Here is a 115,343-nt window from a genome sequence, read left to right as displayed (position 1 = left end):
GTGTATCCTCCGGCCTTTTGCTCCTTTGTAACAATGGGATTGCCTAGCTCCGGAAGAGAATAGTGTCCATAACGTAATTCTGTTGTAAGTGGAAAAGAAACCTTGTCCACACGAAGTATACCGTTAGGAAGCGGAATATCTGCCAGGCGGAATTTGATTTCCGGGTTTGTTTCAAGTTCTGCATCCCGGTAGTAAATTCCGTCTTCAAACTTTTTGAATGTATAGAGGCGTAGCACTTCCCATTCTTGTTTGTCATTCAGTACGACATAGTTCATGGACACTTTACCATCCGGACTGTCTGCCATCCAGGGGAATGCAGTGTTATAAGACAATTTGTTATAATTCTCGGTAGAACGGAATTTCTGCCAGTCTTTGGCAACCGTTTCATGGCACCATGCACGTATTTCCGAAGTGCCGCTATTGGGATAGTTGGTCACTAAAGTGTTGGAACCTTCCATAAACTTATTGTAAACTTTGCCAGATTGAAGTTCTTTTTCCCAAGCTCCGTTATTCTCAATAGCTGTCCAGAACTGATTATCAGCAGGCAATAATAATCCAAGGAACGCTTTCCCCATCCAGTAAACACTGCCACGGCAACTGTAAATCTGTACGGCAGGCTCAAAAGCCCCATAAAATCCCAGTGTTGGTACCCGATCTTCCATTAATGCAGGATTTTCTAGGAATTGGAGCAAGGTGGAAGAGGCAATGCGGCGCATCCAACCATAGTTGATAGACGGATCATTGAGCCACCCCATCAGCGGGAAAGGTACAGCGGCAGCTATACGGTACGTAATACTGCGTCCATACATATTCATTTTTCCATCTTCGGCAAACATATAAGGATAGTTGGGAACCAGGTCACGGAAGTTACTGACAAACTGCCGACCAGCTTCTGGATTGAACTTCTCACCGTAGTAATGCGCCCAAATCATACCATACATCTGAAAAGCCCACATACTATAATAATCATAGGCCGGACTGTCATTATACCATCCATATCCACGATATTGTGCCAGTGATTTTTGCAGCAATTCATCCATATAACCGTCTTTTACCTCATAACCCTGATCTTTGAAGAAAGACATGACGAATATATTGAAGAAACGCCAGTTAGAACCGATTGTAGGTCCGTTGCCGTAACTAAGCATTAATGCGGCAAGATCATCTTTCTCCTTTTGTGTCAATGGTTCCCAGATAATCTCAGGCATTACGGTAAGTGACAGGGCAAGTGCTCCGAATTCTACAAGCGTCTGGCTTGGCCCACCTTTGAGATGTTGAATATATCCGGACTTAGATGAATCACTCATATTCCGCAACTGTTGCCGGTAATAATCCCCGACTTTGATTCCATTCAGTACCAGATCCGGATTTTCTTTTAGTAGCGGGATTGCTACGAACATGGTGCGGCAAAGTCCCTCCAAATTCTCTGTCTTGTTGAACTTTCCATCCGTTGGATAGCTTTTTCCCGGTTGTTTGGGGAAACGCATCGGATCATCCAGTGTATGGATGTAGCTGAATGCTCCGTCCAGTAAATAGGTTGCAGCGTCAAGCCAATGTTGGCGAGTTATACCGGTGAGAGGGCTTAACTTGTAGTCCGGTTGTACTAAATGAAATACGGAATCATTTTTAGCCTGTGGCAAGGAGGCATTTACTTTAAATGAAACTAATAAAGTAAATAGTAATAATCCTCCGGTCATTTTTGAGAATACAGTTTTCATCATTGCGTGTGTATTACATGGTAAGAATATTCTTATTTATTTTCCTCAGCAAAGAAAAGGTATTCTTTGCAATATAAACGGCTACTTTAGTGCCAAAAAGGGTGAAATTTAGATCAATATTGTCTTTTCGAGCTTATCTGCTCCTTACCCGAACTGTATTTGGACCGTATTTGCTCCGTACGTTCTTCGGTCAGAAATACCTCTGTACGGAGAAACTACGGACTTGGTACGGAGCAAGTACATCCCGGATACGTTTCGATATAGAATTATTGGAATATAATATTACCAATGGATAAGATACTTTTAGATATATTTACGTATATTTGTCGGGTGTTATTAATTATATTCTAAACCGAGTTAACCATGAAGGTAATGTTTACAATGAAAGAAAAAATCCGGAGTTTTGTATTTTGCTTTGGAATATTTTTTCCTTTGGTATGTCAGGCTATCACAACATCTAAGCCAAATACTCTGGTGTTTAAGTCTTCATCCATATTGAACAGTTTGCCCAGTAAAGATGTGCAATCTGTCTATCAGGATCGCGACGGATATATCTGGATCTCTACCCGTAATGGACTTTTCCAATATGATGGTTATTCTCTTACTACTTATAAATCTAATCTTTTTCGCGCTGATTTGCTGACTAATAATAATGTTTTCTGTGTGGCAGAGGATGCAAAACACCGTCTTTGGATTGGTACTTATAGTGGTCTGAACGTTTTGGACAAGAAAATGGGATTGATACGAAAAATAGATCATCCGGAGATGAATGGTAATAGTATACCTCAAATTCTGATAACCAGTGATGAACGTATTTTGTTTGCTACAGATTGGGGAGTGTTTGAGTATCAGGAAGATAAAGATGATTTCTTATGCCATGGTGGCGAAAATACAGGGAATGTGATGCCCAGGACTGCCATCAAATCTCTGTTTGAAGATGATCGGGGAGATATTTGGATTGGAACATGGGATGCAGGGTTGTATCGTTATGAGAAGAAAACCGGCAAATATTTCAGATACCCGCGGTTAAATGAACAAAACTCTGCTCATTATGTATTTCAGGACAGTCAAAAGAATATTTGGGTAGGTACTTGGCGTGGCGGTTTGGTTTTGTTGAAAGATGCCTACCAGCCGGATAAGACCACTTGGATTACTTATCGGTATGATGAAAAGAACCTTGCCAGTATCTCAGATGATATTATCTATGCTTTATCCGAAGATCTTAATACTCATTCTTTATGGGTAGGAACCCGTAAAGGACTCAGTGTACTTCCGCTGACAGGGAATTACACAGGTGCTGAGACTTTCAGTAATTATTATCCCAGTGAATCGGATAGTTCCATAGCCAGTGATGAAGTGGCTTCCCTTCTGCGTGATCGCCAAGGACTGATGTGGGTAGGCATGATTGGTGGAGGTATAAACAAAGTGAGTACCCGGAAAGCTGATTTCTATTGGGATCAGTTGTTGGAAGTCAAACGAATGCTAAAAACTACTTCTGTTCGCAGTATTTTGCTGGATGATGAAGGATTGCTTTGGCTGGGAATAGGAACTTATGGATTAGGGGTGAAGAATCGTCAAACCGGGAAATTCACTTATTATACTCAAATGCCTGAATTTGATCGTTATCGTGGTGTTTCTACGGTAATGTCTATGATGCAGCATTCCGTTACGGGACATATTTGGATTGCTGCTTATGACGGAGGAGTTTATGAGGTAGATAAGAAGGCGCCTGTGACACAGAGGGTGAAGAACTATTATGCTCAGGATGCGCCGTGGTTGGCAGGTTCCTGTGTTTTTCATATCTATGAAGATTCAAAGCACAACCTTTGGTTTGCTACGCGTAATGGAGTTTCAATGCGTACAGTGAATGGAGAAGCGGTGCGGCTGGATACTTTGCAAGTTGGAAATAGCCAGATGAGAAACGTTCCGACTATGTATATGACCGAAGGAAATGACGGAGATATGTGGGTGGCTTCCAATACACACGGAGTTTTTCGGCTTCATTGTGATGAAAAAGGGAGTTATACCGTTTCATGTTATTCTGCTACGAATGGAAAGCTCAACAGTGTGTATGCCGATTGTCTTTACACAGATGCCAAAGGACGCATTTGGGTAGGAACAGGAGGCAGTGGACTGAATCTATATGATGAAGCAACCGATACTTTTCTTCCGGTACATGCGAAATGGAATCTTCCAGGAGATGCGGTTGTCAGTATCAGGAGTGATAAAGAGGGTGATTTATGGTTGGGTACGAATGCAGGATTGATAAAACTTGCCCTATCGGATAACTTGGAAAGTGCGACATTCCGTTTGTACACCACAGTGGATGGTTTGCAGGACAATATATTTATTCGTAGTGCTCAGGCAGTTGCAGCTGACGGTGAAATGCTCTTCGGCGGACATCGGGGATACAATAGCTTTTATCCTGAGAATCTGAAGGAACAGCCTTTTTCTTCTTCTGTGATAGTGACTGACATTAAGATTTTCAATCAGTCATGGGGAAATCTGCCTGCTAAGGAGCGAATGGAGATTTCACAACTTTCACCCGCTTTTGCAGATGAGATACAGCTGGACCATTGGCATAATAATTTCAGCATCGAATTTTCGGCATTGGAGTATGCCAACCCGGACAGAAACCAGTATGCTTATCAGTTGGCAGGTTTCGATTCTGACTGGCAATATACGGGTGGGTCCAAACGTTTTGCTTATTATAATAACCTGAAGCCCGGAACTTATACTTTCCAATTGAAAGCTTCTAATGCCAATGGTATTTGGGATGATGAGATGCTCCGGATGAAAGTTGTTATTTTGCCGCCTCCCTGGAAAACATGGTGGGCTTATACCTTATATATTATATGTGTTTGCGCTATTATCTATTATACTTTCCGAGTGATACGTAATCGAATCCGTTTGCGAAATGCTCTGCATCTGCGTGAGATGGAACAAGCTAAGGCAGAAGAGGTTAATCATGCTAAATTACAATTCTTTACTAATATTACTCACGAGCTACTGACTCCCTTAACTATTCTTTCTGCTTCGGTGGATGAACTGAGACGGACTGCACCCACGTATAAGGAGCAATATAGAGTGATGAATAACAATATCAATCGCCTGATACGTTTGCTGCAACAAATCCTTGAATTTCGTAAGTCGGAGACAGGAAATCTTAAGCTACGGGTTTCTGAAGGTGACCTCACGCAATTTGTACATCGCAGTCTTGATAGTTTCCGCCCGTTGATGAAGAAGAAAGATATTCAGTTTCAGATTTCATGTTCACCTGATCCTTTCAACGCTTATTTTGATCCGGACAAACTTGATAAGATACTCTATAATTTACTGTCTAATGCTTCTAAATATAATCGTGCCGGTGGTCTGGTCAGTGTGGAACTGTCTGAAAATGAAGATCGCACAGCACGGTTAGTGGTGAAAGACAATGGGCCCGGTATATCAGCAGAAGCCCAGAAGAACCTTTTCAAACGCTTTTATGAAGGAGATTACCGGAAGTTCAAGACTATTGGAACCGGTATCGGTTTGTCATTGGTTCGCGATTTGGTAGTGCTGCATCATGGCACTATTACGGTAGAAAGTGAAGAAGGGAAAGGTACGTTGTTTATTGTAAATTTCCCGGTTCTTCGTAATTCGTATGCGGAAGAAGAAATAGAAGAAAGTCTGCCGGCAGATGCGGAAGAAGCTAAGAAAGAACTGTTATCAGATGAGTTTGGCGAAAATGTCTCTGATGATGATAGTGAGGAACAAGCCGAACCGACTGCTATCCGGGCTTCGTACTCTTTACTGATTGTTGAGGACAATGAAGAGTTATTGCAGTTAATGACGAAATTGCTGGGTGCGGATTATATGGTTTACACAGCTAATAACGGTAAGGAAGCTATAGATGTGGTAGAGCAGGAAGAGATCGATCTGATTGTTTCTGACGTAATGATGTCTGAGATGGATGGCATTGAGTTCTGCCGGTATATTAAAAATAAGTTTGAAACATCCCATATTCCTGTAGTTTTGCTGACGGCTAAGAATAAGGAGGAAGACCGGGTTGAGGCTTATGAGTCCGGTGCTGATGGCTTTATCAGTAAACCTTTCAATCTGAGTGTTCTCCATGCACGCATCTCCAACTTGCTTCGGAGCCGTGAACGTATGGGAAAGGACTTCAAGAAACAGTTGGTATTTGAAGCCAAAGAGTTGAATTACACCAGTGTTGATGAGGATTTCCTGCAACGGGCTATTGATTGTGTGCATCGTCATTTGGATGATCCGGATTTTGATCAGGCGAAGCTGTTGGAGGAGATGTATATGGCTAAATCGACTTTCTTCAGGAAGTTGAAGTCATTGACGGGTCTTACTTATGTTTCCTTTATCCGGAATATTCGTATGAAAGCAGCTTGTCGTATAATGGAAGAGAAGAAGAATATTCGTATTTCAGAATTGGCGTATGCTGTGGGTTATAATGATCCGCGTTATTTCAGTAATAGTTTTAAGAAAGAGTTTGGTATGCAACCTTCCGAATATATGGAGCGCTTTACTTCGAATGGCACAGTGGAAGATGATGTTCCGGAAACATAGAGCATATATTTATTAACCATCTTGTCTTTTATACTGCAAGAACAACTTCCGGAAAATGGAATGTTGTTCTTGCGGTCTTATTGTGTTGCTTACTCATTTATTCGTTTTATACATTTCTTTTAAAACTCTCTCACATTTGAAAACTTATGTAGAATAATGTTTCATTTCATGTAGAAAATTGTGTCATGAGACAAATTAGCATCTGTTTGGGCTGTTGTAGAAGGCATATTGCTTTTTGCCCTCCTACTTTTGTGTCGCAATCAAGAATGAAAATGATAGGGATTTTTTTAGTTTTTGTTGTAAATAACAAACCAATGTTTAATCTTAAAATTAATGAGAAACATGAAAAACAAAAGAAGCAAATTGATTACAGTACTTTTTGTTGCTGCAATGTCTGTTAGTCTTTTTACAGGGTGTAGTAATGATGCTACAATTACTGGATTGGATGAAGGTGCATTGCCTGAATTGGCATCCGACACAAGGGCTGTTACAGATGAGTTGATCGAATCAGATTCAATCAGTAACTTTAGTTTATTAGCTGCAACTGAATATAGTGATGCAGAGTTGAAAAAACGCATAAGGAGTGGGTGGTGGAAACAGTATTATGAAGAAATTAGCACTGGATTTTATGAATTTAAGATTGCTTATCCTGTTCCGGTCTTTTTTGAATTCGTAAGTAAGAAAACAGGAGAGATAATTGATACTATTATCTTTTTCCCTGATCTTAAACTTTTATAGAAGCTATAAAATAATGAGATTTAATAATTAAATATATGTTTAATCTTAAAATTATTGCTAATGGAAAAGCAAGAAAATTTCTGTAAACGACAGGTTCAAAAATTATGTCGATTATTTCCAGTTGCAATTTTATTGTTTTTGTTTTTATCTGTCCCTCTTAAGGGATATAGTAACGAAGCTTTCTCTTCAGAAGGCATGCAGCAAAATACAGTAAAAGTGACTGGTACAGTTAAAGATACTAATGGTGAGCCAATTATTGGCGCTAATGTTATGGTGGTAGGTTCAGCCACTGGTGTTATTACTGATATTGATGGTAATTTTGTCCTAAATGCTCCAGCTGGGAGTAAGCTACAATTTAGTTTTATTGGTTATAAGGAACAAGTGGTTCCTGCGAAAAAAGGTATTAGTCTAAATATAGTATTAGAAGAGGATTCCCAAATGCTGGGTGAAGTAGAAGTTGTAGCTTACGGTGTACAAAAGAAAGTATCCGTTACGGGTGCTATTTCCTCTATGAAAGGTGATGACTTGTTGAAAACTCCTGCTGGTTCCATATCTAATATCCTTTCCGGTCAGGTAACAGGTGTATCTTCCGTACAATATTCTGGTGAACCGGGTGCTGATGCGGCGGATATTTATGTGCGTGGTATTGCTACATTTACTGGCTCTTCTTCTCCATTGATTCAAGTGGATGGAGTAGAACGTGAAATGTCGCAGATTGACCCTAATGAAATCGAAAGCATTACTGTTCTGAAAGATGCTTCTGCAACGGCAGTTTTCGGTGTACGTGGCGCCAATGGTGTAATTTTGATTACTACGAAACGTGGAGCAGAAGGAAAAGCTAAAATTTCCTTTTCTACTTCCGTTGGTGTGAATGTAAGAACAAAGGAATTGGAGTTTGCAAATTCTTATCAATATGCTGATTATGTCAATATGTGGCAAACGAATGATGGAGGTTCTCCTATATATTCAGATGAACAACTTGCTACGTTCCGTGACCATACGAATCCTATACTTTATCCTGATATTAATTGGATTGATTATTGTATGAACAAGGCTGCTATCCAATCGCAACACAATGTGAATATATCAGGTGGTACTGACAAAATGCGTTATTTTGTTTCAGCTGGTTTCTTTAATCAAAATGGTATGTTTAAGCAATTGGGTGCTACAAATGATTTTAATTTCAATTATGACCGTTACAACTATCGTGCGAATCTTGACTTCGATGTAACCAAGACAACGGTGTTGTCTGTCAATATTGGTGGTCGTATAGAGACGAAACGTACTCCGGAATCCGATGAAGATCAGAATCAGTTGTTCCGTAAACTTTATTGGGCAGTACCGTTTGCTGGTGCCGGTATTGTAGATGGAAAACGTGTGGTTACTAATCCGGATATTGTACCGAGGCCGGGAACAGATGGGTTGGCTTCTTATTATGGTAAAGGATTCAGAACAAGAACAACTAATGTGCTGAACGTTGATTTGGCTTTGAATCAGAAATTGGATTTTATAACAAAAGGACTTTCATTAAAATTGAAGGGTGCTTATAATTCATCTTATTCAAATACAAAGAAAGGTACTTCTTCTGCCGCATATTATGTGCCTCTTGTTGATGACAATGGGGCTATTACTTACCGAAAAGAAGGATCTGATACTCAAATGAGTTATAGTGACGGAGACTTTGGAAAAGCACGTGATTGGTATATGGAATTGGCTTTGAATTATAATCGTAAATTTGGCGATCACAATGTGTCGGCGCTTGCACTTTATAACCAATCGAAAAAATATTATCCCGGTGGTACTTATACTTATATTCCGTCTGGGTATGTTGGGTTGGTTGGACGTGTAACTTATGATTGGAAGACGCGCTATATGGCTGAATTCAATGTAGGTTATAATGGTTCTGAAAACTTTATAAAAGAAAACCGTTATGGATTTTTTCCTGCCGGTTCTGTAGGATGGGTTGTCAGTGAAGAGCCGTTCTTTGCTCCTTTGAAAAAGGCAGTCGGATATTTGAAATTGCGTGCTTCCGTAGGCCTTGTGGGTAATGATAAAAATGGTTCTGATCGTTTCATTTATTTACCCGGTAAATATAGTTATGGAGGTAGCGATGGGTATTTCTTCGGTCAGAATGTAAATAATAAAGTACCGGGTGCTTATGAAGCCAGTCAATCTAATCCGAATTCTAAATGGGAAACTTCTTTGAAGCAAAATTATGGCCTTGATTTTAGTGTATTGAATGACCGTTTAAGTTTCTCTGTGGACTATTTTATAGAAAATCGTAAGGATATTCTTTCAAAACCGGATTATTTGCCAAGTATTTTAGGTATGGTGCTTCCATTGGTTAATGTCGGTGAAGTGGAGAATAAAGGTTATGAGTTACAGGTGAAATGGAATGATCAACTGAATGATCAATTCCGCTATTGGACTACATTCAACATGTCATTTGCCAAAAACAAGATCGTATATAAGAATGAAGTGAAGCAGAATGAACCCTGGATGTATGAGACAGGTCGACGTATTGGCGCTCGTTCTATGTATAAGTTTTGGGGATTTTACGATGAGACAGCCGATGCGCGTTATCAAGAAGAATTTGGTCGACCCATTGCTGATCACGGCATAACACTGATACCGGGTGATGCAGTTTATGTTGACTTGAATAATGATGGAAAATTAGATGGTAATGATGCGACCCGTGATCTTGGTTATACTGATGTTCCGGAGTATACGGCTGGATTTAGTGCTGGATTTTCTTGGGGAAATTTTGATTTCTCTATGCAATGGACCGGTGCGTGGAACGTGGATCGCATGTTGAGTGAATTCAGGCAGCCATTAGGTGATACTCAGAATAAAGGACTGTTACTCTATCAGTATGAAAATACTTGGCGTTCTTCTGAAGATACTTTTACGGCAAAATTCCCCCGTATCACGAAGTCGCATTCTGATAATAATTTCAATAAAGGATCTGATTTATATCTGATGAATGCAAGCTATTTGCGTTTGAAGAATGTGGAAATTGGTTATAATTTTGATTTTCCTTTCATGAAGAAATTGAAACTGACGAATTGTCGGATGTATGTGAATGGATATAACCTCCTTACTTTCACCAACTTCAAATGGGGGGATCCGGAATCTCGTCAGAGCGATCGTCCTAATTATCCTTTGACTCGTGTGTTTAATATTGGTTTGAAAGTAGGATTTTAACCGTTTTCATTTGTAACTAAGAAATTAAGAATATGAAAAAACTGACTAAATGGTTTATTGCGACATTTGCGGGAGTGTCAATCTTGTTCTCGTCATGTGTCGATCAGATAAAGTTCGGTGACAGCTTTTTGGAGAAGGCTCCTGATACAGGTGATATGAATCAGGACACAATTTTCGGAAAAGCCGATTATGCTCGTGCATTCTTATGGAAGACATATAGTAAATTGTATTATGGCCTTGCTACAAACTGGAATGATGTGGACGGTAAGATGAATACTGGTATGTTTGAGACAATGTCCGATTGTTGGCACAGTCATAATTCATGGGATGGCGTGAATCGTAAGTATTATTCGGGTGGATATAAAGCTAGTGATGAAGATGATGGAAACGATACTCGTTTTAATTATAAAAAGGAGAACTGTTGGGAAGCAATTCGTGCAGCATGGATGTTTGTTGAGAATGTAGGGCGTGTGCCTGATATGGATGATGCTGAAAAAGCCCGTTTGGCTGCTGAGGCAAAAGTGATTGTGGCATCTCGCTATTTTGACTTATTTCGCCATTTTGGCGGTCTTCCGCTTGTAGAGAAAACTTATGGAGTGGAAGCTACTTATGAAATACCGCGTGCTACAGCTGAAGAGACTGTGAATTTTATGGTGAGACTGTTGGATGAAGCTTCCGGTGTGTTGCCATGGAGTTTAGGTGCTGATGATACAAACTGGCAGGGACGCTTTACTAAAGCCGCCGCTATGGGATTGAAGTGTAAAATCTTATTGTTTGCTGCCAGTCCGTTATTTAATGATAACACACCTTATTGTAATGATAATCCGCAGATTGCTATCGATAATAGGCAAGCATGGTATGGGGGGTATAGTGCAGATTGGTGGGATCGTTGTTGGACGGCTTGTGATGAGTTCTTTAAAGAATTGGATAAGAGTGGTTTCTACTCATTGATACAACCCGAATCCGCAACTCCTGCTGCATACCGTTCAGCGTTCAATAAAGCTTATTTTATTCGTGAGGCAAATACGGAATTACTCATTTCAACTCGTATTATCGGCAAATACAATTGGGATTGGTGGTATTATTGGGGCGAGTGGGTGACATTCGGTGGATATACCCCGACATTGGAATATATGCAAATGTTCCCTATGAATGATGGAAAACCTTTTACTGATGATTATTTGAAAGAGGGTGCGCAACCTTTCTTTGCTAATAATGATTACAATCAGCCGAATCGTGATCCTCGTCTTTATGAAACTATGTTGGTGAATGGTGCTCGTTATGGTGACCATGCAGCGGAAATGTGGGTTGGTGGTCGTGAGAATATTAGTGACTCACGTCTGGAAACAGGACCGGGAGCTACCGGCTTCCGTTGTTATAAGTTTTTTAAAGAAGGCAAGGGAAGTTTAGCCGGAAACTATTTGGAATGGCCTTATTTGCGTTTGGCAGAAATGTATTTGATCTATGCGGAGGCTTGTTTGCAGGCGAAAGGAGATTTCTCCGGTGCTATTGCCAATGTCAATAAAGTGCGCGCTCGTGTAGGATTGGGTGATTTGAACGCTTGCAATCCGGACAAGAATCTGATGACAAACAAAGAGGCTCTGCTTGAAGAAATTCTTCGTGAAAGAGCTTGCGAACTTGGTTTGGAGGATGTACGCTTCTTCGATATGATTCGTTATAAGCGTGACGATTTGTTTAAAAAAACGTTGCATGGTCTGCGTATCTACCGTAATGACGGTGGAGGTGATAAGCCTTGGAGTGGAACGGATGGAAATGCCAGCCAATTCCCTGATAAACCGTCAGATTTCAGATATGAAGTTTTTGCTTTGGGAAATATCGCACGTTCTTGGTGGAGTAATTTTAGTCCGAAATGGTATTTGGCTGCTTTCCCACCATCGGAAGTGAATAAAGAATATGGATTAACGCAGAATCCGGGTTGGAATTAATTGTTTCAGGAAAAATTCAATTAATAAGAAAAATAATATGAAAAAATATAAGATAATAGCTTTGGCAATGTTGGTTTGTGCAGGCATGAAAGGTTATGCACAAGATGGCAATGTGACAGGCAAGGTGGTTGACAAGACAGGTAATCCTGTGGAAGGGGCACTGGTGTTTGTTGAAAGCAATCCGCAGGTGCAGGTCGCTACCGATAAAAACGGACAATTTGAAATAGCTGCTGAGAAAGGTAAAAAAATTAAGGTGCTGACTTGGGATGATGCTACTAAAGTGGTTCCTGTTACAGGGGATAAAATAATGACTATTGTCATGGATTTCTCTACAGAACACGTAAACTATGGTTTTGGTCTAAAGCAAAACAGGGCGGAGTCTACAGGGGCAGTTTCTACCGTATATGCAGAGAAAATAGATAATCGTTCGGCTATGAATATCGGTAATACTCTTTATGGTAATGTAACCGGTTTGACTACAATGCAAAAAACAGCCAATATATGGGAGCAAATACCTTCTATGACAATTCGAGGATTACAAACATTGAATAGCAATAACGGGATTCTTTTGCTGGTGGATGGTTTGGAGCGTGACAATAACTGGAATGCGCTGAATTATATTACTCCGGAAGAGGTTGAATCAGTTTCAGTGTTGCGTGATGCGGCAGCAGTAGCTCTTTATGGCTATAGAGGTATTAATGGAGTAGTCAATATCGTTACTAAACGCGGAAAGTATCGTACGAGGGAAATCAGCTTTTCCTACGATCATTCATTTAATACACAGACGCGTATTCCAGAAATGGCTGATGCCTACAGTTATGCAAGTGCTGTAAATGAGGCTTTGGGTAATGATGGCAGGGCTCCCCGTTATTCACAAAATGAATTGAGCGCTTTTCAGAGTGGCAAATATCCCTACCTTTATCCTAATGTTAACTGGGCAGAAGAAGTGTTTCGGGATCATGGAGCATCGGATATTGCAACGCTGACTTTCCGTGGAGGTTCTGCTAAGATGCGTTACTTTACTATGATGAACTTGCAAAATGATAAGGGCTTTATTAAGAATGCTAATGCCAATGAAGGATATTCCACTCAAAATAAATATTCAAAGGCTAATTTCCGTTCTAATCTTGATATTGATTTAAGCCCGAAGACACGTATGCAGGCTAATATCATGGGAGTTTTGAATGAATTTAGTCGTCCGGCTTCTGCTGGAGAAAACTTGATAGGTAAGATTTTCACTGTTCCTTCGGCTGCTTTTCCTATACGGACAGAAAAAGGTTTGTGGGGTGGTAATTCTACTTGGGACGGTGGCATGAATCCGGTTTACCTGGCTCAAGGACGTGGATATACCAAAGGACATACTCGTGCTTTATATGCTGATATGGCTTTACAACAGGATTTGTCATCTATAACCAAGGGCTTGGGTGCATCTGTTCGTATAGGATACGATAACATTGCTTCATATTGGGAAGATTACAGGCAAAGTGCCAAATATGGTATGCAATCCGTAACTAAATGGGAGAATGGCGAACCGGTAGAATTCAATGATTTTGAGGGAGGAACTGTAGGAAGTGTGACCGGTGATAATGCTAAACTTGACTGGCAACACCGTTCGTTCAATTTTCAGATGAATGTGGACTGGGCGCGTCAGTTTGGAAAGCATGATCTTTACTCTATGTTACTCTATACTTATAAGTTCGATAACAAGAATGGAGTAAATACCACTTTGTATACACAGAATGTTGCCTGGTATACACATTATGGTTATAACAATAAATACTTTGCTGATTTCACCTTGACTACTTCCGCTTCGAATAGATTGGATCCTGATAGTCGTTGGGGAGTGGCGCCCACTGTTGGATTGGCATGGGTTATTTCAAATGAAGATTTCATGAAGAATCAAAATTTTATTGATTTCATGAAGTTACGTGGGTCATTTGGTATTATTCAGACTGATAATATACCGTCTGAGGGTTATTGGAATACTACTGTGGGTAGTGCCAGCGGTTATCCTATACAAGATAACTTTAATGGTGACGGTGGATGGTCAGAAGGACGTTTGCCTTCTTTAAACGGAACTACTGAAAAAGCCTATAAGTATAATCTTGGTTTGGATATGTCCATGCTGAAAGGTCTTACATTAACAATAGATGGTTTTTATGAAAGACGTTCGGATATTTGGGTAAGTGCTTCCGGACAGAATTCAGCGGTATTAGGTGTGGGGAGTTCATATCTAAATGCCGGTGTAGTTGATAGCCATGGCGTTGAGATTGGATTGGATTATACCAAGAAAATTGGTGATTTCCAGCTGAGTGCAGGGGGGACATTCTCATATAGTCGTAGTAAAATAAAAGAGATGCTTGAGGAACCTCGTGCTTATGATTATTTGTATCAGACCGGAAAGCCTGTAGGGCAAGTTTGGGGATTACAAGCTATCGGATATTTTGTTGATGATGCTGATATAGCTAATAGTATCCCACAACAATTTGGGCCGGTGAAGCCTGGTGATATTAAATATAAAGATATCAATGGTGATAATGTGATTAATGAGAATGACATGATTCCTATGGGATATAACTATAATTGTCCGGAAATCTATTATGGATTTAACGTTGGATTGGAATGGAAAGGATTAGGTTTCAATGCATATTTCCAGGGGGTAGGCAATTATACGGCACAACTTTCTTCTTCTTTATATATGCCGTTGGTTAATAATACTTCCATATCGAAGTATGTATACAATAATCATTGGACGCCCGAGAATCCTTCAGCCCGCTTTCCGCGTTTAAGCACTGAGGTTGTGGATAATAATACACAATATGCAAGTTCTGTATGGTTGGCTGACCGTTCGTTCCTGAAATTGCGCAATTGCGAAGTTTATTACAAACTCCCGGCTGCTTGGTTAAGCAAAATCAAAATGAAACAGGCCAAAGTATATGTGCGGGGTGTTGACTTGTTCAGCCTTGACAGTATTGACCTGACAGATCCTGAAGCAATGGGAAATGATAAGTGGCCGGCAACTCGTTCAGTACATATTGGCTTGTCGCTAGGACTTTAAGTTATGTTTTGGAATCTTGAACTTATTAACTGTTATGAATATGAAATTTAGAAATATATATATCGGTATTGTTTGTGCAGTTTCTCTGTCGGCATGTAGCGATAAGATGGATTACCATGAATATACCAATTATGACAATACGCATGTTTTTTCTGATTTTGGGCGTACGGCAGGATTTGTGAATAATATCTATTCCTATCTTGACTCCGATCTTCCGGGGATAAATTCATTGGCTTCTGCTTGTGATGAGGCCGAAATGGCGATAACTTGGTCTTCTGTGTTGGATTATACCAATGGCAACTGGACGGCAATGAATCCTAAATCTCAATGGGGAATCTATTCTGGCATCCGTGCTGTGAATTATTTTCTGAAGGAAGCTAAAGATTTGGACTTCTATGATTTGCGTTTTACACAAGATTATCAAGCACAAATGACTCGTTTCAACCGTTATCAGTATGAGGTTCGTTTGCTACGTGCTTATTACTATTTTAATTTGGTTCGTGCTTATGGTGATGTTCCGTTTACTACGGAGGTACTGACTGAAGCAGAGGCTAATTCTATCGGGCGTACACCAGCTTCTGAGATATTTGATTTTATAATAAGCGAATGTGACATTGTGGCATCTGAGCTTCCGGTTTCTTATAAAGACCTTGAGGGAGATGCGGCAAGTGGAGATAATCCTGAGACCGGACGTGTGAATCGTGGTACTGCCTTGGCCTTAAAAGCACGCGCTGCACTCTATCGGGCCAGTAAGCTTTTCAATGAAAGTGGAGATAAGGAGTTGTGGAGACAAGCTGCATTGTTCAGTCAGGACGTTATAGATTATTGTTCGGAGAATGGCATAAGTTTGGGAAAATATACCGATCTCTGGGGGACAAATAATTATCAGGCTGCTGAAGTGATTTTTGCTCGTCGTGTGGGTGATACAAGTTCGCCGGAATATGATAACTTTCCCATTGGTATGGAAAATGCTAATTCAGGAAACTGTCCTACACAAACTTTAGTTGATGCTTACGAGATGAAAAATGGCGGAGAACCTGATCCGGCAAATCCTTATGAAGGAAGAGATCCGCGTTTTAAGATGACTATTGCTTGTAATGGTGACAAATGGCCCGATTCTAATCCTAACCCACTGGAAACTTATATAGGTGGAAGAAATGGTGCACCAATTTCATATGCCACACCGACAGGATATTATTTGAAGAAATATTTGGATGGTAGCATTGATATTAGTGCAGGTTCCGGTACAGGTGGCAAACGCCATAGTTGGATTACTTTCCGTTTAGGAGAATTTTATCTGAATTATGCAGAAGCTCTTTTTCAATATTTGGGTTCGGCGGAAGCGGTTACCGATGAATTCTTCTTGACAGCGCGTGATGCGGTGAACAAAATACGTACCCGTTCGGATGTTAATATGCCTGTGTTACCGAAAGGTATTGATAGTGACGAGTTTTGGAAATGCTACAAGCGGGAACGTATGGTGGAATTGGCATTTGAAGGACATCGCTTTTGGGATATTCGTCGTTGGAAAGAAGGAGGAATTACTTCTATTGCCAGAATGGAAATAACGAAGTTGGGTGATGAGTTATTCTCATATAAGAAGACAACGAAGACATTGGTTTGGGATGACAGGATGTATTTCTTCCCAATACCGGATTCTGAAATCCGGAAGAATAAGAATCTGACGCAGAATCCGGGTTGGGAGATTAAATAGAATGTTAAATAATTTATAGACACAAAGAATATGAAACTTAATTTGAAATATATAATTACCGTTTCTGTACTTGTTGGTATGACCGGTTGCGATGACAAGATTGAGCCGTTTGAAATAACGGGCTCTACGGCAACGCCTGTTGCGATTAGTGCTTCTACTGTTCAGTCGGAAGCGCTGCCGGGAGAGATAAAATTGACATGGACTGCTCCTCAGGAAGACTTTGCCTATATGCAAATCAGATATAACGATCCGTTACAGAAAAAGGATATATGCAAACTGGTGTCGAAAAGTACGACTGAATTGTTAGTTGAAAATACACGTGCCCGCTTTGGCGATTATTCTTTCTTTTTTCAGACCTTTAATGCTGCAAATCAAGGAAGCATGGTGACGGAAGTGAAAGCTAAATCGGGAGCGGCGCCGGCTACGATGACAGAGAAGTCGCGTAAAGAAGTAAAATTGACTGTAGACCAGCTGTCGTGTAATTATCCTGATGCGAGCGAGGGACAATATGCTCATTTGGTTGACGGAAATATAGAAACTTTCTTTCATTCAAACTGGCATACTCCCCAAAGTCCGTTACCTCATTATATACAGATTGATTTTAAAGAGGAACATGAAAACTTTGCTTTTGGGTATTACACCCGTAATACGTCTAATACAGACGGTTATCCTACAGCAGCAGAGTTCCAGATTAGTAATGACGGTGAAAACTGGGAAACGTTGACTGTTTTAAGTGGATTGCCGGCAACTAAGGCTACGAGATATTCTTCTGATTATGTAATTGCAGGGAAGAAGTTTAAACATTTCCGCTTTAATGTCATCTCAAGTTCTTTGAATAAAAACTATTTTCATATAGCTGAGATTTACTTTTATGATGTAGAAGTAGAAGTATATGATCCAGAGACAATACCTTTAGATTAACTTAATTGATACACAAAATGATGAAAAGTAAAATAAAATGGTTGGCAGTTGTTTGTATGACTGCTCTCACAATCGGTTTTTGGGGTTGTGATGATGGATATGATCTTACTTATAAAGGTAGTCTTGATCTTAATCTGCTGGGATTGAAACAGGCAAGTGCTTTGTGGGATGGTAATGAGTGTAATTTGTTCACAGAATTGAAGAAAGCGAATAAAGAGGCTGATAATTTCTCATATAAGTTGAATCTTGCGTTCTATCAGGACAAGAAAGCTGATAAGGATGTTGCTGTGAATCTGATCGTGAATAAAGATTCCTTATCGAAAGTAATAGCCAGGGCTGGAGAAGGTGGAATTTATGAGAAATATAAAGATGCGGAACTTTTGCCTGGAGAATTTTATCTATTACCATCGGATAAAATGGAATTATTGGCTGGAACTAAGCAATCTGATGATCTTGAATTATTAGTTTATGCAGAGAAATTGATATCTTTGGCGCAAGAAGAAAAACGGGATATTACTTTTGTATTACCTCTGAAAATTGTGGATTCTTCTTCATATGCTATTAATGACAAAACTAACAGCTTGATGCTTTTCTTTCAGGTAAAGTATGTGGAACCGGAAACAGGCCCTGAGTATTTGCCTGATCCGAATCCGGCTCCTGAAAAGATATCTGATAAGCTGAAATTAGTTTGGAGTGAGGAATTCAACTATGAAGGTATTCCTAATCCGGATGTATGGCGTTTTGAAGAAGGTTTCCAACGTAATCAGGAACTACAGTGGTATTCAGATAAGAATGGCGTATGTGATGGAGAAGTTTTGGTTATCACAGGAAAACGTGAACGGGTAGATAATCCTAATTATCAGTCTGGTAGTACTGATTGGAAGACGAACCGTGAGTTTGCTGAATATACTTCAAGTAGTATTGTTACAAAGAATTATAGATTTAGACAAGGTACGATGCTTGTTAGGGCTAAGATACCTACTGAATCTGGTGCATGGCCTGCTATTTGGACCACTGGGGGGAGTAATGATAGTTGGTGCTGGGAGTGGCCTTTAGGTGGAGAAATAGATATTTTGGAATACTATTTTGTAAATGGAGTGCAAAGTCTTCATGCAAATGCTTGTTGGGGAAGTGATACTCGCTGGAGTGCAAAATGGGATTCTTATAATCGGCCTTTAAGTGACTTTACGAAGAAAGATCCTAACTGGGCTGAGAAGTATCATATTTGGCGCATGGATTGGGATGATAATTACATCAAACTTTATTTAGATGATGAATTGATGAATGAAATCGATTTAAGTCAAACGAATAACGGTACTGGCGGTTTAAGCGATTGGTGGAGAGGATCATGGAGAAACCCGTTCAAGGATGCCGGTAATGATGGCGAAGGTTTTGGTCAGCAAATTTTCTTGAATCTCGCTTTGGGTGGAAACGGCGGTACGCCGGCTATTTCCAAGTTCCCGTTGGAATACAAAGTTGATTATGTGCGGGTCTATCAGCATGAATAGGTGAATGAAATTATTATATCCCGTATTGTCGGAAGTATTGTTTACTTTGGGACAATGCGGGATATATTGTTTTAAGGTAAATAAATAGTGGGATGATAAAGTTTATGATAAATAGAATATTTCTGTCGTTATTAATAGCGATTAGCTGGCTTCCGGCATCGCAGGCTCAAAGTATCTCTAATAATTTGTGGAAAGATACAGGCGGGCACCATATCAACGCCCATGGTGGCGGTGTTTTATTTCATAATGGATTATATTACTGGTTTGGCGAACATCGCCCTGAGAACGGCTTCACTACCGAAGTGGGAGTGAACTGTTATGCATCTTCCGATTTGCAGAATTGGACTCACAAAGGCATAGCACTTGCCGTATCCGAAGAACCCGGAAACGATATTGAACGTGGTTGCATCATGGAGCGCCCCAAAGTGATATATAATCAGAAGACCGGGAAGTTTGTAATGTGGTTCCATCTGGAACTGAAAGGCCAAGGTTATGGCCCCGCCCGTGCGGCTGTGGCCGTCAGTGACAGACCGGAGGGACCTTACCGCTTTGTTCGTTCCGGACGGGTGAACCCCGGAATCTATCCGGAGAATATGTCTGAGGCAGATCGGAAGCTGACATGGAATATGAAGAAATATAAAAAGTGGTGGACTCCGGAGTGGTACAAAGCCGTTAATCAGGGACTATTTGTGAAACGCGATTTAGAAGGCGGACAAATGTCTCGTGATATGACTTTATTTGTGGATGACGATGGTAAAGCTTATCACATTTATTCTTCAGAAGAGAATCTGACTTTGCATATTGCAGAACTGACAGATGATTATTTGCAGCATTCAGGGCGTTATATTCGTATCTTTCCCGGTGGACATAACGAAGCACCGGCCCTATTCAAAAAAGATAATATGTATTGGATGATTACTTCCGGATGTACCGGTTGGGATCCTAATGAAGCCCGTATGTTTTCAGCGTCTTCCATTTGGGGGCCGTGGAAGCAACATCCTAATCCATGCCGCGGACAGAACAGTGAGAAAACCTTTGGTGGACAAAGTACGTTCGTATTAGAGTTGCCGGAGAACCGCTTTATATTTATGGCTGATGTTTGGAAACCGAAGAGTCTGATGTATTCCGGGCATATTTGGCTGCCTATACAGTTTGATGAACTGGGGGGGCCGTTTATTGAGTGGACGGACGAGGTAAATCTGTCCGCTCAATCGGAGTGGAAACAGGTATGGAGTGATGAATTTAATACAGACGGTCTTCCGGATACGACTGTTTGGAGCTATGATAATGGTTTTGCACGCAATGAAGAAGCCCAGTGGTATCAGAAAGGTAATGCTTACTGCAAAGATGGAAAGCTGATTATTGAAGCACGAAAAGAAAAAGGACGTAAAAATCCCTGGTATGAGGCCGGAAGTAACGATTGGCGGAAGAATCGGGAGTTCATTGAGTACACTTCCTCGTGCATCACTACGGCCGGTAAGAAAGAGTTCCTGTACGGCAGATTCGAGATTCGTGCCAAGATTCCCGTGAGCGGAGGGGTATGGCCGGCTATTTGGACTTTGGGCAGTGGTATGGAATGGCCTTCGTGTGGCGAGATTGACATAATGGAATACTATCGTATCAAAGGTGAACCGCATATTCTGGCAAATGCTGCCTGGGGAACTAATTGGCAGTGGAATGCAAAATGGAATAGTAAAGCGATTCCTTTTACTCATTTTACAGATAAAGATCCGGCATGGGCGGATAAGTTTCACATCTGGCGTATGGATTGGGATGAAACGGCCATTAAAATCTATCTGGATGATGAATTGCTGAATGAAATTCCTTTGAGCGAGACTGTTAACGGTACCATCGGAAAAGGAACGAACCCCTTCCGCATGCCACAATATCTTTTGCTGAACTTGGCTCTTGGTGGCATAAACGGTGGAGAGATTGATGATAAAGGAATCCCCATGCGTTATGAAATAGACTATGTACGGGTATATCAGAAGCAATAGAAAAGATGGAAAAGATCTGATTTTCCTGAGAACTATGCATTTTATAGCGGAAATGACCGATAAATACCCTCTTTTGCAACATTTGTAGTAGTTCGTTTTCTTATGAAATGGATATATTTGCAGTGATGAAAAACAACTTATAATTGAATATCATGAAAACGTGGAAATATTTGTGGCTACTATTGATTGTAGCCTTGCTGGTTCCCATCAATGTTTCGGCAAAAAAGAAAACGGAAAAAGTAAAGTCTGATCGTGAACTTTGGGCGGGAATTCTGTACCAGATGGCAGCACCTGTACTCAGCAATATGAGCGAAGGCAAGTTGCAGGAAAATATGCTGGTAGAGTTGAGCCCTACATGGGACGGTCGTGATAAACGGGTGACTTATATGGAATGCTTCGGACGGTTGATGGCCGGACTGGCTCCGTGGTTGTCACTGCCCGATGATGATACGGCGGAAGGAAAACAACGCAAACAATTGCGTGAATGGGCATTAAAGAGCTATGCTCAATCCGTAGATCCGGAAAGTAAAGATTATCTGTTGTGGCGGAAAGAGGGACAACCCCTGGTGGATGCCGCTTATATAGCTGAAAGCTTTTTGCGTGGATATGACGCTTTGTGGGTTCCATTGGATGATTTGACAAAACAACGTTATATTGCTGAATTCCAGCAACTGCGTCGGGTAGATCCCCCCTATACGAATTGGTTATTATTCTCTTCAACTGTTGAGTGCTTCCTGAAAAAGGCGGGTGCCCAGACGGATTATTACCGTATCACTTCAGCTTTGCGTAAAGTCGATGAATGGTATGTAGGAGATGGCTGGTACAGTGACGGAGAGGATTTCGCCTTCGATTATTACAATAGTTTTGTGCTCCACCCCATGTATGTGGAATGCCTTGAAGTGATGACAAATGGCGGAAAGCAGAATATCTGGAATGTAAAAGGTGGAAACTTCCCGAAAGCCTTGAAGCGTATGCAGCGTTTCGGCATGATATTGGAACGTTTTGTTTCTCCCGAAGGTACTTTCCCGGTCTTTGGCCGTTCGATTACTTACCGTACCGGTGTACTGCAACCGCTTGCCTTGCTGTCATTGCGTGGTTGGTTACCAAAGGAATTGCCTGCCGGACAGGTGCGTGCGGCGATGACCGCCGTCATTCAGCGTATGTTCGGTGATAATCACAACTTCAATGCGGAAGGCTATCTGACATTGGGTTTCAACGGTTCTCAACCTAATATATCGGATTGGTATACCAACAATGGCAGCTTGTATCTGGCCTCACTTGCCTTCCTGCCGTTAGGATTACCTGCCGATGCTCCCTTCTGGACGGATGCACCGCAACCGTGGACATCAAAGAAAGCATGGGGTGGAGAAGATTTTCCGAAAGATCACGCTTATCATGACTAAAACGGTAAGCTGCCTATTTTTCCTCTTAAATAAGGATATCATGAACAGATACATTCTCCTTTTCTTTCTAATTCTCTCAACGACTTTCACACTCCGGGCACAGCAGGCCCGGCTTGTGGAAGTGGGACAGGGATATAGCCAAACGTCAGTCAACACAACTGTATTTCGCAACAACTCCCTTGTGACGCAAGGGGATGAGCAATATATCTGTTATTATGATGCGGATGGTTATCTGGTGCTGGGTAAGCGGAAACTGAATTCCGACCGGTGGACGCTGAACCGGACACAATACAAAGGAAACGTAAAAGACGCCCATAATATTATAAGTATGATGCTGGACGGGGATGGTTATCTGCATCTCTCGTTCGATCATCACGGACATAAGTTGAACTATTGCCGCAGCACAGCTCCGTATACACTGGAACTCGGAGATAAGGAACCCATGACGGGTGTAGATGAAGGAAATGTCACTTACCCGGAGTTCTATCCGCTGAAAGGGGGCGATTTACTTTTCGTCTACCGTTCCGGTTCTTCCGGCCGGGGCAATCTGGTGATGAACCGCTATTCCGTGAAAGAAAGGAAATGGAGCCGGGTACAGGATGTTCTGATTGACGGTGAAGATAAGAGGAATGCTTACTGGCAGCTCTATGTGGATGAGCAAGGTACTATCCACCTATCCTGGGTGTGGCGTGAAACGTGGCATGTGGAGACGAACCATGATCTTTGTTATGCCCGTTCCTTTGACAATGGCGTGACATGGTATAAGGCGAATGGCAAGAAGTATGAGTTGCCTATCCGCTATAACAATGCGGAATATGCCTGCCGCATTCCGCAAAATTCTGAATTGATCAATCAGACCAGTATGAGTGCCGATGCGGGCGGCAATCCTTATATCGCGACTTACTGGCGTGATCCCGACAGTGAAATCCCCCAATACCGTATTGTATGGTATGACGGTGCCATGTGGCGTAACCGCCAGGTTTCGGATCGCCGGACGCCTTTTTCGTTGAAAGGGGGCGGTACCAAGATGATTCCCATTGCCCGTCCGCGTATCGTGGTAGATGGCGGTGAAATCTTCTATATCTTCCGCGACGAAGAACGGGGAAGCCGGGTGTCAATGGCGCATGCGTCAGCAGTCGGGACGGGTGAATGGACTTTTACTGATTTGACGGATTTTCCGGTAGATGCCTGGGAACCGTCGCATGATACGGAACTTTGGAAACAAAAACGCCGTCTTCATCTCTTTGTGCAACATACCAAGCAAGGGGATGGAGAGCGTATGGTGGATTTTGTTCCTCAGCCGGTGTATGTGCTGGAAGTGAGATAACAGTTCCCATTAGAGGAAACGCGAAGCATTCCTAATGATTTGAATATGAATAAGGTAAATAGATTAATTAAATGAATAAGCATATTAGTATGAAAAAGTATTTCGGAAACATTCTGGTTCTGGCTTTTTGTCTGAACGGAATGTTGGCTTGCGCGTCTCCCAAGGATGAGGCCAAAGAGATTGTGGATATTATTTATAAAGTGAATAACTACTGGCAAACTCAGAATCCTGAGCACGGACGCTCTTTCTGGGACAATGCAGCTTACCATAGTGGTAACATGGAAGCGTTCTTTCTGACTGGTGACTCCGATTTCATGAACTACTCCAAGGCTTGGGCTGAACATAATCAATGGAAAGGTGCTAAGTCGGATAATAAAGCCGAATGGAAATACAGCTATGGCGAGAGTGACGATTATGTGCTTTTTGGTGATTACCAAATTTGTTTTCAGACGTATGCCGATTTATACAATATAGAACCGGATACTCAAAAAATAGCTCGTGCCCGCGAAGTAATGGAATATCAGATGAGTACGGATAAGAATGATTATTGGTGGTGGGCTGACGGTCTTTACATGGTGATGCCTGTGATGACTAAACTATATAAGATTACCGACAATCCGCTTTACCTGGAGAAACTGCATGAGTACTGGGCATTTGCCGACAGTCTGATGTACGATCCGGAAGATGCGCTTTATTATCGTGACGGAAAATATATCTATCCTAAACATAAAAGTGTGAATGGTAAGAAAGATTTCTGGGCTCGTGGAGATGGATGGGTTTTAGCTGCTTTGGCTAAAGTCCTGAAAGATTTGCCTGAAACGGATAAATACCGTCAGGAATATATAGACCGTTACCGTGCGATGGCAAAAGCTGTGGCTACCTGTCAGCAACCGGAAGGATACTGGACACGGAGTCTGCTTGATCCGGAGCATGCTCCCGGACCGGAAACCAGTGGCACTGCTTTCTTTACCTATGGTCTGCTGTGGGGTATGAATAACGGCTTTTTGGATAAGGCTACTTATCAGCCTGTAATAGAAAAAGCCTGGAAGTATCTGACGACTGTTGCTTTGCAACCGGATGGACGCATCGGCTATGTGCAGCCTATCGGTGAGAAGGCCATTCCGGGACAAGTGGTAGATGCCAATTCAACAGCTAACTTTGGAGTAGGGGCTTTCTTACTGGCGGCTTGCGAAATGGTACGATTTCTGAATTGATTATTCTATTTTTTCCAGAAGATACAAAATGGAGTTTGTCGGCATTGGCAAGCTCCATTTTGGTTTAATAACCTGGGTAAAACTTTGTTTTTTAATGAAATGACACAAAATTATTCCCTTTTTGCATGATTCGTGGTAGTATATCTCTTATTTTATGTGTATTTTTGACACCCAATAACTAACGTGAATTTTATGAGGAATACTATGAAACAATTTGCAATTGCAATTAGCTTGATGTTGGCAATAACATTGCCTTCATTCTCTCAGCAACAACATCCTATCGTTGAAAAAGATTATGTGGCTTATTTGTTCACCTACTTTACAGGTAACCACATCAGTGAAGAAGCCGTATGTTATGCCGTAAGTATGGACGGATATACATATTGGGCGCTGAATGACGGCAAGCCCGTTCTTGATTCGAAAGTAATCAGTTCGACCGGTGGTGTGCGCGACCCGCATATCCTGAGAAGCCAGGACGGGCATACCTTTTATATGGTGGTGACAGATATGGTATCTGACAATGGTTGGGATTCGAACCGTGCAATGGTGCTGCTGAAGTCCAATGACCTTGTAAACTGGACGCATTCCATCATTAATATGCAGAAACGTTATAAAGGACAGGAAAAGCTGAAGCGTGTTTGGGCACCGCAGACGGTTTTCGACCCTGAAGCCGGAAAATATATGGTGTACTGGTCTATGCAGTATGCCGGTGGAGCCGATATCATCTACTATGCGTATGCCAATGACGACTTTACAGATCTGATTGGTGAACCGAAGCCACTCTTCATTCCGGAGAATAAGAAATCATGTATTGACGGGGATATTGTCTATAAAGACGGTGTTTTCCACCTGTTCTATAAGACAGAAGGACATGGAAACGGTATTAAAGTGGCAACCACCCGTTCACTGACTTCCGGTCAGTGGAAAGAAGAACCGGATTACAAGCAGCAAACAAAGGATGCTGTGGAAGGTGCCGGCACATTTAAACTGATAAATCAGGATAAGTATATACTAATGTATGATGTATACATGAAAGGTAAATATCAGTTTACGGAAACTACCGACCTGAAGAACTTCAAAGTGATAGACAGTGAGGTGAAGATGAACTTCCATCCCCGCCACGGAACGATTATTCCTATCACGCGCGATGAATTGATCCGTATCACGGATAAATGGGGCAAGCCTGCCGAATTGGGTGCAATACCGAACAACCCTGTATTGCCCGGATTTCATGCCGACCCTGAAATCTTATACTCAAACAAGACAAAGAAATATTATATCTATTCCACAACCGACGGACAACCCGGCTGGGGTGGATGGTACTTTACTGTTTTTTCTTCAACCGACCTGAAGAACTGGAACTATGAAGGCGTTATGCTGGATTTGAAATCCGAACAGGTACCTTGGGCGAATGGAAATGCCTGGGCACCGTGTATTGAAGAAAAACTCATCAAGGGAGAATACAAGTACTTCTTTTATTATAGCGGCAATCCCGCCAAAGGCGGAGGAAAGCAAATCGGCGTAGCAATGGCCGACTCACCTACCGGACCGTTTACCGATCTGGGACAACCCATCATTACAGATTCTCCTGTAGGACATGGACAGCAGATAGATGTGGATGTCTTCACCGATCCTGTATCCGGTAAACCCTATCTGTATTGGGGTAATGGCTACATGGCCGGCGCCGAACTGAATAAAGATATGATTTCCATCAAGAAGAAAACACTTACGGTAATGACTCCCGAAGGAGGAACCTTGCAGGATTATGCATTCCGCGAAGCTCCTTATGTATTTTACCGTAACGGACTTTATTATTTTATGTGGTCGGTAGATGACACCGGTTCACCCAACTATCATGTGGCTTACGGTACATCTAAATCGCCGCTTGGACCTATCGAGGTAGCTAAAGATCCGATTGTACTGATTCAGAATCCGGAGAAACAAATTTACGGTCCTGCACACAATGCAGTGTTACAAATTCCGGGTACGGATGAGTGGTATATCGTTTACCATCGTATTAATAAGAACTTCCTGAAAGATGGTCCGGGTACGCATCGGGAAGTATGCATTGACCGTATGGAATTCAATGCGGACGGAACGATTAAACGGGTAATAACAAACAATTGACAATTGACAAATGACAATTGCCATGCGGAAGGGTCGTTTGAGACAAATGTTGCGCAGCCTAATTGTCAATTGTCAACTGTCAATTGTCAATTGAAATAATAATTTGATCATGAAAAACAAACTGAAGGGATTAGCTTTTTTATGTATGGCGGTAGCCTTGCCGCTGACAGCACAGAATGTAACCGTCAGCGGACCTGACGGTAAATTACAACTAACAGTTTCGTGCCCGGAAGGGAAGGAAGCATCGTATTCTCTCACCTATAGCGGGAAACAGATGTTGGAATCATCTCCGTTGGGTCTGGAGACCAATGTGGGAGACTTCGCGAAAGCAATGAAACTGACTGGGCATAAAGAAAGGAAAATTGATACCGTTTACATGCAATCGCGTATCAAAGCTTCCAAGATACACTATCAGGCCAATGAATTGGTATGTGCTTTTGTCAATGCAAAAGGGCAGAAGATGGACGTAATATTCCGTGTGAGCAATAATGATGTTGCTTTCCGCTATACGTTGCCCCGCCAGGGCGAGCGGGGAAGCCTTGTTGTGAACAGCGAAGCGACCGGCTTCCGTTTTCCTGAACAGACTACTACCTTCATGTGTCCGCAAAGTGATGCTATGATAGGCTGGAAGCGGACAAAACCGAGTTATGAAGAAGAATATAAGGCGGATGCTCCGATGGATGTCCGTTCACAATACGGACATGGATATACTTTCCCCTGCCTGTTCCGCATAGGAGATAATGGCTGGGTACTTGTCAGTGAGACAGGAGTAGACAGCCGCTATTGCGGTTCGCGCCTGAGCGATGTAACAGAAGGAAATCTGTATACGGTAGCTTTCCCGATGGCTGAAGAGAATAATGGTAACGGAACAGTTGCCCCCGCTTTCGCTTTACCGGGTTCTACCCCTTGGCGTACGATTACGGTAGGTGAGACATTGAATCCTATTGTAGAAACCACTGTTATCTGGGATGTAGTGGAACCGTTGTATGAAACGGAGCATGATTATCAGATGGGACGTGGAACCTGGAGCTGGATACTCTGGCAGGACGGCAGTATCAACTATGATGATCAGGTGCGTTATGTTGATCTGGCTGCTGCAATGGGTTATGAATATGTGCTGATTGACAACTGGTGGGATACGAAAATCGGCCATAAGCGTATGGAATCCCTCATTGACTATGCACAAGGTAAGGGTGTGGATGTATTCCTGTGGTACAGTTCAAGCGGCTACTGGAATGATATTGAGCAAGGGCCTGTCAATATGATGGATGATCCGATTATCCGCAAGCGTGAAATGAAATGGCTTCAGGAACAGGGTGTGAAAGGTATCAAAGTCGATTTCTTCGGTGGAGACAAACAGGAAACCATGCGTTTGTACGAAGGTATTCTGAGTGATGCTGACGATCACGGTCTGATGGTAATCTTCCACGGCTGTACAGTGCCTCGCGGATGGGAGCGGATGTATCCCAACTATGTAGGCAGCGAAGCGGTACTGGCTTCCGAGAATCTGATTTTCAACCAACATTTCTGTGATGAAGAGGCTTTCAATGCCTGCCTGCATCCTTTTATCCGTAATGCGGTGGGCAGCATGGAATTTGGCGGTACTTTCCTGAACAAGCGTTTGAACCGGGGGAACAATGGTGGAACTACCCGTCGCACGACGGATGTATTCCAGTTGTCAACAGCTGTGTTGTTCCAGAATCCTATTCAGAATTATGCTTTGGCACCCAACAACCTGACGGATGCCCCGCAAGTTTGCCTGGATTTTATGAAACAGGTGCCTACTACGTGGGATGAAACACGTTTTATTGATGGTTATCCCGGAAAATATGCAGTTGTTGCACGTCGTCACGGCAAACAATGGTATGTAGCTGCCGTTAACGGTACAAAAGAAGTACTGAAGTTGAAACTCGAATTACCTATGCTTGCAGGAGAGACTCTCTCATTCTATAATGATGATAAAGAACTGCAACCCCAGTTGCAAACTCTGAAACTGAAAGCTGACGGCAAACTCCAACTGACCCTCCAACCGCAAGGTGGCGCCGTACTGGTTCAGGACTGGAAAACGAATGAAAAGGAAATGGGAGCCTATCTGTTTACCTATTTCAAAGATGATACACATAGTTTATATTTCGCAGTCAGCGATGACGGATATACATTTACGGATGTAAATAACGGTCAGCCCATTATCGCCGGTGATACGATTGCCGAACAGAAAGGTATCCGTGACCCGCATATCTATCGTGCACCGGATGGTACTTTCTACATTGCCATGACCGACCTGCACATCTTTGCCCAACAGAAAGGTCTGCGCAACACCGAGTGGGAGCGTGACGGAGCTAAATACGGCTGGGGTAACAACCGTGGTTTTGTCCTGATGAAATCAAAAGACCTTGTAAACTGGACACACCATGTGGTCCGTATTGACAAGACTTTCCCCGGATATGATGAGATCGGTTGTGCCTGGGCACCTGAACTGGTCTACGATGAACATGCAGGCAGAATAATGATCTACTTCACCATGCGCATGGGCAATGCACGGAATATGCTGTACTATGCTTATGTAAACGAAGATTTCGACGGTCTGGAAACAGAACCCCGCCTATTGTTCCAATATCCCGATGCTACCAAATCAGCTATTGATGCCGACATCACGAAAGTAGGTGATAAATATCACATGTTTTACGTTGCTCACGACGGAACACCGGGCATCAAACAAGCTGTATCGAAGTATATCAACCGTGGATATGCTTACCTGCCGGAATGGGTAGATCCGGAACCGAAAGCCTGCGAAGCTCCTAACATGTGGAAGCGCATCGGCGAAGACAAATGGGTGGTAATGTATGACATCTATGGTATCAATCCTCATAATTTCGGTTTCAGTGAAACCACTGACTTTGTGAACTTCAAAGATCTGGGACACTTCAATGAAGGTGTGATGAAGGCGACTAACTTCTCTTCACCGAAACATGGAGCAGTAATCCACATCACTAAGAAAGAGGCTGAGAAGCTGAGAAAGTACTGGAAAGCAAAATGATAATTTAATGAAGAATGAAGAATGAAGAATGAAAAATTAGGCTGCGCTATGCAAGTATGCCGCATGGTAATTCTTCATTCTTCATTCTTCATTAAATTAAATTATTCAAATTCTAAACCCAATATATCTTATATACCATGAACAGATTGATTAGATTTTTAAGTGTATGTTTACTCCTGTCTTTTGTCTTCCCTGTGCAGGCAAAGGTGGAGGGCGTGACGAATGAACCGAATCAGGTGTACCTCTTTTCCTATTCGAACCGTGACGGACGCAGTGGCCTGAAGTTTGCCTGGAGTCCCGACGGAGAGAAGTGGTTTAGCGTGGCCGATGGATTTGCCTATGTGAATTCCGACTTCGGTCCGTGGGGACGGGCAAAGACTATGTTCAAGCCCCATTTGATGCAAACCCGTGCTGATGGCAAATGGCATTGCATCTGGGAAGCTACGAATACCGGTAAGGCACTTGCCTATGTAACCTCTCCCGACTTGCAGAAGTGGGAAGCACAGAGTTATTTCTCTCCCGAAGAACGTAGCAAGTATGAACCCAAAGATGTGTACCCCACCACTCAGAAGAAGGTGTTGGTGAACGGTTCCGAAGAAGAAGGCTGGGTGCAGGAAGTTCCCTATACTACCGTGCAGCAGATCATCCGCTATGCCGAACATAAGAAATACCGCCAGTCACTGAATGCCGAGCGTACCGAGCAAGACCCTGTACGTTTTGCCAACCTCAAGCCTGTAGAGGCTACTATTCAGGTGAATGCAGGTCAGGCGAAAGAAATTAGCAAGCATCTGATTGGTATTTTCTTTGAGGATATCAACTATGGAGCTGACGGTGGCTTGTATGCCGAACTGGTTCAGAACCGTGACTTTGAATATACTCCGACCGACCGTGGTAACGATCAGAACTGGAATAGTACTCACTCCTGGAGTGTTCAGGGCAGTGATGCTACATTGAGCATTGCAACGGAAAATCCTATTCATCCTAATAACTCCCATTATGCTGTTTTCGATGTGAATGCAGCTGAACAAACAGCATTGGTGAATGCCGGTTTCGATGGCATAGCCCTGAGGAAAGGTGAGAAATATGATTTCTCACTCTTTGGTAAAGTGCTTGAGGGGAAAGGAGGCAAGGTACTTGTGAACTTGGTTGATAAAGATGGAACAATTATAGCACAAACTGCCGTAAATGTAACATCTAAAGATTGGAAACAACAGAAAGCAGTCTTGACAGCCACAAGTGATGCGACGGCTGCCTCTCTGTCCATTGTTCCCCAGGCTGTCAGCAAGTATGCGCTGGATATGATTTCCCTCTTTCCGCAAAAGACCTTCAAAGGTCGTAAGAACGGACTCCGCGCTGATCTGGCACAAACGCTTGCCGATTTGCATCCCCGTTTCGTACGTTTCCCCGGTGGTTGTGTGGCTCATGGCGATGGAATAGATAATATTTATGATTGGAAAGGCTCTATAGGTCCGTTGGAAGCCCGCAAGCCGCTTCGTAATCTTTGGGGATACCATCAGACACGCGGTCTGGGATACCACGAATACTTCTTGTTCTGTGAAGATATGGGTGCGGAACCCGTACCTGTGCTTGCAGCCGGTGTACCTTGTCAGAACTCTGGTACCTGCGCCCACCATTCCAAGGATGAACTGACTTGCATGGGACAGCAGGGTGGCGTTCCGATGGAAGAAATGGATCAGTACATCCAAGATGTTCTCGACCTGATAGAATATGCCAACGGAGATGCCCGCAAAACCGTGTGGGGTAAGAAGCGTGCGGAAGCCGGACATCCGAAACCGTTCAACTTGAAGTTCATCGGTATCGGTAATGAGGACATGATTACACCTGTCTTCGTGGAACGCTTTAAGATGATATTTGATGCAGTGAAAGCAAAACATCCTGAAGTTACCGTGATTGGTACTACCGGTCCGTTCTACGAAGGTACGGATTATGAAGTAGGTTGGGATCTTGCTACCGAACTGGGTGTACCGATGGTAGACGAGCACTATTACGTAGAACCGGGTTGGATGATTCACAATCAGGAATATTACGATCATTACGACCGTAGCAAAGCGAAAGTCTATTTAGGCGAATATGCCGCCCACCTGCCGGGACGCCCCAATAATGTAGAAACTGCGCTTGCCGAAGCTCTCTATCTAACTGCCGTAGAACGTAACGGTGACGTGGTAGAAATGACTTCCTATGCTCCGTTGTTGGCTAAAGAGGGTCATACACAATGGAATCCGGACTTGATCTATTTCAATAATACGGAAGTGAGACCCACAGTAGGCTACTATACTCAACAGATGTATGGTCAGAACGCCGGTACCGAATACCTGTCTTCTACGGTAAAACTGAATAATGGTTGGGATGCCGTGAAGAAACGTGTCGGAGTATCAGTTGTGAAAGACGCTAATACCGGAGATTATATCGTGAAGTTAGTGAATATGCTTCCGGTGGAAGTTTCTTCCCAGGTGAAGTTGGACGGAGTTACTTTGGTAAATCCTTCGGCTACAAAAACGATATTGACAGGTGATCCGAAAGACAGAGGAGCTAAACCCGCTTCTTCTGATTTCAAGGTAGAAGGAAATGACTTTTCTTACTCAATGCCGGCTTATTCGTTTACAGTGATACGTATTCATCAAGTCGTTGGTAAATGATAATTAAAAATATTCTTATTAATCATATCAACCATGAGAAAACTAACCACCCTTTTAGTCCTGTCCCTTGCACTGGGTGTGCAGGCGCAGCAGCATGTGATGACCGTCGACGTTTCCAAACCGACGGCAAAGATACAACCTGAAATGTATGGCATCTTTTTCGAAGATATCAACTTTGGTGCCGATGGAGGTCTGTATGCCGAACTGGTAAAGAACCGTTCTTTTGAATTCCCACAACCTTTCGTGGGTTGGGTGCCTTTCGGTAATGTAACCGTTCTGGATGCAGATCCTTGTTTTGACCGCAATCCTCACTATGTACGCGTAGTGAACGACGGCCGCCTACTGCGTGCCGGACTGGATAATGAAGGTTACCGCGGCATCGGTGTGAAGCAAGGCGAAGAATACCGTTTCTCCGTTTATGCCCGCACGCCGGATGCGAAGCCGATGAAGCTCTCCATCGAGCTCGTTAACTCCAATGCACAGAATCTGTTGAAGAAAGAAATCGAAGTCAGCGGCAATAACTGGCAAAAGCTGACGGCGGTGCTGAAATCTCCTTTCACAGACGCTCATGCCCGCCTGCGTATCGTCCTCGAAACACAGGGGACGGTAGATATGGACCATATCTCCCTGTTTCCTGTGAATACTTGGAAAGGACGTGAGAATGGTCTGCGTGCCGACCTCGCACAAGCCCTTTATGACCTTAACCCGGGCGTATTCCGTTTCCCCGGTGGTTGTATCATCGAGGGTAACAGTCTTGAAACCCGTTACCAGTGGAAGAATTCCGTAGGTCCTGTTGAAAATCGCCCTCTGAATGAAAACCGCTGGAACTACACCTTCAAACATAAGGCCTTCCCTGACTATTTCCAGACTTTGGGACTTGGTTACTTCGAATACTTCCTGTTGAGCGAAGACCTTGGTGCAGAACCTCTTCCGGTAATCAGCTGCGGGCTCTCCTGCCAGTACGAAAGCAACGAAGTAGTTCCGATGGATGAACTCGATCCGTACATACAGGATGCACTCGACCTGATTGAATTTGCCAACGGCCCTGTTACTTCCAAGTGGGGAAAGGTGCGTGCCGATATGGGACATCCCGAACCCTTCAATCTGAAGATGATCGGTATCGGTAATGAACAGTGGGACAAGGTTTATGTAGAACGTTTGGAAGCTTTCACAAAAGCTATCCGTGCGAAATACCCTAATGTGAAGGTTGTAGGTAGCTCCGGCCCGAGTGCCAGCGGTGATAAATTCGATTATCTCTGGCCCGAAATGAAGCGTATCGGTGTAGACCTGGTGGACGAACACTACTACATGAATCCTGATTGGTTCTTTGGCAATGCGTCACGCTATGACAATTACGACCGTAAAGGTCCGAAGGTTTTCGCCGGAGAATATGCTTCACACGATCATTCCACGAAGAAGGATAACAACTTCCTCGCCGCCCTTTCCGAAGCTGCCTTTATGACGGGACTGGAACGGAATGCGGATGTTGTTCATCTGGCTACTTATGCGCCGTTGTTTGCCCACGTAGACGCTTGGCAGTGGAATCCGGACCTGATCTGGTTCGATAACCTGCGCATGATGCGCACACCGAACTATTACGTTCAGCAAATGTACGGCATGAATGCCGGTACCGATGTGCTCAGCCTGAAGATGGATGGCAAAGCAGTAGCGGGGCAGGACAGCCTCTATGCAACAGCTGCACTGAATGCACCTACCGGAGAAATCATCCTGAAACTGGTGAATGCAAGCAGTAAGCCTGCCGATGTTCAGATCGATTTCAATGGTTTGAAGAAACGTCAGTTGGTTGCCGGTTCCTGCACTTACTTACAGAATGACAATTGGCGCACAGTAAATACGCTGGATCAGGAAGCGATTGTTCCCCGTGTACGTCCGGTACAGGTAGAAGGGCAATCTCTGAAACTGAAACTTGAACCACGTTCGTTCGGAGTGTACCGGATGGAATAGTTACAAGCTCTTTGAACTCTATTCCCCCTTTTTTGAACTATTATTCCCCCTAAAAAAAGTTCATTCACCCTATCTTTGTAGCGGTATGCAGAAAATATTCTTCGTACCGCTACAAACATACTAATTTTATATCCATGAAGAAACATCTTATTACCGGACTCTTTGCAGCCCTGGCTCTGACTGCAAATGCACAGTCCTTTAAAGAGTGGCTTGATCCGGAGATCAATGCCGTGAACCGTGCTCCCATGCACACTAATTACTTTGCCTATGAATCGGCAGATGCCGCCATGCAAGGCAAGAAAGCCCAATCTACTAATTACATGACTTTGAACGGTACCTGGAAATTCTCTTGGGTACGCAATGCCGACCAGCGTCCTACCGACTTTTGGAAAGTAGGTTTCAATGACAAAGGCTGGGATAATCTGCAAGTCCCCGCTATGTGGGAATTGAACGGTTACGGCGATCCTATTTATGTAAACACCGGCTATGCTTGGCGTAACCAGTTCCAGAACAACCCTCCTGAAGTACCTACAGAGAACAATCATGTAGGTTCTTACCGTCGTGAGATCATTGTTCCCGCCGATTGGAAAGGGAAAGACATTATCGCTCATTTCGGTTCTGTAACTTCCAACATGTATCTCTGGGTAAATGGCCGTTATGTAGGCTATAGCGAAGACAGCAAGCTCGAAGCCGAATTCGACCTGACTCCTTATTTGAAGCCCGGACAGACGAACCTCATCGCTTTCCAGGTATTCCGCTGGTGTGATGGAACCTACCTGGAAGACCAGGACTTCTTCCGTTACAGTGGTGTGGGACGTGATTGCTACCTCTATGCCCGCAACAAGAAACGTATCCAGGACATCCGTATCACTCCCGATCTGGACGAGGCATACAAAAATGGTTCTCTGCGTGTGACGCTCGACCTGAAAGGCAGCGGTAACGTAAATCTGGAATTACTGGATGCTACCGGCAAGGCAGTAGCTACGGAAACAGCCAAAGGTAGCGGTACCATTCTGATGAATGTGGAAAATCCGCATAAATGGACAGCCGAAACTCCTTACCTCTATACACTGCGTGCCACTTTGCAAGGCAGCAACGAAGTAATCCCCGTAAAGGTAGGCTTCCGCAAGATTGAATTGAAAGGTGACCAGATATTAGTAAACGGTCAGGCTGTTCTCTTCAAAGGTGCCGACCGTCATGAAATTGATCCGGATGGTGGTTATGTCGTATCTCCCGAACGCATGATCCAGGATATCCAGGTCATGAAGAAATTTAATATCAACGCTGTGCGTACCTGTCACTATCCTGATGACAATCTGTGGTACGACCTTTGCGACCAATACGGTTTGTATGTAGTGGCTGAGGCTAATGTCGAATCACACGGTATGGGTTATCGTGAAAAGACACTGGCTAAACGCGCCGACTATGCCAAAGCTCACATGGAACGTAACCAGCGCAACGTACAACGCGGCTTCAATCATCCCAGCATTATTTTCTGGTCATTGGGTAACGAAGCCGGTTTCGGACCTAATTTTGAAGCTTGCTACCGTTGGATCAAGAATGAAGATTCCAGCCGTGCCGTACAATACGAACAGGCACACGGAAACGAATTTACCGACATCGACTGTCCCATGTATGCCGATTACAAGCACATGGAAAGATATGGCCAGCGTACAGATGCCAAGAAGCCTCTTATCCAGTGTGAATATGCCCACGCTATGGGTAACTCACAGGGCGGTTTCAAAGAATATTGGGATCTGATCCGTAAATACCCTAACCTGCAAGGCGGTTTCATCTGGGACTTCGTAGACCAGTCCGTTCGTTGGAAAGGCAAAGACGGTGTAACTATCTACGCTTATGGCGGTGACTTCAACCGTTACGACGGTTCCGACAAGAACTTCTGCGATAATGGTCTGATCAGTCCCGACCGTGTTCCCAATCCGCACATGTACGAAGTGGGTTACTACTATCAGAACATCTGGACAACTCCCGCTGACCTGAAGAACGGCGAAGTGAACGTGTACAACGAAAACTTCTTCCGTGACCTTTCCGCTTACTATCTGGATTGGCAATTGCTTGCTAACGGTAAAGTAATTCGTACCGGTCGTGTAGAAGACCTCAACGTAGCTCCGCAGCAGACTGCCAAAGTGAAACTGAACATCGGCAAAGCCTGCGAATGCAAAGAATGGTTGCTGAATGTAACTTATCGCCTGAAGAACCGCGAAGGTCTGCTTCCCGCCGGATATGCCGTAGCCAAAGACCAGCTTGTACTGAACCCCTACAAGGCTCCTGCTATGGACCTGAAGAATGTGGAAGTTGTGAATACTCCTACCGTTGCTCCTCAAATCCAGGAAAACGACTGGCGTTATCTGATCATCAACGGTGATAACTTCCGTCTGGAATTCAACAAACATACCGGTTACCTGAATCGCTACAACGTAGCAGGCACGGAATTGATGAACGAAGATGCCGAACTGGCACCTAACTTCTGGCGTGCACCTACGGACAATGATTTCGGTGCAGGTTTGCAACAGAAATTCGCTGCCTGGAAGAACCCGGGTCTGAAGCTGACTTCCTTCAAATGGGAGACAGTAGACAATCAGACAGTGGTACGTGCAGAATACGAAATGAAGAATGTTTCTGCCAAACTGGATCTTACTTATCTAATCAATAACAAGGGTGCTGTAAAAGTGACTCAGAAGATGACTGCCGATCCGGAGGCTAAAGTATCTCATATGTTCCGTTTCGGTATGCAGATGCAGATGCCTAAGACTTTTGAAACTGTAGAATACTATGGCCGTGGTCCGGTAGAGAACTACAGTGACCGCAATCATTGCACAGATCTGGGATTGTATCGCCAGAGTGTAGATGAACAATTCTATTCTTATATCCGTCCGCAGGAAACAGGTACGAAGACCGATATCCGCTGGTGGAAGCAACTGAACGATGCCGGACGCGGTTTGCAGATTGTAGCTGACGCTCCGTTCTCCGCATCAGCCCTGCACTATACTATCGAGTCTTTGGACGATGGTTGGGATAAAGGTCAGAGCCACTCTCCCGAAGTGAAAGAGGCTAACCTGACAAATCTCTGCATCGACAAGGCTCAGATGGGCTTAGGATGTGTGAACAGTTGGGGTGCATGGCCGTTGCCACAGTATCAGTTGCCTTATGGTGACTATGAATTTACGTTCATCCTTACTCCGGTACAACACGGCATAGAAATTGAATAAGTTATAGATACGCGGACGACGCGGATGAAGCGGACAAATGCGGATTTATGATTATTCCGCGTTTGTCCGCCTTATCCGCGTCGTCCGCGTATCTATCCTCATTATATTAAAAGAACTAATATGAGAAAAGAATTATTGGTGTTTATATTTACCTTGTGTTCTGTCCTTGCATCTGCCCAGCAGAAGGTCCCAAACCGCTTCCGTACCAACATCCCTCTTGATTCCATCCACTTGAGTGACCCCTGCATACTGGCCGATAAGAAAACCTCCACTTATTACATGACCGGTACCGGCGGCCTCCTTTGGAAAAGCAAAGACCTTGCCCGTTGGGAAGGCCCTTATCGTGTAGCAGCAACTGATCCTGACTCCTGGATGGGCCCTAAACCCGAAATCTGGGCAGCTGAGCTGCATGAATACAACGGAAAATATTACTATTTCGCCACTTTTACGAACAACGCCATCAAGATTGATACCGTAAAAGGAAACGTCATCCCCCGTCGTGCCAGCCACATCCTGGTCAGTGATAAACCGGATGGCCCTTATAAACCTATGAAAGACCCCACTTACCTACCCGAGAATATGCCTACCCTTGATGGAACATTCTGGGTGGATAGTGACGGCAAACCTTATATGATCTATTGCCACGAATGGCTGCAAAACTGGAACGGTACGATGGAAAAGATTGAATTAAAGCCCGATTTAAGCGGTTCCATCGGCAAAGGAAAGATTCTTTTCCGTGCCAGTGACTCTCCCTGGAGCCGTGAGAAGATGGGGGACAAAGTATTGCCCAACCGTGTAACCGACGGACCATGGCTTTTCCGCACAGGTACGGGCCGGTTAGGTATGATATGGACAAGCTGGGTATTCCAGGACTATACACAAGGCGTTGCCTATTCCGAGAGTGGAACCTTGGATGGCCCTTGGATACAAGAGAAAGAACCGGTCACTCCGCCTAACTTCGGACATGGAATGTTGTTCCGTACTTTGGATGGTGAGTGGATGATGTCGGTTCATAGTCATAAAGATGTGAACGGGCGATATATTCGTATTCCGCACCTGTTTAAAGTCGATTTATCGGGGGATAAACTGAAAATTGACTGATTTATCACCTTTTATGAAACAATTGTGCTACTACTGAATGAAAATTTCACTCTATCTTTGCAACATCGACAATAGGTTATAGATTAACATAAGATTGGTATTAATAAACAAAGGGTAGTTTTTTTAGTTACAGTTTTCAGTAGGTAGTTGTTATAAGGGGCGGACATTCTTTCAGGTAGAAGGGATGTCCGCTTCATTTTTTTATTGCTTCGCTTTTTCTTTTAAAAGGATTCAGGAAATCGTGGAAATAGCAGATTTATTCTTAATTTTGCCATGAAGAATCTAAGTGACCTGAAAATATGAAGATACATAAAAGAGGAGAAACGCAAATCGCAGAATTTATGGTTTTTGTGATACTTTTGGTATGTCATGTTTTTCCTTTACAGGCAAATGTAGCAGTTGTGCGGAATCTGGATAATGGAAGTGGGTTGCAGGACCCGCAAGTAAATTGCATTACGAAAGATTCAAAAGGATTTATCTGGTTTGGTACTCTAAATACAATCCAACGTTTTGATGGTGTGCGATTTAAATGTTTTAACTTTCCGGAATCGGTAGAAAAAGTCTTTGTAATAAAAGAAATAGAGAATAATGATTTTTGGATAGGAACGAATAAAGGACTATGGAAGTATGAAGTTAGATCCGGAACTTTTCTTCGCATATATGCTGAAATTAATTTTCCGGTTCGTTCTTTGTGCTACATAAATGGTGAGGTTTATGTGGGAACTTCCAATGGCATATACATTATTAATGAAAAACAAAAGATGGAACATCTTCGGGTCACCGATGAAGTTTCGGCATATAATCAAATTATAGGTGCGTATGCTACTGCTAAAGATATTTGGTTTCTTTCCCCTGAGGGAGTTATTGCTTACACATTATCTACCGGAAGTTTTCGTGTTTATGGCAAGGAAGCTAAGCTCACATCAAAATTCTCATGTATAGTTGGCGACGATAAACAGCTTTATATAGGTACCACTACTCACGGAGTAGTAGCGTTTGATATGCTTTCGGGAAAATATTCATCTTTTCTCCCTATGGTAGGGAATAATCGTATTTCAGCTCTTTCTTTGCATGATGGAATATTATGCTGCGGAACTTTAGGCAGTGGCGTTTCTTTTATTTCTCTTCCCAAACAGGAAATTGTTCATTCTATATCTACCATGCCTAATGATAATGATGAATATCTGACTTCAGATATGGTATCTTGCCTGTTGTTGGATGATTTGAATGTATTGTGGATAGGAGGTACTCGCCATACGGGAATAGATTATCTGCAATTTCGTAATAAAGCTTTTCATTCTTATAGGATTAAAAATCAGGAACTACGTAATATAACATTTGATTGCCTGTATTTGGTTGATGATATAAAACTTTTAGGAACTCCCAATGGCTTCTATTATGTTTGTGATTCAAAGTCGCAGATTGAGTACTTCCCTTCTTCTCTGGAAAGATTTAGTTTCGGAGCGATTTCGACTTTCATTAAGTTTAATGATGATATTTTGATTGGAACAAAAGGAGGAGGAGCTTATAAATTTAATAGACAAACCTTGCAGATTTCAAGGTTCACTGATATTAATTTGACTGTGAATTCTTTTACAATAGACAATCAAGGACGTTTATGGATGACGACATTAGATGGACTTCATTGTTATAATGAACAGTTGAAGGTTGAAAAAGTATATACAAGCCTAAATTCAACGTTGGTCGATGATAAAGTTAATTACTTGTATGTAGATGCTAAGAAAAGATATTGGGTAGCTACTGATAAGGGATTGCAATTTCTGAATATTAAAGATGACTCTTTTTCAAGCGAGAGCTTGCCAGCCGGACTTCATGAATTGCCACCGGTGACTTATATGACGGAAGATCGTCAAGGTAACTTCTTATTCTGTTTTAATAAAAACAGGGCATTTATCTGTGATAGTATTTTTAGTCATTTACGTTATGTGTGTACTCCCGAAGATGCTGGTTATTTGGGGTATTCTATACGGGAGGTTTTGCAAGATAAGACTGATAACTATTGGCTTGTCGGGTCGCGTGGTGTTGTAAGGGGAGATAGCACTCTCAGTAATTTTACTCTATTTTCTTCTACTGAAGGGTTACCGGAACCCTATTCTTATGATGGTCAATTATGTGGAGATACAATTTGGCTGGCTACTGCTAAAGGTATTGTATTTGCTGATATCCACTCTATTCCCCAGTCTGCTCCTACTGTTATTTCTGACTTTTTGGTAAATGGTGTGTCTATGCTGGGTAAATATGAGGAACTGATAGAAGAAAGAGGTGTTATAGTTTTGCCTGACGATCAAAATACTTTGGACATCACTTTTGCTACACTTACTTATGATGCTCCGGATCTGATGATATATGAATATCAATTAGAGGGATATGATAAAGAGTGGAAAATATTGAGAGGTATAAACTCGATCAAATTCTCTAATTTACCTTCTGGAGAGTATACCTTTAAAGTGCGTAAGCAAATGGATGAGAACAGTATGCAGAGTTTTCGGATAAGAATCCGTTCTTCTTTATCTGCATGGTTGTGGCTGGGAGTTGTTTTCGGTGTGGTTATGGCAGCTGGTGTCATTTATGTTATTTGGAAAAAGCATTCCGGGAAAAGTACAGTTCAGATGAAACCGCTCCATAATGAGGAGGAAAAATACCGTTATAATAAAAAGATAAGTGAAGAAGAAGCTCAAGCCTTAATTAGTAAGTTGAAAAATTATATGGAACAAGAACGAGCTTTCCTGAAGCCGGACCTAAAACTAGCCCATGTAGCGGAAGCAGTAGGCACTTCTGCTCAAACACTTTCGCAAATTTTCAATGTAAACCTTAAGATACGCTATTATGATTTTATCAATGAGTATCGTATTGATGAGTTTAAGCGATTAGTCAATTCTAATGAAAAAGATCGTTATACTCTGAAAGCATTGGCGGGGCTGTGTGGTTTTAGTTCGTATACTACTTTTTTCCGCGCATTTAAAGATACTACCGGTATTACTCCCAATGAATATATGCAGCAGGTTGAATCTGCTGGAAAATAATTGTGATGTATTCTCTTTTGGGGCTTTGCAATATCGTATTTGTATTGCATACGATTATTTGCAATCGTGGGAATTAATTGCCAATTCATTGTAATATAGAACTTTAAATTTAATTGTGTTTCATACGAATGAAAGGAATATAAGAACCCGTATTTTATATGGTTCTAAGTCTTTTCATGCTTAATTTTGTTGTCGGTAGTTGATATAAGCCGGCATATCAGCTCCTCTTTTTTAGGTACAATTTAAATTAATATTTATGAAACGACACAGTCAAATGTTATGTTTACTCAGAAGGCTTTGGGTAACTTGTATGATGTTATGTATTACCATTTTCTGCGTACATGCCCAGCATGTTGTCACAGGTACGGTAAAGAATGTAGCTGGTGAACCGGTTATAGGTGCCAATATATTGATGAAAGGTACCACTAATAATGGTACGATTACTGATATAGATGGCAATTTTTCTTTGGAAGCACCGACCAGAGGAGTTTTGGAAGTTTCTTTTATCGGTTATGTAAAACAAGAAGTTTCAATAGGTGGAAACAAACATATAAATATTATATTAGTAGAAGATGCCACAACGCTTGATGATGTGGTGGTGATAGGTTATGGTACGACAAAGAAAAGTGACCTGACAGCTTCCGTAGCTTCTGTAAAAGGAGATGTAATTGCCGCTTCGGCATCTACCAGCATTACCGATGCTTTGCAAGGTAAGGTGCCGGGCATGGATATTCAGGCATCACGTTATGAAGGTGATGACCGCGGTATCCGCATCCGTGGTTCACGTTCATTGAATGCCAGTAACACTCCGTTGATAATAGTGGACGGAGTACCGGCCTCATTGGATGTGGTGAACATGAATGAAGTTGCATCTATCGAGGTCTTAAAGGATGCGTCAAGTGCAGCGATTTACGGTTCCCGTGGTGCCAACGGCGTGATTATAATTACAACTAAACGTGGAAAGACGGGTAAAACAACCGTTAACTATGACGCTTTCTATGGAATCAGCAAACCGCATTTTATGGATATGATGCAGGGAGAGAAGTTCGTGCAAATGCGCAGGGATTCATACAAAATTGCTAATGATTTATGGGGACAGGAAGTGAGTGATGAAAAAATATTTTCGAATGAGGAACTTCAGATGATTCGTAATGGAGAATACTATGATTGGCAGGATTTGGTATTCCGTGATGGTTCCACACAAAAGCATAACCTGTCTGTATCTTCAGGTAACGAGAAAACAAAATTCAGTTTGAGTTTTGCATACGAAAAGGATAAAGGTTACAATCAGAATAGTGAAGCAAAGAAGTTCTATTTCACATCTACTGTTGATCATAAACTTACTTCATGGCTTGATTTGGGGGCAACAATGCGTTTGCGTAAGCGGAACAGCAGTGGATTTGCTACTTATGGGCAAGCACTGTTTTATGGAACACCTTTATCAAAGCCCTATGATGAGAGTGGAGATCTGATCATGTATCCTAATCCGCAGGAGTCCAGCGTAAGTATCCTTGCAGACTATGTGGACGGGCAGTATGCCAATGATACGGAGAATACAAGTGTGAATATGGTTTTCTCTGCAAATGTACATCCGTTGCATAACTTTTCTTTACATAGTAATTTCGGCTATACATATAGTGATACGAAAAAAGGGTTCTTTTATGGAAGTGAGTCTTTTCAGGCAAACGGCGGGTTAAATCGTTCAGGTAAGAGCGGTCAGAATTCATATATGATGACCTGGAATAACACGTTGACCTATGATAATACTTTTAATGAGCATCATATCACGTTGGATGCTATCACCGAAATACAAAATTACCAGTATGACGATATGTCGGCCGAAGGCAAGAATCTGGATGTAGAGCAGTTACTTTATCATAATCTGGGTACTAATACTGAGAATCAGAAAATAGGAAGCGGTTACAGCAACTGGGCATTAGCTTCTTTTATGGGACGTGTGCGTTACGACTATCAGGGAAAGTATCTGGCCAATATCTCGGTACGTTCGGACGGTTCATCTCGTTTGGCCAAAGGTAACCAGTGGGCTACGTTCTTCTCAGGAGGTTTGGCATGGAGAATTTCAGAAGAACCGTTCATGAAAGATATTAGGTGGATTTCTAATCTGAAGTTGCGTTATGCTTATGGAACAGTAGGTAATCAGGCTATCGATCCGTATTCTACCTTGGCAGGTTTGGGAAGTTATGGTTATCAGTTTGGAGAAGGTGGAAAAGGCATTTATGCTTACCGACCCGATAAATTGGTAAACAAAAAGTTGAGTTGGGAAATAACCCACACCAATAATATTGGTTTGGACTTTGGATTGTTCAATAACCGTCTTTCCGGTTATATTGAATTCTATGATACCCGAACAAAAGACCTTCTGATGCAGCGTAGTATACCTTTAACTACCGGTTTTTCGCGTATTTGGCAAAATATTGGTAAAACACAGAACAGGGGTATTGAGCTTTCTTTAAACGGTATATTAGTAGATACAAAAGATATACAGTGGGATATGAACCTGAATATGTCTGTCAATGAAAATAAAATCATAAGCCTGACAAACGATCAGGATGATATCTCAAATAAATGGTTCATTGGCAAGCCCATTAATGTGATTTATGATTATGAGAAAGCCGGTATCTGGCAGATCAATGAAGTAGAAGAAGCAGCTAAATATGGTTGCAAACCGGGAGATGTGAAAATCAGAGACTTGAAACCGGATGGACAGATTACGGCTGATGATAAAAAGATCCTTGGCTCTACTGATCCGAAGTATATTGTTTCATTAGGTAGCTCATTCAAGTGGAAGAATTTGGATTTCTCCTTTAATATCTCAAGTAGATGGGATTATGTCTTCTATGATGATGCTTACGGCTGGCACGTGATTCTGACCGGTACCCGATGGGTGCCCGATATAAATTACTGGACACCGGATAATCCTTCAAACGATTATCCGAGAGCGGATGCAACCTGGGCCGATCATCGTGAATTATGTGGATATATGAAAGGCGATTATATCAAAATGCAGGATATGACATTGGGATATGATTTTCATTCATTACTTAAACGATATATTCCGGTGAGCAAAGCACGTTTTTATGTTCAGTTGCGCAATGCCTTCTATTTGTATAGGGCAGCTAAAGAAGATGTGATTCCCGAATCTCCTTCTATAGAATTGACAGTACCGAAGAGTATTAATTTTGGTGTAAATCTAACTTTTTAAAATAGAACGATATGAAACTCAATTATAAATTATATTCAGTTTGTCTGTCCTTATTGATGACATTCTGTGGTTGTGACAGTTTTCTGGAAGAAACTCCGAAAGGGTCTATTAATGATACGTATGCACAGACGGAAAAAGGTGCTGAAGCTGAGTTGCTGTCATTGTATCAGATCAATACCGAACTTCTGGAACAGTGGTTTATGGTAGGGGAATTAGGAAATGACCTGATGGCTTATGGAGGTAATGTACGTGACTACTGGAAAGGACTGATTACCTATACCGATACATACATGATTGATAATAGCAGCAACGAAGGCCTCTGGAAATGGTTGTATGTAGCACTTTCCACTATCAATACAAGTATCAACTCGATTAATGCCGCAGATTTTCATTCGGAAAGCAAGCGTAGTGAACTTCTTTCGGAAGCTCACGCTTTGCGTGCCTTTTATTTACATCAGATTATTGAAATCTATGGACCTGCCGCATATTATGCTGAGATGCCTATTACCAGTCCGGAAGAGATAGGAGGAACCCAACCGGGGATTGCTGCTTTTTATAAGCGTATTCTTGCAGACCTGGAGATTGCAGACCAAAGTCTGAAAGCCCCTTCCGAAGTACGTTCATCAAATTTCGGGCGTATGGATCAGGGTATTGCTAAGGCCATTCGGATGCGTGTCTTGATGTCTCTGGCAGCTTATGATGAAACATTGATCGGTGAGGTTGGGATGCAGAACAAAAAGCACTGTTATGAAGAAGCGGTGAGAGTGGCTACCGAATTAAAGAATGACTATGGATATAAATTAGAAAGTGATTTCAGTCGCATCTTTTCACCGGATAATACTGAAAATAGTGAGATTATCTGGTCCATACAATATGGCAACACGACATTTGATGCTCAGAATAATTTCATCCATCGTTATTGGGTTTCACAGGTAAACCGTTCGGTGCGTTCTTATTCTAAGACAATCAATGGTCTGCAAGCGCATAGTGTCTTCTATGGTCGTGAATATCGTGCTGTGATGCCTACTTATTATTTTATTCATGTATTTAATAAGTATGATAAGCGTCGTGATGCAACTTTTATATCAGGTTACTGCCGTACTGACGATTGGAATGAACTACCTGATTTTTCGGACACTTTATTGATCCGTGCACTCGATGTTCTTCCTCAAGAAGTTAAGTCGGCTTATGAGAATAGAGGTATTATCTGTGATGATGTAACTGATATTTACGATATAGAAACGGGAGCAGTCCTTAATAATTCCAATGTTCGTAGTTGTGCCAATAATGTGACTAAATGGCTGGATAGCAGTCGGTCAACTGCAAAACAGGAATATGCCTATAAGGATGCAATCTTGATTCGGTTGGGAGAAGTCTATGTGACGTTGGCAGAAGCGTATACCCGTCTAGGCAGAAAAGATGAAGCGACACAGGTGATAATGGAACTTCGTCAACGGGCTTTAATGCCAGGACACGAAGAAGCATTGACTGTAAATCTGGAAGATATTGATATTTCATTTATTCTGGATGAAGGAGCCCGTGAACTGGGAGGGGAACTCTTCAGATGGCAAATGCTGAAACGTGCGCTGGACAAAGATGCATTCTGCCAATGGATTAAAGAGAAAAATCCCGATACAAATCCGGAAAATGGAGTAAATGGAATAGGGATTAAACCCTACCACATTAATCGTCCGGTACCCTTGTCCACTATTAATAGTTACAAGGTTCTGAATATAGAGTTTAAGCAAAACGAAGGTTATGCACAATAATTAGAAAACAAAACAATATGAAGAAGCTTTTATTACTTACAATTTCAATTCTGATATGTGTGTCCATGAGTGCCCAAAATCCACCGATTACTCCGGCGTGGGCTTTTGAACATGTAGCATGGGAAGATAGTATTAATACGGCGGATGGAGCAAAAGCACTGGTCGACGGGTATTTAGAACGTAATATTCCGGTAGGTGCTGTTATCATTGATAGTCCTTGGAGTACGACCTATAATGACTTTAACTGGGACATGCAACGCTATTCGGACCCGAAGGATATGATTAATTATTTTAAGAGTAAAGATGTGAAAGTGCTTCTATGGCTTACAGGAGCAGTCAATATAAAGTGTAAGGATACCCGTTTTCAAAAAAGCGATACGTATGATGAGGTCGTTTCTAAAGGGTATGGCATAAATCAGAGTAAGCCGCATGTCTGGTGGAAAGGAGAAGGGGTACATATCGACTTTACAAATAAAGAAGCAGTAGCTTGGTGGTATAAGCAACTGGATAAAGTCTTTATCGATGGTGTCTATGGCTGGAAGGTAGATCAGGGAGAATTCTGGTTTGGAGATATTCTCGATACGTCTATTGGTCAGATGAGTAATGAGCAGTTCCGCCCTTATTACTACGATGCTATGTACGATTATACGGTAAAAAAGAACCCGCAAGGCATCATTATCGCTCGTCCCTATTCACATCAGGGAGGTTATGCAGCCAGTGTGGAAAAGATGAATATGGGATGGTGTGGAGACTTTTCCGGTGACTGGAAGGGCTTGAAACTGCAAATTCAGAATATTTATCAGTCGGCAAAGCGTGGCTATGGTTCACCGGGATGCGAAGTTGCTGGTTTTTTCATGAAGCGTTCCAATAAAGAGCAGTTTGTGCGCTATGCACAATTTGGATGTATGACCGCCTGTATGATTAATGGCGGTGAGAATGGCGCTTTCAGTAATCATCTGCCTTGGTGGCATGGCACAGACGTAGAGAATATCTATCGTTATTGTGTTGTTTTGCATGATGAACTGATTCCCTATTTATTTTCAACAGTTGTGGATGCACATTTGCATGGTGGGTCTTTGATAAAAAATGCATCTTATGAGGAAGAAAGCCATCAGGTGGGAGATTATTTATTTACCAAAGCTATCACGTCGGCTGATAACCGTGTATCGTTTCATCTTCCTTCCGAAGGAGAATGGATTAATTTCTATGATGGGACTAAGTATGCTCCCGGCAGTTTGATAGAGGAAGTGTATGCGTTAGAGCGTTTTCCCTTATTTGTGAAGGCAGGAGCCATTCTGCCGCTGAATGTAACTAGTGGGCTAACCGGACTGGGTGATGCTTCGATGGTGGGACGCAAAACTATCATGATATATCCTAATGGGACCACTACTCGTCAGCTGCATCTTCCGTGTGGAGATGGCATTGAGTATGAAGATTGTCTGGTGACTTATGATGAGAAGACGGGTAAACTGAAAGTTAGCAGTGGTATATCTCAGAAATATACTTTTATTTTAAAGAATATGCCGTCTGTGAAGAAAGTGAAGAATGTTGCTTCTTGGAAGTATAATGCTGAAAAGCAGGAACTCCGTATTGATATCGAAGGTAATACTTTAGACATAGAAATACGTTGATAGCTATAGGAGGGATGGACGTGTTTCCTTAGTGGAAGACACGTCCATTTTCTATTTCTTCTGTTTTATATACTCCGACGGTGCCATTCCATATTCCTCTTTGAAGCAATTCCGGAAATATCCCAAGTCATTGAAACCGCTTGCATAAGCCGCTTCCGAAACATTGAATCCTTCTTCCATCAATAAGCGCAAGCTGTTTTTCAGTCTTATTTTCCGGATGAACTCATTGCCTGAGATTCCAGTCAGTCCCTTTATCTTTCGGTAAAGGGTGGAGTGACTCATGTTCATCTTGCCTATCATGAAGGGCATGTCCAATTGGGGTGTGTCGATATTTTCTTCTACTATTGCAGTAAACCTGTTCAAGAATTCTTCGTCCAACCGGCTTAGTTGCATTGTTTCCTGAACTTGTTCCGGTTTCAACTCTTTGGTACGGTTGGTTATCAGCAGGGCTAACTTCTTTCGTGATTCCAGCAAATTGTGAACACGGCTGTGCAGCAACTTGGCGCTGAATGGTTTCGTAAGATATGAGTCGGCACCGCTTTCGTAGCCCTCTTCCTTATCCTGGATGGAGTCTTTGGCCGTCAATAGAATGACGGGGATATGGCTGGTGCGAACATCTTCTTTTATCAGTTTGCATAATTCAATACCATCCATTACAGGCATCATAATGTCGCTGATAATGATGTCAGGGATATATTTCAGTGCTTGTTCTACTCCTTCTTTTCCGTTAGTAGCAGTCATTATGTGGTAGTTGTTGCTGAAAGAAGTAGCGATGTATTCGCGAATATCATCATTATCTTCTACAACCAGTATTACCGGACAAGTATCATTGTCTTCCTCTTTTAAGCTTTCCGTTTTTTCTGGAATACTTTCCGTTCTGTCTTCTTTATGCAAGGCATCGGGATAAGTATTTTCGGTGAGAATCCGGAAAGTGAAAGTCGTTCCTTTACCCGTTTCACTTTCTACATGCAGACTGCCTTCGTGCAGGTTGGCCAGTGATTTGACTAATGCAAGGCCGATGCCTGTACCTGACGCCTGATGTTTTCCTTTCGCCTGATAATAACGGTCGAAGATATGCGGCAGTGCGTCAGCATCTATTCCGTATCCGGTATCGCTGACCACTATTTCTGTATATTGTTTGCCTTCCTGATTTATCGGATGCATAATCAGGTTGATTTCTCCTTCCGGGGTGTATTTTATGGCATTTGATAACAAATTATCCAGTATGGTAGAGATGATATCAGTATCAAAATAGAGTTTAGTCTTTGAGGGCTGAACACGAATGTGGAATTTTACTCTATCGTTCCGATTCAATTCTTTGTAACGCAAACCTATTTCTGTAATCAGACTACTTAAATCTCCTTTGGTTACTGTTAGTTTTCGGTTTTGTGTTTCCGTCTTGCGGAATTCCAGTATTTGGTTGATAAGGTTCAATAACCGGATAGCACTGCTGTGAATCATCTTGATTTTATTACTATAAAAAGCAGGTACGTTAGAGTCATTGACTAAATCTTCCAGTGGACCGAGTATCAACGTTAATGGGGTGCGCAGTTCGTGTGTGATGTTGGTGTAGAAGCGCAGACGTTCGTTGTTAAGTTCCTGTTCGTTTTGGCTTTTCTTTTTTTCCAGTTCAAGGGAGTTTTCCAGCATGAGTTTACGTTTGTAAAAACGGAACCAGATATACACACACAATAAGACCAGCAGAATATACAAGACTTTCGCATACCACGTCAGCCATAGAGGTGGATAGATGTGTACTTGTAATGTGGCTATATGACTATCGTCCCACTCCTGATTTCTTAACCTTGCTTTTACTTTGAATGTATATTCTCCCGGGGAAATATTGCGGAAAGTAATCATGTTTTCTCCTAAAGTATTGGTCCATGTATTTTCCAGTCCGTCAATCATATATGCATATTCCACCTGTCCGCTTTGCGAATAGTCCGGTACGGTGAATGAGATGCGGAAAGAATTCCGGTTATAGGGCAGGTTGATGCTTCCCTCAGAGGTCGGAATGATAGTTCCTTCATTACGACTTTCTATCTGGTTATTCAGACTTCTGCATTCGATAATCTGTACAGGAGCCACTTGGCGTTCTGCGATCAGATTTTCCGGATTGAAATAGCAGACACCGTTTAGCGAGCCGAAATAGAGTGTGCCATCTTTTGCCCGGCAGGCCGAACCTTCAATAAAGTTTCCCATAGGTATGCCGTCACGATAGTCGTAACTGTCGAATTTCTTCTTTTGCTTGTTCCAAAAGGATATTCCATCGTTGGTACTGAGCCAGATATTTCCGGATGCATCTTCTTGAATGGCACGTACGAAGGTGTCTTCAAGTCCTTGCTCATAACCGTATGCTTCAAACTCTTCCGGACGGGCTGTATCTTTAATGTATCCTATTCCGTTGCGTGTGGCAGCCCATACGCCCCCCTGAGAATCCATGTAAAGACTATTGATGGCATTAGAGCAGAAGCGAGTGCCTTTGTTCAGTTTGGCTACCAGCTTGTTTTCTTTGTCAAGGACAGCTATTCCTCCGCCATAAGTACCTATCCACAACTTACCTTGCCTGTCGCGGAGAATGCCATATACTGATCGGTCTGGCAATAACCGGTTGATTTCGTCTTCTTTGCGGAGAGTACCGTTGCTGTAGCTGTATATTCCATATTCGGCGCCTATCCATATTTTTTCATCATTTTCTTTGAAAAAGGTGATGATATCTACATCCGCCATATCCAATGGAATACGTTCGATACGTTCGTTACGGATATTGAATTTTAGAAGACCGTCGTCGTATATTCCAAGTAATAATGCGCCTTGCTGGTCGCTGATGATGGAAAACACTTGTCCGTATGGTCTTGAAAGTTGTTTGGTTATATCTATACTTTTCAGGAGTTTATTGTCTTTGAATAATGTTATTTCATTCTCACCGCCCAGCCAGATTTGATTGTTCTCATCCTTGCAGATTCCCCATACAGGCTTGTGCTTGGTGATATTCCCTTTTTCGGTCATATAGGGCAATATGTGGAATTCCGGTTGGCTGTGGCTGATAAAATCTATACCGCTACTGTAATTGCCTATCCAGATATTTCCGAAAGAATCCTGTAACAAGGTGCGTATATTTCCTGATGTAACCCCGTGCTTGCTATTGTCCGCGGTGATATTATAGAACTGCACCTTTTCAGGACTCTTAAAAGTTATACTGTGTAAATCGAGTATACTGATTCCGCCGATATCACTGGCAATCCATAGCGTGCCGTCATTCATTTCTTTGATATCGTAAATATGGTCGGCAATCAGAGAATGAGGGTTATCGGATTCATGCCTGAATACGCTAAACTCTTCTGTTTTCGGGTTAAATAAACCCAATCCCCTGTTGGTTCCTACCCAAATGTTTTGCAAATGATCTTTATAAATGGAATAAATACTGTTTCCGGGCAAACTTTGCGGATTATTGTTTGTATGACTGAGTTTACGTACTGTTTTGTTTTTCAGGTTTATAATACTCATTCCGCTTTGGGCGTGTCCGATATAAAGATGCCCTTCTCCATCGTCGAAACAACACCAGTTGGATTTATTTAGGTTCTCTATACCCATATCAGCGAGCGATGTGAATGTGTGGCTATGTTTATCGTAATGAACAATGTTCCCGTAATGTGGAGTCAGCCAGATTCCCCCATCGGAGGCATGAGACAAGTGCACGATATTATCCGCCCTTACCTCGTCTCTGGATGTGTAAGAGTAGAATTGATAAGTGGAACAGTCCAATGCGCTTATACCGTCGAATTTTCCACCTATCCATACCACATTTTCTGTTTCGTCATATAGTAGTACATTTAGTGCATCATTGATTAATTGTGAGTTGTTACTTTTATAGGTGGTGAAGTTGCATCCGTCAAACCGGTTCAGTCCAAGTTCTGTTGCCACCCAGATGCAACCTTGTTTATCTTGTGCAATGTCGCGGACATAATTGTTCGACAATCCGTCTTCTACGCCCAGATGTCGCAAGGTATAAGGTTGTGCCATGCCATCGATACAGAATAGCAGCCGGCACAGCAAGAATAGAAGAAGTTTGTAGCTTCGCATGATTGTTCCTATTTTAGGGTTGTCTTTGCAACAAATATACGATAAATCTGTATTTGATGTACTTGTTACTTTGGTTTTGCCCAATTTGCCCTTGTGATTTGACGAATTTGCCTTGCCTTTGTATTGCTGTAATAAGCACTCTTGTCCTTTTTCTCATTTCGTTGGCTTGTTGTGCAGAAATAAATAAAAGTAGGCTGACACTCTTAGTTAGTTTGTTGATAATCAATGAATCACATTTATATTCTATTTACGCCATAATGTAAAAGCATTTACCGCCGTATGTAACGACCTTTACCCCTTATTGTAACGGTCTTTACCTCGGTATGTAACGACCTTTACCTCGGCATGTAAATGGAGTTACCGTGTGGGGTGAACCAAGTTATCATTTGGAGTAATGTAAGATAATCCATATCGGTTCAGTAAAGCTCCCCGGAGAGATTGGTCAAAGAGTGGGAGAAAACAGTCATGACGAATTTGTCCTTTCTTGAAAGTGAATTTGTCCCCTATGCTTTCTTTATTACTTCGATATCTTTGCATATCCCATAACGGGACCAGTTTTTGAGATTCTATTAACCTTATTATTATTATCTAATTTAAAAGGAAAACAATGAAATCAGATTCTTTTAGAAACAATCGGAAGGCGCTTGCGGCCTTATTGCTTTGCACTGGTTTCATTGCCGGACAACCCCTCACGGTGAGGGCTACGGGCAATGAACAAAGTGTGCAAACGGTTCAACAACAAATCAAAGTTTCCGGAACTGTAAGTGACGCGATGGGGCCGGTTATCGGTGCCAGTGTTGTAGAAAAAGGGAATACATCTAATGGCACTATTACTGATGTCAACGGTAACTTTTCTCTTTCAGTACCTTCCGGTGCAACGCTTCTCATTTCCTATATAGGATATAAAGCGCAGGAAGTACAGGCAGTGGCAGGCAGAGTTATTGATGTGACTTTGAAAGAAGATACTGAAATGCTTGATGAAGTTGTGGTGGTAGGTTTTGGTACTCAGAAGAAGGTGAACCTGACCGGTTCGGTGGGAATTGCTACAGCGAAAGAGTTGGAATCACGTCCGGTATCATCGGCAACACAGGCTTTGCAAGGCTTGGTTCCGGGTCTGAAAATTACGACAAATTCCGGAGCTTTGGATCAGAATATGAGTATTTCCGTACGTGGTACGGGAACCATCGGTTCTTCAAGTGGTTCTCCATTGATATTGATTGATGGTATGGAGGGCGATATTAATACGGTGAATCCGCAGGATATTGAGAATATCTCAGTGCTGAAAGATGCGGCGGCCTCTTCTATTTATGGTTCGCGCGCACCGTTCGGTGTAATTCTCGTTACGACGAAGAAGGGTAAAGCAGGTAAGGCTACTATCAATTATAATAATAGTTTTCGTATAGCCAGTCCCATAGGTTTACCGGAGTCTATGGATTCATACACTTTTGCCGTATTAATGAATGAATCTCTCAAGAACAGTGGCAAAGCAGCCCGATTTTCAGACGAGACTATGCGGAAGATGCTCGATTATCAGTCTGGTAAACTGACTGGCGGTATGGATCCCAGTCCTAGTAATCCGGATGCTTGGAATGATGTGTGGCAGTATGCCTATGGTAATACGGATATTTATGATGAACTTTATAAAAGTACGGTATTCTCCCAAGAACACAATGTGAGCGTATCAGGGGGCAGTGAGAAGATGACCTATTATGGTTCTTTCAATTATCTGGATCAGGGTGGTTTGTTGAAAATCGGTGAGGATGGCATGAAACGCTATAATATCACAGGTAAATTTACCAGCGAACTGACTGATTGGTTGAAGTTTAACTTCACAACTCGTTTCACACGTAACGATGTATGGCGTCCACGTAAGTTCAATGATACCTTTTACCGGATGTTCGGTCGGCAGAACTGGCCTAATATTCCGATGTACGATCCCAATGGTAATATCTTTGGCTATAATGCCGTAGAGTTGGAGCAGGGCGGACAACGCGATGTACAGACTGACCGCCATTATTATCAGGCAGCCCTTATATTTGAGCCTGTAAAGAATTGGATTACTAATGTAGAATTCAACTATAGTATTATGAATCAGAAGGTGAAAGAAACGACATTGCCTTCATATCAGTTGGGACCCACTGGAACCGAACTTTATCGTGAAAAGGATTCAGGATTATATCAGGAAGATAAAAAGGAAAACTATCTGAATCTGAATATTTATAGTGAATATGCACATACGTTCGATGAGGCGCATAACCTGAAGATTATGGCCGGATTTCAGGCGGAAGAGATGGAACAAAGTGACTTGAATGTTTTCAAGAATGGATTGATAATGGCGGATATGCCGGAATTTGATTTGACGAACGGACAGTTGAATAGCGGTTTGGCTAAAGATGCTACAGTGCATGGATATAGCAACAGATGGGCGACTGCCGGTTTCTTCGGACGTTTGAACTATGATTATCAAGGTCGTTATTTGGTAGAAGCCAATATCCGTTATGATGGTACTTCCCGTTTTCGTCGTGGTAATCGTTGGCAATGGTCTCCATCTTTTTCTTTGGGGTGGAATATCGCACAGGAGAAGTTCTGGCAACCGATGCAGAATGTTGCCAATTTGCTGAAACTACGTTTTTCGTATGGACAGTTGGGCAATCAGAATACGAATACATGGTATCCTACTTATCGTACTATGACGTTAGGTGTACTGGATGGAGGCTGGTTACATAATGGAACTAAACCTAACACTGCAAAGGTAGGTGATTTGATTAGTACAGTCTTGACTTGGGAAAAAGTCCGTACTTGGGATATCGGGTTAGACTATGGCTTCTTCAACAATAGGTTGACGGGATCGTTCGATTACTTTGTCCGCTATACAAAAGATATGGTGGGAGATGCTCCTGAATTGCCTCTGACTTTGGGTGTCAACCCGCCTCAAACCAACAACTGTGATTTGAAAACAAAAGGATGGGAAGTCTCATTGGCGTGGAGAGACCGCCTGAAGAACGGATTGAATTATGGTATCAGTGTTTCATTGTCTGACCAGCAGACTTATATAGACAGTTATCCGAGTAATAAAACCGGTTCTTTGACTTCCGGAAGTTCTAACACGGGAGTTAAGTGGGCGTATATTACCGGACAAAAAATAAACCAGATATGGGGACTTGAGACAATAGGTATAGCCAAAACACAGGAAGAAATGGATGCACATCTTGCTTCATTGCCTAAAGGTGGACAAAGTGCCATCGGAACACAGTGGGGAGCCGGTGATATCATGTATAAAGATTTGAACGGCGATGGTAAGATATCTACGGGTGCCAACACCTTGAGTGACCATGGTGATTTAAAAGTATTGGGTGATGCTAACCCGCATTATTTCTTTGGTATTGACCTGACTGCTGATTGGAAAGGCTTTGACTTCCGTTGTTTCTTGCAGGGAGTTTTGAAACATGATTTTTGGCCTGGTGGTGATTCTACCACAAACAATGACAATGCCGGTGGTTATTTCTGGGGTGTCCGGGGTAATGTGAGTGAATGGCATATACGAGGATTTGTGCAACACAATGACTACTTCCGTGCTGAATCGTCCGGTCTGGAAGGGTATGAGCTTCCGGCGAATACCAATTCGTATTTCCCTCGTCCTCTTCTTAGTTATGCAGATGGTGGTAAGAATCAGCGTGTGCAAAGCCGCTATATGCAGAATGCCGCTTATATGCGCTTGAAGAATCTACAACTTGGCTATACATTACCTGCGACATGGACAAAGAAAGCAGGAATTTCAAAATGTCGTTTGTTTGTTTCAGGCGAGAACTTGTTGACTTTCACTTCTTTGTTTGACGTTTTTGATCCTGAAACTTGTATAGGAGGTGTCGGTGGCAATGTTTATCCGTTGTCAAGTACATGGTCATTCGGTTTGAGTTTAACTTTTTAAATAGATGAATAATATGAAAACATTATATCGAATAGCATTAACCGCAACATTCGTTTTCGGACTCACGGCTTGTGATGATTTTCTGGATAGTGAACCAAAATCATCCGTAGACCCTGATAAATATTTCACGGAAGTTTCCCAGTTACAGGCCTATGCGGATGAAATATATCCGCGGGTTCTTCCTGGTAGTAATTATGGATATTATGGTACTGATGACCAATATACTGATAATCAGATACCCGAAACCGCTCCTGATCGTTTCTTTGAAGGACAATGGAAGGTGCCCTATTCGGGAGGAAACTGGTCGTTTGAAACTATATATAGATTGAATTTTTTCTTTTCAGAAGTGTTGCCTCGGTTTGGAGATGATTTAAGTGGTTCACAGAATACGATATCCGGTGATTTAGCCAGTATCAGACATTATATAGGTGAAATGTATACCTTGCGTGCACTTGAATACTTTAAACGCTATCAGTATTTTGGTGATTTTCCTATTATTACCGAACCTTTGCCAGATGATGAGGTTGTGCTGAGTGAAGCCAGCAAGCGCATGCCTCGTAATGAAGTTGCTCGTTTTATCTTGTCTGATTTGGATAAGGCAGCTAGATTGATGGAAGGGAAAAACATGACAACTACCCGCATTAATCGTGACCTGGCTTTATTGCTAAAATCACGTGTTGCTCTTTATGAAGGTACTTGGCTGAAATATTTTAAAGGTACTGCGTTTGTTCCCAATGGTGAAGGATGGCCGGGTAAATCGAAAGACTATAATGCCAATTACCAGTATCCGGGCGGAAGCATTGACAGTGAAATTAATTATTTTCTTGATGAGGCTATTTCAGCTTCAAAGGAAGTGGCTGAAAAATATAAGAACTCGTTGACTGCGAATACAGGTGTATTACAACAGAACTCTGGAGACCCCACTAATCCATTTTATGATATGTATGCAACAGATGATCTTTCGTCCTATCCCGAAGTTTTGCTTTGGAAACAGTATACGTATGGGGTGTCTACGCATGGAGTATGTGTTGGTGCCAATCAGGGCAACTGGGCTTTGGGTGTAACTCGTGCTTGTGTACAAAATTTCCTGATGGCGGATGGTACTCCTGTTTATAAGAACGGTTCTTATTCGGATGGTAACGGAAATTATACAGGAGATAAAACGATTGCAGATGTGCGTACCAACAGAGATTCACGCTTATCTGTCTTTTTGAAAGAACCCGGACAGAAGAACATTCTTATAGATGGAACAAGTCCGCTCAGTACTTTCTATCGTACGCAACCTTATCCGGGTATCACTGACGGTGCTAATCAGACACGTGCCACCACTGGTTATCTTTTGAGAAAAGGTGGCTCTTTTGATGTGAAACACTATCAGGACGTGTGGGCCGGCTTTGTTGGAGTAGTACTTTATCGTTCGGTAGAAGCATTGCTGAACTATATGGAAGCCAGTTATGAAAAGAATGGGACATTGGATGGAACAGCACGCGAATATTGGCAGATTATCCGTCGCCGTGCCCATGTAAACGAAGATATTGATGTTACAATTGCTGCCACTGATATGGCGAAGGAAGCGGAAAATGATTGGGGGGCTTATTCTGCAGGAAAGATCTTGACGGATAAGACATTATATAATATTCGTCGCGAACGTCGTTCGGAATTCCTCTCTGAAGGTTTGCGTTATATGGATGTGTGTCGTTGGAGAGCTATGGATCAGATGATTTCAACTCCTTATATTCCAGAAGGAATGCATCTTTGGAATACACCGATGGAACAATGGTATCAAGGGTTGGTAGCAGATGGTTCGGTAAATGCAACCGTATCGCAGAAATCGGATAGTGAATATCTTCGTCCTTATCGCAGAACCAGCACTCAGAAGTGTTATGAGGGTTACAAATGGAAGATGGCTCATTATCTGGAACCGATCATGGCAAAGCAATTTCTCATTACATCTTCCGATGGGGTGACAGTTGAGAGTTCTCCTATTTATCAGAATCCTTATTGGCCTGTGAGTGCAGATATGGCTGCTGAACAATAAAGTTCATAGGTGATTGAGAGGGGCATTTACTGTTAGAGCAAATGACCTCTCATTTAAACTACAATTCAATTTTAATTTGAATCAAGAATCGTTAATATGAGAAATGGGTTATTAAAGAAACTTGGAGCTGCTTTTAGTCTGTTGATGGTAGCCAGTCTTTTATCTGCCGGAAATAGTCCTATTGAGTTGAAAGTCAATTCGTCGACCGGAGCTCTTAGTGAACTAAAGATACAGCGGGACGCGCGTGGTATGAACTGGCTGGTGAGAGTTGACGGCACTCAATATGCCTGGGTGAAAGAAAATTATGGCTGGGGTCTGGGATATTTCACTGTAACTAAAGGACGGGAAAGTATTAAGAAAGAGTGGAAGAATCCGGTTGAAATCAGTGCGGACGGTATGGAAGTAATGTACCGTGAGAGTGATATCCGCATTCAGATTAAGCGAAGGCTGGAAGAGGATAATTTAGTGGAAAGGTATACTTTCACTAATATAGGTGAAGAAGCTGTATCCCTTTATGATATGGGTATTTATACTCCTTTCAATGACAATTATCCCAGTGCGCAGGAATGTATGAATTCCCGTGCCAATGTTCAGATATGGGAAGGTGAAAATGCCGCTTATGTCAATGCTATTCGCATGGGAGCTTATGCACCTCACTTAGGATTGATGGTGACAGAAGGTGCTGTAAAGAGTTATGAAATATGGGAACGAGGACGTAAGAAAGCAAACTCACATACCAGAGGGATCTTTGCATTAAATGTGCCCGATATGCAACTAAAACCCGGAGAAAGCTATTCTTTGGAATGGTATATCTTTGCTCATGGGGGTAATGATGATTTTTGCAATAAACTTTTAGAACGGGGGAGTGTGCTTGTATCGTGTGATAAATATGTGTATCAAAAAGGAGAGGTTGCCCATGTAGAACTTCGTAGCCTGAAACCGTTGAAGACATGCAGAGCTATGATAAACGGTGTACCGGTGGCAGTAAAGCGAAAAGGAAATATCTATATAATAGAAACACCTATAGAACAAGCTGGCGAAATCCGTTTTGATTTCTATTACAATGGGAACAAACAAACGCACGCTGACTGTCTGGTAATTAACTCTGTGGATGAACTGATACAAAAACGGGTTAACTTTATACGTACTAATCAACAAATGAATAATCCTGCTGACTTGCGTGACGGTGCTTACATGGTTTACGATAATGAAGGGGACAGCATTTACCTGAATGATACGCCGAACTGTAATCCCGTAGATCGTGATGAAGGTGCGGAGCGCTTGGGAATGGGAGTACTGCTGGCTAAACAATATTTGCTGACTAAAGATTCTGCATTAAAAGAGTCGCTTTTAAGATATGCTAGGTTTGTACGTAGTAAGTTACAGACGGATGATTATGTCACTTATTCCAGTGTGGATAAGAAGCAACGGAACCGAGGATATAATTATATGTGGGTAGCTGAATTTTATTTCCAGATGTATAAGTTGACGGGTGACAGGCAGTTCGTAACGGATGGCTATAAAACACTTAAGTCTATGTTTCGTCAGTTTGGTCATGGCTTTTATGCGATAGGGATCCCTGTCAGGTTGGGATTGCAGAGTCTGAAGGTGGCTGGAATGGAAAAAGAATATAAAGACTTGATGAAAGACTTCATCAGGACAGGAGATATATTTGTAGAGAATGGTCTGAATTATCCGGCACATGAAGTGAATTATGAACAGAGTATTGTAGCTCCGGCTATACTGTTTTTGGCACAGCTTTATCTGGAAACGGGTATTCAGAAGTATTTGGATGAGGTGAAACGGCAGATGCCCGTATTGGAAGCTTTCAATGGGTTTCAGCCCAGTTATCATTTGAATGAAGTCGCTATTCGCCATTGGGATGGGCATTGGTTTGGTAAATGTGAAATGTTTGGTGATACTTTCCCGCACTATTGGAGTACAGTGACCGGAGCCGTATACTACTATTATGCATTATGCACGGGTGATACATCTTACCAAGTGCGTGCAGAGAATGTGGTGAGAAATAATCTTTGTCTTTTCTTTGAGGATGGAAGAGCTTCATGTGCTTATATGTATCCATACAAGATTGATGGAGTAAAAGCACAATTTTATGATCCTTATGCTAACGATCAGGATTGGGCATTAGTGTATTACCTATTGGTGAATAAAGGATTATAGAAATGAATACTATGAAAAAAGAAGTATTTATAAGAATTTTAGCAGTATTGGGCTTGGCTGTGCCGGCTTTGCTTCCTGTCTTTGGACAATATGTAACAGTAAACATAGATGCTCCTTTCCCGATGGAACCGATAAAAGAATTTATCTTTCCGGAGAAAGATTTTTCTATTGTGCAATATGGCGCTGTAAAGGGAGGAAAAGTCTGCAACACAGATGCAATAGCCAAGACAATAGATGCTTGTAATAGAGCAGGAGGTGGCAGAGTATTAGTGCCTGAAGGAGAATGGCTTACAGGACCGATACATTTGAAAAGCAATGTAAATCTTTATCTGGCAGAGAATGCGGTATTACGCTTTACTGATAATCCGTCTGATTATTTACCATCTGTAATGACTTCATGGGAAGGCATGGAGTGTTATAACTATTCTCCATTAATTTATGCTTTTGAGTGTGAGAATATAGCTATAACAGGCAAAGGAATGCTGAAGCCTAAAATGGATACTTGGAAAGTCTGGTTTGCTCGTCCCGAGGCTCACATGAATGCATTGAAAGAACTTTATACGATGGCATCTACAGATGTTCCTGTAGAAAAACGAGAGATGGCTGTAGGGGAGAACCATTTGCGTCCGCATCTGATACAATTCAATCGTTGTAGGAATATCTTACTTGATGGATTCAAAATCAGGGAAAGCCCATTCTGGACTGTGCATATGTATATGTGTGATGGCGGCATTGTTCGTAATCTGGATGTAAAAGCTCATGGACACAATAACGATGGGATTGACCTTGAGATGACCCGTAACTTTTTGGTGGAAGATTGTACTTTCGATCAAGGAGATGATGCGGTGGTAATCAAGGCGGGACGTAACCGTGATGCATGGCGTCTGAATACACCAACAGAGAATATTGTAATCCGTAATTGCGACATTGTAGAGGGGCATACTTTACTGGGTATTGGCAGTGAAATTTCAGGGGGTATCCGTAATGTGTATATGCATGATTGCAAAGTGCCACAATCCGTCAGAAGGCTCTTTTTTGTCAAGACCAATCATCGGCGTGGAGCATTTGTGGAGAATATCCACATGGAGAATATCAAAGCCGGGCATGTACAACGGGTACTTGAAATAGATACAGATGTGCTTTACCAATGGAAAGATCTTGTTCCTACGTATGAGGAACGCATTACGCGTATTGATGGCATTTATATGAAAAATGTGACATGTACTTCGGCTGATGCCATTTACGAACTGAAAGGAGATGCCAAACTTCCTGCCAGGAATATAGTGATTGAAGATGTATATGTGGGTGAGGTAAAAGATTTTGTAAAGAAGGTAGATTACACGGAAAATGTGGTAGAAAAGAATGTTTCCTATTCCGTATTGAACCGTACAGGTGATAAATAATTTTGTTTTCTAATAGATAATAGATATGATAAAATTGCTTTTGTTAGTAGCTTTTTTTTGTGTAGGGTGTGCAGGAATCTCGAATGAGGGTTCCGGAAAGATTGTTTATAATGGAGTCCCTTGGTTCGATAATCAAGGAAATATAGTAAATGCACACGGTGCCTGCATAGTGGAGGATAACGGTAGATATTACCTTTTCGGTGAATATAAATCAGATAAAAGTAATGCTTTTCCGGGCTTTAGCTGCTATTCTTCAGATGACTTGGTGAACTGGAAATTTGAAAGGGTAGTGCTGCCGGTACAACCTGACGGTATTTTGGGCCCCGACCGGGTAGGTGAACGGGTAAAGGTGATGAAATGTCCCTCTACAGGAGAATACGTCATGTATATGCATGCGGATGATATGGGGTATAAGGATCCTTACATTGGCTATGCTACATGCAGCACAATAAATGGAGAGTATAAGTTGCAAGGTCCTTTACTTCATGATGGAAAGCCTGTTAAACGTTGGGATATGGGAACCTTTCAGGATACGGACGGTAAAGGTTACTTGCTTATCCATCATGGACCTATTTATCGGCTGAGTGATGATTATCGTTCCATAGAGGCGGAGGTAGCTTATGTGAAAGGCTCAGGAGAATCGCCTGCCATGTTTAAGAAAAACGGTATATATTATATGCTCTACTCCAATCTGACCAGTTGGGAGAAGAATGATAATTTCTATTTTACGGCACCGAAAATTGAAGGTCCTTGGACCAAGCAAGGGTTGTTCTGTCCGGCAGGAAAACTGACTTATAATTCACAAAGTACGTTTGTCTTTCCGTTGAAACGGGGCAATGACACAATTCCGATGTTTATGGGTGATCGCTGGTCATATCCTCATCAGGCTTCGGCGGCAACTTATGTATGGATGCCTTTGCAGGTGGATGGAATAAAAATATCAATACCTGAATATTGGCAATGTTGGGACATAAACACTTTAAAGCCGGTAGATGCCTTGCAGAAAGGGAGAGAGATTCCTATCAAAGAAATGGAATTCACACGAGATTGGAAAGAGGAAAATAGTCGCTTGGCTTCAAATACGAAAGGAAGTATTTTAGCCATTCCTTTTAAAGGGACACATATTGCGGTAGTGGGTGAATCAAATCCTCACAGCGGATATGCCAAAGTAAGTGTATTAAATGATAAGAAAGATACGGTTTATTCCTCATTGGTTGACTTTTATAGTAAGTACCCGGAAAAGGCAATTCGTATCATGACTCCAAAGATGTCAAAAGGAGATTATACATTACTTATAGAAGTAACAGGCATTATGCCAATATGGACAGATAAAACGAAAACAATCTATGGAAGTGATAATAGTTTTGTGACGGTTGACGCCATTTATAGCTTTTGATATGTACGATAATACAAAGGATGGTACATTACTCCATGCATCCTTTTGCTATTCTTTCTTATCTTTGCTGAAATTTTTATAGAATGAGAAACATGAAAATCAAGCTACTGTCTGTACTTTGTGCATTGTTGGTTTTTTCGGCTTTTACAGCTGAAAAGAAAGATACCATTACCATCTTTATGATTGGTGATTCTACCATGGCCGACAAAAGTCTGAGGAATGGTAATATTGAGCGTGGTTGGGGACAAATGCTTCCTAACTTCTTGACTGATGATGTTGTGGTTGAGAACCATGCCCGGAATGGAAGGAGTTCGCTTAGTTTTATCAATGAAGGACGTTGGGATACAGTTGTTGCAAGGCTGAAGAAAGGTGATTATGTATTTATCCAGTTTGGTCATAATGACGAAAAGCCATCGGAGAAACTCCACACTGATCCGGGAAGTACTTTTGATAATAACCTGCGCCGTTTTGTAACAGAGACACGTGAGAAAGGAGCTTATCCGGTGTTGTTTAATTCAATTGTGCGCAGGAATTTTCCACCGGAAGGGGCAACGGAAAATAAGGGTAGCTATGAAAAAGAAGGAAATATATTGGTAGATACACATGGAGAATATTTGATTTCTCCCCGCAGGGTAGCCGAAGAAATGGAAGTACCTTTTGTCGATTTGAACAAATTAACTCATGACTTGGTAGTTGGGATGGGAGTGGAAAAATCAAAGGAACTCTTTATGTGGGTGCCTGCGGGTAAGTATGACTTCTGTCCGAAAGGAAAGGTAGATAATACCCACCTGAATATATATGGTGGAAAAGTGGTGGCAGGGATTGCTATTGAGGCTGTAGCCAAAGTAGTGCCGGAACTGGTGCCATATATTCGCTACCGTGATCCGGAAGTATATGTAGCTGACTATAAGGACAATAAGGAATGTGCTGTCAGCTATACTTTTGATGATGGTCTACAGGAGCACTATACGCTTGTTTTCCCAGAAATGGAGAAGGTTGGATTCAAAGGAACTTTTTGGATATGTGGGAATATTATAGAGCATGACATTGCACAGCAAGGTAAGTCACGTATGACTTGGCCGCAGATGAAAGAAATGTCTGACAAAGGACATGAAATCTCCAATCATAGCTGGTCGCACGCGAATTTGAAGCATCTTAACTCAGATGGAGTGAAAATGGAAATAGAGAAGAATGATAGCATTATTGGAGCAATGATAGGTAAGAAACCTCTAACATTCTGTTATCCGTTCAATGCCTTTGATGAAGTGATATTGCGGAAAGCTTCTGAAGGTAGAGTGGCTACCCGTACAAGGCAATATGGGGTGGGTGGTGATAAATCGAAATCTACAGTTGAATCACTGGATAAATGGGTGAAGGAACTCATGATTGCCGGTGATTGGGGAGTGGCTATGATACATGGTATCTCTACCGGTTATGATGCTTTCACTTCCCCGAATATATTATGGGAACATTTTCGTAGAGTAAAGAATCAGGAAGACAATATTTGGGTAGGTACTTTCCGTGAAGTAGCGGCTTATGTGAAAGAACGGAAGAATGTACAACTGGATATTGTGAAAAAGAAATCGCAGTGGGTGGTTACACCTCGTTTGTCGCTGGACAAAGAATTATTCGACGAACCTTTGACAATGGTGTTGGATAAGAAAGGAAGGGAAAAAGTGAAGGTGTCTCAAAATGGAAAGAGTCTGTTGCTAAAAGAGCGGGATGATAAGCTGGTCTTTGATTTCACTCCGTATGGGGGAGCTATAAAAATAAGCTTTCTAACCGAATGATAGAATGTATCTTTGAAAAATAACTTGGAATATATGAAAAAAGGGGTTATCAGTTTAATTTTGCTTTTTATTGCGCAGCTTGGCTGGGCACAGTTTAATTTACGTTTCGGACAATCGGTTACATTGGCCTGTGACAAAACAGAAGCACAAGTGGTGCAAACCGCCTTGAAATTGTTTGCGCGTGATTATCAATCGGTATTTTCAGCTCCCGCCATTACAGATACCCGGAAAGGGGATATCATAGTGGGAACTGTAGGAAAAACTTCATTGGTAGAGGCAACTGGTGTGGATATTTCTTGTCTGAAAGATAAAAGACAAGCCTTTCTTCTGACTGTTTTACCGGATGGAAAACTACTGGTAGCCGGAAGCGATGCACATGGTACAGCTTATGGTATTATGGAGCTTTCCCGCCTGATAGGAGTATCGCCGTGGGAATGGTGGGCGGATGTAGTGCCGGAAAAAAAGACATCTTTCACTTTACCCGCAAATTACCAAACGACACAGTCTCCTTCCGTAGAATACCGTGGCATCTTCATCAATGATGAAGATTGGGGATTGATGCCTTGGAGCAGTAAGAATTACGAGCCTGCCGATCAGCAACAAATCGGTCCTAAGACGAACCGTCGCATCTTTGAATTATTGCTCCGCCTGCGGGCTAACACTTATTGGCCTGCCATGCACGAGTGTACCTTGCCCTTTTTCCTGACAAAAGGTAACCGGGAAGTAGCTGCCGAATTCGGTATCTTTATCGGTTCTTCCCATTGCGAACCAATGGTGTGCAATGCTGCCGGCGAATGGAGAAGAAGGGGAGAGGGCGATTATGACTATGTGAATAACAGTGCCTCCGTTTACAAATTCTGGGAAGACCGCGTGAAAGAAGTGGCAGGACAAGAAAATATCTATACTTTGGGTATGCGTGGCGTGCACGACGGGCAAATGCAGGGAGCTAAAACAGTTGAAGAACAGAAAGCTGTGTTGGAACGCGTGCTTAAAGACCAGCGTGGTTTGCTGGAGAAGTATGTGAATAAAGATGTTACCGCCATTCCGCAGGCTTTCATACCTTACAAGGAAGTACTCGACATTTATAATGCCGGATTGAAGGTGCCGGATGATGTAACGCTGATCTGGTGTGATGATAATTATGGCTATATCCGTCACTTCCCTACGCCGGAAGAACAAGTTCGCAAAGGTGGAAACGGCATCTATTATCACGTATCCTATTGGGGACGTCCGCACGATTATCTTTGGCTGGGCACCTTCAGCCCGTATCTGCTCTATCAGCAGATGAAACTGGCCTATGACCGTGGCATTCAGAAAATGTGGGTACTGAATGTAGGTGATATCAAACCTGCCGAATATCAGATTGAGCTATTCCTCGATATGGCATGGAATATAGAACAAGTGGTCGAAGAAGGTGTTACCGCCCATTTAAAGAATTGGCTGGGCAGAGAGTTTGGTACGGAATACGCAAAGACTCTGCTTCCGGTTATGCAAGAGCATTACCGCTTGGCCTATATCCGCAAGCCCGAGTTCATGGGAAATACGCGTGAAGAAGAACGTGACCCTATTTATAAGAAAGTAAAAGACCTGCCTTGGAGTGAACAGACCATTCGTCAACGTTTGAAAGATTATGCTGCTTTGTCTTCCGTAGTCGAAGAAGTTGAGGCCAAACTTCCTATCCACCGGAAGGATGCCTATATGCAATTGGTAAAATATCCCGTACAAGCTGCCGACCAAATGAACCGGAAGCTCCTGAATGCGCAACTTGCCCGTCATGGAAAGGTCGATTGGGAACAAAGTGATGCGGCTTTCGATAGCATTGTTTCACTGACGCGTCGGTATAACGCTTTGCAAAACGGAAAGTGGATTCACATGATGGATTTCCAACCCCGCAAACTTCCTGTCTTTAAACGTGTGGCACATGAAACTGTCGTTACACCTATGGTAAATGAGGAAACTCCTGCCTATAAATGGAATGCTATGGATTGTACAGCCGGAAATCCTTTACAGTGCGAAGGTCTGGGATATGAGGGCAAAGCGGCAGGTATCGACAAAAACACTTCTCTTACTTTTGCTTTTGATGATTGGAAAACCGATTCTGTGGAAGTTGAAATACGCTTGTTACCCAATCATCCTATGGATGAAAAACAACTGCGTTTCACACTGTCAGTTGATAAATCGGCTCCGCAAACCGTTTCTTATGAAACCAAAGGGCGTAGCGAAGAATGGAAAGAAAATGTGTTGCGCAATCAAGCGATACGAAAAGTGAAACTGCCTGTCGGCAAACGAGAATCGCATAAACTGGTGATTAAGGCATTGGACGAGGGTGTTGTTTTGGATCAGATCATGCTTTATTGATAATTCCAATTGTTACAAAATAGTTTAAGTAGAATCTCCCTTAAGAAATGGACTTAGGGGAGATTCTTGTTTACTTCAACTGCTTTATATACTCTGATGGAGACATTCCGTATTCCTCTTTGAAGCATTCTCTGAAATAAGATACAGAGTTCAGCCCAACCTGATGGGCTATTTCTGAAATATTATACTTTCCTGAGAGCAATAGTTGCTCTGCCTTCCTGAGCCTCAGTTTACGGATAAATTCTCCTGTTGACATCCCAGTCAGGGCTTTTATTTTTCTGTAAAGAGAAGAATAACTCATTGATAACTCCTGGGCTATTGTAGGCACATCTATTTTCTCATCCATCAAGTTTTCTTCTATGATCTTTGTTATTCTTTCAATGAATTCATTATCTATTTTGTTTAATGATTCTTTGATGATAGATTGCTTAAGATGGGTGCTTGAAGATATTAAAGAAGCTATTTTCTTTCTTCCTTCCAATAGATTGGCCACTCTGCTTTTAAGTAAAGATGCACTGAAAGGTTTGGTGACGTAGGAATCGGCACCGGCATCATATCCTTCTGTTTTATCTTGTAATGTGTCTTTCGCTGTCAGTAGTATTACAGGAATATGGCTGGTTGCAATGTTATTTTTAATTTCCTTGCATAATTCGATCCCATCCTTCACGGGCATCATGATATCACTGATAACTATATCGGGAATACTTGTGAAGGCAACCTGGCATCCTTGTTCTCCATTCTCTGCAACAATAACATCGTAAGCACCCATCAGTGCTTCAGCAATATAATCACGGATGTCGCCCTCGTCTTCTACTACTAAAACGATGGGTTTGCTTGATTTCTCTTCATCTATGGATTCTTTGAGATTAGTATTGATATGTATGGCATCGGGATAGGAATTATTGGTTATTAACCGGACACGGAAGGATGAACCTACATTAGGCTCACTATCCACCAGGATAGTTCCTTCATGCAAATCTACCAGGTTTTTCACTAAAGCGAGTCCTATACCGAATCCGGGTATGTTTTTTCTTATATTAGTTTGATAATACCGTTCGAATATACGTGAGATATCTTCTTGGGGGATTCCGATTCCTGTGTCAGCTATCTCAATTTCGGTGTATTCTACATCATTAGCTATTACTGACCGCAAAGCAAGCGTGATGGTTCCCTTATAGGTATATTTGAATGCATTGGATAAAAGGTTATCAACAATCATGGAAATTACTTCCTGGTCAAAATATATCTGTATTTTGTCTGTATCAGTAATCATATCAAATGTGATATCGGCATTCCTATTCAGTTCTTTATATTTGAAACCGATTTCCTGAATCTTTTCGACAATGTTTCCTTCAATTACACATAACTTCTTGTTTTGGGTTTCTGTTTTACGGAACTCCAATATTTGAGTGACCAGATTTAGCAAGCGGATTGTGCTTTTATGAATAAGAGAAATCTTTTTCATGTGTTCTTTTTGTATTCTTGAATCGCATTGTAGGTCCTCAAGTGGGCCGAGTATTAATGTTAATGGAGTTTTCAGTTCGTGAGTGATATTGGTATAAAATCTCAATCGTTCCTCATTTAATTCCTGTTGTTTCTGGGCTTTTTCTTTTTCGAGTGATAAAGAACTACGTAACTGCAAACGTTTTTTATAAGATTTGATAATGAAGAATACAATGGTGGCTATACTTACTATATATATCAATTTAGCCCACCAACTGAGCCAAAACGGAGGATTGATGCTGATGAACAGTGTTGAGTAGTTAGTTTGCCATTCCTGATTTTTATAACGCGCCTTAATATGCAATTTATAGTTACGATAAGGAATATTGCGAAATGTAACTTGATTATCTCCTCCTATATTAATCCAGTTTTCCTCTAATCCTTCCAGTTTATAGGCATATTCAACTTTACCTTGCAGGGATTTGTTCATGACGTTGAACGTTATGCTGAATATATTCTGATTATGGTTAAGCATGATTTTTCCGTTTGTCATAGGTATGGATGTGTCAATTGCATCTTCGTGAGGGTTTCTGCCATAGACTTTGAAATCGGTAAATATTACCGGAGGAAGAATTATATTCGAAGGTCTGTCTTTGGGGTTAAAGTAGCACACACCATTGATACTGCCGAAATAAATAGTTCCGTCTTGTGCCTTACCAACTGAGTTGTTCATATATGTACCGAATAGGGTACCGTCCTTATGGTCATAATTTAGGAATCTTTGCTCTGACTCGATGAAACAACTGATACCTGAATGGGTGCTCAGCCAGATATTACCTTCCGAATCTTCTTCAATGGAACAGACTAAATTGCAGGCTAATCCGTTTTGGGTATTAAACAATTGGTAAGTATCTGACTGCTCATTGGGGAATAAGACTAATCCTTCTGTTGTTGCAATCCAAATTCTGTTTTTAGAATCCCTGAATATCTGATTGATTACACAATTTTCGAATATAGTGTGCTCATTTATATGTTTCATGGTCTTACTCTCCGGATTATATATACTAATTCCTTTATTGAGAGTGCCGATCCATATATTCCCGTTTTTATCTTGTGAAACAGCTCTGATTTCATTAGTTAATAGTTGGCTGTTCTCTTTATTTAGAAAATCTTTTTTCTTAGTTATCAGGTTGTAAATTTCCAACCCGTTGCTGCTGCCAATCCACACATTTCTCTGATTGTCTTCAAAGAGACAATAGATAACCGAACCGTTTCCCTGCGGAGTGTAATGGATGAATCTGTCTTCTTTGCTTATAAAAATATCGATCCCCATTTCATTATACATATTTCCAAACCATAAATCTCCGTTAGAATCTTTTAGAGAAGAATGATAAGCATTTGATGAGATATCTCCTGTATCATGGGAATAAAACATACAATTCTTACCATCAATGTTGACATTGATACCTCCCCCGTCGGTTCCCATCCATACATTGCCATTGTCAGCAACACATATTGTTAATACTTCTTTGTCATTGAGCCCGTTAGTGACTCCCGGTATCTTATTGATTCTCCAACTATGAAAGAAGGATGAAGTGCTGCTGATAAAGCTGGCTCCTCCGCCGTTTGAACCTATCCAAATGTTTTTGAAAGAGTCTTCAAAGACACAATAAACGGTTGGATTTGATATTCCCCAATAAATATCTTGAATAAACATATGATTAACATTCTTTTTCCCGGATAAAATCAGGTCTGTGTCTTTGGAGTCAAAATAACAAAGATCAGAGACTGTACCTACCCATATTCGGCCATCACTGGTACTATAGACATTATAGACAGCTCCTTGCATCGTATAGTGAATTCCACTGACATCTTTGAAATTGCGGAATGTTTCTCTGAAGGGATCAAAAAGCGATAGTCCGCAGTTGGTTGCAATCCAGATTTTAGAATTGGTATCAACAAATATAGAATGGATAGTATTATCCGGAAGTGAATTTTTGTTTTGAGGTGAATGAGTGAAATTCTTAAAACTGTTGTTATCCGGAGAGAAAATAGTGAATCCGTTATAGGTATGTCCGATGTATAAATCACCATTACTGCCTTCAGCCAGTGTCATGATATCATTTGAGGGAAAATCAGGAACTGTCGATGTATTATAATGTATGAACTGTGAATTGTCGGGATTATATAAATCTAATCCTTGATTCGTTGCAATCCATACATTCCCGTTGGAAGTGACCAGAATATCTTTTATTTCATTGGATATCAGTGTCTCCGGGCTATTTTTATCATGCAAAAAAGATGAGAATTGCTGTGTTGCACAATCAAATACGTTCACGCCCATCCATCTGTTGGCAATCCATACCTTATTATTAATAGTGTCTGTAGCAATTTTATTAATATCGTTGCTATTAAGCAATTCTTTATTGGGTTCTTTTAGATAGACAGTAAATTTGTCTCCGTCGAATCTATTAAGTCCATATTTGGTTGCAAACCATGTGAAGCCATATTTGTCTTGGGCAATATCTGTTACATAGTTACTGGATAGTCCATCTTTCATGACTAAATTAATAGTCGGAATCTGCTGGCAGAAACCTTCTATGGAGTAAACTACTAACGAGAATAATAAGATTAACTTAAATGGGCCGTTCTGTTTCATCTTTCTACTGTTTTCATCTTCAAAATTACTACTTAATCTCAAACAAATACAAAAATCAGCATTAATCAGCATAATGATAGTCGCAATCCTTCCAAAAATCACCTACAATTCTGTCATTGAAAAAATAACGGCGGTATTCTGAATGATACAGATGCCTGAAGTCTTGACTCGAATTTACTTTTGTCCGGTGAAATCTTTTGGAGAGCTAATTCTCCATCTATGTGAAACCTTAAAATGATTGCCTATGAGAAGCACATAAGAGTTACAGTTCTTTTTAATTTCATTAATTGAGAAATATAATGAATTAGTTTAAGTAGTTAATTTTAAATCACTATTATTTATGAAACATTTTTTTATTTGGATTTTCTTGTTTTTTTTCTCAGTGTCCGGTTTTGCGCAAGATTTGAATATCAAAGGGCAAATCACGGATACATCCGGTGAATCGATTATTGGTGTGAATGTAAAGGTGAAAGGTAAGGATACCGGGACTATAACGGATATAGACGGAAACTATCACCTTCAGGCTGCTCCGAATGATATTTTGGTTGTCTCTTATATCGGTTTTATTACTCAGGAAGTGCCTGTGAAAAATAGAACGGTTGTTGATATACGTTTGATAGAAGATGTGAAAGCATTGGATGAAGTGGTAGTAGTGGGATATGGAACACAACGTAAGGCTGACTTGACGGGTGCCGTTATACGTGCAGATATTAAAACGTTGAAAAGGTCTCCTAATTCAAATGTATTACAATCTTTACAGGGAAATGTTCCGGGACTTAATATTGGGCAGGTGACTAATTCGGGAGGTACTCCGTCGATGTCTATCCGTGGTACGAATACTTTGGGAGGAAACAAGGATGTGCTGGTTATTTTGGACGGTATCATTTATACAAGTTCATTATCTTCAATAAATCCTGATGACATTGAATCTGTTGATATCCTGAAAGATGCAAGTTCTACTGCTGTATATGGTGCACAGGCAGCCAATGGAGTAGTTATGATTACTACTAAAAAAGGTGTGGAAGGGAAACCGAAAATCACTTTCTCCAGCAGTTATACATTTTCTAACCCGACCCACAATTATCGTCCGATGAATCGTGAAGAGTATCTGGATAATGTCAGAGACTTCTATTATACGGAGGCTTTCCTTGGACCTGATTATACTACCCCTAATCCGGATTTTGACCTCGCGTCTAAATTGCCGGATGCTCCGTTGAGGGATGAAAATGGAAATGTCAGTCCTTATAATTATAACTGGTGGGACGAAGGAACACAAAGCGGGCATCTGTTTGAAAACCGTTTTAATATATCCGGTGGCAGTAAATCCATCAATTATATGCTTTCGTACTCCAATACGGATCAACGTGGATTTATTGTGAATGATGATTTTAAAAGAAACAGCGTTCGTCTGAATTTGAATGCGGAAATAGCTCCCTGGTGGAAAATAGGAATTCAGACCTTTGGTGCATTTGTGAATCAGGATGGTGCGGAGCCTGGTTTGTGGAATCTGATAACCCAATCTCCATTGATTGAACCTTATGACGCAGATGGTAAGATAAAGCCATATCCTTTTAATACATTGGATACCAATCCTTTTATGGGATCGGATATTGATGATTACGAGCGTCATAATTACTTTTTCGGTAATATATCGTCCGAAATAAAATTGCCTCTTAAAGGGTTAGTGTATCGGTTGAATTTTGGAAATAACTATAGGATAGACAATCATTTTCAGGCCAGCCAGTATGGATACAATCTGCAAGGAGAGGCTTATAAAGAGCATACCGGCTACTATGATTATACTATAGACAATATTCTGGCTTACAATGCTACATTTGGCGAACATCATATTGATGCCACATTATTATATGGGGCTTCGGAGCGTAAATACGATTATACAAAGGCTTTGGGACAGGGATTTACACGCATGACATTGGGTTATAATAGTCTGGAACAGGCAACAACGCGCTATGTATATTCGGATGCTTGGAGAGAGGCTCTTTGTTATCAGATGGCCAGGGTCAGTTATCGTTTAATGGACCGGTATTTGATAACGGGTACAGTGCGTAGAGATGGTTTTTCGGGATTTGCGGCGAATAATAAATATGCCACTTTCCCTTCCATAGCTTTGGGATGGATTATCTCAGAAGAGTCTTTCTTTAAAATACCCTGGATTGATTATCTGAAACTGCGTGGGGGATATGGTATCAGTGGAAATCAGACTAGCAGATACAAATCTTTGTCCACAGTGGCTTCTGAGATCAGATATATTTTTGGTGATGGTGGAAAGCCTGTAATCGGACAGGAAATTTCAGCTTTGGGAAATAGTAATCTGAAATGGGAAAAAACAGCAGGGATAAACTTAGGTCTTGATTTCACAATTCTGGGCCAAAGACTCACCGGTTCTGTAGAATACTATTCGACAACAACAAAAGACTTATTGTATGATGTGGCTTTACCCGATATTACGGGATTTTCAAAGATTGCTTCTAATCTTGGAAAAATCAAAAACAAGGGTTTCGAATTTATTCTCACTTCGAAGAATATACAGACTTCTGATTTTAAATGGACTACCTCACTCAATTTCTCGACAAACTCTAATAAAATCGTAACTTTGACAGGAGAAGATAATGACGGAGATGGCATAGAGGATGATAACATATCCAGTAACCTGTTTATAGGCCAGCCCATTTCTGCGGTATATGGGTATGTAGTGGATGGCATTTATCAGTTGGGTGATGATATACCTGCCGGTTTCTATCCGGGTAATTATCGTATTGTAGATATGACCGGAGAGGGAGAAATAACTCCTGAAGACCGTGTCATTTTAGGTAAAGGAGATCCGGCTTACCGGTTTGGTATTATGAATACGTTGGAGTATAAGAACTTCACGCTTAGTTTCTTTATCAATTCTGTTCAAGGAGGAAAGGATGGATATCTGGCAGCCAACTCTTCTTCGTTAGTTAGAGATCAGAATAATCTGCGCTGGAATCGTATAAGTGCATGGGATTACTGGTCACCGCGTAATCCGGATGCAGTCTATGCACGTTCCATCAGTACCCCGAAAATAACTCCTACGGTATATGAAGACCGGAGCTTTGTACGTTTGCAGGATGTTTCATTGTCTTATGCTTTTCCGAAGTCTGTTACGAATAAGGTCGGTTTGAGTGAAATTGATCTGTTTTTCAGTGGGAAAAACCTGCTGACTTTTACAAAATGGCATGGTTGGGACCCGGAAGCCGGAAGTACTTATTCGGGCAGACCGGTAATGAGAAGTTTTTCTTTTGGTGTTAGTCTTACTTATTAATCTGATTTATTATGAAAATAAAAATATATACTATTAGCTTGTTGCTTTCGGCAGTGTTGGGTTCGTGCAGCAGTTCTTTTTTAGATGAGAAGCCTTTGGATTTTATGAGTGCAACCAATTCTTTTCTTACCCAAGAGGATATTGATTGTTCTGTAAATAATCTCTATTACCTGATAAGAAGAGAATTCTATAGTAGGGATGAAAATCGTCCGATGGATTACCTTTATGGTACGGATATTGTTTATGATGGCGAACCGAATGGTACGGAGCGACATTCCAATATGATTTCAGCTTATCATTCAACCGGTAATATTGCATCGGTACACTGGTCATTGCTTTATCATACCATTTCAACTGCTAATACTATTATCGACCGTCTGCCTGCTTCTGAAGTATCGGAGGAACAAAAGACGATTGCCGAAGCCAAAGCCCGTTTTTTTAGAGGATTTGCATATAGGACCTTGGCTTATCTTTACGGTGGGGTACCTCTTTTATTGACGGAAGTCGTCGAACCCAAGTTTGATTATGTCAGGGCATCCAAAGAAGAGGTGTTGAAGCAGGCACTTACGGATGTAGAGTTTGCAGCTGCTCATTTACCCAGTTTGTCCAGTGTGCAGGATGGAGAAGTTTCTAATGCGGCTGCATATCATTTGCTCTCAGAACTTTATCTGGCAACAGCTCAATATCAGAAAGCGGTGGATGCTGCCACAACAGTCATCGATGATCCGGCTACCGGACTGATGTACAATCGCTTTGGTTCTAGAGCCAATGAAGTTCCGGGAGATGTATATTGGGATTTATTCCGAAAAAACAATCAGAACAGGGGTTCCGGAAACACAGAAGGAATCTGGGTTATTCAGATTGAAACTGACACTCCTGGCGGCAGTGGTTCCTTGACAGCCAAAGACCAGACATACACTTTGGAAAGGCATCATGCTCCGATGGTTCGTGACGTGAAAGCACATGGCATGAATCCTTTTAGCTGGCCGATTGGTGACTATACCGGAGGTCGTGGCATTGGTTGGGCCATTTCGACCCGATATTTCAGTGATGAGATATGGAAAGATGATTTTTATGGAGACATGAGAAACGCAAATCATAATTTTGTGAGAAAGTTTGCAGTTCACAATAAAGAGTATGCCAAACTTTACGGGGATACCATTGACACTCAGAATCCGCCAGCAGGGGTTACGGTTCCATCCCGTCCGCTCTATGCTTATCAATCCAAGTGTACTACTCCGTATAATCATCCGGATGGTTTGTATTCCAATTCCAAAACTTTTGCGCTTAACAGTGGAGCCGGTGCTACATATACGGATCAATATATGTTCAGGCTTGCCGAGACTTACTTGTTACGGGCTGAGGCTTATCTGGCTTTAAATGATAAGGATAAGGCAGCGGCTGATATCAATGTGATTCGCAATAGAGCTCATGCTAAACCTGTATCGGCATCTCAGGTAACATTGGATTATATTCTGGATGAGAGAATGAGAGAGTTAGGCGTAGAAGAAAGGCGCAGGATTACGTTGATGAGAATGGGGAAACTTTACGACCGCGTGATGAAATGTAATCCCTATTATGCCAAGGAGATGGAAAAACATTATGAATTATGGCCAATACCTTATAAAGAAATTGAAGCTAATAGAGGAGCTGTGTTAGAGCAGAACCCCGGGTATGAATAAAGATGCTAAGTAGTAATTAAAATATATTTTATGTTATGATGAGATTTTGGTTAATGTTCATGTCTATGTTTCTTCCGGTAATATGCTGGGGACAGATTATTGTTAAAGAAACCGGGGGCATGGCAGCCTTTCCGTTAGTGTCTTCCCATACGACAGTGATTTATTATGATGCCGGGGATTATGGTGTAGTAGAAAAAACAGCTTGTCTTTTGGCTGAAGATATAAAGCGGGTGACTAATCAGAAGGTGTCTGTTTCTTCGAAAAAGGTTTCTTCGGAGTATGCTGTTGTTGTGGGAACAGTGGGACATAATGCTTTTATTGACCGATTGGTGGCAGAGGGACAATTAGATGTATCTGCTATCCGTGGTGGTTGGGAACAGTTTGTTGTTAAAACGATAGATGCTCCTGCCAAAGGGGTGAAAAAAGTGCTTGTCATTGCCGGATGCGACAGGCGTGGCACAGCCTATGGCGTATTCACACTATCAGAAGCTATAGGGGTGTCTCCTCTGTATTGGTGGGCCGATGTGCCAACTAAAAGAAAGTCTCAATTATATGTTGAGAATATAAACTATGTTTCTCAGGCCCCGTCTGTTCAGTACAGGGGTATCTTTATTAATGATGAAGGTTGGGGAATAACCCCGTGGGCCGGAAAGACGTTTGATAAAGAACTGGGTGACATCGGGCCGAAAACTTATGCTAAGGTGTGTGAACTGATTCTCCGGATGAAAGGTAATATGCTGGCACCTGCGATGCATCCTTCTTCGGGTGCTTTTAATAAGTATCCTGAAAACAAATTAGTTGCTGATAGTTATGGAATTATAATGAGTTCTTCTCATTGCGAACCGTTACTCTTTAATAATGTAACGGAGTGGGATAAAAAAACAATGGGAGAATGGAATTATATAACTAACAAAGGAGGAATCAATAAGATACTCGACCGACGGGTTTCCGAGAATGCCCCGTATGAGAACATTTATACGATTGCTATGCGTGGTATTCATGACGCCGGGCTCGTAGGTGTTCCCAAAGATAAAGAAGTCAGCTTGGTAGAGGAGGTCATTGCTGACCAAAGAGGCATTTTGAAGCAACATGTAGATTCTCCTCTTGACTCTATCCCTCAGATTTTTGTTCCCTATAAAGAAGTGCTTGATATCTATGAAAGAGGGTTGAGGCTTCCGGAAGACATTATGTTGGTTTGGTCGGATGATAATTTCGGTTATATCAAACGATTGAATAATAAGGAAGAAAGAAACCGTAAAGGCGGATCGGGCGTATATTATCATATTTCATATTTAGGCGAGCCGCATGACTATTTATGGTTGAATACAACTCCTCCGGCATTGATGTTCGAAGAAATGCGCAAGGCTTATGATACCGGGGCAAAACGCTATTGGTTATTGAATGTGGGAGACATCAAACCGGGTGAATTGGGTATGAAAACATTTCTGGACATGGCCTGGGACATTGATAAATTCAATTTTGATAATATAAACAATCATCAGGTGGACTTTCTGGTTTCCGTATTTGGTGAAAAGTATAGGGAAGATATTGACGATATAATGAACAGTTATTATCATTTAGGTTTCCAGCACAAACCGGAAGCAATGGGATGGGGATATGAATGGAATAACGAACATGCTCAGGAGAGAATGACGGATACAGACTTTTCTTTCGTAAATTATAATGAAGCAGAAGGCAGAATGCAAGAGTATGACCGTATTTCTGATAAGAGCGAAAAGATATGGAACACGTTGCCGGAATCTTATAAGGCTGCTTTTTATGAGCTGGTTTTCTATCCTGTGAAGGGAGCGGCGCTTATGAATAAGAAAATGCTGACTGCGCAGCAAAACAGATGGTACGCGCGTCAGGGACGTGCAGCAACCAACTATTTGGCTGATAGAACAAAGGCTTATCATGATAGTATCGATTATTATACCGGTAAGTATAACTCCCTGCTTAATGGTAAATGGAACCATATGATGGCTCTGGCACCTGGATGGACTGCTACTTATCAGAAGATGCCTCCGGTGACGAATATTGATGTACCGCAGAAAGCAGAAATGTGTGTTTTTCTTCCGGGACAGGACTCTCCTTTGGGAAAGATTACATTGAATGTACTTCCTTGCGTAAATCCTTATACCCGGAAAGAATCTTTTATTGAATTGTATAATATAGGAGGACAAGCATTTACGTGGAATGCTAAAGTTTCGGATTCGTGGATCAAACTCAGCAGGCAGAGCGGAACCACTCTTCTGCAAGAACGGATTATTGTATCTGTTGACTGGTCGAAAGTTCCGGTAGGAGAAAGGGTAACGGGTGAAATTGATATTATATCCGGCAGCAATCAGGAAAAGATTTACTTGCCTGTTTTCAATCCTGCTTATCCTACAGTCGGCGAGTTGAAAGGATGGTATGTGGAGGATAATGGTTGTGTATCTATTAATCCGGGAAAATTTCATAGAAAAGTGGAGAATGAAGATATAAAAATGAAAGTAATAGAGGGATTGGGCTATGAGAACCAGTGTATACAATTAGGAGAGGCTACAAAACCTGTTCAAAATCCACGTCGTTCCAAGAAGGCTGCCAAGGTGGAATATGATTTTTATACTTTTAATGCCGGTTCAGTAACGGTTTATACGTATGCATTACCTGTTTTTCCGGTGAATTCAGAACGTGGCACTTGCTTCGGCATAATGATAGATGATGGCTTATTGAAATATGCTTCGAATAATGCAAAAGAATATTCAGGCGAATGGAGGGAAAATGTGTACCGCAACAGTACGATAAATGCTGTGACCCTAAACATTGATAAGCCGGGCAAGCATACTTTGAAATTGATATGCTCTGATCCGGGTATGATTATTCAAAAGGTGGTGATAGATATGGGAGGAATGAAGCGCTCTTATCTTGGTCCTGAAACTACAATCGTACGCTAATGAGTCAGACTTCTATATAAAGAAGAGCGGCTGTCATTTCGTAACGACGGCCGCTCTTTATTGCCTTTCTAAATCAGATTAGTATTTGAAGTTTTCTCCCTTCACATAAATCTTGAAATCCTTGATGTCCCCCGGTACTTCGCTTTCCATTCGGGGCAAGCATTGGAAGCCTGTCAATGCATGACTGGCGCCCAGATCGATTACAATCGTATGCGGATAAGGACTGCCTTTCTCTGTGCTCCAATAGGTGGATTCCTGAAGGTCGAAAGTTTTGTCGGCAGAGCGGTTGACGTGAGCTACGTCTTCGCTGTCGGCATACTTCACAATCCAAGGCTCGCGGGACAAACGGTTACCATCCTTGTCCAAGAAATACATTTCGGCAATACAAGCCAGGTCTTTTCCATCCTGTGAGTTTAATGCTTCAATGCAAACATAGCGTCCGGTAACAGGTTTGTTGAATTTAATTTCCTGCCAGCCATTACCCGGTTTGAAGCTTCCCGTGAATACAGGCTTTTCACCTGACAAGTTCAAGTTCTCGCCTTCATTGCGATGTGTCAAGGGTTTCTGTACAAGCAGTTGGTCAAGGAGCGGTTCACTTAAACCTTCGGACTTGGCCTCTTTAGGACCTACGATATCGAAAACTACGATTTCATTCTCACCTTTTTTCAACCAGCATCCCGGGACATAAAGAGTCTGCTGAGGACCGATCTCCCAGATACGGCCTAGTGCATAACCGTTCACATAAACCAATCCTTTGCCCCATGTTTCAAAGTTCAGGAAAGTATCGCTCGGTTTCTTCACCTGAAACTTAGCGCGGTAAACGCCCGGAATACGTTGTCCGAGACGGTCTGTCAATGACTCTATCGGCTGGAACTTCATGCCCTGATAGAATTCATAGGTATCTTCAATGTTGAAAACTTCCCAGTTCTTCAGGTTGCAAACGAAAGGATATCCGTTGATGTCCATAGAGAGTTCTACGTTTTTCGTGATTCCTTTGAAGTCTTTGATGGCGCGACCGAAGTTGATGCGCCCCATGGCTTCTACCAGAATATCAAGTCTGGAACCTTTGACGCAGGCGGGGAGTACCAATTGCTTTTCACCGTTTCTTCTATCGAGCTTGCCGATGTATTTCCCATCCACGAATACCTGAGCATAGTCGTGCGCATCGTTCACTGTGAGGGTAGCGGGCGATTTCAATTCAGGCAGGGTAGTGCGGTAGAGGATGCTTCCGAAACCCTGGTTGTATTCTTCCATGGTGCGGATGTTTTCATCCTTCTTTGCTGCGGGCAGGTTCTCGAACAATGGTGCCATTTCTGTGAATCTGAAAGCAGGGATGCTGATAGGTTTGATCAGTGCAGGTACTTTCGCCTGTTTCTCACCATCCATGTATTTCGCCATGGCTTCTCTCAAGGCCCAATACTTAGGAGTTGTCTGACCGGATTCACTGATAGGCGCATCATAATCGTAAGACGTCACGTCGGGTGCAAAGCCGGGAGAGTTGGCGCCTGCCCAGTGTCCCCAGTTCGTACCTCCATGTGTCATATACAGGCTGAATGAAATGCCTCTTGATAACATATCATCGATACCTTTGATCATATCAGCGGCAGGACGGGTTTCGTGGTTGGCACCCCATTTGTCGAACCAACCGCTCCAGAATTCAGAACACATCAGTGGACTGTTGGGACGAAGCTGTTTCAGTTTGGCAAATTGCTGGTCGACGTTGGCGCCTGTACCGAAGTTCATGGTCCAGATCAGGTCATCGAGTCCGTTCAGGGTGAAGTTAGAAGCCCAGTCGCATTGGAACAGAGCGATGTCATTTCCGAAGTTGGCACGTACGATGTCTCTGATTTGGGATACATAACCCTTATCTTCTCCGTAAGATCCATATTCGTTTTCTACCTGTACCATGATGATGGGACCGCCATTGGCAATCGTCAGGTCTTTCACCTGCTTGGCTACGGCTTCTTCGAACAGAGCTACACGTTCAATGAAGTAAGGATCGGATTCGCGCAGACGTACATCCTTTTTCTTAAGCAGCCACCACGGCAGACCACCCATTTCCCACTCGGCACAAACATACGGTCCGGGGCGGAGGATGACATACATATCATTTTGCTGGCACAGACGGCAGAACTCGGCCAGGTCGTTTTGCTCCGTAAAGTCATATACGCCGGGTTGCGGTTCGTGAGAGTTCCAGAATACATAGAGGCAAACGGTATTCATACCCAGTGCTTTGCACAACTTGATGCGTTGGTCCCAATAAGGTTTCGGGATACGCGGGTAGTGCAGTTCGGCGGCTTTAACTACAAATGGTTTGCCGTTTAGCAGGAAAGTTCCTTTGCCGGCTTCAAAACGACCTTGATCGGCAAAGCTGTCGAAGCTCCATTTGTCACGCCAGGGAATGGTGATTTTATCACCTTCGAAGGAGAATGGAAGCCATACATAACGTGAGTTTTCCAGGTCTTTCTTATTCCAGCGGTCGAACATGGCAATGTACATGTCTTTTTTACCCATAACTTTCTGCACGTAAGTGCTTTGAGCATAGAATGTCTTGTCGGCGTCTGTTCCGGTACAAGGGTTGCCGATTGTTTTCCATTCACCCATGATGGAATCTGCCACAGCCAGTTCAGCCTGGTTGGGATCCCAACCGGTACAGCCGGAAGAGAGCATGTAGTATTTCCCGTTACGCTTGAAGACGGCGGGAGCTTCGCGGCTTTCCTTGACGAAGTTGCGGGTATAGTGTCCGCTCGGTTTTTGATAATCGTCAGTCAATTCGCTGATGTACAGCGTTGCATTGTTTTCTGACGAATAAAAGTGGTAGGCACGGCCATCATCGTCTACGAATACGGTTTGGTCGCGGCTCATGGCACCGTTGGGGCGGAAACTGCCCAGATAGGTGAATTCTCCGGTAGGGGAGTCACTGATGGCTACTCCGGCGCATGCCTTGCTGTAGTCGGCACTTTCCACGTGTGCCCACATCACGAATTTCTTGGTTTTTGGGTTATAAATCACCTTCGGACGTTCCAGTACCTTGCTGGTGTGCAGGTCGTGGCCTTGGTCGTCCTTTACTGCGGGAAGTACGATGCCTTCGAACTTCCAGTTCAGCAGGTCTTTGGATGAATAGCAGCTCACGCCGGTTACATCCGTGCGGTAACACTCCCATGTGGCCCATTCGGGCAGGATGGTTTTACCTTTTTTGTACTCACCGTACCAGTAGTACGTTCCTTCATGGTAGAGGATACCGCCGCCATGCGCATTGATGGGGTTACCGTCGGTGTCGTTCCATACTTCACCCGGCACGATGGCATTGTTGGTGGTTACTTGTTTTTGGGCTTGCGCTGTAGCAGCTCCAAGCAAACAGGCAACAACTAATGTCATACTCCAGAAAATGTTTCTCATGATTTGAATGGATTATTGTTAGTTTACGAATTAATTTCTGTTGCAAAGATAAGAACGACTTATCATTTAATGTTCCACAAATAATTCAATATAGGTAGACAGATGTTTCAATTTAATACGATTTATAATTTATATCTTTGTAGTCAGTAAACGAAATTATAGAAAACATTAACATGAAACACTTACAATGGTTATTGGCAACTGCCTGTATGCTTGCGGTTTGTCTGTCTGTCTCTGCTCAAAGTGGCAAGAAAGTAAAAAGTATCTCGCCCGAAAAATGGGTAAAATCGAAAGTCTGGAGTGAAGGTTTGAAGGCGAAGCCCCATTCTTCTACGAATTTAGCGGAATTCAAAGCGCAGTACGAAGCGAATCCGGAACAATGGAAGGCGGCTTTTCGCTGGTTGGCGTCGCACGACCTGACTACTATCGAGAAGGGAAAACATCCGATAGAAGGAACGTCACTTGTGGTCTCTGTTGAAGATAGTAAGAATGAACCGTTAGAGAAGCGGACATCCGAATCACACCGGAAACATATAGATTTGCAGTATGTGGTGAAAGGAACGGAACGTTTTGCATTGCTGGATCATGAGTCTTCAAAGGCTAATTGTGAATATAGTGAGAAGAAAGATGTTATTCACTATGATTTTGATCCGGAAAAAACTACCTTTATCGATTCTGTTCCCGGTGAGTTTTTCTTGTTCTTCCCGTCCGACTGGCATATTGCAAAGATAGCTACGGATAAGGAAGATCAGGATATAAGGGTGATCGTTATTAAGTTGGATTGTATATGATACACGCGCGTACCTATATTATAATTATAGTCTCATCTTATGAAAATAAGTCTATTGATAAAAGTAAGGGTGTAGTCGTAAGATTGCGCCCTTTCTTGTGATTAGGCGGAGAGATACTTTAGCTTTGTCAGGCTCTTGTTTGTTTCATTTTGTTTCTTTCAACTGAAACAAAAGTGCCTTTCCTAAGAAACAAAGATTTCTTCCCATTGAAACAAGAGTTTCTTGCCTGAGAAACAAGAGTGCCTTAACTGAGAAACAAAAGTGCCTTGCCTATGCCTTTCGGGATGAGTAGGCACCGGGTTTATTTACTCCTTCGAAATGCCGCCGCTTTATCAACCAGAAAGTGGAAGAACCTGGCAGATATACTATCGCCTGCTACTGTTAATGCTTCCGGGTGGAACTGTACTCCCCAAATGGGCTTTCCATTGATATTTTCAATGGCTTCAGGAATACTATCCGTGGCCCATGCCGTGATGCGGAAACCGGGTGCTGCCAGCTTCACCGCCTGGTGATGATGCGTATTTGTGAAAAGCTCCGTTTGCCCCGTAATCTGAGCTATCGTGGATCCTTGCAGGAGATGAACCGTATGCGTGGGCACGCTGCTCGGTTCTTTTTGATTATGTCGTACGGTAGTGTCCGGGTATTGTGCCGGTAGGTCCTGATAGAGTGTCCCGCCGAACGCTACATTTATCAATTGCTCACCCCTACAGATGCCTAACATCGGTACATTGCGCTGTGCTGCAAGACGAATTAGGGCGATGTCGTAAACATCGCGTAGCGAATCAACCTCCCCCAGTTGCTCGATAGGTTCTTCATTATAATAAGAAGGGTGAATGTCAGCCCCTCCTATTAATATAATTGCATCCAGCCGGCTGACGATATCCGCCAACACCGTACTGTCTGTTGTGATAGGGATGAGCATCGGGGTACCTCCGGCTTGTATCACAGATTCTGTGTAAGTCATTCGGGCAGTCGAATAATCATTGGGGTGGGAGCAGGATATGCCGATCAATGGCCGTTGCCTGTGCGAGGCACCATTGGATTGGCATCCGCTGAACAATAGAAGAATCAACAGCGTGGTGACGGATAGCAGTGCTTTCATTGTAAGTTTAAAGATTAGTGATTTACGCTGTAAAGTTAAGAAAATCTTTCTGTTAGTCGTGATGTGTTACATAACATAGTTTAGTAACACTATCGATTTATTGCTTTTCTTTTGATAAATTCATAATTTGCGCCTCACAAAAATTAAGGGTATGCGAAGGCATACTGAGTTATTCATTTTAAATCTTATATATCATGAAAGTATATCAGACGAATGAAATTAAGAACATTGCCCTGCTTGGCAATGATGGCTCGGGTAAAACCACTCTCACAGAAGCGCTGCTCTTTGAGAGTGGTATTATAAAACGTCGCGGCAGAATTACTGCCAAGAATACAGTCAGCGATTACTTCCCGGTGGAGCAAGAATATGGCTATTCTGTGTTTTCCACCGTTTTCCATGTGGAGTGGAACGGTAAGAAACTTAATATTATAGACTGTCCGGGAAGTGATGACTTTGTTGGAGCTGCCATGACAGCACTCAATGTTACTGATACTGCAATATTGCTTCTGAATGGCCAATATGGTCCTGAAGTGGGTACCCAAAATCATTTCCGATATACAGAAAAGTTAGGTAAACCGGTGATTTTCCTGGTGAACCAGCTTGACCATGAGAAGTGTGATTATGATATGGTACTGGAGCAGTTGAGGTCTGCTTATGGTTCGAAGGTAGTTCCCGTGCAATATCCGTTGGCTACCGGACCGAACTTTAATTCGTTGATTGATGTACTTTTGATGAAAAAATATTCGTGGGGCCCCGAAGGTGGTGCACCCACCATTGAAGATGTTCCTGCAGAGGAATTGGAAAAAGCAACCGAACTGCATAAAGCATTGGTAGAAGCTGCTGCTGAACACGATGAAAGCCTGATGGAGAAATTCTTTGAACAGGATTCACTGACAGAAGACGAAATGCGCGAGGGTATCCGTAAAGGTTTGGCTTCACGTGGCATGTTCCCCGTATTCTGTGTTTGTGCAGGTAAAGATATGGGTGTGCGTCGTTTGATGGAATTCCTGGGTAATGTGGTTCCGTTTGTAAACGAGATGCCGCCCGTACACAATACCCGTGGCGAGGTTGTGGAACCGAATCCGAATGGACCTACTTCTCTCTATTTCTTCAAGACCGCTGTTGAACCTCATATCGGTGATGTTCAGTACTTCAAGGTTATGAGCGGTAAAGTGCACGAAGGTGAAGACTTTACGAATGCTGACCGTGGTTCGAAAGAGCGTATCGCTCAGATTTATGCCTGTGCAGGTGCCAACCGTATTAAGGTGGAAGAAATGGTAGCCGGTGATATCGGTTGTACTGTGAAATTAAAAGATGTGCATACAGGTAATACTCTGAATGGCAAAGGTTCTGAAAACCGTTTCAACTTTATCAAATATCCCAATTCAAAATATTCCCGTGCTATCAAACCCGTGAATGAGGCCGATACGGAAAAGATGATGGCCATATTGAACCGTATGCGCGAGGAAGATCCGACTTGGGTGATAGAGCAGTCCAAGGAATTGCGCCAGACTATTGTTCACGGACAGGGTGAATTCCACTTGCGTACGTTGAAATGGCGTTTGGAGAATAATGAAAAGTTGCAAATCAAATATGAGGAACCGAGAATTCCGTATCGTGAAACCATTACGAAGGCGGCTCGTGCAGACTATCGCCATAAGAAACAATCGGGTGGTGCAGGTCAGTTTGGTGAGGTACATCTGATTATAGAACCTTATTACGAAGGTATGCCGCTGCCTGATACTTATAAGTTTGGTGCGCAGGAGTTTAAGATGAACGTGAAAGGTACCGAAGAAATCCCATTGGAATGGGGCGGTAAATTGGTATTTATTAATAGTATCGTAGGTGGTTCTATTGACGCGCGTTTCATGCCGGCTATTCTGAAAGGTATCATGTCTCGTATGGAACAAGGTCCGTTGACCGGTTCGTACGCTCGTGACGTACGTGTTATCGTGTATGATGGTAAGATGCACCCGGTAGACTCCAATGAAATTTCCTTCATGTTGGCTGGTCGTAATGCATTTAGTGAAGCATTCAAGAATGCAGGACCGAAGATCCTTGAACCTATTTATGATGTGGAAGTATTTGTTCCGTCGGATAGAATGGGTGATGTGATGGGTGACTTGCAGGGACGCCGTGCCATGATTATGGGTATGAGTAGTGAAGCCGGTTATGAAAAGCTGAGTGCTAAAGTACCTTTGAAGGAAATGGCATCTTACTCCACAGCCTTGAGTTCTTTGACAGGAGGACGTGCTTCGTTTATCATGAAATTTGCCAGCTATGAACTTGTTCCAAGTGATGTACAAGATAAGTTAGTTAAGGAGTTCGAAGCTAAGCAAGCTGAAGAATAAAAGACTTCACTTCGTCTGTTTTTATAATTTGTTAAAGCCGTTACTCCCTCAGAACGAGGGGTAATGGCTTTTTTATTAACACTGATTAAGAACATGCGTAAATGTGAACGAGAATGATTAATTTTTTATTAAATTTGCAAACCAAACACACGCTGATTTGTTATAATGCTCGTAATGCAACTTAAAAAACTCTTTTCGGTTAATTTACGAGAACTTGCGGTTAAATCAGGTTAATAGGTTAGGAGTGTTAATTAGGGAGTGTTAATTTTGTGACTATGAAGAAGTCAACAATATGGATATTAGGTATCGTTATGGGGTTATCTTTCCTCAGCCTCTTGTATCTGCAAATCAGCTACATAGAGAAGATGGTAAAGATGCGTAACGAGCAATTTGATGAATCTGTGAAGCGTGGACTGATGGCTGCTTCTAAAGAAGTGGAGTCCGCTGAGGTTGCCCGTTGGTTGCGGGAAGACATCTCTGAGGCAGAAAAGAGAGCGTGGGAATTGACTGAGCAAGGGCAGGCATTGGTGCAGACACAACGGTTTACGGTGACGTCGCCGGATGGTTCCAAGTATTCGGCCATGGAACTTCAGACGATCACAAATAAGCCGTCAGAGTTGCCGAGAGCGATGATTTCGCGTAAGCATGGCGCTAAGACGATTCCTAAAACAGCCCGTACACAAATCGATTTAATGAAAGAACGTTATGTGTACCAGCGTGGTTTGTTGGATGAAGTTGCCTTGCAGATGTTATATACGGCAAGTAGCAAGCCGATTGAGGAACGCATCAACTTTAAGAATCTGGATCAGTACTTAAAGTCGGGCTTGGTAGATAACGGCATTGATCTGGGATATCACTTTAAGGTGATTGACCGGGATGGACGGGAAGTATACCGTTGTTCGGACTATGTCGATGAAGGTAGCGAGTATTCTTACTCCCAGCCTTTGTTCCTGAATGATCCACCTGCCCGTATGAGTATCGTAAAGATACATTTTCCGGGCAAAAGAGATTATATTTTCGACTCGATCAACTTTATGATACCGTCGATGATATTCACCTTTGTGTTGCTGATTACGTTTATCTTCACGATTTATATCGTGTTCCGCCAGAAGAAACTGACGGAGATGAAGAATGACTTTATCAACAATATGACGCATGAGTTTAAAACGCCGATATCGACCATTTCGCTGGCGGCGCAGATGTTGAAAGACCCTGCAGTGGGTAAGTCGCCTGCCATGTTCCAGCATATATCGACGGTCATCAATGATGAGACGAAACGGTTGAGGTTCCAGGTGGAGAAGGTGCTCCAGATGTCGATGTTCGACAAGCAAAAGGCTACTTTGAAAATGAAGGAACTGGATGCCAATGAATTGATTACAGGTGTTATTAATACCTTCACCTTAAAGGTGGAGCGTTATAACGGTAATATAGAGTCGGAACTGAACGCGACTGACCCGAATATCTTTGCAGATGAAATGCATCTTACGAATGTGATTTTCAATCTGATGGATAATGCGGTGAAGTATAAGAGACCGGATACTGATTTGGAATTGAAAGTGAAGACCTGGAATGAACCGGGCAAGCTGATGATTTCTATTCAGGATAACGGTATAGGTATTAAGAAAGAGAATTTGAAAAAGATATTTGAAAAGTTCTACCGCGTGCATACAGGTAATCTGCACGATGTGAAAGGCTTTGGATTAGGATTGTCTTATGTGAAAAAGATTATTGTGGATCATAAGGGAACCATCCGGGCAGAGAGTGAACTAAACGTTGGAACTAAATTTATTATTGCATTACCTTTACTTAAAAATTAATGATATGGACGAGAAACTGCGTATTTTATTGTGCGAAGATGATGAGAATCTTGGCATGCTTTTAAGAGAATATTTACAGGCAAAAGGTTATTCTGCGGAGTTATATCCCGACGGCGAAGCTGGATACAAAGCTTTTCTGAAGAATAAATACGACTTGTGTGTGTTTGACGTGATGATGCCGAAGAAAGATGGTTTCACTTTGGCTCAGGAAGTGCGTGCTGCAAATGCCGAAATTCCTATCATCTTCTTGACCGCAAAGACACTGAAAGAAGATATTCTGGAGGGCTTTAAAATCGGTGCGGATGATTACATCACCAAGCCGTTCAGCATGGAAGAGTTGACTTTCAGAATTGAAGCAATCCTGAGACGTGTACGTGGAAAAAAGAACAAAGAGAGCAATATCTACAAGATCGGTATGTTCACTTTCGATACACAGAAACAGATTTTGTCAACGCCTGAAAAGCAGACGAAGCTGACTACGAAAGAGTCTGAACTCTTGGGTTTGCTTTGCGCTCATGCTAATGAAATCCTGCAGCGTGACTTTGCTTTGAAGACCATCTGGATTGATGATAACTACTTCAATGCACGTAGCATGGATGTGTATATCACGAAGCTGCGTAAGCATCTGAAAGAAGATCCTTCTATTGAAATCATCAATATCCACGGAAAGGGATATAAGTTGATCACACCGGAACCGGAGTCTTGATAGGCTCCTTACATAAGAATAAAAAAGGCGGTTGCTATCAAAGCAACCGCCTTTTTTATTCTTTTTCTGACGATTAGTCTGCCAATTTCTTATTGATTATAATGTATGAAACCAACCCCAGTACCATCAAAACTGCTGAAGTACCTAAAATGGAATTGTTGTTTACATTACCGGTAAAGGAACATGCAACCAAGATTACAGCTCCTACCAAGACTAATATCAAGCCCAGATTTTTTAATAAACCTTTCATGTGTGTGTATTTTAATAGATTATTATATTCTTGTCACAAAGAAAAGCATAATTCTTTAACAAGCGAAATTATTTTTGCAAAAAAACCATATTTTAATGAAGAATGAAGAATGAAGGATGAAAAATGAGGCTGAATACCACATCTTTTGCCTGAGCCTCTTCATTCCTCATTTATTTTAGTCTTTCGTATTGAAAAATATTTTTCTTAATACTTCCTGGCTTATGCTCAGTTCTTCTACGGTGATACCGTGTAATGCCTCTTTCAGAGTTTGGTTAGCGATTACCCGTGCGCGTTCTTCCAGTTCTTTTCCATCTTTGGTGAGGTGGATAAGATTGGTGCGGCGGTCTTTTTTATCCGAGATACGGACTACCAGATGTTGGCGTTCCATGTTATCAATCAGGCGCGTCATACTGGGCTTATCCTTAAAAGTTGCATTACACAACTCTTGTTGTGTTACTCCGTCTTTTTCCCACAAAAAGATGAGGACAGTCCACTGTTCCGGAGTAATCTCCAAACCGTTCTGGCGGAAGTTACGGGACAGTTTTCGGTTGATTGCGGCGGAAACTTTACCGTTCAGGATGGCAAAAATCAGCCGGATGTCAAAGTTAAATTGCTCGATCATGAAATTATTGTTTAAACAACTTTGCAAAGGTAAGTCACTTCTATGATAAATCCTACCTTCGGGCACAAAAAAACATTAAATGTTTGTAGATCAAAATAAAATCCCTACCTTTGCACCGCAAATTTTTAAACGAATTATTAATTCATTAATAAAACAAGTATGAATCAATACGAAACCGTTTTCATTTTAACTCCCGTTTTGTCTGATGTTCAGATGAAGGAAGCGGTAGAAAAATTCAAAGGCATCCTTACTGCTGAAGGTGCTGAGATCGTAAATGAGGAAAACTGGGGACTGAAAAAACTGGCATATCCTATCCAGAAGAAGTCAACTGGTTTCTATCAGCTGATTGAGTTCAATGCAGACCCTACTGTAATTGACAAGTTAGAGCTTAACTTCCGTCGTGATGAGCGCGTTATCCGTTTCTTGACTTTCAAGCAAGACAAGTACGCTGCTGAATACGCTGCGAAGAGAAGAAGTGTTAAATCAACTAAAAAGGAGGATTAATCATGGCACAAGTTCAATCAGAAATCAGATATTTAACTCCGCCGTCAGTGGACGTTAAGAAGAAAAAATACTGCCGTTTCAAAAAGAGTGGTATTAAGTATATCGACTATAAGGATCCTGAATTCTTGAAGAAATTCTTAAATGAACAAGGTAAGATCCTTCCGCGTCGCATCACCGGTACTTCTTTGAAGTTCCAACGTCGTGTAGCTCAAGCTGTAAAGAGAGCCCGTCACTTGGCATTGCTGCCTTATGTAACTGACATGATGAAATAATAGGAGGAGGAAAGTATGGAAATTATATTGAAAGAAGACATTGTAAACTTGGGTTATAAGAACGATATCGTAACTGTTAAGTCCGGTTATGGTCGTAACTACCTCATCCCGACAGGTAAAGCTGTGATTGCTTCTCCTGCTGCAAAGAAAATGTTGGCTGAAGATTTGAAGCAACGTGCTCACAAATTGGAAAAAATCAAGAAGGATGCTGAAGCATTGGCAGCTAAATTGGAAGGTGTATCTTTGAAGATCGCTACTAAAGTTAGCTCAACCGGTACTATCTTCGGTTCTGTTGGTAACATCCAGATTGCAGATGAATTGGCTAAGTTAGGTCATGAAATTGACCGTAAGATCATCGTTGTAAAAGATGCTGTGAAAGAAGTTGGCCAGTACAAAGCTATCGTTAAGCTGCACAAGGAAGTTTCTGTAGAGATTCCTTTCGAAGTTGTTGCTGAAGAAGCATAATTGAATACTTCATATATAGAAAAAGTCCGGTTTCCGAAAAGGAGCCGGGCTTTTTTGTTTTACTTACTCATATTCTTTCTCAATGGCAGCTACTGCTTCATCAATGGCTTGTAAATATTGACCGTATATTTGGGCAGGATTCGAGTGGGTATCATAAATGCTCTTTATCAAGGTAGTTCCTTCCGGACTCCTCTGTTGATTTTGTTGTTTTCATAGGATGTAGCTGTTTTGTAAGCCCTCTCTATAGCCGTATAAGTTTTTATAAGTTGGGTGGCTATTTTGGTATTTGTTCCTTTAGTTTGTGCAGGATAACTTATACTCCTTGTCAATTGCTGCAATGGTTTCATCAAGTTCTTCTATATTGGCAAAAAAATGAGTTTTGGGATTAAGGATATTGGGCATGGTCTGGAGTAGACCTAAGCCTTCTGGTAAAGTGAGTACCAGGTGAAGTTCTTCCGACAGGTCATTTTCTTCAGAGTATTCAACTTTTTCTCTTTTTTTTATTTGGTTGTAAAAGCAAGCAGCTACTTGGGGATTGGCATTGAATTCATCTTGTACTTGTTTTTGTACTCTTTATACATTTCGAAAGAGGATTCTGCGGTTTTGATTGTTCCGTATGCTTTTATAATTTGCAGGGAAAGTTCCTTATTCTTGATCTTTTGGATGAGTGAAGATGTTTTGAGCATTTCCATGGCATCATTGATGAATGTGTACTTACTCCATTGAAAAATAACAGGTAAATATTGTTTCACAGAGTCTTGAGAGATTTCATTCTTCTTGTTTTTATGTTCAAACAGATATCGTGCGGCATTTTGTTCGAATACTACTCTGCTTCCCATCTCCTTCAATGTTTCTCTGTTTAGAATTAGTTCGCTTTTAACCAACTGTATAGACTTCTCAACTTCTTTTTGAGTATTTCGTTCTGAAATCCAGTCACTTCCAACAAAGGTGATAATGATGCCTAATACTACAGCGATGAGATTGCGGACGAAATCACCTAACTTATATTCTTTGGCTATGTACTTTAGTTTGTCTGACAGTTTTATTTTCATAATATTATTATTTAGTGTTTTAAGGCAAAGATATGCATTATTTGAAATAAAAAAGAAAAGAAGTATAAGAAATAATGTTGTAGGACTAAGGAAACAGAAGGGCATAAAAAAAGTCTGTTCATGCTTTCGCACGTCAGACTTTCAATTCTTCAGTGTGTTGTTCTGAATTATTCAGCTACAACTGCTGCGCTATCTACTGCTACAGTATCAGCTGCTGCGGCTGCCTCAGCTGCTGCTTCTTCTACTGCTGCGATTGAATCAGCAATACGGATAGAATCTGCTGCTGCTTTTTCAGCGTCAGCTTGTTTGTTACCACAAGATGCGAAAGATACTGCTACGATAGCTACAGCCATCAAAACTAATTTTTTCATTTTCTTTGCTTTTTAAAAACGTAATACAATCAATTGCTTTATTAAAACGTTGCAAAGGTATGTACTTTTTTGATATGTTGTTCTCCAAATCCCAACTTTTTTTATGTTTTTTTTGGAGGTTAGCCCCTTTTTGCTACTTTTTGTATGTTTAATAACATACTAATCTTCTGCAATACTGTTATATAAGTAGCGTTTGATGCTCCTTTTAGGAGTTTTCTCAAACTCGGTAGGATAGAGCTGAATCTGGCTGACTTTCTCGTAACTGGCCACACTGCTATTCAGGTTTTTCAAGTTCTCATTCATGATGGTTTTGAGGTTTTCTTCTTGGTTCAGTCCCAGAGAATCTAAAGCTTCGTAATCTGCATAGACTAAAGCTACCAGTTTTTTATTGCGTTCGATAACAAGACTTTCCAGTACGAAAGGCAGGTTGTTAAGCCGTGCCTCGATTTCTTCGGGGAAGATGTTTTGTCCGTTGGAACTCAGGATCATGGTCTTACTGCGGCCACGAATATAAAGGTTTCCTTTTTCATCCAGTTTACCCAAGTCACCGGTACGTAGCCAGCCGTCTTCGGTGAAGACTTCTTTAGTGGCTTCCGGATTTTTATAATAACCTGCCATCACATTTTCTCCGCGTACCTGGATTTCACCGATTTCTACCTCCGGATTTTCTTTGTAGATACGGGCTTCCATGATGTCGAGCACTCGACCGGAAGAAGTCGAAATGAATTCGTTCCAGGGAGCATAGCTGATTAATGGTGCGCACTCCGTCATGCCATAACCGATGGTGAACGGGAATTTGATACGATGGAAGAATTCTTCCACTTCCGGGTTCATGGCAGCACCGCCGATAATGACTTCTTTGAAACGTCCGCCCAGAGCATCTATCAGTTTCTTCCGGATTTGCCCATAGATTTGTCCGTCGAGCAAAGGAATGCTGAGCGCCCATTTCATGGTTTTCTTATTTATAATGGGCTGAATGACATTCTTATAGATTTTCTCGATAACGAGTGGCACGGTAATAATCAAGCTGGGTTTTACCTCTTCGAAGGCTTTCATCAGAATCTTTGGAGAGGGGACTTTGCCCAAAAGTGTGACGTGAGTACCCACGGCAGTAGCCGTAAGAAAGTCGAAAGCGCAACCGTAGGCGTGAGCCAAGGGTAAGAAGGAGAGTACTTTATCTCCCTTTTTCAACAACTCGGTGCGGATACCGAAAGTGACATTTCCTGCGAGATTGTTTCCTGTCAGCATCACGCCTTTACTGAAACCGGTGGTGCCCGAGGTATAGTTCAGCAGCATTACCTTATCATTGGAAAGAGTGGTATACTGCACGTCTTCCCGGTGAAAACCTTTCGGATAAGTTATGTGCATTTCTTCATCCAGGTGTTTGAGGAAACGATTGATTGTTTCACCGTCGCGCTGATGCAGGCAACGGAAATCGGAAAGGGAGAATACGGCACGTAATCCGGTCAGGCGTTCTTCTTCCAGATGTTCCCAGATGGAATCGCTCGTAAAGAGGAAAACAGACTCGGAGTGGTTGACGATATGATGTACATCATTCGGATTAAAATCTTGAAGAATGGGAACCACGATAGCTCCGTAAGTGATGGTGGCCATATAAGCGATGCACCAGCGGGCATTGTTTTTACCGATAATAGCAATTTTGTCGCCCCGGCGCAAGCTGCAATGTTTGAATAGCAAGTGCAATTTAGCTATCTCTTGCGCCACTTGTCCATAGGAATAACTCTCATCTTCACCGTAATCGGTATAGCAAGGAAGATCCCAGTTTTCACGGAAACTCTGCTCGTAGAGTTTGATAAAGTTCTCTTGTATCATTGCACGAAAATTGATGATTTGTGCAAAAGTAGGAAAAATCTAATAATTATATGTAACTTTGTAGCAGAAATGTGTTTAGAATAGATATGATTGATACCAATATATTTCAAGATAAGACAGCGGTTTACTATACATTAGGTTGTAAGTTGAACTTCTCGGAAACCTCTACTATCGGTAAGATTTTGCGGGATGCAGGTGTGCGTACGGCGCGTAAAGGGGAGAAAGCGGACATCTGTGTGGTGAACACTTGCTCGGTGACGGAAGTGGCGGATAAGAAATGCCGCCAGGCTATCCATCGTCTGGTGAAGCAACATCCGGGGGCTTTCGTGGTTGTGACCGGATGTTATGCCCAGTTGAAACCCGAAACCGTTGCAAAGATTGAGGGTGTGGATGTGGTGCTTGGTGCCGAACAGAAAAAAGATTTGCTTCAATATCTCGGAAACTTGCAAAAGAATGAGTCGGGAGAAGCTTATGCTTCGGCGCTAAAAGATATCCATTCGTTTGCACCGTCGTGCTCACGTGGCGACCGTACCCGCTATTTCCTGAAAGTACAGGATGGTTGCGATTATTTCTGCTCCTACTGTACCATTCCTTTTGCCCGCGGGCGGAGTCGCAACGGAACAATTGCATCCATGGTGGAACAAGCGCGCCAGGCTGCGGCCGAGGGAGGAAAAGAAATTGTGCTGACAGGTGTCAATATCGGGGATTTCGGTAAAACCACCGGAGAAACTTTCTTCGATCTGGTGAAGGCGCTGGATGAAGTGGAAGGCATTGAGCGCTACCGAATTTCCTCCATAGAGCCCAATTTGCTGACTGACGAGATCATAGAATTCGTTTCTCATTCCCGCAGTTTCATGCCTCATTTCCATATTCCGTTGCAGTCCGGCAGTGACGAAGTGCTGAAGCTGATGCGCCGGCGATATGATACGGAACTTTTCGCTTCCAAAGTGCGGAAAGTGAAAGAAGTGATGCCCGATGCCTTTATCGGCGTGGATGTGATTGTGGGCACACGTGGTGAAACGGATGAATATTTTGAGCAGGCTTACGAATTTATCAAAAGCCTGGATGTGACCCAGCTTCATGTGTTTAGCTACTCCGAACGTCCGGGTACGCAGGCATTAAAGATAGACCATGTGGTAACTCCCGAGGAAAAACATCGTCGGAGTCAGTGCCTGTTGGAACTTTCGGACGAAAAGACGCATGCATTCTATGCCCGTCATATCGGACAAACCCTGCCTGTGTTGTTGGAACGTTCCAAGCCGGGAACTCCTATGCATGGCTTCACTGCTAACTATATCCGCATAGAGGTTCCTCACAATGATACATTGGATAATCAGGTGGTGTCTGTTCGTTTGGGCGATTTTAATGAAGACGGAACTGCATTGCAGGGAACTGTGCTATTATAATAAGGTATAAGAAAAGTATGAAATCGAAACTTGTCTACTGGCTGACTTACGCCGGCATGTGGCTTCTGGCTTTGCTTCCTTTCCGGGCGCTTTATATCTTGTCCGATGGGTTTTATTTTCTGATGCGTCATTTGGTGCATTACCGTCGTAAGGTAGTTCGTAAGAATCTGAAGAATTCTTTTCCCGAAAAAAACAAGGCTGAACTGAGCGAGATTGAGCGTGAGTTTTATCACTATATCTGCGACTATATGCTGGAAGAAATAAAGATGATGCGTATGTCGTTCGAAGATCTTTCCCGTCGTATGGAGTATGGTAATACTGAAGAATATCTCGCCATGCTCGAAAAACATGGAGGCATCGTTGTACTCATTCCTCATTATGCCAATTTTGAGTGGCTGACGGCGATGGGAGCCTTCATGAAGCCGGAAGACGTACCCTTGCAAGTGTATAAACCCTTGCGAAACAAGTATATGGATGAAATGTTTAAGATCATCCGTGCCCGTCATGGCGGCTATAATGTACCGAAACATTCCACTGCCCGCGAAGTGATCCGGTTGCGCCGTGAAGGGAAGCATGTAGTGATCGGACTGATTACCGATCAGTCTCCCAATCGCAATGAAGCCCATCACTGGACAACTTTTCTGAATCAGGATACCGTATTTATGGATGGTGGTGAACGTATTGCCAGAATGATGAATTATCCTGTTTTTTATTGCGAATTGGAAAAACGGGGTAGAGGATATTGCAAAGCATACTTTGATCTGTTGACTGAAACCCCGAAGCAAACTGCCGAGGGAGAAATAACCGAACTTTTTGTGCGCCGCTTGGAGCAGACCATTCGCCGTGCTCCTGCTTATTGGTTCTGGTCGCATAAACGGTGGAAACTCACACGGGAAGATTTAAAGAAACAACATGAATAAGATAGCGGTTGTCATATTAAACTGGAACGGGTGTGATATGCTCCGCTTGTTTCTTCCTTCCGTAGTACGCTTTTCCGAGGCGGACGGTGCGGCAGTGTATGTTGCTGATAATGGTTCTACAGATGCATCTGTTGATATGCTTTGTCGTGAATTTCCTACCGTCCGATTGATTCTGTTGGAAGAAAATCAAGGTTTCGCTGATGGTTATAATATGGCATTGCAAGAGGTCGATGCCGAGTATGTAGTACTTCTCAATTCAGATGTGGAAGTGACGGAACATTGGCTTCAGCCACTGGTTGACTATATGGATGCTCATCCTGAAGCGGCGGCTTGCCAGCCGAAGATACGCAGTTGGAGGCAGAAGGAGAGGTTCGAGTATGCCGGTGCTGCGGGTGGTTTTCTTGATCGTTACGGTTATCCGTTCTGTCGCGGTCGGATTATGGGTGTGGTAGAAGAGGATAAGGGACAATACGACACTATCATTCCCGTCTTTTGGGCTACAGGTGCAGCTTTGTTTATCCGCTTGAAAGATTATCGTGAAGCCGGTGGACTGGATGGACGTTTCTTTGCCCACATGGAAGAGATCGATCTTTGCTGGCGGCTTCGTGCACGTGGCCGGCAGATTGTCTGTGTACCGCAAAGTGTGGTTTACCATGTAGGCGGTGCTACGCTGAAGAAAGAAAATCCCCGAAAGACTTTCCTCAATTTTCGTAATAATCTTGTCATGCTTTACAAGAACCTGCCATCCAGGGATTTTGCTTCCGTGATGCGTACCCGTGCAGTTCTTGACTATATAGCTGCATTGAGTTTTATACTTAAACTACAGTTCCCCAATGCATTGGCGGTATTTCGCGCACGGCGTGAATATCGTTTGTTACGTTCATCTTTTACTCCTGCACGTGAAGAGAACCTGAAAAAAACTTCTCTTTCCGTGATACCGGAATGGACAAAAAGCAGTATCTTGGCGCAGTATTATTTACGTGGAAAGAAATTTTTCTCGCAATTATAGCTTTTTCTTTTTACCGATTGTTTATTATTTAAACGGTATTGGCTTATGACAAAATTAGTTAGAAAGATTGGATTGGTGGCGCACGATGCCATGAAGAAAGACCTCATCGAGTGGGTTCTCTGGAACTCCGAATTGCTCATGGGGCACAAGTTTTACTGTACAGGTACTACGGGAACTCTTATTCTTGAGGCTCTTAAGGAAAAGCATCCCGATGTTGAGTGGGACTTTACCATTCTGAAATCCGGTCCCCTGGGTGGTGACCAGCAAATGGGTTCCCGCATTGTGGATGGTGAGATTGATTATCTTTTCTTCTTCACTGATCCTATGACGTTGCAGCCGCACGATACGGATGTGAAAGCGCTGACCCGTCTTGCCGGTGTTGAGAATATCGTTTTCTGCTGTAATCGCAGTACGGCAGACCATATTATATCAAGCCCGCTATTCGTTGATCCAACGTATGAACGCACTATTCCGGATTACACCGGCTACACCAAACGATTTGAAAACAAACCGGTGGTTGCCGAGGCGGTGGAATCTGCAAAAAAGCGGAAGAAAAAGAGAGGATAAAGTAAGTTCTCTGATAAGAATAAAAAAGGGGGAGAAGGACTTCGTATTGGAAAGTCCTTCCCCCCCTTTTCTATGTGAAGCTTTCGGATAGTTATAACAAAAATAAGGACGACTTTCTGTATATATCTACACTTTTAAGGATGACTTTTCGCTGTTATGCTACATTATAAGCTCCTTTCTTTGCCTTTCTCCAATAAAACCAGTAGATTATAAGCGCCAATCCCAATATATCATGTTCTTTGCAGAGTTAATTCCGCAAAAAAACATGATATATCGGGATTTGGGATTGAAGTGTGTTTACAATATATATCCCAAAGAGAAAGTGAAACTTCTATTTTTGTATGTATAGTCGTTAGCTTTAGATACATTCATTAAACTCCAATCAGCTCCGAATGAGAGTTGAAAATGTTTTGCATACTCTACGCCCACATTGAATCCGCATCCCCAATCGAATCTTTTATACCCATATTCACCGCTAAAAATGTCACTTTCCGTGTGAAACTTCTTTCCGTCTCTATAAGATTTCTCTTTGCCCCACAATGCTACTCCAGCATATGGACCTACATTGGCGAAAAGTGAAACCGATTTACTGCATTCTATTTTATATCCTATATGGATAGGAACAACTAAATAGTTGAGATTCTCTGTAAAATACCTTCCATTAGTTCCGTATTCATACTTGTAACCTTTTGCGGACAGATGTAATCCGAATTCGGTATAAAAACCTTTTGTAACGGACGGTATTCCCAGTTCTCCTTTGGCTCCCAAGAGAAGTCCTGCTTGGCATTCGGGTTCTATGTCTCCCATAGGTTTACTTAAATTGACACTGCCAGTAAAGCCGTATCTGAAATTTTGTGCGTACGACAATGAAGATATCATACACAGTAGGCAAATTGTAGCGAATAGTTTTCTCATCATGAATAAAGTTTTTGTTTTCATCTTGAACTTGTTTTATTGGTTTATGGCGGCAAAGGTAGAGTAATAAAATAGTCTAGAAATATATTTAATTAGACTTTTCTCTTTACTTTCTTTTGTTAGTTAAGCTTTCATTTTTAACTCTCTTTGTTCGCCAGGTTTACTAATAAATTAAAAATATCATGGTTTTTACGAATTTTGCTCCGTAAAAACCATAGTATTGAGTATGTTTTCGGAAATCTATGATTATATTCTCATATATTTCCTGAAGTGAGTTTTATTTATGGTATATATACAGTAAAATCTACGTTTCCAACTTCTCCTTCGCAACATCCGGTTGTGAAATTTCTGAATGCACATTTTACATTTCTCTTGCTGTATTGTCTTGCATTTATTGCAACTGGCGCTTTTTTAGGGCTACTACTACCATTATTTGTTAACGAAATATGAACATGACCTCCTTCTACCCATAAGTCTGCTTCATAGTTTGTAGGGTGTCTTCTGCTCCATAGTTTCCTCATATTTATCTTTGAATTCCTTGTATGCTTCAAGAAAAGCATTGTCATCTTCAATATCGAAGATTTTGTCTAATTCGTCATCAGCTTCTTTTAAAGAAGAGTATGCGCCTTTAAATCCTAAGTCGTTGAAGAAAGCTTCCTTCTGTTCCAGACTCATTCCTTGCAGTTTGTTCAAAGTCTCTTGGTAGACATTGTAATCTTTAAATCTTAAAACTGCTTGCTTCTCTACGTTACCGGATCTTGTCGTGTTGCCATTGTCGACAAAGTCGTTTAAGTTCACCACTTCCAGATCTTTGGAATTCTTTGTGTTCTCTAATGTTTCATCGTTAGAACACGAAATGCATAATAGTAGTAATGCAATAGAAATAATACTTTTAATTTTCATTTTTAGTTATTTAATCGGTTAATGTATATAAGTGATATTTAGTTCTTTAGTAGATGCCTATTAATTTAATGGCATTGATAATTTATATTTCTTCAAGTGTGATTTCTCCCGTTACGTCTATGGTGGGTGAGGTTATTTCTACAGTGTAGAAATAAGTTTTAGGAGCGGGAATATTTACGGTCTTTCCTTCATAAATGGAGGTCTTGAATTCAGTAGCAACTACATTTCCGTTCTTATCAGTCACAGTGATATCTGCTTCCTCTAAGACTGATTGGAAAGTAATAATTAAATTGTCGTCTGTTTCGTCAGCGGTTAGGTCAAAAAATAAGGGGCTGCGGGTGTTCATTTTATAATTTGAGCTAATAATTTTAGCTTTTACTTTGTGTCGATGCCTTTTGTGGAGCATTGCATTCATGGGCATAATGAATAATACCGATAATAGAATAAATAATACTTTTGTTTTCATTTCTATATTTAATTAATTGTTCACGGTTGCAAAGTTAGGGCAAACAATTATCATGAATGCATTTTTGCAGTCACACTATGAAAAAGTAATATGTTGATAAACAGGTGGATAGTAAATGTGGTAGTCACACCTTGCTTTCTTCTCTACTCATTCTCTCTTTCATTCTGTATTTTTTTTGATTGAGAGGGTGCGTATCGGTATAACCAAAACAAATTGCAATGGCCAATGGGTTAAGTGAAGTTTCTTGTAAGCAAAGGAGCAATTGATCATCTTCCGTTAGCCTAGGATATTCTTTGTGGAGGAAGGATATGTAACTTTGATATACTCCGAATACTGTTTTTTTCAGTTGTTCTTGCTCCGTAGTGGTTAAAGCTTTCATTTGTTTTTTATTCAAACTGGTTTGTTTGGATAGCGTAATCACTTTTTGGTAAATGCTGCTTTGGGCAAACAGCCAATTGAGTAAATGTTGTTTCTCTTCTTTTAAGCAGGCTATGGTTTGCTCTCTTTCTTCTATTTGCTGTTCTTTGTTTTCATGTTCTTGCTTTAAATTGTTCTGTTCCTGCTTTAATAAGGTAATCATTAGCTGATTGTTTTCAATGGTAGTTTCTAAAGATGATAACTTATTCTGTGTTTGCTCTAATGATTGTTTGTATTGGAGTTGAAGACGTTTTTTTCGGTTTATATAGTTTTGATAAGCAAGTATAATGAGAAAGCAAATCGAAACGAATTCTACAATAGTGCGGTGTATGGTGCGCTTTCCTTTTAATTGTTCCTCTTTTACTCTCATTTTGGTATTGTATTCATAAATCAGTTGCTGTATTTCAGTTGACTGTTCCATGTAAAATAATGAGTCTATGATAGCAGCATGTTCTTCCAAATAGGTATTTGCTGTCTTGTAATCTCCGTTTTCTTTTTCAAGATTATATAAACTTTTTAAACATGAAGCTTTGCCTTCAATGGGTATATCCTCTAAGGCTTTGGTTAAATAGTAAAGAGCAGAGTCTTTATTTTTACCTGTTTTTAAAAGTAAATCTCCGAGATTGAAGTAGCAGTTTCCATGATTTTCCTTTTGAGGTAGTCCTTTGAGGGCCATTTTCTCGTAATATAAAGCGGAATCAAGTTCGTCAAAACTATCAAATTCCAAACTTAAATTGTGTTTAGACATTGCAATTTGTAGAGAATCCCCCGAAACGATAGCATAATTTAAAGCCTGGCGCTGGAACATTAAGGTAGAATCTTTTTCATCTATCAAGCAATAATATGTACTGATATTGTTCAATGCTATTGATTTTTCCAAATCTGTAGTACAACATTGATACATTGATATATAAGTGTTTGTAGTGTACTGAATAAGTTGACACTTCAAAAATCGAAAATAAAGATGAAATATTCGAAAAAGAAGTACAACTATTACAGTGATGATGAACGAATGTCTTATATTCGTGAGTATTTATCAAGTCCCGAGAGCAAATCTCAGTTTTGTAAGCGTAACGGCTTTTGTGCCAAGCTTCTTACTTATTGGCTTAACAAGTATCAAATGGAAGACAAAGCTATGGGTATATCACCTAAACCGGTAAATATCGATGCTATTAATTCTAGTATTTCTGAGCTCCAGAAAGAACTATCGCTATTGCGTGCTGAGAACCGTAAACTTCATCGGGCTCTTGCTGATGAGAGTTTACGTCATGAGGCGTGCGAAGAACTTATCAATCTTGCTGAATCCACGTATCATATCAAGGTACGAAAAAACTCCGATGCCAAGTAATCGACACCTTGTCACAGAGGCACTCAACCCGACGCAAACATGGTTGTATAAAGTTCCTCTGTGATTACTTCGGCATAACCCGACAAGGTTATTACAAGCATGTGAACCGGCATTTGGAGGTTGATATCCTTACCACAAGCATCGTGTTGTACTGCAAGGAACTGTTGGAACTCATGCCCAAAGCTGGTATGCGCGAGTTATACGCCTGCTGCGTGAGTAAGTTTGGACCAAAGATGGTTATCGGTCGTGATCGTTGTTATGACATTTTTCGCTCCAATGGTTTGTGTCAACGTACAAGTCGCAAGCGTCCTAAAACAACGAATTCGAACCATAATTACTATATCTACCCCGATCTGTTGAATGTTACACCCAAATTTGTCGCTACGCGATTGGGCGCTATGGTAGTGGCGGATATAACCTACGTAAACACCGGTCAGGGCTGGGCTTACCTCTCGTTGCTTACCGATGCGGCAAGTCGTGCCATCGTTGGATATGCGCTTTACAAAACTCTTGAGACGGAGGGGCCCTTGAAAGCTTTGGAGATGGCAATATCATTCTATGAGAAGTATCACATAGACATGAGCACTCTTATTCATCATTCCGACCGGGGTGTCCAATATTGCTCAAATAAATATGTAGAGAGGCTTAAAGAGCATCAAATCAACATCAGTATGACGCAGTGTGGTGATCCTTTGCATAATGCATTAGCTGAAAGAATGAACAACACCATTAAAAACGGTTGGCTATTCGACTGTGATGATGAGAGCTTCGAGCAAGTAAACAAGCGCATTGAAGATGCTGTATATGTATATAATCATGTGCGGCCTCATCAAGGGATAAACATGAGGACACCTATGGAAGTGCTCAGAGAAACGGTAGGATTTACAGCATAATACCCGCTCGTCGGGACGGGGGGGGGCCCGCCCCTTGCCGCTAGGGCGATCCCCGACCGAAGAGTTCTTGTTTGTTGGCAACATTACATTTTCCTGAAGAAGGCTTGCGTAAATAAAGGAAGATGCATAAATTTGCAAGCACCAACAAAAGACAACTAAAATAGGAATAAGAAAAACAAAAGTAAACCTCTTTAGATATTAAAGTATATTGAGTAAACTAATCCAGTTATAACAAACGAAGTTGTCAACTAAAACCAGTACACATCAGTTTGAAGTTTCCTGCGCTTGGGAACTGTAGTTTCTCTTCATAGAAACTCAAGTTTCCTTTAGTGGGAACGCTCGTTTCCTTTAATGGGAATTATCGTTCCCTTTGTGGAAACCGAATCCAACTTGAGGTTGTGTCAAAATGCTGGCACAACCTTTTTTTATGCGCAAAGCCCGGACTTTCCCAAGCCCAGGCTTTGTTATTACCCAAAGTTTATGTAACTTTAGGCATCATTTTTTTCGTTATGGCAAAGTTACATTTTCGTCCTTACATTCCCAACCAAACCGTTCTTTTTCCACAAAGAATTGATGAAAACATAGCTGCGGACGACCCTGTCCGCATAGTCAATGCAGTTGTTGATAATCTCAATCTTGATAATTTCAAGAAGCTTTATAAAGAAACGGGGCGCTCAGCTTATCATCCTAAAATGATGCTTAAGGTAATTATCTACGCTTACATGAATAATATCTATTCCTGTCGTAAAATAGAGAAGCTTCTTTTGCGTGACATTCATTATATCTGGCTTGCCGGTCATGAGCATCCGGATTTCATAACCATCAACCGTTTCCGTAACCGTGTAAAGGAGGAGATTAACAACGTTTTCACGCAGTTGGTTCTTGTCCTTGCCGATAAGGGTTTCATCAGTCTTGACGTGGAGTATATCGACGGTACCAAGATTGAGTCCAAGGCCAACAAATATACTTTTGTCTGGCGCAAGACAGTCGAAAAGAACCGTACAAGGTTGCTGAATCAGGTTCGCATCCTTCTGGAGCAGGTGGATGAAGCCATTGTACAGGAGAACTCTGTAAAAGACACATCCGTTGAGTTGACTCCCTCCATGCTCTCTAATATAGTGGATGAACTCAAAGAAGTGCTGGAACACCAGCCTGTAACACAGGACAAGGAACAAAAGAAAGCTCTGCGTGAAAAGAAGAAACAGGTCAGGGAACTTGAAGGGTATCGTGACAAGCTGATGGAATACGACAATCACCTTGAAGTCCTTGGAGAACGTAATTCCTATTCCAAGACCGATCCTGATGCTACATTCATGCGTATGAAAGAAGACGCCATGAAGAACGGGCAGACCAAGCCCGGGTATAATTTACAAACAGGTACTGAAAACCAATTCATCATAGACTTCCGGCTGTTTCCCAACCCCACCGATCCGCTGCCCCTGATCCCTTTCTTCCACTCCTTCCAGCACCGCTATAACCGCTTACCGGGTATCGGTGTGGCAGACTCCGGTTACGGCTCGGAAGAAAATTACCGGTTCATGCAGGAAAACGGGATAGAGGCCTTTGTCAAGTACAACTACTTCCATAAAGAGCAGCGTCCCCGTTATACTCCCAACCCGTTCCATGCGGAAAGTCTCCATTACAATGCGGGGGAGGATTATTACGTTTGTCCGATGGGGCAACACATGAACCGCATAGGAACCAGACATGACAAAACAGCGAGCGGATACATCACCGAAAGTGCCCGGTACAAAGCACAAAGATGCGAAGGTTGTCCTTTGCATGGAAGTTGTTTTAAAGCACGGGGGAACCGTATTATAGAAGTCAACCACCGGTTAAACCAATACAAACGGCAGGCACGGGAAAGGTTAGTCTCAGAAGAAGGAGTCAGGTATAGGGGCAGGCGGTGTATAGAACCGGAAGCTGTTTTCGGACAAATGAAATACAACATGGCATACAAGGGGTTCCGGCATGTGGGAGAAGACAAGGTGACAATGGACTTTGCCTTCTTTGCCATAGCTTTTAATATCAAAAAGATGTGTGCAAAACTGAGAAAAACAGGAAAGGAGCTCATTACACTTACTAAATCTATATTTATTGGACTATTTATAACCCGATACAACGGGAATATAGCAACTTGTTACCAAATGAATGAGAAAAAAGCGGCGTAGACAAAAGAAAAGATAACAGGACTATAAATTATAGAAAAAGGTTGTGCCAACGTTTTGACACAACCTCCATCATCACGTTGTCAGCACTGCAAGTAAACCCCCATCAATAAAGGGATTGAAGTATGTCAGTGCTGGAGTGCTGACAACTTTGCAAAAAAAGTTATTGTAGTCAGGCTCTTTCGCAGTACACTTCCACTCCTGCTGCATCCATATCGGCTCCCATAGGTGGATTACGCTTGGCAAGCTTCAGCTCAATGCCTTTCACGGTGGGGAAGGTGCGGAATAGTCGTTTCACGATACGCCCACAGACGTGTTCCAGCAATTTGGAGGGGATATCCATTTCTGCTTTAATGTTTTCGTATACATCGGCATAGCTCACGGTGTGCGTCACGTCGTCCGTTTCGGCAGCACGGGCAATGTCGACTTTCAACCTCAGGTTAATGACAAACTCATTACCCACTTCGCGTTCCTGTTCACCTACACCATGATAGGCAAAGAAACGGACATTATCAAGAAATATGTAACTGTTCATAATCAAATAGAATAACTGGTATGTGACAAAAATAAGAATTTCCTATCATTGAACAAAGAAAACGGGCGGATAAGTCTTTGAACCTATCCGCCCGTTTGGCAACCGGGAGTGTGGCGATTATCCTTTCCGTCCCGTCTGTTCTATCAATCCTTTAATCTTTTCGTTCAGGCTTTCCGCTTTCATCAGTTGTTCCAGCGTCAGGTGCATGCGGTAGCGCCAGTAGTGTCTGGGATTGGCAGGCACGTTGATGCGCTCTTCCTGTACATTGGGGTTGCGCCACTTTCCGTCCATAGCCATCCAGTCCTGCAGGGAGAGGATGCACAGTATGGAGTTACTGTAAAGATGGTTGCGTACCACTTGTTCGCAAAGTTCCGGAGTGGCAATGGCCGGTGCAGCGCCGTAATGTCCCAGCATGGTGTTGTAGTACCGTTGCGTTTGTTGGAAATCTTCTTCCCACCAGCCGCGCAGCGTAGACATATCATGCGTAGAGATGGTGCAAACCGAGCGGTACGGATACCAGTCCGGATGTCCGAATTCCTGTGAAGGATCTTTCGGCATGCGTTGTATCTCCAGACTAAGGATGCGCAGGTCGTTCATCACCCAAGCTACACAGTCGGGGATCATGCCGAGGTCTTCGCCGCATACCAGCATACGGGTGGATTGCGTCAGTTGCGGCAACTTCTTCATGGCTTGTTCGCGCCAGAACTCGTTGTGGCGATGATAGTAATACTGATCGTACAAACGATTGAATGCCGCCTTCTCCCAATCATTCAGGGCACGGTAAATGTAATCGTGTTGTACGCCGATGCGTGGATGGAATTTGTTCGGATCTTCACGGTCGGGCACAAACAGTACATCACTGATTAATGCGTACAGTCCGTCGCGTATCCAAATGCTGTCTTCGTCCGTCTTTCCGGCAAAGTAAGCCTCTACTTTGCGCTGTGTGTCGAACTCGGGACGCATGCGATATATTTCCCATGTTTCCGTAGGCTCTATGAAGGTCTGCTTTACATAATCAGTATGCGGGCCGAACATTTGTCCGAGGAAGTATTCATGGATATAGGGTTTCGTAAAGAAATCTTCGCGGAATGCCATTCCGTAGCCTTCTATTTCTTCGCGCGTCATCGGCAGGGCGGGAACAAACTGCCCCAGCAGTCCGTGTACGGCATGCATCGGGATTTCCCAAATACGGAAGAAGCCCAGGATGTGGTCGATACGATAGGCGTCGAAGTATTCCGACATCTTGCAGAAACGCTTCATCCACCAGGAATAACCGTCTTTCTCCATTACGTCCCAGTTGTAAGTAGGGAGGCCCCAGTTCTGACCGTTCACGGAGAAGTCATCGGGTGGTGCACCCGCTTGTCCGTTTAGGTTGAAGTAGTAGGGTTCTGTCCACGCTTCTACGCTGTTGCGGCTGATACCGATAGGAATGTCACCTTTCAGTACTACACCATTGGCTCGTGCGTGTTCCGTTGCAGCCAGCAGTTGCAGGTGCAGGTGGAACTGGATGAAGAAGTAGATGGCGATATGCGGATAGTCGGGAGATTCCGGTTGGCATAACTTTTCTATTTCTTCTGCTTTATATTCTGTGAATTTCGGCCATTCGCGGAAATTAGGTGTCTTGTAGGCATCGCGCAGATAGCTGAACACAGCGTATGGCTGTAACCATTCTTTGTTGTTTTCGAAGAACTTCCGGAAGGCATCGGATGCCAGAACTTGTTCGCCTTCCTGTTTGTATATCAGGCGGAAGAACTCCCATTTTGTCTGGTTTACTGCTTCATAGTCCACGGTAGGCAGGGCATTCAGCTCTTTCTGCCGTTTATTGAATTCTGCCATTGCTTTTTTGTCCTTCAGCGTACCCATCTGTTTCAGATCCGCATACATGGGATGGAAAGCATAAATGGAAATGCTGCTGTATGGATAAGAATCCGTCCATGTATGCGTCATGGTAGTATCGTTGATAGGCAATATCTGTACGGCTTTCTGATGGGTAAGTACTGCCCAGTCTATCATCTGCCTGAGATCGCCGAAGTCGCCTACGCCGAAGCTCTTTTCGGAGCGCAGCGAGAAGATGGGCACGGCTACTCCGGCACCTTTCCAGTCGGGCAGGGCGAAGTAGACGTAACGGTCACCGATTACCAGTGTTTCGTTAGCGCCTATCTGCGGATCGGCCATGTAGCGGTTGGGGTTGTTCTCCCATGCCACGGCACGACGTTCTTTCTTATTATAAAGGATGAATTTATACTCCAGCGGGAAGCTGATTTTCGAGGCGTCTACTTCAACCTGCCATTCGGGGAAGTTGGCATCGCTCATCAGGACGGCTTTATTCGCGTCCCAGTCTCCCAAGACTTTTGGGTTGCCGCAAATACCCAGGCAGTGGTCATTGTCGATGCACGGAGCATAAGCCTTGATCAATAATCCTTTCTTGTGGCTCTTTGGAGCGGCGCTACGTTCGGGATGTGCAAGCAGGGACTCCGTGAAAGCAGACGTGTAGAAATATTGCTGTTCGGGCAGATTCTTCCAACAGTCTTGCAGGCGGTAGACTTTCTTCTTGTCAGCCGATACATAGAGCGTGCGGGGAAGGCTGTTCCACTCCGTACGTGTATCTTTGCCGTCGCGATAAATGTGATAACTGTATTGTACGATGCCGTTTTCAGGCGCTTGAATGTCCGCATCTAAAGTCCAGTGAATGCCATCCACTGTTTGTAAAGGTATGGCTTTACCAGGCTGATTGTTACCCAGTTCAGGAATAGATCCTAAGACTCTGACCTCTTCACCCCAACTTGTGCGGTACTCGATATGAAAAGATAGTATCATATAATATTAGATTTAGTAATAGCTGCATTGATTATGCAAGTATAGACATTATTCCGCATAATCAAGCAGCTACAGCTATCTAAGTTTTTTAAATTCCTATGCAAACGTTTGTGCTTGCATTTCGCAGATCTTTTTTTATCCGCAACGTGAAGTTCCGCAAGTGGTACAAATGAGGCAACCTTCTTGATATACAAGTGTTTCGTTGCCGCAGTTCGGACATTTCTTGCCTTTGGCTTCTGTGCCGTCTGTTATGTATTTCTTCAATGCGCGCTCCACACCGTTCTTCCAGGTATTGATGCTTTCGCTGTCCAGTTGCAAAGAGCCGACCAGCTTGATAACCTGTTCGATAGGCATGCGATAACGCAATACTCCGGAGATCAGTTTGGCGTAGTTCCAGTATTCCTTGTTGAACTTTTCGGACAGACCTTCGATAGTGACTTTATATCCGCGTTTGTTTTGGAACTGGAAGTCGTAACGCTTGCTGCCGTCCTTGTCCACCTTCTTAATAATGTGTCCGGAAGTAACGTTCTTCGGCAGAATGATACCTTCGTCATCGTCCTGAAGACCGGTGAAGATTTCGTAAGGATGTCCGTCCAGCAAACCGACGAATGCCACCCACTTTTCTTTATTATTCTGGAAACGTACGATGTCGGCATCCAGAACTGACGGGCGGGTTTCTACTACCGTAGGCGGTTTGCAAGGAGGCATTTCTTCTTTCTTATCGCTCTTGGCAGAAATGAGTACGCCCGAACGTGAGCCATCACGATAAACCGTACAACCTTTACAACCGGATTTCCATGCCTCTACATACAGGCGGTTTACCAGGTCTTCATCCACATCGTTCGGCAGATTGATGGTCACACTGATGGAGTGGTCTACCCATTTCTGGATACGTCCCTGCATCTTGACTTTCATCAGCCAGTCTACGTCATTTGAGGTTGCTTTATAATAAGGTGATTGCTCAACCAATACATCGATCTCTTCTTGTGTGTAACGTTTAGCAGGATTGTGTCCTTGCGCTTCCATCCATGTAACAAATTTGGGGTGGAAGACAATATATTCTTCAAAAGCATCTCCGGTTTCATCCACGAAATCTACGTGTACGTTGGTGTCGTTCGGATTTACTTTACGGCGACGCTTGTATACGGGCAAGAATACAGGCTCGATACCTGAAGTAGTCTGAGTCATCAGACTGGTGGTTCCTGTCGGCGCAATGGTGAGGCAGGCAATATTGCGGCGACCGTATTTCTTCATATCCTCATACAACTGGGGATCTGCTTCGCGCAAACGATTGATGAACGGATTATTCTTTTCACGTTCGGTATCGTAAATTTCGAATGCACCACGTTCTTTTGCCATTTTTACCGATGAACGGTAAGCGCTCAGGGCAACGGTCTTGTGTACTTTTTCAGAGAATTCGGTAGCTTCTTCCGTACCGTAACGCAATCCCAGTGCAGCAAGCATATCACCTTCGGCAGTAATACCTACACCGGTACGGCGTCCTTGTCCGCTCTTCTTATAGATCTTGTCCCACAATACACGTTCCGTATGTCTCACATCTTCGCTTTCGGGGTCAGCATCAATCTTTTCCATGATACGTTCTATCTTCTCCAATTCCAGATCGATGATATCGTCCATAATGCGTTGAGCCAACGCTACATGTTTCTGGAACAATTCAAAGTCAAAGTATGCATCCGGTTTGAAGGGGTTTACCACATAAGAATAAAGATTGATAGCCAGCAAACGGCAGGAATCATACGGGCACAAAGGAATTTCACCGCATGGATTGGTGGAAACTGTGCGATATCCCAGATCTGCATAGCAATCGGGTACGGATTCTTTTAATATGGTATCCCAGAACAATACACCCGGTTCTGCCGATTTCCATGCATTGTGAACGATCTTCTTCCACAAATTGGTTGCGTTGATTTCCTTCTGCACAGTTGGTTCAGCAGCATTGACAGGATATTGTTGAATATATGGAGTACCTGTGATAGCAGCAGTCATAAATGCATCGTCCAGTTTCACGGATACATTGGCACCTGTTACTTTGCCTTCGGTCATTTTGGCATCGATGAATGCTTCTGAATCGGGATGTTTGATAGATACACTTAGCATCAGTGCGCCACGCCGTCCGTCCTGAGCGACTTCACGTGTAGAATTGGAGTAACGCTCCATAAATGGCACCAGCCCGGTAGAGGTTAAAGCCGAATTTTTCACCGGAGAACCTTTCGGGCGGATGTGCGACAAATCGTGTCCTACACCACCACGGCGTTTCATGAGTTGTACTTGTTCTTCGTCTATTTTAAAGATGGCACCATAAGAATCCGCCTCGCCATCTACTCCGATCACGAAGCAGTTAGACAAAGAGGCTACCTGATAGTTGTTACCAATTCCCGTCATTGGACTTCCTTGCGGAACGATGTACTTGAAGTGGTCGAGCAGATCAAATAGTTCCTCTGCACTTAATGGATTAGAGTATTTAGCCTCGATGCGGGCTACTTCATTGGCTATTCTCCAATGCATGTCTTTCGGAGATTTTTCGTAAATATTTCCGAAAGAGTCTTTTACTGCGTACTTGTTTACCCAAACACGTGCAGCTAGCTCGTCGCCCTGAAAATATCGTAAAGATTCTTCATAAGCTTCCTCGTAAGAATAAGTTTGTTTTTCCACGATTCTTTTTTTCTTAGATTTATTTTTTAATAAGTAAGAGTGTAGAAGTAATACCTATCATTAACAAATGCGATTGCAAAGCTAAGAATGTTTTTTATTATAGCAAAATAAAAATAGAATAATTTATGAACAGGCTGTGAGATTTTCATTTCTGAATAATAGTTTGCTGATTTATAAAATATTAGCATTATTATGTGAACAAAAAGTTTCCAAAAAAGAAAATTGTTTTTGGACTTTGATTAAACAGGCTTATTGATTTTAGGAAACGTAGATAAACTTTAAACTCGTTCTTTGATAACAATTTGCTATTCTTTTTCTATATTTGCAAAAAAATAAAAGAATGGAAATCCTAAAACAGAGAAGAACAATCCGCAAATATCAACAGAAAGATATTTCTTCGGATTTGTTAAATGATTTGCTTAATTCTGCATTTCGGGCCTCTACAGTCGGAAATATGCAGGTGTACAGTGTAATTGTAACGCGTGATGCAGAACGGAAAGCTAGATTGGCACCGGCTCATTTCAATCAGCCGATGGTGAAAACTGCACCTGTGGTTTTGACATTTTGTATAGACCTGCGCCGTTTTACTAAATGGTGCGAACAGCGAAAAGCAACTCCCGGGTATAATAATTTGGAGTGGTTCGTAACCGGCTCTGTAGATGCCTTGCTGGCTGCACAGACTTTTTGTGTGGCTGCGGAAGAAAAAGGATTAGGTATATGTTATCTGGGTACGACGACTTACAATCCGCAAATGATAATCGAAGCTCTGGAGTTACCAGAATTGGTATTTCCTATTACAACAGTGACAGTAGGTTGGCCTGCTGAGGAGCCTGTACAGGTAGATCGATTGCCTCTGGAAGCTATTGTACATGAGGAGACGTATCATGATTATACTCCTGAAGACATAGATCGCTTGTATGCCTATAAGGAATCTTTGCCCGAAAACAAGCAATTTATTTTTGAAAACAACAAAGAAACCTTGGCTCAAGTCTTTACGGATGTACGTTATAAGAAAGAAGATAACGAAGTAATGTCGGAGAATCTTTGGAAAGTAATAAAAAAGCAGGGTTTTTAACCCTGCTTTTTTAATGATGCTTGGATATCATCTATTTCTGCGCGGAAAGTTTTGTCTACTTCCCGTAATTCTTTAATAGTTTTGCAGGCGTGCAATACGGTTGCGTGATCTTTATGGCCTATTAATGCGCCTATCTTAGCTGTCGAAAGATCTGTATAGGATTTAGCGAGAAACATGGCTATCTGGCGTGCCTGTACCACTTCGCGTTTTCGTGATTTAGTATGGATGGTAGCGGTATCCAGTGAGAAATGCTTGCATACCACATTGATGATGTCATCAACGGTAACCGCTTTACTTTCACTTTTCACGACCTTCCGCACAATGCGTTGTGCCAGTTCCAGATCAATTTCTTTATTATATATAGTAGAGTGCGCCATGATGGAAATAACGATTCCTTCCAGGTCACGCACACTGTCGCCCACATTTTCTGCGATATAATCAATTACTTCCGGGGGGAACTGTAAACCGTCACGATGTATCTTATTGCGCAGGATATTCTTGCGTAATTCTACGGTTGGTCTTTCCAGTTCAGCTACCATACCCCATTTGAAACGGGTGATGAGTCGTTCTTCCATGCCTTGCAATAATACGGGAGCACGATCTGAAGTCAGGATAAGCTGTTTACCGTTTTGGTGTAAGTGATTAAAGATATGAAAGAATGTATTCTGTGTTTTGGTAACACCGGCAAATTCTTGAATATCATCAATAATCAATATGTCAATTGATTGGTAGAAGTTGATAAAATCGTTTGTAGTATTGTTACGTACAGAGTCGGTATATTGTACCTGGAACAGATGTGCCGATACATATAGTACTCTCTTGTCTGGATAGAGTTCTTTGATTTTTGTGCCGATAGCATTTGCAAGGTGTGTCTTTCCCACACCCGACGCTCCATAGAAAAACAGCGGATTGAAAATTGTTTTCGCCGGGTTCTGAGCGACAGCTTCTGCTACGCTGCGTGAAAGTTTGTTGCTATAGCCTTCTATAAATGTTTCGAAGTTGTATTCAGGATTCAGATGCGGATCTAAATCTGCAATAGGAGCTTGCGGTATTTCTCTGCCGATTACCTTTTTCTGTGGAATAATAGTGCGGGGAGTAGATTCGAGATTGACGGTAGTACGTGAACTCTTATCCACCATAACATTATACAATAACTTGGTGCCATCACCAATAACTTTGTATAGAGTTTTACGCAACAAGTCAACAAACTTGTCCTCCAAAAACTCATAGAAGAACTGACTAGGTACCTGTACGACCAGCGTCTTGTCCTCATATTTTAAAGGTATGATGGGGAGAAACCATGTTTTGTATGTCTGCTCTGGAACATTGTCTCTGATGATTTCAAGACAGCGGTTCCATAGCCCGACATGATTTAATTCACTCAT

Annotated in this window: 65 protein-coding genes (1 of these 65 running past the window's edge); 47 read left to right on the top strand and 18 right to left on the bottom strand. The window is 42.2% G+C overall.

Going from position 1 to position 115,343, the window contains the following annotated elements; all coding sequences use genetic code 11:
- A protein-coding gene (locus tag VYM24_RS00325) for a DUF2264 domain-containing protein (protein ID WP_291548712.1) crosses the window boundary here: on the bottom strand, positions 1–1,721 show its 5' portion. It extends 298 nt beyond the left edge of the window; 1,721 of the gene's 2,019 nt are visible here — the first part of the coding sequence; it begins with the start codon at positions 1,719–1,721; the stop codon falls past the left edge of the window.
- A 360-nt stretch (positions 1,722–2,081) separates the two neighbouring features.
- Between VYM24_RS00325 and VYM24_RS00320 the strand changes: the two genes are divergently transcribed.
- From VYM24_RS00320 to VYM24_RS00215, 22 genes are all read left to right on the top strand, one after another.
- A complete protein-coding gene (locus tag VYM24_RS00320; protein ID WP_330941189.1) occupies positions 2,082–6,293 on the top strand; it encodes a hybrid sensor histidine kinase/response regulator transcription factor in 4,212 nt (1,403 codons plus the stop codon).
- A 342-nt stretch (positions 6,294–6,635) separates the two neighbouring features.
- Positions 6,636–7,031 carry a hypothetical protein gene (locus tag VYM24_RS00315; RefSeq protein WP_291548708.1) on the top strand — a complete coding sequence of 132 codons (396 nt, stop codon included), beginning with the start codon at positions 6,636–6,638 and terminating at the stop codon, positions 7,029–7,031.
- Positions 7,032–7,091: 60 nt separating this feature from the next.
- A complete protein-coding gene (locus tag VYM24_RS00310) occupies positions 7,092–10,235 on the top strand; it encodes a SusC/RagA family TonB-linked outer membrane protein (protein ID WP_291548706.1) in 3,144 nt (1,047 codons plus the stop codon).
- A gap of 32 nt (positions 10,236–10,267) precedes the next feature.
- Entirely contained in the window at positions 10,268–12,181 is a 1,914-nt protein-coding gene (locus VYM24_RS00305; protein WP_291548703.1) for a RagB/SusD family nutrient uptake outer membrane protein, read from the top strand.
- 37 nt (positions 12,182–12,218) lie between these two features.
- Complete coding sequence (locus tag VYM24_RS00300) at positions 12,219–15,239, top strand: SusC/RagA family TonB-linked outer membrane protein (protein WP_291548701.1); 3,021 nt, start codon at positions 12,219–12,221, stop codon at positions 15,237–15,239.
- Between the two features lie 40 nt (positions 15,240–15,279).
- Complete coding sequence (locus VYM24_RS00295) at positions 15,280–16,953, top strand: RagB/SusD family nutrient uptake outer membrane protein (RefSeq protein ID WP_291548699.1); 1,674 nt, start codon at positions 15,280–15,282, stop codon at positions 16,951–16,953.
- A 30-nt stretch (positions 16,954–16,983) separates the two neighbouring features.
- On the top strand, positions 16,984–17,874 hold the full coding sequence (locus tag VYM24_RS00290; RefSeq protein ID WP_291548697.1) for a discoidin domain-containing protein: 891 nt from the start codon (positions 16,984–16,986) through the stop codon (positions 17,872–17,874).
- Between the two features lie 17 nt (positions 17,875–17,891).
- Positions 17,892–19,382, top strand: coding sequence for a family 16 glycosylhydrolase (locus VYM24_RS00285; RefSeq protein WP_330941188.1), 1,491 nt, complete (start codon positions 17,892–17,894; stop codon positions 19,380–19,382).
- A 104-nt stretch (positions 19,383–19,486) separates the two neighbouring features.
- On the top strand, positions 19,487–21,379 hold the full coding sequence (locus tag VYM24_RS00280) for a family 43 glycosylhydrolase (RefSeq protein WP_291548696.1): 1,893 nt from the start codon (positions 19,487–19,489) through the stop codon (positions 21,377–21,379).
- Positions 21,380–21,531: 152 nt separating this feature from the next.
- Positions 21,532–22,782, top strand: a complete 1,251-nt coding sequence (locus VYM24_RS00275) for a DUF2264 domain-containing protein (protein ID WP_217712647.1) — start codon at positions 21,532–21,534, stop codon at positions 22,780–22,782.
- A gap of 40 nt (positions 22,783–22,822) precedes the next feature.
- Complete coding sequence (locus tag VYM24_RS00270; RefSeq protein ID WP_299088052.1) at positions 22,823–24,109, top strand: alpha-l-rhamnosidase; 1,287 nt, start codon at positions 22,823–22,825, stop codon at positions 24,107–24,109.
- A gap of 89 nt (positions 24,110–24,198) precedes the next feature.
- Positions 24,199–25,323, top strand: a complete 1,125-nt coding sequence (locus tag VYM24_RS00265) for a glycoside hydrolase family 88/105 protein (RefSeq protein WP_425286620.1) — start codon at positions 24,199–24,201, stop codon at positions 25,321–25,323.
- Positions 25,324–25,557: 234 nt separating this feature from the next.
- On the top strand, positions 25,558–27,450 hold the full coding sequence (locus VYM24_RS00260) for a glycoside hydrolase family 43 protein (RefSeq protein ID WP_330942297.1): 1,893 nt from the start codon (positions 25,558–25,560) through the stop codon (positions 27,448–27,450).
- A 109-nt stretch (positions 27,451–27,559) separates the two neighbouring features.
- A complete protein-coding gene (locus VYM24_RS00255) occupies positions 27,560–30,487 on the top strand; it encodes a glycoside hydrolase family 97 protein (protein ID WP_330941187.1) in 2,928 nt (975 codons plus the stop codon).
- A 137-nt stretch (positions 30,488–30,624) separates the two neighbouring features.
- A complete protein-coding gene (locus VYM24_RS00250) occupies positions 30,625–33,144 on the top strand; it encodes an alpha-L-arabinofuranosidase C-terminal domain-containing protein (protein ID WP_330941186.1) in 2,520 nt (839 codons plus the stop codon).
- Positions 33,145–33,177: 33 nt separating this feature from the next.
- Entirely contained in the window at positions 33,178–35,109 is a 1,932-nt protein-coding gene (locus VYM24_RS00245) for an alpha-L-arabinofuranosidase C-terminal domain-containing protein (protein WP_330941185.1), read from the top strand.
- 134 nt (positions 35,110–35,243) lie between these two features.
- Positions 35,244–38,339 carry a beta-galactosidase, LacZ type gene (gene lacZ / locus VYM24_RS00240; protein ID WP_330941184.1) on the top strand — a complete coding sequence of 1,032 codons (3,096 nt, stop codon included), beginning with the start codon at positions 35,244–35,246 and terminating at the stop codon, positions 38,337–38,339.
- A gap of 120 nt (positions 38,340–38,459) precedes the next feature.
- On the top strand, positions 38,460–39,440 hold the full coding sequence (locus VYM24_RS00235) for a glycoside hydrolase family 43 protein (RefSeq protein ID WP_299088047.1): 981 nt from the start codon (positions 38,460–38,462) through the stop codon (positions 39,438–39,440).
- Positions 39,441–39,739: 299 nt separating this feature from the next.
- Positions 39,740–42,484: a two-component regulator propeller domain-containing protein gene (locus VYM24_RS00230; RefSeq protein WP_299088046.1), complete on the top strand. Its 2,745-nt coding sequence runs from the start codon at positions 39,740–39,742 to the stop codon at positions 42,482–42,484.
- A 310-nt stretch (positions 42,485–42,794) separates the two neighbouring features.
- On the top strand, positions 42,795–45,707 hold the full coding sequence (locus tag VYM24_RS00225; protein WP_330941183.1) for a SusC/RagA family TonB-linked outer membrane protein: 2,913 nt from the start codon (positions 42,795–42,797) through the stop codon (positions 45,705–45,707).
- Positions 45,708–45,718: 11 nt separating this feature from the next.
- On the top strand, positions 45,719–47,476 hold the full coding sequence (locus tag VYM24_RS00220) for a RagB/SusD family nutrient uptake outer membrane protein (RefSeq protein ID WP_330941182.1): 1,758 nt from the start codon (positions 45,719–45,721) through the stop codon (positions 47,474–47,476).
- A 17-nt stretch (positions 47,477–47,493) separates the two neighbouring features.
- Positions 47,494–49,107, top strand: a complete 1,614-nt coding sequence (locus VYM24_RS00215; RefSeq protein ID WP_330941181.1) for a TIM-barrel domain-containing protein — start codon at positions 47,494–47,496, stop codon at positions 49,105–49,107.
- A 51-nt stretch (positions 49,108–49,158) separates the two neighbouring features.
- Here VYM24_RS00215 and VYM24_RS00210 read toward each other — a convergent pair whose 3' ends face one another.
- Entirely contained in the window at positions 49,159–53,190 is a 4,032-nt protein-coding gene (locus VYM24_RS00210) for a hybrid sensor histidine kinase/response regulator transcription factor (RefSeq protein ID WP_330941180.1), read from the bottom strand.
- A 607-nt stretch (positions 53,191–53,797) separates the two neighbouring features.
- Between VYM24_RS00210 and VYM24_RS00205 the strand changes: the two genes are divergently transcribed.
- The 7 genes from VYM24_RS00205 (at position 53,798) to VYM24_RS00175 (ending at position 68,284) form a co-directional block, all read left to right on the top strand.
- The gene (locus VYM24_RS00205) at positions 53,798–57,118 is read left to right on the top strand and encodes a SusC/RagA family TonB-linked outer membrane protein (protein ID WP_138291872.1); all 3,321 of its coding nucleotides are present in this window, start codon (positions 53,798–53,800) and stop codon (positions 57,116–57,118) included.
- Positions 57,119–57,131: 13 nt separating this feature from the next.
- Positions 57,132–59,156 carry a RagB/SusD family nutrient uptake outer membrane protein gene (locus VYM24_RS00200; protein WP_330941179.1) on the top strand — a complete coding sequence of 675 codons (2,025 nt, stop codon included), beginning with the start codon at positions 57,132–57,134 and terminating at the stop codon, positions 59,154–59,156.
- 96 nt (positions 59,157–59,252) lie between these two features.
- Complete coding sequence (locus VYM24_RS00195; protein WP_330941178.1) at positions 59,253–61,337, top strand: six-hairpin glycosidase; 2,085 nt, start codon at positions 59,253–59,255, stop codon at positions 61,335–61,337.
- A gap of 11 nt (positions 61,338–61,348) precedes the next feature.
- The gene (locus tag VYM24_RS00190; RefSeq protein WP_330941177.1) at positions 61,349–62,740 is read left to right on the top strand and encodes an alpha-d-galacturonidase; all 1,392 of its coding nucleotides are present in this window, start codon (positions 61,349–61,351) and stop codon (positions 62,738–62,740) included.
- Positions 62,741–62,765: 25 nt separating this feature from the next.
- The gene (locus VYM24_RS00185) at positions 62,766–64,136 is read left to right on the top strand and encodes a family 43 glycosylhydrolase (RefSeq protein WP_330941176.1); all 1,371 of its coding nucleotides are present in this window, start codon (positions 62,766–62,768) and stop codon (positions 64,134–64,136) included.
- Positions 64,137–64,228: 92 nt separating this feature from the next.
- Positions 64,229–65,926 carry a polysaccharide deacetylase family protein gene (locus VYM24_RS00180; RefSeq protein WP_330942296.1) on the top strand — a complete coding sequence of 566 codons (1,698 nt, stop codon included), beginning with the start codon at positions 64,229–64,231 and terminating at the stop codon, positions 65,924–65,926.
- A gap of 33 nt (positions 65,927–65,959) precedes the next feature.
- On the top strand, positions 65,960–68,284 hold the full coding sequence (locus tag VYM24_RS00175; protein ID WP_330941175.1) for a glycosyl hydrolase 115 family protein: 2,325 nt from the start codon (positions 65,960–65,962) through the stop codon (positions 68,282–68,284).
- Between the two features lie 70 nt (positions 68,285–68,354).
- On the opposite strand, the gene VYM24_RS00170 is transcribed toward VYM24_RS00175, so the two are convergent.
- On the bottom strand, positions 68,355–72,386 hold the full coding sequence (locus VYM24_RS00170; protein WP_330941174.1) for a hybrid sensor histidine kinase/response regulator transcription factor: 4,032 nt from the start codon (positions 72,384–72,386) through the stop codon (positions 68,355–68,357).
- A 340-nt stretch (positions 72,387–72,726) separates the two neighbouring features.
- Here VYM24_RS00170 and VYM24_RS00165 point away from each other — a divergent pair, with 340 nt between their 5' ends.
- Genes VYM24_RS00165 through VYM24_RS00155 form a run of 3 tightly spaced genes read left to right on the top strand, consistent with a single transcriptional unit; the run spans position 72,727 to position 80,311 of the window.
- Positions 72,727–75,693 (top strand): SusC/RagA family TonB-linked outer membrane protein, encoded by a 2,967-nt coding sequence (locus VYM24_RS00165; RefSeq protein WP_330941173.1) that lies wholly within the window; start codon positions 72,727–72,729, stop codon positions 75,691–75,693.
- A gap of 11 nt (positions 75,694–75,704) precedes the next feature.
- Complete coding sequence (locus VYM24_RS00160) at positions 75,705–77,375, top strand: RagB/SusD family nutrient uptake outer membrane protein (protein ID WP_330941172.1); 1,671 nt, start codon at positions 75,705–75,707, stop codon at positions 77,373–77,375.
- A gap of 38 nt (positions 77,376–77,413) precedes the next feature.
- Positions 77,414–80,311 carry a glycosyl hydrolase 115 family protein gene (locus VYM24_RS00155; protein ID WP_425286670.1) on the top strand — a complete coding sequence of 966 codons (2,898 nt, stop codon included), beginning with the start codon at positions 77,414–77,416 and terminating at the stop codon, positions 80,309–80,311.
- A 78-nt stretch (positions 80,312–80,389) separates the two neighbouring features.
- On the opposite strand, the gene VYM24_RS00150 is transcribed toward VYM24_RS00155, so the two are convergent.
- The gene (locus VYM24_RS00150; RefSeq protein ID WP_330941170.1) at positions 80,390–83,710 is read right to left on the bottom strand and encodes a beta-galactosidase; all 3,321 of its coding nucleotides are present in this window, start codon (positions 83,708–83,710) and stop codon (positions 80,390–80,392) included.
- A gap of 173 nt (positions 83,711–83,883) precedes the next feature.
- Here VYM24_RS00150 and VYM24_RS00145 point away from each other — a divergent pair, with 173 nt between their 5' ends.
- Positions 83,884–84,501 (top strand): NanQ anomerase/TabA/YiaL family protein, encoded by a 618-nt coding sequence (locus tag VYM24_RS00145; RefSeq protein ID WP_330941169.1) that lies wholly within the window; start codon positions 83,884–83,886, stop codon positions 84,499–84,501.
- Positions 84,502–84,802: 301 nt separating this feature from the next.
- Here the strand turns inward: VYM24_RS00145 and VYM24_RS00140 are convergent, their stop codons facing one another.
- Positions 84,803–85,603 carry a gamma-glutamyl-gamma-aminobutyrate hydrolase family protein gene (locus VYM24_RS00140; RefSeq protein ID WP_330941168.1) on the bottom strand — a complete coding sequence of 267 codons (801 nt, stop codon included), beginning with the start codon at positions 85,601–85,603 and terminating at the stop codon, positions 84,803–84,805.
- A 194-nt stretch (positions 85,604–85,797) separates the two neighbouring features.
- Between VYM24_RS00140 and VYM24_RS00135 the strand changes: the two genes are divergently transcribed.
- The 3 genes from VYM24_RS00135 to rprY all read left to right on the top strand — a co-directional run bounded on the left by VYM24_RS00135 (position 85,798) and on the right by rprY (position 90,477).
- Positions 85,798–87,954 carry an elongation factor G gene (locus VYM24_RS00135; RefSeq protein ID WP_330941167.1) on the top strand — a complete coding sequence of 719 codons (2,157 nt, stop codon included), beginning with the start codon at positions 85,798–85,800 and terminating at the stop codon, positions 87,952–87,954.
- A gap of 275 nt (positions 87,955–88,229) precedes the next feature.
- Complete coding sequence (locus VYM24_RS00130; RefSeq protein ID WP_330941166.1) at positions 88,230–89,771, top strand: sensor histidine kinase; 1,542 nt, start codon at positions 88,230–88,232, stop codon at positions 89,769–89,771.
- A gap of 4 nt (positions 89,772–89,775) precedes the next feature.
- Positions 89,776–90,477, top strand: coding sequence for a response regulator transcription factor RprY (rprY, locus tag VYM24_RS00125; protein ID WP_007210274.1), 702 nt, complete (start codon positions 89,776–89,778; stop codon positions 90,475–90,477).
- Positions 90,478–90,550: 73 nt separating this feature from the next.
- Here rprY and VYM24_RS00120 read toward each other — a convergent pair whose 3' ends face one another.
- Both VYM24_RS00120 and VYM24_RS00115 read right to left on the bottom strand, forming a co-directional pair.
- A complete protein-coding gene (locus VYM24_RS00120) occupies positions 90,551–90,727 on the bottom strand; it encodes a hypothetical protein (RefSeq protein WP_330941165.1) in 177 nt (58 codons plus the stop codon).
- A gap of 175 nt (positions 90,728–90,902) precedes the next feature.
- The gene (locus VYM24_RS00115) at positions 90,903–91,349 is read right to left on the bottom strand and encodes a MarR family winged helix-turn-helix transcriptional regulator (RefSeq protein WP_044266371.1); all 447 of its coding nucleotides are present in this window, start codon (positions 91,347–91,349) and stop codon (positions 90,903–90,905) included.
- Positions 91,350–91,508: 159 nt separating this feature from the next.
- On the opposite strand from VYM24_RS00115, the gene rpsF reads away from it, so the two are divergent.
- Genes rpsF through rplI form a run of 3 tightly spaced genes read left to right on the top strand, consistent with a single transcriptional unit; the run spans position 91,509 to position 92,590 of the window.
- The gene (gene rpsF, locus VYM24_RS00110) at positions 91,509–91,853 is read left to right on the top strand and encodes a 30S ribosomal protein S6 (RefSeq protein ID WP_007210277.1); all 345 of its coding nucleotides are present in this window, start codon (positions 91,509–91,511) and stop codon (positions 91,851–91,853) included.
- 2 nt (positions 91,854–91,855) lie between these two features.
- Positions 91,856–92,125 carry a 30S ribosomal protein S18 gene (rpsR, locus tag VYM24_RS00105; RefSeq protein WP_007210278.1) on the top strand — a complete coding sequence of 90 codons (270 nt, stop codon included), beginning with the start codon at positions 91,856–91,858 and terminating at the stop codon, positions 92,123–92,125.
- Positions 92,126–92,140: 15 nt separating this feature from the next.
- Positions 92,141–92,590, top strand: a complete 450-nt coding sequence (gene rplI, locus VYM24_RS00100) for a 50S ribosomal protein L9 (protein WP_044266373.1) — start codon at positions 92,141–92,143, stop codon at positions 92,588–92,590.
- 524 nt (positions 92,591–93,114) lie between these two features.
- On the opposite strand, the gene VYM24_RS00095 is transcribed toward rplI, so the two are convergent.
- The 3 genes from VYM24_RS00095 to VYM24_RS00085 all read right to left on the bottom strand — a co-directional run bounded on the left by VYM24_RS00095 (position 93,115) and on the right by VYM24_RS00085 (position 95,846).
- Positions 93,115–93,642 carry a hypothetical protein gene (locus VYM24_RS00095; protein WP_330941164.1) on the bottom strand — a complete coding sequence of 176 codons (528 nt, stop codon included), beginning with the start codon at positions 93,640–93,642 and terminating at the stop codon, positions 93,115–93,117.
- 167 nt (positions 93,643–93,809) lie between these two features.
- Positions 93,810–94,013: a PG1828 family lipoprotein gene (locus VYM24_RS00090; protein ID WP_330941163.1), complete on the bottom strand. Its 204-nt coding sequence runs from the start codon at positions 94,011–94,013 to the stop codon at positions 93,810–93,812.
- Between the two features lie 159 nt (positions 94,014–94,172).
- The gene (locus tag VYM24_RS00085) at positions 94,173–95,846 is read right to left on the bottom strand and encodes a long-chain fatty acid--CoA ligase (RefSeq protein WP_330941162.1); all 1,674 of its coding nucleotides are present in this window, start codon (positions 95,844–95,846) and stop codon (positions 94,173–94,175) included.
- Positions 95,847–95,932: 86 nt separating this feature from the next.
- Here VYM24_RS00085 and mtaB point away from each other — a divergent pair, with 86 nt between their 5' ends.
- From mtaB to VYM24_RS00065, 4 genes are read left to right on the top strand one after another with little or no spacing between them, the layout of a single operon-like run.
- A complete protein-coding gene (gene mtaB / locus VYM24_RS00080) occupies positions 95,933–97,252 on the top strand; it encodes a tRNA (N(6)-L-threonylcarbamoyladenosine(37)-C(2))-methylthiotransferase MtaB (protein ID WP_330941161.1) in 1,320 nt (439 codons plus the stop codon).
- A 17-nt stretch (positions 97,253–97,269) separates the two neighbouring features.
- A complete protein-coding gene (locus VYM24_RS00075; protein ID WP_330941160.1) occupies positions 97,270–98,172 on the top strand; it encodes a lysophospholipid acyltransferase family protein in 903 nt (300 codons plus the stop codon).
- Positions 98,165–99,181, top strand: a complete 1,017-nt coding sequence (locus VYM24_RS00070) for a glycosyltransferase family 2 protein (RefSeq protein WP_299094679.1) — start codon at positions 98,165–98,167, stop codon at positions 99,179–99,181. Before VYM24_RS00075 ends, VYM24_RS00070 begins: the two co-directional genes overlap by 8 nt.
- A gap of 45 nt (positions 99,182–99,226) precedes the next feature.
- Positions 99,227–99,748: a methylglyoxal synthase gene (locus tag VYM24_RS00065; RefSeq protein ID WP_007210287.1), complete on the top strand. Its 522-nt coding sequence runs from the start codon at positions 99,227–99,229 to the stop codon at positions 99,746–99,748.
- A gap of 297 nt (positions 99,749–100,045) precedes the next feature.
- On the opposite strand, the gene VYM24_RS00060 is transcribed toward VYM24_RS00065, so the two are convergent.
- From VYM24_RS00060 to VYM24_RS00045, 4 genes are all read right to left on the bottom strand, one after another.
- Complete coding sequence (locus VYM24_RS00060; protein ID WP_483073349.1) at positions 100,046–100,663, bottom strand: porin family protein; 618 nt, start codon at positions 100,661–100,663, stop codon at positions 100,046–100,048.
- A 480-nt stretch (positions 100,664–101,143) separates the two neighbouring features.
- Positions 101,144–101,566 carry a DUF4848 domain-containing protein gene (locus tag VYM24_RS00055; RefSeq protein ID WP_299094673.1) on the bottom strand — a complete coding sequence of 141 codons (423 nt, stop codon included), beginning with the start codon at positions 101,564–101,566 and terminating at the stop codon, positions 101,144–101,146.
- An 82-nt stretch (positions 101,567–101,648) separates the two neighbouring features.
- Positions 101,649–102,032: a DUF3244 domain-containing protein gene (locus tag VYM24_RS00050; protein WP_330941159.1), complete on the bottom strand. Its 384-nt coding sequence runs from the start codon at positions 102,030–102,032 to the stop codon at positions 101,649–101,651.
- 124 nt (positions 102,033–102,156) lie between these two features.
- The gene (locus VYM24_RS00045; RefSeq protein WP_330941158.1) at positions 102,157–103,329 is read right to left on the bottom strand and encodes a hypothetical protein; all 1,173 of its coding nucleotides are present in this window, start codon (positions 103,327–103,329) and stop codon (positions 102,157–102,159) included.
- A gap of 84 nt (positions 103,330–103,413) precedes the next feature.
- On the opposite strand from VYM24_RS00045, the gene VYM24_RS00040 reads away from it, so the two are divergent.
- The 3 genes from VYM24_RS00040 (at position 103,414) to VYM24_RS00030 (ending at position 106,861) form a co-directional block, all read left to right on the top strand.
- On the top strand, positions 103,414–103,797 hold the full coding sequence (locus tag VYM24_RS00040; RefSeq protein WP_044272650.1) for a transposase: 384 nt from the start codon (positions 103,414–103,416) through the stop codon (positions 103,795–103,797).
- Positions 103,798–103,805: 8 nt separating this feature from the next.
- Positions 103,806–104,690 carry an IS3 family transposase gene (locus VYM24_RS00035; RefSeq protein WP_330941157.1) on the top strand — a complete coding sequence of 295 codons (885 nt, stop codon included), beginning with the start codon at positions 103,806–103,808 and terminating at the stop codon, positions 104,688–104,690.
- A 509-nt stretch (positions 104,691–105,199) separates the two neighbouring features.
- A complete protein-coding gene (locus tag VYM24_RS00030) occupies positions 105,200–106,861 on the top strand; it encodes an IS1182 family transposase (protein WP_330941156.1) in 1,662 nt (553 codons plus the stop codon).
- Between the two features lie 169 nt (positions 106,862–107,030).
- Here VYM24_RS00030 and folB read toward each other — a convergent pair whose 3' ends face one another.
- From folB to VYM24_RS00015, 3 genes are all read right to left on the bottom strand, one after another.
- Positions 107,031–107,393, bottom strand: a complete 363-nt coding sequence (gene folB, locus VYM24_RS00025) for a dihydroneopterin aldolase (protein WP_299088578.1) — start codon at positions 107,391–107,393, stop codon at positions 107,031–107,033.
- Positions 107,394–107,510: 117 nt separating this feature from the next.
- On the bottom strand, positions 107,511–110,210 hold the full coding sequence (locus VYM24_RS00020; RefSeq protein ID WP_330941155.1) for a 4-alpha-glucanotransferase: 2,700 nt from the start codon (positions 110,208–110,210) through the stop codon (positions 107,511–107,513).
- A 135-nt stretch (positions 110,211–110,345) separates the two neighbouring features.
- On the bottom strand, positions 110,346–112,883 hold the full coding sequence (locus VYM24_RS00015) for an adenosylcobalamin-dependent ribonucleoside-diphosphate reductase (protein WP_291555197.1): 2,538 nt from the start codon (positions 112,881–112,883) through the stop codon (positions 110,346–110,348).
- Between the two features lie 340 nt (positions 112,884–113,223).
- Between VYM24_RS00015 and VYM24_RS00010 the strand changes: the two genes are divergently transcribed.
- Positions 113,224–113,958, top strand: coding sequence for an NADPH-dependent oxidoreductase (locus VYM24_RS00010; RefSeq protein ID WP_291555195.1), 735 nt, complete (start codon positions 113,224–113,226; stop codon positions 113,956–113,958).
- On the opposite strand, the gene dnaA is transcribed toward VYM24_RS00010, so the two are convergent.
- Positions 113,955–115,343, bottom strand: coding sequence for a chromosomal replication initiator protein DnaA (gene dnaA / locus VYM24_RS00005; RefSeq protein ID WP_291555193.1), 1,389 nt, complete (start codon positions 115,341–115,343; stop codon positions 113,955–113,957). The two genes, VYM24_RS00010 and dnaA, sit on opposite strands and share 4 nt — an antisense overlap.

Origin of the sequence: Bacteroides sp. MSB163, from assembly GCF_036416795.1 — a bacterium.
Lineage (GTDB): Bacteria > Bacteroidota > Bacteroidia > Bacteroidales > Bacteroidaceae > Bacteroides > Bacteroides maternus.
The sequence above is the reverse complement of the archived record's forward strand: the minus strand, read 5'-3'. Positions and strand labels throughout refer to the sequence as shown.

Coding starts and splice junctions, on each gene's coding strand:
- VYM24_RS00320 (WP_330941189.1), top strand. CDS start 2,082: ATGAAGGTAATGTTTACAATGAAAGAAAAAATCCGGAGTTTTGTATTT.
- VYM24_RS00315 (WP_291548708.1), top strand. CDS start 6,636: ATGAAAAACAAAAGAAGCAAATTGATTACAGTACTTTTTGTTGCTGCA.
- VYM24_RS00310 (WP_291548706.1), top strand. CDS start 7,092: ATGGAAAAGCAAGAAAATTTCTGTAAACGACAGGTTCAAAAATTATGT.
- VYM24_RS00305 (WP_291548703.1), top strand. CDS start 10,268: ATGAAAAAACTGACTAAATGGTTTATTGCGACATTTGCGGGAGTGTCA.
- VYM24_RS00300 (WP_291548701.1), top strand. CDS start 12,219: ATGAAAAAATATAAGATAATAGCTTTGGCAATGTTGGTTTGTGCAGGC.
- VYM24_RS00295 (WP_291548699.1), top strand. CDS start 15,280: ATGAAATTTAGAAATATATATATCGGTATTGTTTGTGCAGTTTCTCTG.
- VYM24_RS00290 (WP_291548697.1), top strand. CDS start 16,984: ATGAAACTTAATTTGAAATATATAATTACCGTTTCTGTACTTGTTGGT.
- VYM24_RS00285 (WP_330941188.1), top strand. CDS start 17,892: ATGATGAAAAGTAAAATAAAATGGTTGGCAGTTGTTTGTATGACTGCT.
- VYM24_RS00280 (WP_291548696.1), top strand. CDS start 19,487: ATGATAAATAGAATATTTCTGTCGTTATTAATAGCGATTAGCTGGCTT.
- VYM24_RS00275 (WP_217712647.1), top strand. CDS start 21,532: ATGAAAACGTGGAAATATTTGTGGCTACTATTGATTGTAGCCTTGCTG.
- VYM24_RS00270 (WP_299088052.1), top strand. CDS start 22,823: ATGAACAGATACATTCTCCTTTTCTTTCTAATTCTCTCAACGACTTTC.
- VYM24_RS00265 (WP_425286620.1), top strand. CDS start 24,199: ATGAAAAAGTATTTCGGAAACATTCTGGTTCTGGCTTTTTGTCTGAAC.
- VYM24_RS00260 (WP_330942297.1), top strand. CDS start 25,558: ATGTTGGCAATAACATTGCCTTCATTCTCTCAGCAACAACATCCTATC.
- VYM24_RS00255 (WP_330941187.1), top strand. CDS start 27,560: ATGAAAAACAAACTGAAGGGATTAGCTTTTTTATGTATGGCGGTAGCC.
- VYM24_RS00250 (WP_330941186.1), top strand. CDS start 30,625: ATGAACAGATTGATTAGATTTTTAAGTGTATGTTTACTCCTGTCTTTT.
- VYM24_RS00245 (WP_330941185.1), top strand. CDS start 33,178: ATGAGAAAACTAACCACCCTTTTAGTCCTGTCCCTTGCACTGGGTGTG.
- lacZ (WP_330941184.1), top strand. CDS start 35,244: ATGAAGAAACATCTTATTACCGGACTCTTTGCAGCCCTGGCTCTGACT.
- VYM24_RS00235 (WP_299088047.1), top strand. CDS start 38,460: ATGAGAAAAGAATTATTGGTGTTTATATTTACCTTGTGTTCTGTCCTT.
- VYM24_RS00230 (WP_299088046.1), top strand. CDS start 39,740: ATGAAGATACATAAAAGAGGAGAAACGCAAATCGCAGAATTTATGGTT.
- VYM24_RS00225 (WP_330941183.1), top strand. CDS start 42,795: ATGATGTTATGTATTACCATTTTCTGCGTACATGCCCAGCATGTTGTC.
- VYM24_RS00220 (WP_330941182.1), top strand. CDS start 45,719: ATGAAACTCAATTATAAATTATATTCAGTTTGTCTGTCCTTATTGATG.
- VYM24_RS00215 (WP_330941181.1), top strand. CDS start 47,494: ATGAAGAAGCTTTTATTACTTACAATTTCAATTCTGATATGTGTGTCC.
- VYM24_RS00210 (WP_330941180.1), bottom strand. CDS start 53,190: ATGCGAAGCTACAAACTTCTTCTATTCTTGCTGTGCCGGCTGCTATTC.
- VYM24_RS00205 (WP_138291872.1), top strand. CDS start 53,798: ATGAAATCAGATTCTTTTAGAAACAATCGGAAGGCGCTTGCGGCCTTA.
- VYM24_RS00200 (WP_330941179.1), top strand. CDS start 57,132: ATGAAAACATTATATCGAATAGCATTAACCGCAACATTCGTTTTCGGA.
- VYM24_RS00195 (WP_330941178.1), top strand. CDS start 59,253: ATGAGAAATGGGTTATTAAAGAAACTTGGAGCTGCTTTTAGTCTGTTG.
- VYM24_RS00190 (WP_330941177.1), top strand. CDS start 61,349: ATGAAAAAAGAAGTATTTATAAGAATTTTAGCAGTATTGGGCTTGGCT.
- VYM24_RS00185 (WP_330941176.1), top strand. CDS start 62,766: ATGATAAAATTGCTTTTGTTAGTAGCTTTTTTTTGTGTAGGGTGTGCA.
- VYM24_RS00180 (WP_330942296.1), top strand. CDS start 64,229: ATGAAAATCAAGCTACTGTCTGTACTTTGTGCATTGTTGGTTTTTTCG.
- VYM24_RS00175 (WP_330941175.1), top strand. CDS start 65,960: ATGAAAAAAGGGGTTATCAGTTTAATTTTGCTTTTTATTGCGCAGCTT.
- VYM24_RS00170 (WP_330941174.1), bottom strand. CDS start 72,386: ATGAAACAGAACGGCCCATTTAAGTTAATCTTATTATTCTCGTTAGTA.
- VYM24_RS00165 (WP_330941173.1), top strand. CDS start 72,727: ATGAAACATTTTTTTATTTGGATTTTCTTGTTTTTTTTCTCAGTGTCC.
- VYM24_RS00160 (WP_330941172.1), top strand. CDS start 75,705: ATGAAAATAAAAATATATACTATTAGCTTGTTGCTTTCGGCAGTGTTG.
- VYM24_RS00155 (WP_425286670.1), top strand. CDS start 77,414: ATGAGATTTTGGTTAATGTTCATGTCTATGTTTCTTCCGGTAATATGC.
- VYM24_RS00150 (WP_330941170.1), bottom strand. CDS start 83,710: ATGAGAAACATTTTCTGGAGTATGACATTAGTTGTTGCCTGTTTGCTT.
- VYM24_RS00145 (WP_330941169.1), top strand. CDS start 83,884: ATGAAACACTTACAATGGTTATTGGCAACTGCCTGTATGCTTGCGGTT.
- VYM24_RS00140 (WP_330941168.1), bottom strand. CDS start 85,603: ATGAAAGCACTGCTATCCGTCACCACGCTGTTGATTCTTCTATTGTTC.
- VYM24_RS00135 (WP_330941167.1), top strand. CDS start 85,798: ATGAAAGTATATCAGACGAATGAAATTAAGAACATTGCCCTGCTTGGC.
- VYM24_RS00130 (WP_330941166.1), top strand. CDS start 88,230: ATGAAGAAGTCAACAATATGGATATTAGGTATCGTTATGGGGTTATCT.
- rprY (WP_007210274.1), top strand. CDS start 89,776: ATGGACGAGAAACTGCGTATTTTATTGTGCGAAGATGATGAGAATCTT.
- VYM24_RS00120 (WP_330941165.1), bottom strand. CDS start 90,727: ATGAAAGGTTTATTAAAAAATCTGGGCTTGATATTAGTCTTGGTAGGA.
- VYM24_RS00115 (WP_044266371.1), bottom strand. CDS start 91,349: ATGATCGAGCAATTTAACTTTGACATCCGGCTGATTTTTGCCATCCTG.
- rpsF (WP_007210277.1), top strand. CDS start 91,509: ATGAATCAATACGAAACCGTTTTCATTTTAACTCCCGTTTTGTCTGAT.
- rpsR (WP_007210278.1), top strand. CDS start 91,856: ATGGCACAAGTTCAATCAGAAATCAGATATTTAACTCCGCCGTCAGTG.
- rplI (WP_044266373.1), top strand. CDS start 92,141: ATGGAAATTATATTGAAAGAAGACATTGTAAACTTGGGTTATAAGAAC.
- VYM24_RS00095 (WP_330941164.1), bottom strand. CDS start 93,642: ATGAAAATAAAACTGTCAGACAAACTAAAGTACATAGCCAAAGAATAT.
- VYM24_RS00090 (WP_330941163.1), bottom strand. CDS start 94,013: ATGAAAAAATTAGTTTTGATGGCTGTAGCTATCGTAGCAGTATCTTTC.
- VYM24_RS00085 (WP_330941162.1), bottom strand. CDS start 95,846: ATGATACAAGAGAACTTTATCAAACTCTACGAGCAGAGTTTCCGTGAA.
- mtaB (WP_330941161.1), top strand. CDS start 95,933: ATGATTGATACCAATATATTTCAAGATAAGACAGCGGTTTACTATACA.
- VYM24_RS00075 (WP_330941160.1), top strand. CDS start 97,270: ATGAAATCGAAACTTGTCTACTGGCTGACTTACGCCGGCATGTGGCTT.
- VYM24_RS00070 (WP_299094679.1), top strand. CDS start 98,165: ATGAATAAGATAGCGGTTGTCATATTAAACTGGAACGGGTGTGATATG.
- VYM24_RS00065 (WP_007210287.1), top strand. CDS start 99,227: ATGACAAAATTAGTTAGAAAGATTGGATTGGTGGCGCACGATGCCATG.
- VYM24_RS00060 (WP_483073349.1), bottom strand. CDS start 100,663: ATGAGAAAACTATTCGCTACAATTTGCCTACTGTGTATGATATCTTCA.
- VYM24_RS00055 (WP_299094673.1), bottom strand. CDS start 101,566: ATGAAAATTAAAAGTATTATTTCTATTGCATTACTACTATTATGCATT.
- VYM24_RS00050 (WP_330941159.1), bottom strand. CDS start 102,032: ATGAAAACAAAAGTATTATTTATTCTATTATCGGTATTATTCATTATG.
- VYM24_RS00040 (WP_044272650.1), top strand. CDS start 103,414: ATGAAATATTCGAAAAAGAAGTACAACTATTACAGTGATGATGAACGA.
- VYM24_RS00030 (WP_330941156.1), top strand. CDS start 105,200: ATGGCAAAGTTACATTTTCGTCCTTACATTCCCAACCAAACCGTTCTT.
- folB (WP_299088578.1), bottom strand. CDS start 107,393: ATGAACAGTTACATATTTCTTGATAATGTCCGTTTCTTTGCCTATCAT.
- VYM24_RS00020 (WP_330941155.1), bottom strand. CDS start 110,210: ATGATACTATCTTTTCATATCGAGTACCGCACAAGTTGGGGTGAAGAG.
- VYM24_RS00010 (WP_291555195.1), top strand. CDS start 113,224: ATGGAAATCCTAAAACAGAGAAGAACAATCCGCAAATATCAACAGAAA.
- dnaA (WP_291555193.1), bottom strand. CDS start 115,343: ATGAGTGAATTAAATCATGTCGGGCTATGGAACCGCTGTCTTGAAATC.